We start from the raw sequence: 113,282 nt of genomic DNA on the forward strand, positions 1-113,282 counted from the left end.
GTTCTGCCGAGATGACGGAGTGGATCAAGAGCAACTCGCGAAGCGAATCTTCCAGCAGCAACAGCGGTTTCGGTATCGGTTTCGGCCGCGACAACGACGAGAACGACGATGATCAACCTTCATGGTCGAAGCCTCATCCCTCCCGGCCCAAGCCCGAGCAGATCGACGGCACTTATCGCGTCTCCGCAAAGAGCGGGCCGTTCCTTTGCACGGTCCGCTTGACCGACAACCCCTACTTCAATGGCTATTTCGCCGTCACTTCGACAGGTTGCCCGGACCTGTGGAAGGTCACGCGGTGGGACTTCGACGGGCCCTCGATCGTGCTTACATCGTCGGCGGGCGATGTCTACGCCACCTTCTGGCCGCGTGGTGGCGATGTATGGGTTGGCCGCGTTGCAGCGACCGGCCAGCGCCTGTCGCTGAGCCGTTGACTGAGTACATCTCCTGGAAGCCGGGCCGCGCGTCGATCTACTCCCGGGAACCGCCGGCAGCACCGAAGAACCGTCAACATGTACTGGCCCCATCGGGAAACCAAGGAGTTGTCATGAAGTCCCGGATATTCGTTCTGGCAGCGGCAGGTGTGGCATGTGGAATGGCAGGGCGGGCAGGCGCCATCGAGCCCGTGGATCGGCTCAAAGTGTCCGTGGGTTCGTACATCATCGAGCACGACGTGGACCTGCGCTGGGACTCGGAAACGGTGGGCACGGGCAGCGACATCGACTTTCATCGCGACCTGGGTTTCGACGACTCCAGGACCGATGTCTTCTGGTCGCTGGATGGCGTACTCGGCGAACACCACAAGTTCTCCGCCTTCGGCTACCGCTACGACAGCGGCGGACAGCGTTTGCTCGCCGAGGACTTCAACATCCATGACTCGCAGTTCCCGGTGGATGCGGCTTTTTCCGGGGACATGGAGGTCAGGATGGCCGGAGTCGCGTACACGTGGCTGTTCCATCGCAACGACCGCAGCGCGGCCGGCGTGGGGATCGGCGCCGTGCGCTACGACGTCACGGCCGACCTGGCCGCCGCGGCAGAAACCGGCGAGGGACTCATCACCGCGGAAGAGCGACTGGACGAGGATGCCTGGGCCCCCATGCTGCGGGTCGAGTACCACCATTCGCTGGGTGAGCGCTGGCGCATGGGCGGGCAGATCTCCTATGTCAAGAAGTCCGGTGGCGACACCTCGGGCGATGCCATCGATGTCAATGTGCACCTGGAGTATTTCCCGTGGGAGCACTTCGGCTTCGGTCTTCGCTACAACTACAACGACGCGGATCTCGACTTTGAACGCAGCCGTTTCACCGGCAAGCTGAATCTGAAGAACCAAGGGCCACAGGTCGTGGCCACGCTTCGATTCTGAATACTGCGGATATGCGCTGCTGGCTTACTCCGCTTCGCACTTCCATGAGCGAAGCGTCTGGCCGCAAGCGGACATCCAGCACTTCGATCTTCTGCGACCCCAGACGGACTTCTGTCCTTCCATTCCACCAGGGCAGTGGCCGACTGGCCACTGCCCTTGCCGCGAACGCGATGCCGCTCAGCGCTGGATGTTGCGGTTGAGGAAATCCAGCATCCGTGCCGCGATTTCCTCGCCGTGGGTTTCAATGGCGAAGTGGCCCGTATCGAGGAACCGCACTTCGGCGTTCGGATTGTCGCGCTTGAATGCTTCCGCACCGGCAGGGGTGAAGAAGGGATCGTTCTGGCCCCAGATCGCCAGCGTGGGCGGCTGGTATCGGCGGAAGAACTCGTGCAGTTCCGCGTATTGTTTGATGTTCTGGCCGTAGTCGAGCAGCAGGTCCACCTGCGCTTCGACGCCGATGCGCTCGATGGCCGCGGAGGCCAGCTGATAGCTCTCGGGCGCGATCAGCGAGGCGTCCCGTACTCCTTCGGTGTACTGCCACTTGATCATTTCGGGCGTGTTGAAACGGCGCAGGGCCTCGCGATTTTCCGCCGTGGGCTCGTTCCATGCCTTGCGCATGTCGGCCCAGCCCTCGCTCAGGCCGACCTCGTAGGCATTGCCGTTCTGGCTGACGATCGCGCTGATCTTCTGCGGATTCTTCACCGCCAGGCGCCAACCGACCGGAGCGCCGTAATCGAAAACGTAAATGGCATAGCGGTCGACGTCCTTGGCGACGGTGAACGCGTCGATGACCGATGCCACGTTGTCGAAGGTGTAGTCGAACTCGACGCCAGGCATGACCGTGGTCTGGCCGAAGCCGGGCAAGTCGGGAGCGATCACGTGATATTCCCGGGCCAGTCGAGGTATCAGTTCGCGGAACATGTGCGACGAGGCGGCGAACCCGTGCAGCAGCAGGACGGTTGGCGCTTGCGAGGGCCCGGCTTCACGGTAGAAGAGGCTGACGCCCTGGATGTCCATCGTCCGGTAGTGGACCTGCACAGGACTGTCCGCAGCCGTGGCTGTGAAGGCGCTGCCGAGGGCGGCAGCTGCAAGAAGCAATTTTTTGGCGCTCATGGCTGTTCCTTGAAGTAGGGTTGGCGCGACAGATAAATAACCTGTATTAATTATTTTTAAAGGTTACTTGAGCGGAGTATGCGCGGACTCTGGTAACCTGTCAATATTGATTTTAGAGGTTATTCGATGACGAGCTCAGAGACTCAGCGTGAAGGCGGCAAGGGCGACACGACCGAGGCACCGATGGTGGGTGACCATCTGGCGATGGATCTGCTCAATACGGAGGCGCGCAGCCAGGGCCAGGTCGTCGACTACTGGAACACCGGCGAAGACGTGCTCCGGTGGCTGGAGCGGCACGGTGTCGTTCCGCCCTCGGGAAGCGGGAGCGCCGTACCTGCAGATTTGCTGTTGCGCGGGAGGGCGCTGCGGAGGCATGCGCGCGAGCTGATCGCCAGGCGCAAGGAGGAAAAGGCTGGAGACATCCGTGGCCTGAACGAATACTTGCACGCCTACCTGAGCGCGCCACATTTGGAGCGCGATAGTGAGGGCAACTTCGCGCTGGCTCGCATCGCGCGCGGCGATGCGATCTCGTCTTTGCTCGGCCCTGTCGCCGAAGCCGTGGCGCAGTTGCTGGCAGAGGGCGATTTCGCCCTCGTCAAACAATGCGAGCACCCCGACTGCATCCTCTGGTTCTACGACCGTACGAAATCGCACAAGCGTCGGTGGTGCAGCATGGCCCAGTGCGGAAATCGCCACAAAGCGACCCGGTTCAGAAAAAGAAGCAGCGGCAAGGCGACTTAGCGCGAGCAATGCCTGCTCGCGGCCTTGGACTCAACCGATCGACGCAACGGTTCGTCGGTATCGCCCGGCCGGCATCCCATGGCCCGGCGTCTTCCTGGGCCGCCCGTTCGGCTGCCGCGCCGCGGCATCTGCTCGGCTGTGCCGTCACGGCGGCGGCCATTCCGTCTGATGGCCCCACCATTCGTCCCCGCCAGGCCGCGACTGGTCACCGCAGCGACCACAATCGTCCCTTCGCCCTGCCAGCGGAGCCGGCGAAGTCCACACTGGTTGCCGGTTCCGGACAAGGAAACCAGAGGCATGAACATCAAGGCATGGCATGCGGTGGCATGTGGCGCCGCACTGGCGATGGGGACCGGCGGGCTGTACGCAGCGGCACCGGACGACTGGTCCAGTTATGCCGGCGCGCCCGGCGGTGGCCAGCATTCGCCATTGGTGCAGATCACCCCCGGCAACGTGAGCCGGCTGCGGATCGCCTGGTCCTTCCGCACGGGCGAGTTGGGTGCGGGCCTGCCCGACCCGGAGCGGCGGCGCTTCGAGGCCAATCCGCTGGTCGTGGACGGGCGCATGTACCTCAACACCGGTACCGGCATCGCGTTCGCGCTGGATGCGGCCAGCGGCCGCGAGCTGTGGTCGTTCGATGCCAAGGTGGCGCGCGACAAGCGCTACAGCGACCCGGCGTCGCGCGGCGTCAGCTTCTGGCGCGACCCGCAGGCCAGCACCGGTGCGTGCCGCGAGCGGATCGTGTTCGGCACGCTGGACGCGCGCCTGATCGCGCTGGACGCCGCCGACGGGCGGCCCTGTGCCGCGTTCGGCGATGGCGGCACGGTCGACCTGCGCGCCGGCATCGCCTTGCAGGACAAGGCTGACGGCACCTGGTCCAACTACGCGGTGACCTCGCCGCCCGTGGTGGCCGGCGACGTGCTGGTGGTCGGCAGCTCGATCGGCGACAACCGCGCGCACGCCCTCGAGCAAGGCGTGGTGCGCGGCTATGACGCGCGCAGCGGCCGCGAACTGTGGCGCTGGGATCCGGTGCCACGCGATCCGGCCGAAGCCAGCGCACGCGGCTGGCAGCCGCAACAGGCGGCCACGGTCGGCGCAGCCAATGCGTGGGCGCCGCTGTCCGTGGACCCCGCGCTGGGACTGGTCTACGTGCCGACCAGCTCGGCCAGCCCGGACTACTACGGCGGCGAGCGTCTCGGCGACAACCGCGACGCCAACTCGCTGGTCGCGCTCGACCTGCACAGCGGCCGCCGGGTGTGGGCGCAGCAGCTAGTGCACCACGACCTTTGGGACTACGACCTCGCCTCGCAGCCGGTGCTTGCGACGGTGGAGACCGCACACGGCCCGCGCGACGCGGTGCTGCAGGCGACCAAGACCGGCTTCCTGTTCGCGTTCGATCGCCGCGACGGCAGCCCGGTGTTCCCGCTGAGCGAGGTTGCCGTGCCGGCCTCCGACGTACCCGGCGAGCGGGCATCGCCGACCCAGCCGATGCCCGAACCCGGGCTGCGTCTGGCGCGGCACGGACCGTTGACCGCCGCCAATGCCTGGGGCCCGACCCCGGGTGAGCGCCGCGAATGCCAACGACTGATCGCCGGGCTGCGATCGGAAGGCATCTTCACGCCTCCCAGCGTGCGCGGCACCATCGCCCTGCCCGGCTGGGCCGGTGGCGTGAACTGGGGCGGCATCGCGGTGGACCCGCAACGCCAACTGGCGATCCTGCCGGTATCCGATCTGCCGATGCAGGTGGCACTGATCCCGCGTGCGCAATTCGACTGGGACGATCGCAAGCACCACCCGCATCAGGAGTTCAACAGCATGGAAGGCACCGCCTATGGGATGCGCCGCGGCACGCTGGCGTCGTCGAAAGGCGCGCCGTGCATCAAACCGCCGTGGGGCCGCCTGGTGGCGGTCGACCTGCGTACCCGCAAGGTGGCGTGGGAACGCCCGCTGGGCACGCTGGAAGAAGAACTGCCCTGGCTGCCGCTGGAGGTCGGGATGCCGCTGCTGGGCGGCGCGGTGACCACCGCCAGCGGCCTGACCTTCATCGGGGCTTCCGCGGATGCCCGCCTGCGCGCACTCGACAGCGCCAGCGGGAAGACCCTGTGGCAAGCCAAGCTGCCCGCCGGCGGCCAGGCGACACCGTCGGTATACGCGGTGGCCGGCCGCCAATACGTGGCGATCGCCGCAGGCGGACGCGAGGGGCTGGGGCCGATGGGCGACTACGTGATCGCCTACACCCTCGACGGCGAGGGCGAAGAAGTGGTGTTCCAGCATGGCGTCGCGGTGCGCATGGCGATACTGGGCGCGGCCATGCTGGGATTGCTGGCCGGCTGCACCGTGCTGTGGCGTCTGTGGCGCCGGCGCCGTCGGAATCGCGCGGTACGTCCAGGGTGAACGGCATGGCCCCCGGGTGCAGGAGCGGGCTGCGCACGCCACGGCGAGAATCATCGGCCGATTCGCCCGGCCTGAACGACGTGGGCGGAGTTGCGACCACATCAGTCCGAGCTGACGAATTTCTCCGCAAGGCCATGCCCGGCTTCGACCCAAGGCTTCACAGCCACTACAACAATCCAGTCCCGGCAATCGCTGCGCGGCCAAGCCGCACGCCGGCTTCATGAGCATCGTTGAAACTGCGATAGTGCTCGAAATCGGTTCCGCTATCGCGCGCCGGGATGGACGCCCATCGCAGCGTAAACAGCCTGTGTTCCCATTGCCTGACCGACACTTCGAATTCCTTGCCAAGGAACTTGCAGAGGGTGGTGGTTTCAGAGTTCATGAGGATGCAGACTCCTGAGCGCAACCCGACCATAGGCGGGTACCCCTGAACGAGACCCGTTGCAAAGATGAACGCACCATGCCACTGCGCCCGGGCGACCCTCTTTCGCAGCTCCGCGATTGATAACACCAGGCTCACGGCAACCGGACCAGTCTGCCCGTATGAAAACGACCAGGCTTCTGCTGGATTCAGTGCTTTTTGCCCTCGAGGTCGACCTGCCCACAATGCTGGAGCGCACGCCCGATGCGGATCGAATGCAGGCGTTTGCAGTGATCGCCGCCATGATCAGTGAGTCCGCGCGGCTGGAAGACCGCGCCCACATCTGGAAATGGCTACAGCGTATCCGCATGGATCTGGTCAATCGCGTCCCATCCGCGAAGCCCCGATAGGCCCAGTACGGCGCATTGTTGCCTTGATGTCCGCTTCTGGCCCTGGATTCAGCGATAACCGACACGTTGCCGATACGATCCCCTCCCGGCAAAGCGGCCGCAGGAACCTCGCGGGCACGCCGCTTTCGCGATCATGGAATGCCTGTCGGGATTTCCCACGCGACTATCGCGCGCGCGATCCTTCGCCAGGACGCGGCAAGGCCCCCAGATGCTGGAACAGGCTGCGCATGGTCGGCGAGAGCCCACTCCATTTCCGGTAACACAGGCAAAGACTCCGGCGTGCCCAGCCATCGGTCAGGGCGATCGCGTGATAGGCATGGCGGCGCCGGAGCCGGCTGGCGGCAGTGGCCGGCAGGATTCCCACGCCGATACCGTGCGACACCATCTCGCACACGCCTTCGAAGGTCTTCATGCGGATGCGCATCGCAAGCACACGTCCAGCGGCGCGCGCGTGTTCTTCGATGTGCTCCTGAAGCGCGTTTCCCGGCGCCAGTCCGACGAAGGGCTCGCCCAGCACATCGCCGAATCGTACGGCGCCGCCCGTCGCAAGCCTGTGCCCGGCGGGCACGATCAGGGAAAGGTGGTCCTTGGCCACGGGCTGCAGATGCAGTCCGCCCGACTCCACCGCATTGGACACGATGCCGGCCTCCACGAGTCCGCCCTCGATGCTTTTGACGATTTCCGCACTGGTGCGTTCCCGCAACTCGACGCGGAGGCGCGGGCGGCGGGCGAGCCATGGCGCGAGCCTGCGGGGCAGGAACTCCGTCAATGCCGCGGTATTGGCGTAGAGATGGAGGGTGCCCCGGTTCCCCGCGGCGAAGTCCCGCAACTCGCCCTTCAACAACGCCTGCTGCCGGAGAATCAAACGCGCGTGGTGCGCCAACGCTTCCCCGGCCTCGGTCGTCGCCACGCCGCGATGGCGACGCTCCAACAGCGGAGTGCCGGCATCGGCTTCGATGTTCCGCAAGCGTTCGCTGGCCGACGCCAGCGCCAGGTTCGCCGCCGCCGCGCCGCGCGTGATGCTGCCGGCGTCCACGATGCAGAGGAAAAGACGCAGATCCGCTAGATCGAGTCGCATGGCCTCGGCGCTCCTGTCTGGCTTCGGAATATCCGAAGTGTGGGGCAAGGAATCCGCATTGTGCCCGTGTGCCGTGCCGGTTCCAATGCGGGCATGGATATGCCTGGGTTCCCGGTGTGGATCATCGTCTCGACGTTCCTGATCGCAGGCTTGGTCAAGGGCGCGACCGGCATGGGCCTGCCCACCATCGCCATGGGACTGCTCGGCGCCCTCATGCCGCCGGTCGCGGCGGCAACGATGCTGGTGGTTCCTTCGTTCGTCACCAATGCCTGGCAGTTGGCATCCGGGCCGGCCGCCGTGGGCCTGGTGCGGCGACTGTGGCCGATGATGCTGGGCATCGTGATGGGCACCGTCGCTGGATCCGCGCTGCTGGTCAGGATGGATCCGCTGTGGACGGGCCTGGCCTTGGGCGTCGCCCTGATGGGCCACGCCGGCTACGCCCTGGCTTCGCCTTCGGCATCGGTTCCGCGCCGGTCCGAGCCTTGGCTGTCCCCGGTCGTCGGACTCGTCACCGGAGCGATCAGCGGCGCCACGGGCGTGTTCGTGATGCCCGCCGTGCCTTATCTGCAGTCGCTGCGTCTGGACAAGGACGAACTGGTGCAGGCGCTCGGCCTGTCTTTTACGGTCTCCACCGTCGCACTGGCCACCGGCCTGTGGGGCCACGGCGCTTTTCGACCCGGGCAACTGGGACTGTCCGCCCTGGCCGTCGTGCCGGCGTTGGCCGGCATGTGGGTGGGGCAAAGGATCCGGGCACGGATCAGCCAGGTCGTCTTTCGGCGGTGTTTCCTGCTGCTCCTGTTCGTGCTCGGGTCGGAACTGGCTTTACGCCCCCTGTTCTGAACAGTCGGGCGCTTCCGCGGTCGCGTACCGCATCCTCGATAGGAGTCGGACTTGAACATTCCAGGAACCACCCGTCGTTTGCCCGTGCTGGAGTACTTGCGGCGCCATGTCTCGGGTTCCCTCTCCCCGGGCGACACGACCCATATGCGGTATCCCACGGCGATCTCCGAACTGCTGGGCTTTCGCATCGTTGCGGCAGGAGAGGCCATGGCGACCATCGAACTGGAGACCGACCCGCGGCTTCATGGCAACCAGCAGGGAACGGTGCATGGCGGTCTTCTTTGCGAGCTGGCCGATGCGGCGATCGGAACGGCTCATTCAACGCTGATCGGCGAGGACGAGAGCTTTGCCAGTATCGACCTGAAGGCCGTCTTCCTGCGCCCCGTCTGGCAATCCCGTCTGCGCGCCCATGCATGGGCGGAACACCGGGGCAGGACCCTCAGTCATTATCGATGCGAGATCATGCGCGAAGACGGCAAGGCCGTGGCGAGGATGGACAGCACGCTGATGACTTTGCGGGGAAGCGACGCGAAGGGGCGCTGACCGGCGAAGATCCATCGGATATTCCTCCGAACCGGAACCACCCGGGATCGATCGGCACCGAGGGATGGGCTTCCATGCAGGGCGTCGTGGACAAGCCGCATGATCCCAAGACCCGCCTACCAGATAGTCAAACGGTGCCGCCCCACGATTCGTGCGATCTACTCCTCAAAGCGACTGGTGGCGTCGCGATCGCGGTCGTATCGTCTCGTCAGCGGAAACGGCGGCAACCAGGACTCGCGACGGACGATCCAGCTTTCGTAGGTTGGCACCAGTTGGTCGGGGGCATCCAGGGATCCCAGGTTCACTTCGATTTCGTCTGCGGTGCGTGCGAAAACCGACGAGCCGCAGCGGGGACAGAAAAACCTTCCGGCGTAATCGCGTGTTTCGCCATCGATGGCCACCGCATCCTGAGGGAACACCGCGGAAGCATGGAAAAGGGCGCCATGATGCTTGCGGCAGTCCAGACAGTGGCAAAGGCCGACCCGGTATGGGAGTCCCGACGCCACGATTCGGACGTTGCCGCACAGGCAACCACCCGTGAATCGGCTCATGCTGCGTCTCCTCTGCAATCGGGTGGGCGGAATGTTTACAACCAACGGCATTGTCGTTGCAATTGCCCGCCGTGATGGCGATGGTGTCCGGTAAAGTCTCCTGCAGGGGGCGGCCTGCGTATCCGGGCCTCCGGGCCGTCACCGCTTGGCAATTCATTCAAGCCGAACCCGCTTCGCGGGTCGGTTTGATTCAGGAGTCGATGTTCGCATTGGGCTGGAAGCGGGCACCTGCCGTCATGCCGTCATGCGTCTCCGGTATTTCCCAACAGGCTCGCGATGCTCCCGCACAAATGCGGAAACCGCGCGTTCAAGCGCCAACGCCTCCGTTTCGAGGCTTCGCGCCGCCGCGTTGGCTTCTTCCACCAGCGCGGCGTTCTGCTGGGTGGTCTCGTCCATCTGGGTGATGGTCTGGTTGACCTGCTCGATGCCGGCGGACTGCTCCTGCGAGGCAGCGCTGATCTCGGCCATGATGTCGGTCACCCGCTGCACCGAGGCGACGATCTCGCCCATGGTGGTGCCGGCCTGGTTGACCAGCCTGGAGCCGTCGGCGACCTTGTCCACCGAGGTCTCGATCAGGCCCTTGATCTCCTTGGCGGCGTTGGCCGAACGCTGGGCCAGGGTGCGTACTTCCGAGGCGACCACGGCAAAGCCCCGGCCCTGTTCGCCGGCGCGGGCGGCTTCCACCGCCGCATTCAAGGCCAGGATATTGGTCTGGAAGGCGATGCCGTCGATGACGGAGATGATCTCGGCGATCTTGCGGGAGGACTGCTCGATGTCGCGCATGGTGACGACGACCTGGCCGACGACCTCGCCGCCCTGGGAGGCGACGCCGGCGGCGCCGATGGCGAGCTGGTTGGCTTGGCGGGCGGATTCGGCGTTCTGACGGACGGTGGAGGTCAGTTCCTCCATGGAGGCGGCGGTTTCCTCCAGGTTGGCGGCCTGCTGCTCGGTGCGGCGGGAGAGGTCGCTATTACCCGAGGCGATCTCGCCGGCGGCGGTGTTGATGGAGGTGGAGGCGTCCTGGATACGGCCGACGATGTCGGTGAGCTGGGCGACGGTGGCGTTGGCGTCGTCGCGCATGCGGGCGAACACGCCGTGGAAGTCGCCTTCCATCCGCGCGGTCAGGTCGCCCTGCGACAGCGACGCCAGCACGACCTGCAGGCTGGCCAGATTGCCCTGGAAGGTGTCCAGCAGGCGGTTGATGCTGGCCGCCAGCGTCCTGAGGAATCCTTCCTTGCCGGACGCATCGATGCGCACGCCCAGGTTGCCCAGCGCAGCGGCGTCGACCAGCGCGGCTATCTCGTGTTCCACGATGGTCTCCAACGCCCGGCTTCGCCATTCGACCGCCGCGCCCAAGCGCTGGCCGTCGACCACGATCGGATTCACCGCCAACTGGTAGCGCGTGTCGTGGTAAGCGATGTCCCGCTCGAATGCCGCCGCCTCCGCGGCCAGCACAGACGATACCTCCGCGAAAGCAGGGTGAAACTGTTCGGCGGGCAAGCCGACCAGTGTGGCGTCGCCCAAGACCAGATCCTTGCGCAGCGATGCGTTGGCATAGGCGACCCGCCCTTCCATGTCCAGCATCATCAACCCCGTCTGCGCACTTTCGAGCGCCTGGCGCACCTGCTGGTTCTCGCGCGCAACAGCGCGCTCGGCCTGCGTGCGATCGCGCAGGCGGCCCTGCATGTGCATCAACCGTTCGGCCAGGTGGCCGATCTCGTCATGCGGGTTGTGCACCTCGATCACCGCATCCAGCCGGTCGTCGGCGACTTCCTGCGCGAAACGCAGCGTGGCTTCGATCGGCTTCCTGACGGCCTTCGACACCATCAGCAGGGCGGTGATCAGCACCCCCGAGACCAGCACCAGCGTCAGAGCGAAAATGACGTCCATCCATCGCGCCTCGTCCCGCTGGCGCGCGCGAGCAGCCGCCAGCGCCTGGGCCTGGGTCCGGTCCAGTTCTTCCAGCGCCGGCGTGATGGCCTGCGCGGTCTGCTCCAGCGCCCCGGCCTCGAGGTCGAGCCCGACCCGCGCGGCGGTGTAGGCCAACAAGGCGCCCTGGTAGGCATCCATCTTCTGCCGCAATTCTTCCTGCATGGAGACCGGCAGGCCGCGGCTGCCCAACGAAAGATCGAACGGCAGCTTCGCTTCGCTGACCTGGTCGGCATGGCTGGAATCGCCCGTCAGCAGGAACTGGCTTTCGCTGCGGCGCATCTTCTGCAGCAGGCCCGCCAGCACGGCGTCCTCCTGCGCATCGACCGTCTCCTCGAGCGCGCGCCCGGCACTTTCCAGCTGGCTCAGCAGGCCGGCATCGTCGCTGCCCATCTCGTCCACCCGTTGGTTCAGGGAAGCGATGCCGTCGGCGAATTCGTCGACACGCACCATCACGCCGGCCAGCGACTCCGTGCTTTCCTGCGCGTTGGCGCGATCGCGCAGGTCCGCGACGGTGGCTTGCAACCGGGTCTGCGCGCTACCCAGCGCCGCCCTGTCTTCCGAGCGAAGCGTGGCCGCATAGATCGTCTGCAGGCGACGCGCCTCGGCAATCTGTTGGGCCAGTGTCCCGGTCAGTGCTGCATATTCGCGATGCACGGCGAAGGCCTCGGCCGCCCGTTCCGTACCCACGCTCGCGCGCCAGTACGCAAGCGCGATGAACGACAGGCCCACCGCCGACACGAGCAGGCTGGCATGGATCTTCTGGCGGATGGTCATGCGCGCCAGGCGGCCGGAGCCGAACAGGTGCCCCATGCGTCCGCCCAGTTGGCGGAACACGGAACGGGAGCCGGCGGTGAGATGCTTCAGATCGTGGGGGATGGCCGGCATGGCATGCGTCCAGACAAAAAACGACGCAGCTATATCGGCACGGTTTCAGGGAACTTTAGGGTGTGTCCGCCTGATCTCCCGCGAGCCGCCGGGCGGCCTCCGCAGGGTTCGCCATTTCTAATGGCTGTTTGCTACACCGTCGTGACACGCGTCGATCCACTGTCGTGCGACGGAGGCAGCTCTGTCATGAGGGGCGAGTGCCCTCGCCTCTTCTTGCGACGTCCACGTCTGGCGGAAAACGAACATCATGCCCGGCTTCTGAAGCGCCACATCGCCAGTCCAGCATAGATGACGACAAGCGCCAGCAGGTTGACCGCCTGCGGTGCGGTCTCGGACACGGACGCCCCCATCTGGTTGAGCTGCACCATGGCGGTGATGCCTGGCGTGGTCGGCAGCAGCTTGGCGGCCCACGCCAGGACCGGCGGCGTCGAGGTGATGGGCCATGACAGGTTGGCCAGGAAGAACAGGACCAGCGAAGAGGCGGTGATGTACTGGAATGCCCTCTCGCGGCTGACGAAGAAGCTGCCCAGGAACATCGCGAACAGGACGGTGGCGGCAAGGAACAGGCTGCCGACCAGCAGCAGGCCGGGCAGGTTGCCGCCACGGGGATAGTCCTGCACCCAGGAGGTGATGCCGCTGTACAGGAAAAGACCGAACAATCCCACGCAGAAGAACGCCGTACCCATTCCCGCCAACTGCGCAGCGCCCATCCGGACCCGCGAGCCGGTGTCACGGCGACGGCCGCCCAGAATGACGGCGATGCCTATCAGCAGCGTCTGGTGCACGATCAGTTCGGCCACCCCCGGCACTATCGCGCTGCCGTATCCCTCGCGCGTATTGAACAAGGGCCTGGCCACCAGCCGATAGGGCGCGTGCGCAGGCGCCCCGGCGAACATGGCCTGCTTGCGCGCGGCCTCGGGGGCGAACCCGGCGACGGCATCCCCCAGGCCGGCCAGGACCGTGCTGGCGCGGCTGAGATAGGCGCCATTGCCCTGGATGGCGACATGCCCGGTGCCGCCGCGCAGGATATCGCGCTGCAGGCCCGCCGGGATCCACAGGACTCCCTCCACCTGCCCGGCTGCGATCATCCGATGGGCCTCGTCCATCGTCGGAACCTGCGCGCGCAGATGGACCGCGCGTACGCCCTGGACGCGTCGGACGAGGTCCCGGCTCAGCGGACTGTGGTCGTCGTCGACCACCACGACCGGCAGATTGCTGGCGACCTGATGCCGATACGCGCTGGGATAGAACACCGAGTACAGAATGACCGCACCGATCATCGTGACCACCGCGTAGCGCTCGGCGAACAACGTGCGCAACGTATCGCGGACGGCGGCGAGGAACACGCTCATGGCCCTGGCACCGGCTCTTCGATTGTCCGGTGTGCGAGCAACCAGGCCCCGATGCCGCCCGGGACCAGGCAGAACAGCAGCAGGCGCACCATCGGCCACAGCGATTCCGCAGGCGGGACTCCGGCATACGCTTGCTCGGCCTGCAGCTGTATGTAGGCGGTCAACGGCAGCAATGCGCTCCATGCCCGCGTGAAGACGGGCGCATCGACCACGGGAAACGTCGCGGCGGAGAACGCCATCGCGGTACCCACGTACAGCCCCACCAGGGACAGCGACGTGCCCATGTCGCGCGTCGCACCGACGAACAGCAGTGCGATGCCCGCGCAGGCGGCGTACAGCAGGCACTGCCCGGCCACCAGCATCCACGCGCTGCCGTCGATGCCGCCCGCGCCCGCCTGCGCCAGGTATGCCAGCCCCATCACGCCATGGAAGGCGAAAATCGCGATGTACGGCACCAGCTTGCCCACCAGTGCGGCCGCCGGATGCCCGCTATCCGACAACCATGCAACGAGGCTGCCGTCGCGTACTTCCCGCCCCAGCGCGCCGGTCATGGCCAGGCACGCCACCAGCGACAGGATCGCCGGAAACAGGATGCCGAGCAGGAAGCGTTCGAAACTGCGCGGAGCATTGAAAAGGATGCTGGCGTGCACCGCCACCGGCGGAGCGCGCACGATGGCGGGGCCGGATCGCAGGGCGACCTGTTCCTGTGTCGCGCGCCGGTTGAAGGCCGCCACGGCCTCGGCGATGTCGCGGGCACTGCCTTGGCCGGCGGTCAGGTAGCTGGCGTTGTAATAACCGAACACCGTGCCCGTGCCCAGCTTTTCCTGGTCGCGGGCCATGCCGTCCGGCACCAGCACCACGGCGTATACGTGCAGGCTGCGTACCGCCGACCACGCGTCCTCCAGCGTGTCGGGTTGCAGGGCGACGCTCAGGTTGGGGCTGGCATCCAGGTGCCGCAACAGCGAACGGCTGGCCGCGCTGCGGTCCAGGTCCACCACGGCGATCGGCAGTTCGCGGATGACGGCGCTGGCGAGCAGCCACGCCAGTATCGCCAGCAGCAGCAACGGGAACACCGTGATCAATGCCAGGTCCGCGGGACTGCCGCGCAGGAATCGCAGCTCGCGCCGCAAGGCATTTCCCATCGCCCTGCGCGCGTCCGCGGCGTTCACGACTGCGGCCACGGGAACAACACGCTCATGCCGGGACGGAAATCCGCCACGCGCTGGACCGGTCGCACCCGCACTTCGAAGCTCTTGACGTCGTAACCGCTGGACTGGCGCGTGGCTCGCCAGGTGGCGTAGTCGCCGGCGGGACTGATGAAGTAGACCTCGAACTCCACCGCCTCAAGGCCCAGGGCAGGAATGTCGCCGTGCAGCCGTTTGCCCATGCTCATGCCCTTGAACTGATCCTCGCGCAGGTTCAGCGACACCCACATCCGCTCCAGGTCCACCAGGGTGAAGACGGGGAAGCCCGCCGGCACCAGTTCGCCGACGTCCGCCATGCGCTTGCCGACTTCGCCCGGCGATGGCGCCCTGCCCAGCGTTTCGTCCTCGGCGGCCTTCACCTCGGCCACGGCCCCCTGGGCTTGCCGCACCTGCGCTTGCGCCGCCTCCCTGTCCTGCCGCCGCGCGCCGGACAGCGCTTCGTCGTACTGCGCGCGCGCGGCCGCCTCCATGCTGGCGGAACTGCGTGCCTGCGCCAAGGCTTCGTCGCGGCGCTGCCGGGTGACCACGCCCTCCCGATGCAGGGCGTCCATCCGCTTCCACGTGGACTGCGCCAGCACGTTGCCCGCCACCGCTCGTTCCCAGTTCGCCCGCGCCGCGCGGATATCCTCCGTGCGCGCGCCTTCCTCGGCCTTGTCCGCCTGCGCCTGCGCCGCCTCCAGCACGGCCTCGACCTGCTGCTGTTTCGCTTTCACCTCGGGACTGTCCAGTTCGAACAGCACCTGCCCGGCCTTCACCCGGTCGCCTTCGTGGACATGCAGCGCGCGCACGCGCGCCGTGATCTTCGCCGACACATTGATGTTGTCGGCATCGGCCATGCCCTGCACCAGGTCCTGTCCTCCGCGGAAAGCCAGCCAGACACCCAATGCCACGATCCCGCCCAAGGCCAGCAACACGAGCGGTCGCAGGCGCCGCGCGCGCGCGTCGGGTCGTACCGGTGCATCGTCGTCGCGGGGCTTCGGCGGGCTGTTCGCATCATCACTCATGGCAGGTGCACCTCGTCGGCTTTGTGCAGGTAATCAAGATAGCGGGACGCCTGGCCACTGCGCTCCAGCAGCAGCGCGAGCGCCAGATCGTACTGGTAGGCGGCCTGGAGACGCTCCACCCGCGCGCCGGCCAGAGCCAGTCGCGCGTCGATCACGTCCAGCGACGTCGCCTGCCCTTCGCGGAAGGAAAGCTCCTGCAGGCGCAGGTTCTCTTGCGCCTGTTCGATCGCGCTGTCCAGCAGCCGGAACTGGTGGCGCGTGGTCTCCACCTCGTGCCACGACTGGGTTACCGCGATCGTCAGCTGGTTTTCCGCCTCGCGCAGAGCCGATTCGGCCTGCTCGTGCTGCTCGCGCGCCGCCGCCACCTGGTGCAGGCGGCCGTTGCCGGAAAGGAACGTGTACTTGAGGCCGATGCCGAACACCCAGTCCGGTTCGGTCAGCAGGGCATCGCCGCGCTTGAAGTCGTACTGCCCGAACGCGTAGATCTGCGGCTTGAGCTTGGCCTGCTGCACGCGTATGCCCTGCCGCGCCTGTTCGACCATGGCGCGCAGGCGGGCGATCTGCGGATGCCCGTGCAGTGCGGCCTGGACGAATTCATCTAGGCTCCCCGCGGGCGCGCGGCTGACGAAGAGTCCGGTGGTGGAGCGGACATCGGCGCCCGCGCGGAGCAGCGTGGCCAGCCCGGCCTGGATCGACGCCAGGTCGTTGCGTGCGCGCTCCAGTTCGCGTTCGCCGCGATCGCGCGCGACACCCGCTTGCAGCCGCTGCGCCCGGCTGATGAAGCCGGCGTCCTCCAGCCGCGTCGCATCCCGCAGATGGCGATCCAATCCCTCGCGGGTGTCCTGGCGCACCTCCAGCACTTCCTGCGCGAGCTGCTGGCCGAAATACATCCGCACCAGCGGCACGAGCAGCGATTGCGATTGCAGATCGCGCTCGGCGTCGGCTTGGCGCCGCGCCGCATCGGCGGCCTGCTGGGCGGCGGGAATCATGCCGCCCGTGTAGATCGGCAGGGTCGCGGTGACGATGGGGCGCGTATGCCAGGCCCGCTCGGAGAACACGAGCGGCGAACCGATGCCGTACTCCTCCGCCACCGGCGCCAGCGAACCCAACGGAAGCTCCAGGGTCTTCTGCAGTTCCAGCCGGCGCAACTCGCCCGTCACCTCGGGAAGCCGGAGATGGCGCGTCGCCTCCGCCAGTTCGTGCTTGCCGGCGAGATTGGCCTCGGCGGCGCGCAGGGCGTCGGATACCTGCTGGAGCCGCTCGCTGGCCTGGTCGAAACTCAGCTCGATGGCCGCAGGCGCCTGCGCACCGGCATGGGCGGCGCAGGCGGCGCCGGCCAAGGCGAGGCACCCGCGCAGCACCGCGTTGCGATGGATGTGGACAGGTTTGCTCGCGACCATCGCCGTCATCCCCGCGCATGTGGATCGTGCCGGGCCGCCATGGCCCGGCCGGCGCGGAGGGGGACATCGCCGTACGACTGCAAACGGCAGGACCCGCCGAAGCGGGCCAGGCCGGGCGATCCAGTTACCGGCGGAGCAGGCAAGACCACCGATCGCCGCACCCAGCGATCCGGCGAGTGCAGATGGAAAGGAAGAGTCCATGGAACCGTGCTCCATTTCGTGGCAATGGGTGGGCATGCGATCCGGATGCGCATCAGGCATTTGCGCCGGGAACCGAGGCGGCCGCCGATACCAGCCACTGCAACGCTTCGTCGTCGTCGCTGCGCTGGTGCCAGATCGCATCCAGGTGGCCCGTCACCGGCTCGAACGGGAGTTCCAGCGCGACGATGTCGCCGGCGCGTATGTGCGGCGCCGCGTAGCTGGCCGGCAGCGTCGCCACCAGGTCGCTGCCCGCCAGTATCGGCACGACGACCGCATAGTGGGGGATCGACACCGCGACGCGCCCTTGTGCCGCACCGCCGTCCTCGCACCCACCCAGCAGCACGCGCTCAATCCATACCCGCCGGGACGCACCGCGCTCGACCAGGAAGCCGCTGTCGTGGTGCTCGCCCGAGCCGGTCAGTTCGATGACGACGTGCGGAAAACGCAGCAGGTCTTCCTGGGTGACCCGGCATCCCGCAAGGGGGTGTCCGTTGCGGACGACGATGGTTTCGCGGTCTTCCCAAAGGCGGCGGCGGCGCAGCCGCTCGGGCAGGTCGGTGAACCAACCCACCACCAGATCGATGCGGGCGTCGTCCAGGTGCCGCATCGTATCCGTGCGGCTGAACGGGAATATCCGGATGTCGATGCCCGGCGCCTGCTCGCGTACCGTCTTGACCAGGCCCGGCAACAGGGTGGACGCCGAATACTCGGACATGGCGATGCGGAATGTTCGCCTGGCCAGTGCCGGCACGAATCTGGCGGGAAAGATGGCCTGGTCTATGTGGGCCAGGCCTTCGCGGATGCGCGGCGCCAGTTCCAGTGCGCGCGCCGTCGGCTCCATCCCGCCTTCGCTGGCGACGAAAAGCGGATCCTCCAGCGTGGCGCGCAGGCGCGTGAGCGCATGGCTCACGGCCGATGGCGTGATGCGCAGATCGCGGCTGGCGCCCACGATGCTGCGATGCCTCATGACCGACTCGAACACGCGGAACAGGTTGAGGTCGATGCGTCGCATGCTCATTCGTGATGCCCGATACGGAAGCCCGCCCTCGCCGGGAGCCAGCCGCGATAGTCGCGCAGCGACTCCATGCACGTCCACCAGGACGCAGCGTGAACGCTCTTCATCTTCGGAATGAACGGGATTCACGCACGCGCGCCACGCTTGTGCATGGTCGACGGCCGTCCAGGCGAACAGCATCGCCCATTTGGGGAATACCATTGCTTCCGCGAGGCGCAAGAATTCCCGTGGGTCTGTCGAACGTGGCTGCATCCCGAAGATGCGCGGCTCCATGTCCGGCGGCACCTTGGAACCGCACTCCTCCCGGCACGTCCCGCCACCCCGCTGCGCGGCACTGCCCGGCCAGCACACGTCGAATCCCTGCCGCCCGCTGTCTGGAAATCGATGTTCCGACCCGCAGAAACCTGCAAGTACCGGAGTAGAAACCATGGACAGCCACAAGGGACGCATTCTGTATCAGGCATGCAAATGGGGTTTCATCGCCCTCACGTTGTGCGCCTCGTTCGCGCTGCTGGCGGGAGGCGCCCGGTTGCTGTACCTGGGAGGGTCGAGCTACTACCTGATCGCCGGGTTGGCGTATCTGGCCTTGTCGGTAATGCTGTCCATCCGGAACCGTTTCGCGCTTCACCTGTCCGCGGCCATCTTCCTTGCGACATGCGTCTGGGCGCTGTATGAAGTCCAAGGCCTGAAGTATTGGGAATTGCTTCCCCGCCTCGTCGTCCCCGCCCTGATCTTCATGCTCGGCCTGTGGCTGATCGCAACGTTTCCCTCCACCCGGCCCCGCACGCGGCAATGGGCCAACCGGTCCGCACTCGTCGTCTTCTTCGCCTTGCTCGCCACGCTGGTGGCCGCCTTCTTCCCGCACGGGAAAATATCGAACCCAGTGGAAATCGCTCGCTCCCCGGAACGCTCCCGGGCCGACACCCCGCATCCCGAAAACTGGGAATTCTTCGGCCGCAATGCGCATGGAACGCGCTTCGCGCCGCATGCGCAGATCACGCCGGACAACGTGAAGGACCTGCAGGTCGCCTGGACCTACCGGACCGGCAGGGAGACGACCGGGCCTGCCGCCGGCGTCGACCAGAACACGCCGCTGCAGATCGGCAACGTGCTGTATTCCTGCACGCCGCAAAACATCGTGACCGCCCTCGACGCGGATACCGGGCGCCCGCTGTGGAAATTCGACCCGCAAGCGAGGACCGCGGAGCACGTGACCTGCCGCGGCGTCGGCTACCACGACATCGAGCACGACGAAAACCCGGGCGCGGCGGAGAACGCCATCGGTATCGACACGCAATGCCGCCAGCGCATTCTCGTCTCGACCGTGGACGCCCGGCTGTTCGCGCTCGATGCGCGGACGGGCGGCGCCTGTCCCGGTTTCGGCGAGAACGGGTTCGTGGATCTCAAGAAGAACATGGGCCCGACCCAGGACAGCAAGCGATACCACCCGACCTCCATCCCGGTCGTCATGGGCCATCTAGCCGTGATCGGCGGCTGGGTCCGCGATATCGAGGACGGCGAGCCTTCCGGCGTGGTGCGCGCATTCGACGTCCGCGATGGCTCGCTGGCATGGGCATGGGACGTGGGCGCTCCCGAGAGCGCCGATACGGACCGAACCGACCGGGAATTCACCCTGGCCACGCCCAACGTCTGGAGCATCCCGACTTACGACAGGGAACTGAACCTGGTGTACTTGCCCACCGGCAATGGCCCGCCCGACTACTGGGGCGGCGATCGCAACGCGGTGAAGGAAAAGTTCGGTTCGGCCGTCGTGGCGGTGGATGCGGCGACCGGGAAGACCCGGTGGGTCTACCAGATCGTCCGCCACGATGTCTGGGACTACGACATTCCCTCCCAACCCGTGCTCCACGACGTGGAGAACGCGCGGGGAGAGAAGGTTCCGGCCTTGATCCAGACCACCAAGACCGGCCACATCTTCGTGCTCGACCGCCGCACCGGCCAGCCGGTCACGGCCGTGGAGGAAAGGCCGGTGCCCACCTCCCCGGCCGCGCAAGGCGAGCGCCTGTCGCCGACCCAGCCCTTCTCGGTGGGAATGCCGGTCATCGGCGCCGAGCCGCTGACCGAGCGCTCGATGTGGGGCATCACCCCCTTCGACCAGCTCTACTGCCGCATCAAGTTCAAGGACTCCCACTACCAGGGGGCGTTCACGCCGCCGACGGAAAAGCCCTACATCGAGTGGCCCAGCCTGCTCGGCGGCATGAACTGGGGCGGCATCTCCATCGACGAGTCGCGCAACCTGATGTTCGTCAACGACACGCGCATGGCGCTGCGGATGTCGCTGGTCACCCGCGAGCAAGCGAAGCAGTACAAGATCTCCACCGACGAGGTGCCCGGCTTCATGGGCACGATCCGTCCGCAGCTGGCCGGCCCCTACGGCGGCGTGCGCATCGACATCCTGCAATCGCCGCTGGGCGTGCCCTGCCCCGCTCCGCCGTTCGGCACGATGAGCGCCATCGATCTCAGGACCAGGCAGTTGGTCTGGCAGGTGCCGTTGGGCACGGTGCAGGACACCGGCCCGCTGGGCATCAAGACGCACCTTCCCATGCCCATCGGCATGCCGACGCTCGGCGGCCCTACATCGACCGCGTCGGGCCTGGTGTTCTTCGCCGGCACGCAGGACTACTACCTGCGCGCACTGGACGCGACCACGGGCAGGGAACTCTGGAAAGGCCGGCTACCGGTGGGCGCCGTGGCGGCGCCCCTCGTCTACCAGTCCCCCGCCACCGGCAGGCAGTATGTTGTGATCTCCGCCGGCGGCGCCAGCCATTCTCCCGACGTGGGCGACTACGTCATCGCATACGCATTGCCCGACCGAACGCGCGGAAAGTAGATCGAGGCTTCGCGATGAAAGACGCGGTGCTCGATGGGCCCGCGCTTCGATGTTCGGTCAGCGCACGGGCTCGATGAACACCGGGTTGGAATAGAACCACAGGTCCTGCCAGGGGTCCTCTCCCGGCAGGTCCGCCAGGGGCGTCGCCTCGGCGGTGTTCGTGCCCCGCGCACGCACGAAGCCCCCGCGCTGCGGCGCCGGCAACTCCCAGGACACCGAACGCCATTGGCCTTCGCCTTGCCAAGCGTCCGGGCCGTAGCGCACGACCTGCATCCGTGGCGCTCCCTCGCCGTCCGCGGTTCCCACGATCAGCTCGATGTGGTCCAGCGCCGGTCGCTCACCGTTGAAGTTGGGATGCGACGGCTGGCGCACCCGCAGCTCCACCCGCAGGGTGGCGCCCGCCGGGACGGCCAGCGCCTGGCCCATGGTGGCGCCGGGCTTCGCGTCGCCGGCGATGCCGACGCTCAGTTCCAGCGCATCGATCAGATCGCCGGTCACCGCGAACATCCGTCCCTCGCGCATGCCATCCAGGATGTCCTCCGCTTCAGGCCGTGCCCAGACATAGGTCTTGCTGTACTGCCCGGGGTCGAAGTCGCGACCGCCATCGCGCAGGTTCACGTGCGAGTCGGAGGTCGCCGTGATCCAGAACCGCCGGCCTTCCGCCAGCATCGTGTCCCACACGCCGCCCACCTGCGCGGTCATCTGGTCGAAGCCACCGAACGTGGGCGCGGCGGCGTGCCGGTAAAGCCCGCGATGGGCGGAAGCGGCCTGGTGTCCGGGCGCGCCCTCCATGCCTACCAGCACCCGCGGTGCGGCATCGTGCCAGGCGCGCAGTTCGGCCGGCTCCACCTCGCCCCAGCGGCCGACGCCGGTGGCGGTGCGGGACGGATGATTGACGAACACCAGCGGCGGCGCCGGCAGCGCCCGCATGTGCGCCAGGGCGTCGAGCATCGACTGCCCGTCGTCGCGGGTGCCCGGCTCCAAGGGTTCATTGCGGTTGTATTCGCGTTCGATCGTCACCAGTTGGTCGCGCTCGTCCGGTCCCGGCGCGATGATCAGCGAAGCATGCTCGCCGGCCGGCACGTCGAACTCCATGCCGTTGAACTGGATCAGCTCGGGCACTTCCCGCCTGGCTTCCAGCAGGGCGGGCCAGGCATGGTCGCGCGTCACCGCCGAGTGGCCCGGGCCGCCGTGGTCGGTATGCACCATCCAGGTCAGGCCGTGCGCCACCGCCTGCCGCGCATTGCGGGCGCGGCTGTAGGGCGAGTCGCCGCCGCGTATCGGCGTCGGCGGGGATGTCGACCGGTCCCAGTCCACGCTCCACTCGCTGTGCACATGGTGGTCGCCCGGCTGCCAGCGGCGGTCGTCGTCGTGGTCGGTGGCCTGGGCCGGGCTTGCCCATGCCATGAACGCCACGATCGGCAGGAGCGACAGGATACGCATCAGGGTCTTCCTTCGTTCTTCAGGATCGGCGGCACCGGCTGCAGGCGCAGGGGCGACCGCCGCGGACAGCGGCCGTGGCGGTCGGGAAGACCGCCACGGCCGAGGCGACGGACATCGGCAAGGATCAGAAATCGGCGCGGAGGCCCAGGCTGATGCGACGACCCGAGAACTCGTACATCGTCGGGAAAGACGGATCCATGGTGTAGCCGGTCGTCTCGTTGTCGGTCACGTTGATGCCCTTCAGGCTGATCTTGACGCGATCGGTCAGCTTGTAGCCGATGGAGATGTCCACCTGGTCGTAGGCATCGCGCCAGATGGGATACATCTCGTAGCCGATGCCCTCGACGTACTTGTCCTTGTAGTTGTAGGAGACGCGGGCATCGAAGCGGTCGTTCTCGTAGTACAGGGTGAAGTTGTAGGTCTTGTCGGCCAGGCCCACCGGCGGGGTGGGGATGCCCAGGTCGGATTCGCCGGTGAGGGAGGTGTCCAGCAGGGTGTAGTTGGCGTTGATGCCGAAGCCTTCCAGCGAACGATGCAACATGCTCAGCGGCAACTGCGCGATCAGCTCGATGCCGTTGACCTCGTACGAACCATCGGCGTTGACCGGCTGGTAGACGTCGAAGTCGTAGTAACCGTCGAGCGTGCCGTTGGCGTTGAGCTTCTCCACGTTCCTCACCACGCCGGTCAACTCGTTGCGGACGACGCCCTCGATCTCCTTCCAGAAGTACGACGCCGCCAGCAGGCCGCCGTTCTGCAGGTACTTTTCCAGGCCCACTTCCCACTGCTTGGCGTTGGTGGGCTTCAGGTCGGGGTTGCCGTCGGTGAAGCGGAACGAGTTCCAGCTGGCCGTGCGCTTGTAGGCGATGTCGGTCAACGCCGGGCGCATCAGGGTCTCGGAGGCCGCGGCGCGGAGCAGCAGGCCGTCGGATAGCTCGGCCGTCATGTTCAGGCTGGGCAACAGGTCGGAGTAACTGCCCTTCTTCGAGACCGGCGCATCGGTGTAGCCGGAGGAGCCGTCCGGATTCTGGATCTGGTGGAAGCCGGAGGAAAGGACGGACGTGTCCACGAAGCGCGCGCCGGCATTCGCGACCACTGGCACGCTGCCCACGTCGAAATGGAAATTGCCCATCGCATACACGCTGGCCACTTCCTCGTCCACCCGGTAGTACTGGCCGTCGTCGAACGGCGTGACGAAGCCCGGGTAGCGGAAGGTCCTGCGGGCATAGTCGTTGGACGCCTGCCTCCAGTCGAGATTCTTGGGACGATAGGATCCACCCGGGACGATGTCGGTCACCCACCGCAGTTCGCTGTCCGCCAGGGTGCGGGTGTTGACCCAGGAACTGTCGCCCGGCCCCGGGCCCTGGATGTTCAGTGCGCCGTAGTAGCGCTCCTTGGACTTGTCCGTGTAGCGCGCGCCGAACTGCACGCTGCTCAACGCCGGCAGGAAGGCCAGGTCGAGCGATTTCGCGAAGTTCACTTCGGCGGCGTACTTGTCGTCGGTCACCTTCTCCAGCGTGGTCTCGTAGGCCTCGAACAGGTAACGCTCCGGCGAGTCGTACATGTCGAAGCTGGCCGGGTCGGCGCTGGGAATGGTCTCGCCGCTCCTGCCGGTCCAGCGCGTGCGCGAAGGCGCATAGGCCACGTGCTTCAGGTTGGCGAAATCGGACGTCTTCTCTGCGCCGGAATAGCCCACCAGCGCATCGATGGTCCACGTGCCGGTCTTCCAGTCCATGGCCACGCTGTACTGGCTGTAGTCGGTATTCTTGATGAATTCCTTGCTCAGGAATTCATGCTGGGTGGCGGTATAGGACACGTCGCGCAGCACGACCATGCCGTATTTGGAGAGCGTGGTGTCGTCGTACTCGTGGATGGTATCCAGCGTGCTGCGGCTGGAGGCGGAATAGGCCGCGGCGTCGTACTCGTCCTCGACGGTGTCGTAGCCGCCCACCATGGCGTCGAAGGTCAGGCTGAAGTTGCTGCTGGGCTTGTACTGCAGCGACGCTGTGGCGCCCCACTTGTCCTGGTCGTTCAGGTAGATGCGGTCGCCGACCTTGTCCTGGAAGATGATGCGGTTGGTCTCGTCCCGGTCCAGCGGATTGCGGACGATGACGCCGGCATCGCGCTCGAGGACTTCCGCGGCCTGGTCCGCGCGCGGGCCGGTGGCTTCCAAGAAACGCGACATCGGCCGGAAGTTGATGCCGGAGGTGGAGTCGGTGCGGTTGGTGCGTTGCGCCTTGGAATAGGACACCAGCGCGCCCCAGTCGCCCCACGTGTCGCTGGCCAGGAACGAGAACTTGGGGTCGGTCTCTTCCGAGATGGAGTTGTAGGCGCCTTCCGCCGAAGCGACCAGCTTGCGACCGTTGTAGTCGAAGGGGCGCGCGGTGGATATCTGCACCGAACCGGCGATGCCGCCCTCTTCGTCCGCGGCGGTGGGCGACTTCTGCACCGTCACCTGCTGGATGATCTCGGAAGCGAAGATGTCGAACTCCACGTCGCGTCCGCCGCTGCCCGAGGCCGTCGCCAGGTCGTTGATGGACACGTGGGTGAACTCGGAAGGCAGGCCGCGCACGTTGACGCGGGTGCCCAGGCCCTTGTTGCGTTCGATGGTCACGCCGGGCATGCGTTGCAGGGCTTCGGAGAGGTTCTGCTCCGGGAAGTCGGCGACATCGGTGGCGACGATGGAATCGGAGAACGCGATGTTGGCCCGCTTGATGTCGACCGCCTGTTCCAGGCTGCGGCTGTAGCTGCCGACCACTTCGATGCTTTCCAGTTCCTGCGGGGCGACGTCGGCCTGCAGCGATGCGGCGCCGTCCGGCGCGGTGCCGGTTGTCGGCGGCGCTGCCGCGGGAACGGCCTCGGCGGTTTCCGCCTCGATGGTCACCGTGGTGGCGTTGAGATAGCGGTAGCGCAGCCCGGTGCCGTCGAGCAGTTGTTCCAGCACTTCCTCCGGCGGCAGGCCGGCGGGAATGGCGCGGGTTTGCGGATTGCCGGCCGCCTGCGCACTGTAGACGAACTGCAGGCCGGTCTGGCGCGACAGCGCATTGAGCGCACGATCCAGCGGTTGCGAGGGAATGGCCTCGGTCGCGACGCGGGTTTCCTGCGCGTTGGCGGTCGTGGCGGCGGTTTGCAGGGCAAGAGCGATCGAGAGGAACAGGATTCGGCGCATCGTGGGGTCCAGTGGGGTGGTGTGGGCGGCGCGACGCGCGATCGTTCGCGCATGCCTGGACTACGATTGCGTTGAGCGGAAACCGGGCACCGTTTTTTCGATGAATTTTTTCTTACAGGGGACAGGGACCGGGGACCATAGGCCAGGGGAAGGCGTAGGTTCGCTGGCTTCTCTCCGGCCCCTGCTCTTCTCAACGCGCGTGGCTTTGCACTCTGATCTCGTTCGCCGTGACCACTGTCCGCAACGCGGGTTGCTCGTCGAGAAAGGCGCGCAGCGATTCCAGGTCGTCGCCGCTGAGGTTGCCGGTCAGGCGCAGTGCGCCCGCGGCGGGATCCTCCACGTGCAGGCGGACCGCGCTCAGCCGGTTGAACTGGTCGGCGACATCGCGCAGGGGTTCGTCGCGGAAGACGACGCGCCTCTCCCACCAGGCCGTCATCATGCCGACATCCTCGTGGCTCACACTGACGGCGTGATCGCGGTAATCGATCCGGGCGCTCTGCCCGGCGCGCAGGTCGGCCAGGAGCCGGCCCGCGCCCGCGTCGCCGACGACGCGCACGCGGCCTTCGGCCACGTCGATGCGCGCCTGTTCGCGCCGAAGCGAAACATCGAATGTCGTTCCGATGTCCTGTACCTGCAGGCCGGCCGCCTGCACCGTGAAGGGACGCCGGTCGGCGGCGACGACGAAGCTGGCCTGCCCGCGCGCCAGTTCGACGCGGCGCTGGAACAGGCCGAAGCGCATCGACAATTCGCTTTCGGCGTTCAGGTGCACCACGGTGCGGTCGGGCAGTTCGAAACTGCGTGGCGCGCCATGCGCGGCGACGTAGTGCCGGGATTGCGGCCACGCGACGTGCGCCGCGATGCCAAGGCAGACCAGCACGGCCGCAGCCGCGACCGCGCGAGGCAGGCGGCGGCGACGCGGGCGGGCCGCGGCAGGCGGAGACGAGGAGCGCCTGGCCGGCAATGCGACCACGTTGTCGGGTACCGCCTGCGCGGGTTCCTTCCCGGCGATCAGCGCCTCCAGGTCGATCGGCATCGCGCGCATGGCGTCGCCAAGCTCCCCCGCCACCCTGCCGACGGCCAGGTATTCGCGCAGATGCTCCGGCGAAGCCACCAGCCAGTCCATGAACCGCGCCTGCTGCATCGCGCTCAACCCGCCCTGGCGTTGCAGCGCATACCAGTGTGCGGCCTCCTGCGTGGCGCGCTGCGGATGGGATCCAGGTCGGTTCATCGCGCCTCCGTGGCGGCCAGTGCCTGCCGGCATACGGACAACCCGCGCACCACGTGCTTCTTGACCATGTGCGGCGACACGCCCAGGCGTTCGGCGATCTGCTTGTAGCTCATGCCGTCGCGGTACTGCATCACCAGCACCGCGCGGGTACGCTCGGGCAAGGTGCCCAGCAAGGCCTGCAGGCGTTGCCGCCGCTGCGCGCGGTCGGCCGCGTCCTCGACGCTCTCTTCGGCGGCGAGCAGCGTGGCGACGTTCTCGAGTTCCTCGATCGGGACCAGCGACCAGCGGCGGCGCATCGCCTGTTCGCGCGCGAGGTTCAATGCGACCGTGAAGAGATACGCCTCGGGATTGGCGATGGCGCCGCCTTCGCACTGGTGCGCCCGCAGCAGGCGCAGGTAGGTTTCCTGCACCATGTCCTCGGCCTCCTCTTTCGCGCCGCGGCGCGTGAAGAACCCGCGCAGCACCGGTCCGTGTTCCGCGAACATGCGCGCCAAGCCCCGCCTTGCCTGTTCGGCCACCGTACCGCCCTGCCCCCTGGAATGCGGCAGCGTAGGAGCGCCATATGACGGTGCCGTGACGGTGCGATGGCCGGGACGGAGACGGCGGGTGCGGCGAGCGCGCGCTCAGAACGATCTGCGCAGCACCACTTCCCAGCCGCGCGGATCGCCGAGGTAGACCATCGTGCCGCCCAGCGCATGGATCACGTAGGTGCGGTCGCCCAGGTTGCGGCCGCGCAGCATCAGCTCGGTGGAATCGTTCCACTTCCAGCCCGCGTGCGCGCCCCAGACCGCGTAGCCCGCGGTGGACAGCGTGTTGGCCGCATTGGCGTAGCGCGAGGACACGCCGCGGACGTCGATGCCGGCCGACCAGCGATCGTCGAAGGCGTAGTCGATCCACAGATTGCCGACGCGCGAAGGCGTGTTGGTCGGCCTGTTGCCCGCGCGCGACACGGCCGCGCCATCGACGTTCTCGTGGAAGTCGTCCAGCGTGGCGTCCACCCAGGCCAGGTTGCCCTGCACGTTCAACGCCTCGACCGGACGCCAGCCGAAACCCGCCTCCACGCCGCGCGCGGACTGCCGGCCCACCGGCAAGGTCTGGCCGGGATTGGCCGGGTCGGTGATGGCCAGGTTGCGGCGCACGATGCGGTAGGCCGCCAGCGTGGCGAAGCTACGCCCGTCGCGCGACTGGAATTTCGCGCCGATCTCGCCCTGGCGACCGGTGGCGAGGTCGAAGTCGCGCAGCGTGGCGAAGTTGGCGGTGCTCAGGATGCCGGCCGGCGGGTCGGCGGCGGTGCTGACCTGCGCATACACGCTGGCCTGCGGCGTCAGCGCCCGGTTGAGCGCGATGCGTCCGGTGGTGGGCGTGTACTCCCGTTCGAAGCGGGCGGGATTGGTCGGTGTCGCCGCGCGGTGATTGGCGACGTCCAGCCGGATGCGGTCGCGGCGCAGCCCGGTCAGCAGCGACATCGACGGCGTCAACTCGGTCAGGTTCTCCACGAACAGCGCCTGCGTGTGCAGTCGGTTGGTGCGATCCGGCGCGTAGACGATGGCCGCGCCCGGCACATCGAGGAAGCGGCCCGGCGCCACCGCATCCAGCGGCACCGTATCCACCGTGGCCGGCAACGACAGCGGGAAGCGCGTCTGCCGGTTGTAGCTCACGTCCAGGCCGATATTCCATCGCGAAGACAGGCCGCCCAGTGCACCGTCGTGCGCCCATTCCAGCTTGTTGCCGTAGACCTGCTGGTCGTGGCGCTGCAGCAGCGTGCCGGAACGGACCACGCCGGTGTTGTCGGCGGTCAGGCGGTAGCTTTCGACATTGCGGTAGTCGCGCAACGCATCGTAGTGGTAGACCGTGTTGCGTAACGTATCGGTATCGCCCAGCGTCCACTCCAGCAGCGAACGCGCCCACAGCACGTCCTGGCCGTAGTAGCCGTCGCCGACGTTGTAGTTGCGGCCGATGGTTTGCGGCAGCACCGACAGGCGCCCTTCCGCGGGCTGCCGTACCGGCGTGCCCCAGTAGGGGCGGTGGCTGTGCTCCTGCTGGTATTCCAGCGCCAACGTGTGGCGCAACAGGGGTGTCAGCTGCACCAGCCAGGACGCCGCCGCGGTCAGCGCCTCGCGTTCCTGGGCGTCGATGGCGCTCTCGCCGTCGCGCGCGCTCACGTCCAGGCGCACGGCCTGCCGCGCCTGGTCGCCGCCCGGGCGCAGGTTGGCGCCCATCGCCAGCGTGCCGTCGTTGAAGGAACCCCATGACGCCAACAGCGCGGCTTCGTCGCGGTCCAGCCGCGCGAGGCGCGTGACATAGTTGATCGTGCCACCGACGGCGCCCGCGCCGTAGAGGAAGCTGGACGGACCGCCGACGGCCTCCACCCGCTCGTACTGCCAGGCGTCCACCGGGCGCGCGGCGATGCCGGCGTACTGCACGTCGATGCCGTTGAACAACTGCGTGATCTGGCTGCCGGAAAAGCCTCGGTACGTCACCGCATTGCCGTTGCCGGGCGGCGAGGCCACGGTGAGGCCGGGGATGCCGAACAGCGCTTCCTGCGTGTTGCGCGCGCCGCGCGCATCCAGCGTGTCGCGGTCGATGACGGTCACCGACGCCGGCGTCTCCATCACGCTCAGCGACAGCCGGGTCGCGGTGCCGGCCGTGTTGTCCAGTCCGCTCTTGCGGCCCTTCACCTCCAGGGTGTCGAGCGTGGTGGTCTGGGCGATGGCGACGAGGGGAAAAGACGATGCGATGGCAACGACAACGGACAGGCACGACGCACGCGGCGTCCTGCGAAGGGAAATCGACATGGGAACTCCAAAGCACAAGGGTGCGGCATGGCAGCCGCATGGGAATGAGCGCGTTCTTGTGATTCAGAGCAGGATCGGCGGACCTTGGCCGCCCAGTCCGCGGAGGTTGGCCGCGGCGCGCAATCGCGGCGTGGCGATGCGTGCGACGTCGCCTGTTCCCATGCGCGGGAACAGGATGCAGAAGACCAGCAGTACCAACGGCAGCGATGCCGCCAGCGGGCAGTAGGCGCAATCGTCGCCGGCCGGCATCCCATCGGGAACCGGCAACTTCTTCGCCGGCGACTGCGCGCCGGTATCCACCCACGCCAGCCCCGCGGTGGTGCACAGCTCGTTCCAGCCCGCCAGCACCTGTGTCGTGCCACTGGCCAGCACGCGGCTGATCGAAGGCGCGAACGCCATCGACAGCACGGCGACCAGCGCCAGCCGGCTCATGGTGCGGAGGAATGTCCGGGAACGGATCACGCGCGCAAGACAGATATCAGGGGGTGGCATCGACGCCGGTCATTGTGCCCGGTCGCCGCATTCGGCAGAACCGGGACCGGTGCGACAAAACGTCGCACGCGCATGCCGTCTCATCGCACGGTCGCGCCGCGCACCAGCGGCTTCCCATCGGCCACGTCGGTCCATGCCAGCCAGGCGGCATCGCCGGCCCAGGCCAAGCGCGGCATGCCGCTGGCGCGCCCGCGCGCGGCGACCGTCGCCACCTCGATACGTTCGGGCTCGCTCCAGTGCAGGTCGTAGCGTCCCAGCACCAGCCGTTGCGAGTCGTCTTCCGCCTGCTCCAGCCAGGCCGCCAGCAGCCGTTCTCCGCCCAGGGCCAGGGAGAGGCGCCCGAGTACCTGGGTTCCCTTCGCCAGCGTGACCGGGGGTTGGAACGTATCGCCCGCATCGTCCGAGCGCGCGGCGCGCACTTCCGGTTCGCCGCTGGCTTCCGTGTACCACGCCGCCCAGACCGTGCCGCCTTCCGCGACCACCACCGGACCGTTGACGGGACAGCCGGCGATCCGCCAGCCATCGGCATGCACGTCGCGCGGCGCGGTCCAGGCCATGCCATCGAAGCGGACGATGCGGGTGTCGCGGATCTCATCCTGCGTGCGCCCACGGTAGACGACCACCGCGCCACGCTCCGTCATCGCCGACGAGGTCGTGCAGCAGTCGCAGGTGGATGCATCCAGCGGCCATTCGCCCTGCTGCGCGGCCTGCGGATCGTGGACGGCCGCCCGCAGCATCATCGCCGCACCGCCACCGTGGCCGTGTCCGTCGTCGTGGCCCTCATGTCCGCCGACTGCGGCCTTCTGCCGGCTGTCCAGCCAGGCGATGCCCAAGCGGTCCCTCGCCTGCGGCCAGAAGGTCACGAAACCGTGGTCGCCACGCGTGCCGGCCGGATGCACCAATCGCGGGGCCGTCCAGGTCGCGCCACCGTCGCCGGAACGCACCAGGTCGATGCCGTAGTCCATGCGGCCCGGCCCGGTGCTGCGCAGCCAGTGCGCCCACAGCGAACCATCCTGCAGGGCATACACATGCGGCGTGTCGGCCCAGTTGAGGAACCAGTCATCGCCTTCGGCAATGGTCAGCGGGGCGTCCCATGCATTGCCTTCTCCAAGGGGTGAAGTACGGCCGAGCCGCAGGCGATGACGGCCCTCGCCCACCGGTTCGACCCAGCTCAACAGCAACCCGCCGTCCGGCGACACCGCCAGGTCCGGTTGGGCGGAACCTGCACCCACCGGCAACGTCCAGGGGTGTACTGCCGGCTTCGCGACGGCGGGGGCTTCGTTTTCCCTGGCGGATTCCGCCGTCGGCGCGCCGCATGCGGCCAGCATGGCCAGCGCCACGCCCAGCACGATCGCCCCGCTCCAACGCCCCCTTGCCTGTGCCGTCATCGCCCTTTCCCGTCGCCTGGCCCGAGCCGCCATTGCAGCATACCGGGCGCCCGTTGGGCTGCGGCGGTGTGTCGCAGCCTTACACCGAATCCGCGCGCGGCGGAAGATTGGAACGAAACCCCGGCTGCGTTACGGTGCGCGCATGACCGACCCGGCCCGCGACGTCCTGACCCCCAGCCAGCTGAACACGCTGGCGCGCGACCTGCTGGAAAGCGCGTTCCCGCTGATCTGGGTGGAAGGCGAACTGGGCAACGTCACCCGCCCGGCCTCCGGACACCTGTACTTCACCCTGAAGGATGCGCGCGCGCAGGTGAAGTGCGCGATGTTCAAGCCGAAGAGCCAGTGGTTGAAGTTCGCGCCGCGCGAAGGATTGCGCGTGCTGGCGCGCGGGCGGCTGACGCTGTACGAGGCGCGTGGCGACTACCAGTTGGTGGTCGACCACCTGGAGGAAGCGGGCGAAGGCGCATTGCGGCGCGCGTTCGAGGAACTGAAGGCGAAGCTGGCGGCCGAAGGCCTGTTCGACGCCGGGCGCAAGCGCCCGCTGCCGGCGCACGTGCAACGGCTGGGCGTGATCACCTCGCCCAGCGGCGCCGCGGTGCGCGACGTGCTGAGCGTGCTGGAACGCCGCTTCCCGCTGGTGCAGGTGGACGTGCTGCCGGTGCAGGTACAGGGCGAGGCCGCGCCGGCGCAGATCGTCGACATGCTGCAACGCGCCGCGCGCAGCGGCCGCTACGACGCGCTGCTGGTCGCCCGTGGGGGTGGTTCGCTGGAAGACCTGTGGGCCTTCAACGACGAACGGCTGGCGCGCGCCATCGCCGCCTCGCCGGTGCCGGTGGTTTCCGCAGTGGGTCACGAGACCGACTTCACCCTGGCCGATTTCGCCGCCGACCTGCGCGCGCCCACGCCGTCGGTCGCCGCGGAACTGCTGGTGCCCGACCGGCGCGACCTGCTGACGCGCGTGAACGTGCTGCAACAGCGGCTGGCGACCACGCAAACGCATCGGCTCCGCCAGGCCATGCAGCGCGCCGACCGCGCCGCGCTGCGCTTGCAGGCGCTGCGCCCGCAGGCACGGCTGGAGATGCTGCGCCGGCGCGAACAGGACGCCGTGCGCCGCCTGCATGCATTGTGGCGCGACCAGCACGCACGCCGGCTGGCTGCGTTGCGCCACGCCGCCACGGTCCTGCGAGCGCATGCGCCGCAACGACGACTTGAACAATTGCGCGAACGCCTGCTGGCATTGGCACCCCGCCCGCAAGCCGCCGTGGCCCGCACGCTGCAACGCGATGCCCTGCGCCTGCGCGGACTGGCGCGCTCGCTGGAAGCGGTCAGCCCGCTGGCTACCGTCGCGCGTGGCTATGCGTTGGTCACGCAGGAAGACGGAACGCTGGTGCGTTCGGTGAATCAGGTGCAGGCCGGCGATGCGGTCAATGCACGCCTCAGCGACGGCACCCTCAAGCTGCGGGTGGAATGAACCTTCTCCGTGGGAGCGACGTGAGTCGCGACTGCAAACCCCGAATCCGTCATGTAACCCTAACCACCCCCGGCCTCATGGCTGAGTTAAAAACCCTTGCGTATCCGGTCGCGACTCACGTCGCTCCCACAGGACCGAACCCGGGTTAACCCCACTCCCGCACATGGCGCGTTGAAACCTCCGTCCCAACCACGGAGTCCCGCCATGTCGCACCGTCGCCTTTATTACACGCTGCTGGCCGTCGCCATTCTGACCGGCTGCAGCACTTCCAGCCCCACCGCGCAGGATGCGCCGGCCGAAGAAGCGGCGGCCTCGGCCGCTGTCGCCGCCGCGGAAGCCGCCGCCAGCGCTGCCGATGCCTATGCCACGCGCCGCGAACGGCAGGCTCTGGACAGTGTCGTCGTCACCGGCACGCGCATCCAGGCCGAGGCCAAGGCCGCGCGACTCGCCTATGCTCCCGCTTCCCCGCCTCCACCCCCGGCGTCGGTTGCGTCCGTTCAATACCGCGTTGCGGGCCTGGTCGCGCCGACGATGCCCTACCCGCAAGCGCAGCCGGCCAACACCGAGAAGTACGCCGCGCGCGACGACAATCCCGTCCATCGCACCATCGACCAGCCGGTCTCCACCTTCTCCGTGGACGTGGACACCGGCAGCTACAGCAACGTGCGGCGGATGCTGCGCGATGGCGTGCGTCCGCCGGCGGACGCCGTGCGCGCGGAGGAATTCGTCAACTACTTCCGTTACGGCCATGCCGCGCCCGTCGACCGCAGCCGGCCGTTCCGGGTGACCACCGAACTGGCGCCCGCGCCATGGAACGAGAAGCGCCAGTTGCTGATGATCGGCATCAAGGGCTACGACGTGCCCAAGGCCACGCTGCCGCCGGCCAACCTGGTGTTCCTGCTGGACACCTCCGGTTCGATGGACTCGCCGGACAAGCTGCCGCTGCTCAAGCAATCCTTCGCGCAACTGGTGCCGCAACTGCGCAAGCAGGACCGCGTGTCCATCGTGGTCTATGCCGGCTCGGCCGGACTGGTGCTGCCGCCCACCCCGGGCGACCGCCACGACGAGATCCTGGCCGCGCTGGACCGCCTGCAGGCCGGCGGCAGCACCAACGGCGGCGACGGCATCCGGCTGGCGTACGCGATGGCGAAGCAGGCGTTCGTTCCCGACGGCGTCAACCGCGTGATCCTGGCCACCGACGGCGACTTCAACGTGGGCACGGTCAGCCAGCAGGCGCTGGAAACGCTGGTGGCCGACCAGCGCAAGTCCGGCATCGCGCTGACCACGCTGGGCTTTGGCCAGGGCAACTACAACGATGCGCTGGCCGAACGGCTGGCCGACGTGGGCGATGGCAATCACGCTTACATCGACACGCTGCGGGAAGGCCGCAAGGTGCTGGTGGAGGAAATGCAGTCCACCCTGCTGACCATCGCCCGCGACGTGAAGATCCAGGTCGAGTTCAACCCCGCCGTGGTCTCCGAATACCGGCTGATCGGCTACGAGAACCGCGTGCTGGCCAACGAGGACTTCGCCAACGACAAGGTCGATGCCGGCGATATCGGCGCGGGCCATGAGGTCACCGCACTGTACGAGATCACGCCGGTGGGTTCCGGCGCCGACCGCCTGCCGGCGTTGCGCTACGGCGCAAAGAATGCGGCGACGGCGGGCGGCGACACCGATGAGCTGGCGCACCTGCGCCTGCGCTACAAGCTGCCTGGCGAGGACGCGAGCAAGCTGATCGAGACGCCGATCGCACGCGCGTCGCTGACCCGCCAACCCAGCGCCTCGTTCCGCTTCGCCACCGCCGTCGCCGCCTATGCCGACCTGCTGCGCGGCGGCCAGCGCATCGAGAACTGGAACTGGAACGACGTGGCCAGTGCCGCGCGCGGTTCTGTCGGCAGCGACCCGCACGGCCTGAAGGCCGAATTCGTCGGCATGGTGGAACAGGCACGGCAATTGACGTCCGCGCAAAGCGACGCACCGGCGATCGCGGGCGAGTGATCGATGCCTCGGGCGTGGAGCAGGATGCCCTGCTCCACGCCTCCCTTGTGGAAGCGACGTCAGTCGCGACCAAAATTTGGAGAGCCCAGGAACTGGACACGGCTCCACGCGGATGAAATCGGATGGGGTGCTCTCTTTAACCTCATCTCGCCTGAACTCATCTCCAGTGCTCCCTCAGCCCCTTCGGTCGCGACTCACGTCGCTCCTACAGGGATGCTGCTTTGCCGTGCAGGGCGGTCAGGCGTGCACGGGAAGATGGGGCATGTGGTTCCACGCTTGGTCTCCGGTCGCGACTGACGTCGCTCCCACAAGGGATATCCCCGTAGGGTGCGCCCTGGCGCACCGTGTCGCGGACTCTGGACGTTCGGCATGCGGCGGATGATCCGGGCACAGCGCCGGTGCACCGGGGCGCACCCTACGCGGGCGCGGTGCCGTCGGCGATGTCGTCCATGCTGGCGGCGGGCCGGCCCAGCAGGTAGCCCTGGCCCAGTTGGCAACCCAGTTCCAGCAGGGCCTGGCGTTGCTCGTCGGTTTCCACGCCTTCGGCGATCGTCTCGATGCCCAGCGTGCCGGCCAGGGCCAGGATCGCGCGCACCAGGGCCAGGCTTTCGGGGCGCGCTTCCACGCCCAGTCCGGCGATGAAGCTGCGGTCGATCTTCAGCACCGAGATCGGGAAGCGGTGCAGGTAGGACAGCGCCGAGAAACCGGTGCCGAAGTCGTCCAGCTGCGCCAGGATGCCGTGTTGCCGCAGCGTGCGCAGGATGCGCAGCGTGCGCGGCGCATCGTCAAGCAACGCGACCTCGGTGATTTCCACGCGCAGGCGCGAGGGGTCCGCGCCCTGTTCATCGAACATCGCCAGCAGGCGGTCGGCGAAATCCGGCGAACGGAAATGGCGCGGCGACACGTTGACGGACACGTAGCCCTCGCCGCCCCGCGCGATCTGCTTGACCACCTGTTCGTACAGCAGCCAGTCGACCTGTTCGATCAGGCCGCTGTCCTCGCCCAGGCTGATGAACTCCGCCGGCAGCAGCAGGCCGCGGCGCTCATGCTGCCAGCGCAGCAGGGCTTCGTAGCCGATCACCTTGCCGTCGTCGAGGCGGCGGATCGGCTGGTAGAACGGCAGGAAATCGCGGTGGTTGATGGCGCGGCGCAGGTCGGCTTCCAGGTCCAGGCTCTGCATCGCCGCTTCGCGCATCGCTTCGTCGAACATGGCGCAGCGGTCGCGGCCCTGCTCCTTGGCACGGTACATCGCCGCGTCGGCGTCGCGCAGCAGTTCCTCGCCGTTGCGGTAGCGCGGATGCCACACGGCGATGCCCAGGCTGGCCGACGGGAACAGTTCGCGCCCGGCGACCCACATGGGCCGGCCCAGCACCGACAGCAGGCGCTGCGCCAGGTCGCGCACGTTCTCCACGCCGTCGGCGTATTCGACCAGGATCGCGAACTCGTCGCCGCCCAGCCGCGAGACCACGTCGTTGCCGCGCATCGTCATGGTGATGCGGCGCGACACTTCCACCAGCAGTTCGTCGCCGGCGGCATGGCCCATGCTGTCGTTGACCAGCTTGAAACGGTCCAGGTCCAGGAACAGCACCGCGAACGCCTGTCCGTCGCCGTGGCGCGCGCGCTCGATGGCGGCGGACAGGCGGTCCAGCAGGTGCGGGCGGTTGGGCAGGCCGGTCAGCGCATCGTGGGTGGCCTGGTAGGTCAGCTGCTGCTCGGCGCGCAGGCGTTCGCCGATCTGCGCGCGCAACTGGTGGTTGGCTTCGGCCAGTTCGCGGGTGCGCTCGTCGACGCGGCGCTCCAGTTCGGCATGCGCGCTGCGCAGGCGCTCCTGCGCACGCTGGCGGTCCAGGCCGTTGCCGATGTGGTGGGCCACGAAGGTCAGCAGGCTCTGGTCGTGGGTGTTGAACGCCACGCCGTCGGAATAGCTCTGCACCACCACCGCGCCCACGACATCCTCGCCCCGGAACAGCGGCACGCCCAGCCAGCTGAAGGCCGGCGGGCCGTGTTGCAGCAGCTTGCCCTCCTCGGCAAGGCGCCCGATCACGGCGCGGTCGGCCAGCAACGGCTTGCCGGTGGCGATGACGTATTCGGTCAGGCCGTTGGTCATCCGCCGCGACTTGCGCATCGGGTCGCGCTCGTCGATCGAATACGGGAACTGCAGCGTGTCGCCGTCGTCGGACACCAGCGCGATGTAGAAGTTGCGCGCGTTGATCAGTTCGTCCACCACCACGTGCACGTCGGCGTAGAAACGCTCCAGGCTCTCGGAGGTGATGGCCAGGTCGGTGATGCGGAACAGCGCGCGTTGCAGCTTCTCGGCGCGCTTGCGCTCCATGATCTCGGCCTGCAACTCGCGGTTGATGCGCTGCAGTTCGTGGGTGCGCGCCTCGACGCGGTTCTCCAGTTCCACGTGCGCGTACTTGCGGTCCAGCGCGGTCAGGATGTGCTGGGCCACGTAACCGAGCAGGGCGCGGTCCTCGTCGGCATAACTGGCCGGCGTGTCGTAGCTCTGCACGACGATGGCGCCGCAGACACGGTCGTCGCGGCGCATCGGCACGCCCAGCCAGTCCAGGCTGTCCGGGCCGTGCGACGGGTCGCGGATCACGCCCAGTTTCTGCCGGATCACCGCCGACGGCCCCCGCAGCGGCTGGCCATGGCGCAGCAGCGCGAAGGTCATGCTGTTGGCCATCTCGTCTTCGCCGAACTCGCGATCGGGCTCCGCCACATAGGGGTCGCGCTGGTCGGCGAAGTAGAGGAACCGCACCGTGCGGCGCTGGTCGTCGTACAGCACGATGTAGCAGTTCTCCGCGTACATCAGCGAGTTCACCACCGCGTGGATGCGGCGGAGCATCTCCGGCATCTCCAGGTCGGCGCCGGCCAGGTCGGCGATCTCGTACAGCGCCTGCTGCAGGCGCTTGGATTTTTCCAGCGAGACGATGCGCGCCTGCGCGCGGGTGGCGTCCAGCGACGTCACCAGCAGCGTGCGCGCCAGCAGCAGCCAGGGCTCTTCTTCCTCCGCCGGCAGCGGGCGCGGCAGCGACACCGCCAGGGCGACGCGGGCATTGCCGTCGGCATTGTCCCAGGCGTGCACGCGCAGTTCCGGGTTGTCGTGCTCGGCCTGGGGGTCGGCCAGGGCCTGCTCGGCCCGCCGGCGCAGCGCGCCGGTCGCGCCCGCGGTGGCCGCCCCGCCATTGCCCAATGCCCAGTCGCGCCAGCACACGGCCAGTTCCGCCCCTTCGGGCAGCATGCCGCGCAGGATCGTGACGATCCTGTCGGCCGGCGACGAGGCAGGCTCGGCGGCCGGTTGGTCGGCGCTGATGGTTCGCGTGGACATGACCGGTTCCAGTGGAGTCGGTGCGGCGTGGTGTCTGGATTCCCCTTGGCGAGCATACCGCCAGCCGCCCCCTGAACGGAAACGGGCGGACGAACCCCATGCCTTCCCATGGGCCGTTGGAGAAACCTGTGTCCGACCGCAGCGCCATCGCCTTCCACTCTGCCCCTGCGGGCGCCCCGGCGCCCGGACGGCTGAACCGGCCGCACCGGCGGACGGCGGACGGCTTCACGGCCACGCGCGGACCGCTTACGCTGGCGGCGGTGAACGACCTAGCAGAACCCGCCGACGAGACCCTGATGCTGGCCTACGCCGCCGGCGATGCGTCGGCCTTCGAACAACTCTATGCCCGCCACCGCGGGCCGCTGTACCGCTTCCTGCTGCGGCAGCTGCGCGACAACGCGCTGGCCGACGAGTTCTTCCAGGATGTCTGGCAGCGGGTGATCGCCGCGCGCCAGGGCTGGAAACCGGAAGCCGCGTTCGGCACCTGGCTGTTCCGGATCGCGCACAACCGGCTGAACGATCACTGGCGCGGACTCAAGCACCGGCCGGCCGCACCGGAGGACGCCGAAGAACGCACGGCGCGGGTGCCGGACCCGGACACCCCCGAGCGGCAACTGTCCGATTTCGAACAGCGCCGCCGGCTGCAGCTGGCCATGGACGAACTGCCGGACGAGCAGCGCGAAGTGCTGCAGTTGCGGCTGGAACAGGAACTGACCCTGGAGGAGATCGGCGAAATCACCGGCGTCGGCCGGGAAACGGTCAAGTCGCGGTTGCGCTACGCGATGGACCGGTTGCGGATGAGACTGAAAGAATGAAGACGCCCCACGAACCCCTGACGCCGGAAGAACGCGAGTTGGCCGCGCAGCTGTCCAGGCTTGGGCCGCATGGCGGTCCTTCGCCGCAACTGGACGCCCGCATCCTGTCGGCCGCGCGCACCGCCGTGCAGGGTACGGATGCCGCCCGCGCGCCCCGTACACGCTGGCCGTTGCGGCTGGGCGTGGCGGCGTCGGTGCTGCTGGCCGTCGGCGTGGCCTGGCAACTGCGGCCGCTGGAAGAGGTCCCCGTGGCCAGCGAAGTGCCGGCAGCGGTGGTATCGGCGCCGGCGGCGGCCGACGCGGGCGCGCCTGCGGAAAAGAATGCCGGCCTCGTGTCCGAACCGGCGCAGGACGTGGCCGCCACCGACCCGGCCCGGCAGAACGCCGAAGCGGCCGCGCGCCAGGAAAGCGCGCCGCGCCGCAGCCCGCTGTCGATCATTCCCGCCGTGCCCGGCCTGCCGGTTCCGGCGGAATCGCCGCCGCCCGTTGCCCGTCGCGCGGCGCCGCAAGCCTTCCCCGAAGCACCACCGGCACGGGACGATGCGCTCGACCGGGTCGCGGCACGCCTCCCGCCGCCGCCTCCCTCCCCACCTGCCCCGGTGGCCGTACCGGAAACGCGTGAAAAAGCCATCCTGTTCCGCGCACCAGAGGCGCAACAACACGAACAGCGGGACGCGCGCGGATTGGCGCTGCGCGAGGAGGAAACGGCGGCGGAAGCGCGCAAGCTGGAACAGGTCGTCGTCACCGGGACGCGTATCCGCTCCTCCGATGCCGCCGATGGCTACCGGACCCGGGGCCTCAACGCTCCCGCTTCCGCGCCACCGCCGCCACCCGCCCCGGCGGCCAGCGCCGGCAGCAACGCCGAACCCAGCGCGGCCCGCACCGCGCTGCGCCGCACCGACCTGCAGTTGCCGGTGGACCAGGACACCCACCTGCCGCCCGGGGAATGGCTGGACCGCATCCGCCTGCGCCGTGACCTGGGCGATGCCGCCAACGCCACCCGCAGCCTGCAGCTGTTCGTGCAGGAGCACCCGTTCCAGCGTGTCCCGGAAGACCTGCGCCCGCTGCTGGGCGAACCATGACCGATACGCTGGCCGCACCCGCCTCGCACGTACTGGAGGTCAAGCACAGCCGTTTCCTGGCCCAGGCCGCGCCGGTGGCGACGCCCGACGAAGCGCTCGCCTTCCTGCGGCAGGTGGGCGATGCGGACGCCACCCACAACTGCTGGGCCTACCGGATCGGGGCGGAATACCGCTCCAGCGACGATGGCGAACCCGCCGGCACGGCCGGCCGGCCGATCTTGGCCGCCATCGACGGACAGGGCTACGACCGGGTGATGGTGGTGGTGACCCGCTGGTATGGCGGCATCAAGCTGGGCGCCGGCGGGCTGGTGCGCGCCTATGGCGGCGCGGCGGCCGAATGCCTGCGGCTGGCCGAGCGGCAGCCGCTGATCGCCATGCAGGCCCTGGAACTGGCCTGCCCCTTCGACGACTTGGGCCACGTGCATGCGGCGCTGACCGCTCATAAGGTCGAGAAACAGGGCGAAATCTTCGACGAAACCGGGGCGCGCCTCAGCCTGCTGCTGCCGGCAGACCAGGTGGATGCCTTGAAAACCCAGTTGCGCGACGCCACCCGTAACCGGGTGCGCTTCTTCGACGCGGCAGAATGAGCCGATCACGATAAGGTGACAGGTGTTTATGGGAGGGGCTTCAGCCCCGACCGGAAGGCATGGTGGCCCATCGGGGCTGAAGCCCCTCCCACAGCCACCTTGACCATGGAAACCCAATGAACGACAGCGCCGGGAACCCGGACACCCGCACGCCCCCCAAGCCCAAGGCCAGACTGGGCAGCCTGCGCGCCCTGTGGCCCTTCGTGCGCCGGCACGGCGGGTTGTTCGCCGCGTGGCTGTGCGCGCTGGCGCTGGCGTCGGCGGCGACCCTGAGCCTGCCGGTGGCGTTCCGGCAGATGATCGACAACGGCTTCACCGACGGCGCCAACATCAACCGCGCCTTCGTGTTCCTGTTCGTGGTGGCGGTCGTGCTGGCGCTGGCCAGCGCCGCGCGCTTCTACTTCGTCTCGCTGCTGGGCGAAAAGGTCGTCGCCGACCTGCGTGGACAGCTCTACGGCCACCTGATCGGGTTGGACGCCGAATTCCACGACCGCACCCGCAGCGGCGAACTGGTCTCGCGGCTGTCGGCCGACAGCGAACTGCTGCGCACGGTGGTGGCCACCAGCATGTCGGTCGCCCTGCGCAGCAGCGTCACCGTGATCGGCAGCCTGGCCATGCTGTTCGTCACCAGCCCGCGACTGGCCGCCTTCGCGCTGATCGGCATCCCGCTGGCGGTACTGCCGATCGTGCTGGGCGCGCGGCGGCTGGAGAAAGCCTCGCGCGCCAGCCAGGACCGCGTGGCCGACGCCAACACGCTGGCCAGCGAAACGCTGGGCGCCGTGCGCACCGTGCAGGCCCATGCGCGCGAACCGTACGAGCGCGGCCGTTTCGGCGCCGCCGTCGCCACCGCGGTGGAAACCGCGCGCAAGCGCATCCGCGCGCAGGCCTGGGTGACGGCCGCGGCCATCACCCTGATCTTCGGCGCGATCACGCTGGTGTTGTGGTCCGGCGCGCACGATGTCATCGACGGCACGATGAGCGCCGGCACGCTGGGGCAGTTCGTGCTGTACGCGCTGATCGGCGGCGGATCGGTCGGCGCGCTGGCGGAGGTGTGGAACGAATTGCAGCGCGCGGCCGGCGGCATGGGCCGCATCGCCGAACTGCTGGGCGAAACCCCGGCGATCCGCGCCCCCGCGCAGCCGCGTGCCCTGCCCTCGCCGCTGCGCGGCGAGATCCGTTTCGACCAAGTGGTCTTCCGCTATCCCTCGCGCCCGGACCTGCCGGCGCTGGACGGCTTCGACCTGACCGTGCGTCCCGGCGAGACCGTGGCGCTGGTGGGGCCTTCGGGTGCGGGCAAGAGCACGGTGTTCTCGATGCTGCTGCGCTTCCACGACGCGCAGGCCGGCGGCATAAGCATCGACGGCGTGGACCTGCGCGAACTGGACCCGGCGCGACTGCGCGAGCACATCGCGCTGGTGCCGCAGCAGCCGACCATCTTCGCCGCCAGCGCGGCCGAGAACATCCGCTACGGCAAGCTGGACGCCACCGATGCCGAGTTGCAGGCGGCGGCCGAGGCGGCCGAAGCGGACGATTTCATCCGCGAACTGCCCGGAGGCTTCGACAGCCAGTTGGGCGAGCGTGGCGCGCGCCTGTCCGGCGGCCAGCAGCAGCGCATCGCCATCGCGCGCGCCCTGCTGAAGGACGCGCCCATCCTGCTGCTGGACGAAGCCACCAGTGCGCTGGATGCGCAGAGCGAACGCGCCGTGCAGCACGCGCTGGAACGCCTGATGGACGGCCGCACCACGCTGGTCATCGCCCATCGCCTGGCCACCGTGCTGAAGGCCGACCGCATCGTGGTGATGGACCGCGGCCGCATCGTCGCGCAGGGCACGCACGAGGAACTGCTGGCGCAGGACGGCCTGTACGCGGAACTGGCGCGGTTGCAGTTCCTCGACTGAACGCCCCTGCGTAGCGCTACCCGGCCCGTTGCTGGCCGGCGTGCTCGACCAGCCCGTCCACCACCGCCCGCACGCCCGGCAACAAGCCGCGGCGATGCGGCATGACGATCGTGGTCGTCACCCGGCCCGCGTGCCAGCCCGGCAGCACCCGCAGCAGCCGGCCCGAGGCGAGCGCGTCGCGGCAGATATGCTCGGGCAGGCAGGCGATGCCGAGTCCGGCTTCGGCCGCGCCCAGCAATACCACCGACTCGTTCGCCGTCATCCTTGGTCGCGGCGCCACCGTCACGCGACTGCCATCGGCATCGGTCAAGGTCCATTCGCGCGCATGGCTGCCGACCAGCAGGCCGGCATGCTGCTGCAGCTCCGCCGGCGCCAGCGGTTCGCCATGTTCGGCAAGATAGCCGGGCGCCGCCAGCAGGACGATGTGCTCCACGTCCAACGGCCGCTGCACCAGCCCCGAGTCGGGCAATGGCGCGAAGTGGCTGCGCAGAGCGATGTCGTAACCTTCCTGCACCACGTCGACGAAGCGGTCGGTCACGTCCAGGTCGATGTGCAACCTGGGGAATGCGCGCGCGATCCGCGGCAGCAGTTCGGCCAACAGCGATTGCGCCGTCGGCACCGAGGCGGTGATCCGCACCGTGCCACTAGGCTCGGCCACGCGCCGCCGCACCACGTCCTCGGCCGCCTCCATCTCGATCCGCGCCGCGCGCGCATGTTCGTAGAAATCCCGGCCCACCTCGGTCAGCGTGAAGCTGCGCGACGTGCGATGGATCAACCGCGCGTCCAGCGACGCTTCCAGTGCCGCGACCCGCTTGCTGAGCGTGGACTTGGGAATGCCCAGCGAACGCGATGCCGCGGCAAAGCCCCCGTGCTCCACGGCGGCGGCGAACATCAGCAGGTCGTTCAGGTTGAGCACGCCTAAAGTCCTCATTCATGGACGATAAGTCCATTTTCACCCTGCTACACGATCAATGTCCACACAGTTACCGTGTTCCCACTGCCCGGACCTTCGCGTCCACAACCTTTGGAGAACACCATGTCCCCCATCCTCTTCTACGGCGTCCCCTCCGCCTGCTCGTTCGGTTCCATCGTCGCGCTGGAATGGCTGGGCCAGCCCTACCGCCTGTGTCGCGTCGACATGCCGGAAGGCTTCACTGCCGACTACCTGCGCGTGAACCGGATCGCTGAAACCCCGGCCCTCATCACCGCCGATGGCCATGCGCTCACCGAGAGCATGGCCATCCTCAACCACATCGGCGGCCTGGGCATCGGGCGCGGCCTCGGCTTCGCGCAGGGCACGCGCGACTTCGACCTGCTCAACCGCATGCTGGCCTACCTCAACACCACGTTCTTCAATGCGTTCTCGCCGCTGTGGTACGCGCTGGAGCACGGCGTGGAAGGCGCGGCGAAGGATGCGTTGACGCACTATGGCCGCGACAACGTCATCAAGGCGCATGCCCAACTGGAAGCGATGCTCGGCGACGCGCCATGGCTGCTCGGCGAACGGCGCACGCTGGCCGATGCGTACTACATCGGCATCGCGCGCTGGACGAAGTACCACGATGCCGTCGACCGTCGCGATTACTCCCGCCTGCAGCGGCTGTACGACAAACTGGAAACCGACCCCGCGGTGGCCTTCGCCCATGCCATCGAGGAACAGGCAGCCGCCACCGGCGCGGGCGGATTCCAGGGGCACGTCAGCCTGCAGGATGCGCTCGAGGCACTCGCCCGCGAGGATGCCCTTGCCGCATAGGGTGGTATCGCCGGCATGCCGGAACCCACCTGCCGTCGCACCGGGAGATCCCGGTGCGGTCCGGCCGGACCATCGTGCTCAGGATGGGTTGAGCTGGTGCAGCAGGATCGCATTGCCCTCGCTGTCCAGGCACACGCGCATGCGGCAGCGCGGGCCGTGGATCCGGCCAGCCCGGGTTCCAATCCCAGCGTTTCCTCGTAGAACTTCCGTGCACGCGGCACATCGGTGGCGGGATACAGGACGAAGGCGATCTTCCTGAGCATGCGATGGACTCCCTGTGGCATCGGCCGGGAAGTATCTGCCCTGCCCTGCCGCACGCGCGCGCCGCCCGTCGAATCCTCGACGCGCACACATCGCGCCGGGCCTTCATCCTCCGTCCGCAAGCGCCCGGCAGTGGCCCGCCGTTTCCTCGTCCATCGGGAAGCAGCATTCGATGTGCACTTCGTCCAGGGTGACGTCGCGCGGCGTGGCGAAGGTGGTGATGGTGGAGAAGAAGCGCAGTTCCACGCCGTCGCGATGCAGCACGGTGGTCAGCAGCGGGGACGGCATCGCCGACAGGTCGCGGTGCCGCCAGCGCGCGGGAACGCCGGGACGGGCCAGCGCTTCGTCCAGCAACGCCTTAGCGGCATGATCGGTGGGCGTCGCCGCCACGTGGTCGTGCAGGTGCCGGATCATTTCGCCGGCCACTTCCTCCCAGTTCGCCACCGACGCGCGCAGGTCGTCCGGGTCGAAGAACTGCCGCACCATGTTGGCATGCGCGCTGGGCCGGCCGCCGAGCATGAAGCGGTTCACGCGCTCGGCGCCCCGGTTGGCCATCAGCACGTCCCAGTGGCGGTTGATCAGGAAGGCCGGATACGGTTCCTGCTGCGCCAGGATGAGATCGATCGCGCGCCGCATCTGCGCCAGTTCCGGCGTGCCCAGCGCGGTCTCGGGGTATTCCGGCGCATAGCCCGCCGCCAGCAGCAGGGCGTTGCGCTCGCGCAGCGGCATTTCCAGCGTGTCGGCCAACCGGGCGACGGTGTCGCGGCTGGCCTGCGCCTTGCCGGTCTCGACATAGCTCAGGTGGCGCGTCGAGATGCCGGCGGACAGCGCCAGGTCCAACTGGCTCAGGCGCCGCGCCGCGCGCCATTCGCGCAGCAACGCGCCCACCGGGGCGGCGGAAAGCGAAGGGCGGCGTGCGATGCGGGCGTCCATGCCGGCGAGGATAAGCCGCGCGGCTTGCGCAAGGCCATGACCTGGCAGGTCATGACGACATGACCTTGCGCGTCATTGATGCCAGGTCGCCCGTGGCCCAGGCTTCGCTCACTTCCCATCCCACACGAGGCAAGGCATGACCACGCAAACCGACAAGGCCCGGCTGTTCCATTCGCTGCATGCGGGCGACCGCCCGCTGGTGCTGTTCAACATCTGGGATCCCGGCAGCGCCAAGGCGGTCGCCGATGCCGGCGCACGCGCGCTGGCTACCGGCAGCTGGTCCGTGGCGGCCGCCAACGGCTACAAGGACGGCGAACACCTTCCGCTGGAACTGGCGCTCGACAACCTCGCACGGATCGTGGCCAACACCGATCTGCCGGTCACGGTGGACCTGGAAAGCGGCTACGGCGCCACCGCCGCCGAGGTCGGCCGCACCGTCCAGCGCGCGATCGAGGCCGGCGCCGTGGGCTGCAACCTGGAGGACAGCCATCCCGCCGACGGCCGCCTGCGTCCGCTGGCCGAACAGGTGGAACGGTTGGTGCAGGTACGCAAGGCCGCCGACGCATCGGGCGTCGCGCTGTTCATCAACGCGCGCACCGATGTGTTCTTCCAGAAGCCGGCGGAGGCGCACGATGCGGAGATGGTCGCGCAGGCATTGGAACGTGCCCGTGCCTATGCGGCGGCCGGTGCGGATGGCCTGTTCGTGCCCGGACTGGTGGATGGAACCCTGATCGCGAATCTGGTCGCAGCCTTGCCGCTGCCGGTCAACGTCATGGTGGGCGCGGGCACCCCCGCGCTTGCGCGACTGGCCGAACTGGGCGTGGCCCGCATCAGCCATGGACCCGGCCCCTATCTCACCGCGATGCGGACACTGGCCGAGGCCGCCGCGAAGGCGAGTGACTTCTGATCGGAACGGCCGCCCCCAATGCGTAGGGTGCGCCCTGGCGCACCATGCCTATCCATCTGGCGTGGACATCGGAAGACGACGCGGATGTGGTGCGCCGGGGCGCACCCTACGCGGCGTTTTCCGCCCGCATGAGCGGCACCGCGCGGCGCGGGCGGCTGGGGAAGGCGTGGCGCAGGATGCGCCAGACGACCTGGCCGAACTGGCGCGGCAGCGTGCCGGTGTTGTAGTGCTGACCGTAGCGCGCGCAGATGGCGCGTACTTCGCGGGCGATCTCGGCGTAGCGGTTGGCGGGGATGTCCGGGTAGAAGTGATGCTCGATCTGGTGGCTCAGGTTGCCCGACAGCACGTTGATCAGGAACCCGCCGCGCAGGTTGGACGAGCCGCGCAACTGCCGCAGGTACCAATGGCCGCGCGATTCGTCCTTGATCGATTCCTTCGGGAAGGTTTCGGCATCGGCGGTGAAATGGCCGCAGAAGATGATCACATAGGTCCACACGTTGCGCAGGCCGTTGGCCACCAGGTTGCCCAGCAGCACCGGCAGGAAGAACGGGCCGGCCAGCGCCGGATAGACCACGTAGTCCTTCGCCAACTGGCGCCGCATCTTGCGCACCACCGGCGCGGACTTGATGCGCAGCTGCCTGGTGGTCATCTTGCCGTGCCACCAGCGGCCCAGCTTGAGGTTCTGGATGGCCACGCCCCATTGGAAATACAGCGCGAAGAAGACCGCGATCACCGGTTGCAGCAGGTAGAACGGCTTCCACTTCTGTTCCGGGAAGATGCGCAGCAGGCCATAGCCGATGTCGTCGTCCATGCCGCGCACATTGGTGTAGGTGTGGTGGCGGAAGTTGTGCGTGTAGCGCCAGTTGTCGGCGGTGGCGACGATGTCCCAGTCGTAGGTCTTGCCGTTCAACTGCGGATCGCCCAGCCAGTCGTACTGGCCGTGGATGACGTTGTGGCCCAGCTCCATGTTCTCCAGGATCTTGGCCAGCCCCAGCGCCAATGCGCCGGCCGCCCACAACACCCAGAACAGCCAGCCCATCGCGGTGCCGGCCAGCCACAGCCCGCCGGCGATGGCGGCCGCGAACAGCAGCGCGCGCCCGGCCAGTCCGGTGTACCGCACGGCCTTGACCACGTTGCGGATGTAGCGCGCGTCGCGCGCGCCCAGCGAGGCGACGGTGCGGGCGCGCAGCGCGTCGAGTTCCTCGCCGAAGCGGTCCAGTTCTTCCGCGGTGAGTTTGCGGTTGCGGGCGACGGGAAGAGAGGCGGTCATCAGAGATCCAGTTCCAGGTCGGTGGCGGCGCTGTGGATGCACAGCTTCAGCGCCTGGCTCGGTTCATGCGCCAGCAGGCCGCTGGGCAGGTGACGGGCGGTACCGGCGGACTTGCCGCAGGCGCAGGTGTTGCAGATGCCCATGCGGCAGCCGGACGCGGGCTTCAGGCCCTGCGCTTCCAGCGCGGTGAGCAGCGATTGCCCGCGCGGCACGCGCAGCGTGCGGCCGCTGCGCAGCAGGCGCACATCGACTTCGCCTTCGTCGACGACCGTGACGGGCGGCAGCGTGAACGCTTCGGCCTGGAACGACGCCGCCCGCCCGTCCAGCAGCCCGCGAGCGCTTTCCACGAAACCGCCCGGACCGCAGGCCAGCACCTGCCGGGCGGCAAGGTCGTCCGCAAAGGCGGCGAACGCGGCCTCGCCGATGCGGCCTTCGCCTTCATCGGCGGCGCCGGCGCTTTCGCGCGTCAGCATCAACCGGAAGCGGAAACGCGGGTGCCGCGCCGACAGCGCGCGCAGTTCGTCGAGGAAACAGGCCTCATCGCGCCGGCGCACCCAGTACGTCAGCGCCAGGTCCACCGGCATGCCCTGCCCAGCCAGTTGGCGCACCAGCGCCATCATCGGGGTGATGCCGCTGCCGGCGGCCAGGAGCAGGTAACCGCCCTTGGGCGACGCCGGCAGGGTCATGTCGCCGAACGCCTGTCCCAGCTCGAACACCGTGCCGGGCCTGGCCTCATGGCACAGGTACTGGCTGACGCGACCGCCCTGGATGGCCTTCACGGTGACCGGCAGCAATCCGTCCGCGCGCGGCGGCGCGGTCAGGCTGTAGCTGCGGGTGACCCGCACGCCGTCGATCTCCACGCCCAGGTTGACGTGCTGGCCGGCCCGGTGTCCCGCCCAGTGGCGGTTGGGCTTCAGCAACAGGGTCACGGCGTCGCGGGAAGCGGTCTCGCGACCGACCAGGCGCGCCACCGGACGCTCCCAGGTCCAGCTGCGGTTGAGCCGGGCGGCCCAGAAATCGAAGACATCCGGCTTGACCAGGGGATGGACCAGGCGTTTCAACGGACCGTGCCGGCGACGGCCGGCGGGGCGGACTTGGGCGTTCATGGCGCCACTATACCCATGTGAAGACACTCGTGTATACAACTGTACACTAATCAGGAAGGCTATGATGCCGCCATTCATCCAAGACGCTCTCCGCGTGCCCCCAGCCCCCCACTCCCTGCACGACGACCACGGCCCCGGCCGCAAGGCCACGATCTCCCGCGAGGACCTGCTGGCGGCGGCGCTGAAGCTGCTCGGCCCGCACCGCAGCGTGTCCACGCTGAGCCTGCGCGAAGTGGCGCGCGAGGCCGGGATCGCGCCCAACAGCTTCTACCGCCAGTTCCGCGACATGGACGAACTGGCCGTGGCGCTGATCGACCTGGCCGGCCGTTCGCTGCGCAAGATCATCGGCGAGGCGCGCCACCGCGCCGCCAGCAGCGACCGCAGCGTGGTGCGCGGCTCGGTGGAGGCCTTCATCGAACAGCTGCGCGCCGACGACAAGCTGCTGCACGTGCTGCTGCGCGAGGGCAATGTCGGCTCGGATGCGTTCAAGCACGCGGTGGAACGCGAGCTGCAGTTCTTCGAGGAAGAACTGTGCATCGACCTGGTGCGGCTGGCCGCGCGCGACAACGCCGAACTCCACGAACCGGCGCTGGTCTCCAAGGCGATCACCCGCCTGGTCTTCGCGATGGGCGCCACCGCGATGGACCTGCCGCCGGAGAGGGACGCGGAACTGATCAACCAATTGTCGGAGATGGTGCGCATGATCATCACCGGCTCGCGGGCGATCGCGCGCAGCTGAGACCTGGCATGACTTGTGGGAGCGGCCTCCGGCCGCGAGCGTTCCCTTGGTCCGTCCGGTTCCGCTCAGACCTCCCAGCGGCACCACCAGTACGGGTAGTCACGAAAGTCTTCGACCAGGCCCGCACGAACGGGATTCTGCAGGCAATAGTCAATGCTGGCACGGAAAGCGGCATCGCTCCGGATGCTGCGGTCATGGTAACCAGCCTGCCAAACACGCCCTGATCGTCCCTGCAAGGCGTTGATCGCATGCGCAGTATGGCCCTTGAAAGAATGCATCAACGCAGTCAAGGGAACGTCCATCAGGCTGCCCACGAGGTGCACGTGATCCGGCATGACCACTACCGCGATCAGTTGCCAGCGTCTTTCTCTGTCCAGCCACTTTGCCGACTCCAACACCGTCCATGCTGCACCGGCATGTTCCAGCAACCTGCCACGTCGATGGCAACAGGTGGTCAGCAGGTAAGCGTGGCCGGTTTGGCTGCACCGGCCATTCCTGAGCCGACTGGACGAATAAGACATCGCGATCCTCCATCCAGATCACAGGTGGGATCCGGCCAGAACTCAAGCCACTTCCTTCGGATGCAAGACAGATGATCGATTGGAATCCACGGTGGCGATACAGGGATAATCCTCATGGTCATGTAGGTAAAAGCCACGCTTGTTCGCATGACTCCGGCAGGAGCTCGCGCCGGGACGGCGCTCCCACTCGGCAAGTCCTTTATTCCTTCGGCGTGGCGATCACGGTCGATTCCACACTTGTGTATACGCTTCAGGCAGGCAACGCCCTGTCGAGCATCACTGCGACATCGTCGCTGTCCGGCAGCGTGCCGAAGGCGAGCCCGTGCTCGCCGCCCAGCCGGCTGCGCACGAACAGCGCGGCGGCCGGGCTTTGCGCGCGCAGCAGTACCGCTGCTTGCAGGGCCAGCGCCAACCGTTCGACCAGCAAGCGCGCGCCGCTTTCCGTCGCGGACGCCAGATTGCTCCGCAGGCGTTCCACATGGGCGTCGAACGTGGCATCGCGTCCCGCCGCCGAGGCCAGTTCCGCCAGCACGGCCTGCCCGGAATCGGGCTCGCGCGACAACGCGCGCAGCACGTCCAGGCACTGGATGTTGCCGCTGCCTTCCCAGATGGAATTGAGCGGCGCCTGCCGGTAAAGCCGCGGCAGAATCGATTCCTCCACGTAGCCGGCGCCTCCCAGGCATTCCTGCGCTTCGTTGACGAAGGCCGGCGCGCGCTTGCAGATCCAGTACTTGCCCACCGCGGTGGCGATGCGGGCGAAGGCCGCCTCGGAAGGATCGTCCGCCGACGCATCCACCGCGCGCGCCACCCGCAGCGAGAACGCCAGCGCCGCTTCGGCTTCCAGCGCCAGGTCGGCCAGCACGTTGCGCATCAACGCATGCTCGGCCAGCGATTTCCCGAACGCGACGCGATGGCGCGCATGGTGCAGCGCCTGCGCCAGCGCCATGCGCATCTCGGCGGCGGAACCCAGCATGCAGTCCAGCCGCGTCAGCATCACCATCTCGATGATGGTCGCCACACCGCGGCCTTCCCCGCCCACGCGATGCGCCAGCGCACCGCAGAACTCGACCTCGCTGGACGCGTTGGACCAGTCGCCCAGCTTGTCCTTCAGGCGCATCAGGCGGAACGCGTTCTTGCGTCCGTCCGACAACCGGCGCGGCAGCAGGAAGCAGCTCAGGCCCGCCGGGGCCTGCGCCAGCACCATGAAGCCGTCGCACATCGGTGCGGAGAAGAACCACTTGTGGCCGACCAGCGCATAGCTGCCATCGGCCTGCGGCGTGGCGGTGGTGGCGTTGCGGCGCACGTCCGAACCGCCCTGCTTCTCGGTCATGCCCATGCCCAGGGTGATGCCAGCCTTGCCGGCGATGGGCACCTCGCGCGGATCGTAGTGCGGTGCGGCGGCCTTGTCGGCCCATTCGCGCAATGCGGTTTCGCGGCGCAGCACGGGCACGGCCGCGTGCGTCATCGTCAGCGGGCAACTGGTGCCGGCTTCCACCTGGTGGTGCAGGTAGCTCAGCGCCGCGCGCGCGACATGCGCGCCGGGCGCAGTCTCATGCCAGGAAAGCCCGGCGACGCCATGCGTCTTCGCCGCTTCCATCAACCGGTGATAGGCCGGGTGGAATTCCACCGTGTCGATGCGCTGGCCGAACCGATCGTGCGTCTTCAGGCGCGGCCGGTCGCGGTTGGCGTCGAATCCGATCCGGTACAGCTCGTCGCCCGCCAACGCAGCGTAAGCGGCCAGGCGATCCGCGAACGCGTCCGCGCCTTCGCGCCGCACCGCTTCGCGCAGGACCGCGTCGTCGGCCCACAGGTCGCGCGGTTCGAACGGCGGCGGCTGGTTCTCGACCACGTGCGTTTCAAAAGAAGGAAGATCGTTCATCATCGGCTCCCGCTGCCCATCCCGATTCTCGCGCAATTCCCAACTCACTGTAGGAGCGACGTAAGTCGCGACCGCGCCGCGAGGCAATTCAGGATGCACGATTCCAAACGCGCCGCAGCGCGTCCGGATGGCGAACGATCTTGTCCAGCCGTCATTCTGGCCGCGCGGTCGCGGCTTATGTCGCTCCCACAGGCGGAAGCGCCGGATCGCCAAGCGCCTCCAGGAACTCCGGTTTCAGCGCCAGCTTCCCGAAGAACCCCTGCTGGGTGCCACTGAGCACGCGCAGCATGTGGCCGCGCCCGCCCGGCAGCCTGCCCAGCGGCAGGAAGGCGACATCGCGCGCCCTGGCGACCAGGTCGCGGTCGGACTGGAACAACGGCGTCAGCCAGCGGCTCCAGAACTGGTACACCGCCACATGGGCCTGCCGTTGCCGCTGGTACGCCTGCAGCGCGGCGGGCACGCCGGCCTGCGCACGCAGCGCATCGCGCAGCGCCAGGGCATCCATCAGCGCCATGTTCACGCCCTGCCCCAGTTGCGGGCTCATCGCGTGCGCCGCATCGCCCAGCAGCACCAGCCGGTCGCGGTGCCAGCCGCGCACGCTGACGTCGCGATAGGTCGCGCGCGCCAGTTGCGCGGCATCGACGATGCCGGAAAGACGGGCATCCGCATCGGGCCAGAGCCGCGCGATCTCCTCGCGCCAGACCGGCAGACCGCGCGCTTGCCAGCCGTCGAAATCGCCGGCGGGCAGGCTCCAGAAGAAACTCAGCCGCGGCGTGTCGTCGCCCGGCCGCGTGCCCACCGGCAGCATGCCGATCATCTTGCGCGCCGCCACGTAGCGCTGCCGCAGCTCGTCGCCCCAGCCCCAGTCGCCCTGCGGCACCAGGCACCACAGCGCCCCCCACGGATAGACCGCCTCGCCCTTCACCTGCCGCGTGGCGCCGCGCAGGCGCGAACCGGCGCCATCGGCGGCGATCACCAGGTCGAAGGGGCCATGCCAGCGGCCCCGTGCATCGCGCACACGCCGCGTATCGTCGCCGACCGCCTCGATGGCCTGGCCCGCATGCAGCGCCACCGCGCCGCGCACCGCTTCGTCCAGCAGCGTGAACAGCGCGCCGCGCTGCATGCCCAGGCCGGACAGGCGCGCATCCAGCCCGGCGTAGCGCATGTCCATCACCGCGCGGCCGCACGCTGTCTCGCCATACAACCGGCGCACGCGGCGGCCATGCGCCAGCGCAGTCCCCAGCAGGCCCATTTCCCACAGCACCTGCAGGCCGGTCGGCTGCAGCAGGAATCCCGCTCCCACTGGCCCCGGCGCTGGCGCCTGCTCGAACACCTCCACCCGGTGCCCGTCGCGCGACAGCAGCAAGGCGGCCGCCTGCCCGGCGGTGCCGTAACCGATGATGGCGATGTGCAATGCCTGCATGACGTGTCGGGTCCTTTCCCGGGCGATGGCGCGGCGATGCGCGCGGCACGCCGATGGACGGAGCATCCGCTCCTTGGTAAACGCATGTACCTGAGCGAGGGAGTGCTGGGTCACCGCGTGCGCCGGAGGATCGGAGCCCATAAAAAACCCCGCCGGAGCGGGGTTCAAGAAAATCGTATGGATCAGGCTGCCGGCGTGATGTTGGACGCCTGTGCGCCCTTCGGGCCCTGGGTCAGCTCGTAACTGACGCGCTGGCCTTCCTGCAGGCTGCGGAAGCCCTTGCTGTTGATCGCGGTGTGGTGTGCGAAGACATCGGCGCTGCCATCTTCTGGCGCGATGAATCCGAAGCCCTTGGCGTCGTTGAACCATTTCACGGTACCGTACGGCATAGCGCTTGCGTTTCCTTTTCTGGATGCGGGTGGAATGTGTGACAGGTCGTCACACGCGCCGAGTATGCAAAGCCTGACGCGAGTTGACAATCACCCGCGTGCCAAAGCGCCCACCAGTGCCGGTATGCCGGCCGAGGCCGCGGCCACGTTCGCCAGCACCTCTTCCATGGTGATCTCCTCGTCCGTGCCGCAGCCTGCCGCCCAGTTGGCGACGATGGCCAGACAGGCGTAATCCAGCCCCAGTTCGCGCGCCAGACCGGCTTCCGGCATGCCGGTCATGCCCACCAGATCGCAGCCGTCGCGCAGCATCCGCCGTATCTCGGCCTTGGTCTCCAGACGCGGCCCCTGGGTGGCGCCGTAGCAGCCGCCGTCCACCAGCGCCACGCCGGTGCTCGCGGCGGCGGCGAGGATCCGCTGGCGAAGTAAATGCGTGTACGGATCGCCGAAATCGACGTGCAGCACGTCGCTACCCGGCTCCTCGCAGAGGGTGGAGATACGGCCCCAGGTGTAGTCGATCAACTGGTCCGGGCAGGCCAGCACGCGCGGGCCGAAACGCTCGGTGATGCCGCCCACCGTGTTGAGCGCAAGCACGCGGGTGGCGCCGATGTCCTTCAGCGCCTGCAGGTTGGCGCGGTAGTTGACCTGGTGCGGCGGCACCGAATGGCCTTCGCCATGGCGCGCGAGGAACGCCACCCGCTGTCCATGCAGCGTGCCGATGCGGACCGGACCGGACGGCTTGCCGAAGCGGGTATCCAGGTCGCGCGTTTCCACATCCTGCAGGTCGGCCAGTCTGTAGACGCCGGTGCCGCCGATCACGGCCAGTGCGATGTCATGTTGGGTCATGGGATGGGAATCATAAAATGGGGAATGGGGATGGTGGTCGGGAGGGAAACGCTCCTTTGTAGGAGGGGCTTCAGCCCCGACCGCTTTTCCGCGATTCCCCGGTCGGGGCTGAAGCCCCTCCTACAGGGAAGCGCCATTCTCTGTTCCCGCTTCCGCTCTCTTCATTTCAACGCGTAGATGCCCGGCAGGTTGCGGCCCTGCTCGTGGTAGTCCATGCCGAAACCGAACACGTAGCGGTCCGGCACCTGCAGGCCCACGTAGTCGGCGTGGATGCCCGGCACGCCGCGCGCGTGCAGCTTGGTGGTCAGCGCGGCGATGCGCACGTCGGTGGCGCCCTGCTCCAGGCACCATTGCTTCACCGCCAGCAGCGTGTGGCCCTCGTCGAGGATGTCGTCCACCAGCAGCACGCGGCGGCCGTACAGCGCGGTGGCCGGGCGGTGCTTCCACACCAGTTCGCCGCCGCTGGTCTCGCCGCGGTAGCGGGTGGCGTGCAGGTAGTCGAATTCCAGGTCCAGCCCGCGCGCGCCCAGTTCCAGCGCCAACTGGCCGGAGAACGGCAGCGCGCCATGCATGATGGTCAGGTAGACCGGCACCTCGCCGGCGTAATCGCGCGCGATCGGCGCGGCCATCCCGGCGATGGCGCGGTCGATCGCGGCGCGGTCGACCAGCAGCTCGGCGTTGGCCAGCGCATCGGCCAGCTTCGGCCGCGGATTGCCCATCGTCGTCATCACGCCACTCCCTTCAGGCTGTCGATCACCCGCGTTTGCGCATCGCCGTAGCGCGTGTCGGCGATCAGGCCGTCCCAGCCCAGCGCGCCCCGACCGATCAGGCCGATCACGGCGGCGGTGTTCAGGACGCGTCCTTCCACCGCCTTCAACGATTCCTCCACCTGGGGCGGCTTGCACACCAGCACCACGTCGCAACCCGCATCCAGGTGATCGTGGATGCGCTGCCTGATGCCGCCGGCGGAGAATGCCGCCGCCATGCCGATGTCGTCGGAGAACACCACGCCGCGGAAGCCCATCTCCTGCCGCAGGACCTGCTGGATCCAGAACGGCGAGTAGCCCGCCGGTTCCGGCGCCACCGCCGGATACTTCACGTGGCCCATCATCACCGCATCGGCGCCGGCGTCGATGCCGGCCACGAACGGCACCAGGTCCTCGGCGCACAGCACGTCCAGCGGACGCGGATCGACGGCATCGTCGAAGTGGGTGTCTTCCAGCACCGTGCCGTGGCCCGGGAAGTGCTTCAGCGTGGCGGCCATGCCGACGCTGTGCATGCCGCGCACGTAGGCGCGGGTGAACGCGGCGACGACCTGCGGATCGGCGTCGAACGCACGGTCGCCGATGGCGCGGTTGCCGCGGGCCAGGTCGACGACCGGCGCGAAGCTCAGGTCCACGCCGCTGGCGCGCACTTCGCTGGCCATCAGCCAGGCGTGCTCCTCGGCGCGCTGCAACGCGGCCTGCGGGTCCTGTGCGTACAGTTTGCCGAAGCCTTCCAGCGCCGGCAGCGCGCTGTAGCCGTCGCGGAAGCGCTGCACGCGGCCGCCTTCCTGGTCCACGCAGACCAGTTGCGGGCGCGGCGCGGCTTCGCGGATCGCCTGCGACAGTTCCGCCACCTGCGCACGCGAGGCGAAGTTGCGGGTGAACAGGATCACGCCGGCGACGGCGTCGTGCTGCAGCCAGTCGCGCTCCCGCGCGGTGAGTTCGGTGCCGGCGATGCCGATGACGAGCATTCAGAGGTTTCCTAATGGGATATCGGTGGCGGCGCGTTCTTCGTCCGACCATTGCGCGTAAGGCCGCGACGCCAGGGCCAGATTGTAATAGCGGACGGCGTCGGTGACCTGCTTGCCGGCCCAGGCCGGCTTCACGAAGGCTTCATCGGCGCTTTCCAGTTCGATTTCCGCCACCACCAGGCCGGCGTTGTCGCCCAGGAACTCGTCCACTTCCCAGAGGTGGCCCTGGTGGCGGACGTAATGGCGGCGCTTGTCGACCACCCCGCCCACGCACAGCGCCAGCAGCGCGCGCGCATCGGCCACCGGGATCGGATAGTCGAATTCCTGCCGGGTGTGCCCCAGCTCGCGCGACTTGAGGTTCAGGAACGCCGTATCGCCCTGGATGCGCACCCGCACCGACGCCTTCTGTTCGCCCCGGTCCATCGCGCCCATGTCGTTGATGTAGCCCTGCGCCATCGGCACGACCTCGTGCGCGGATGCGCGCCAGTCGTCGCCGGTCACCAGGAATTTTCGTTCGATTTCTAAAGGCATGGGATTCGAGATTCGAAATTCGGGATTTGGGAAAAGCCTGCCAGCGGGACCACTGGTCGGGGAAGGGAAACATCTTCGAATCTCCAATCCCGAATCCCCAATCACACGCGCTCGAAGAGCGCGATGCTCTCCACATGCGCCGTGTGCGGGAACATGTCCATCACGCCGGCCGACTTCAACGTGTAGCCCTGCTCGTTGACCAGGTAGCCCGCATCCCGCGCCAGCGAACCGGGGTGGCAGCTGACGTAGACGATGCGCTGGAACTGTTTCAGCGGCAGTTGCTGCAGCACCTCGATGGCGCCCGAACGCGGCGGGTCCAGCAGCAGCTTGTCGAAGCCCTGCCGCATCCACGCCGTGCCGCGCTGGTCCCGGGTCAGGTCGGCGGCGTGGAAATGCGCGTTCGCCAGGCCGTTGCGCTGCGCGTTCTCCCGCGCGCGCGCCACCAGCCCGGCCTCGCCTTCCACGCCGACCGCTTCGCCGACCCGCCGCGCCATCGGCAGGGTGAAGTTGCCCAGCCCGCAGAACAGGTCCAGCACCCGGTCCTGCGGCTGCGGGTCGAGCAGTTCGAACGTGCGGGCGATCATCTTCTCGTTCAGGGTCGCGTTGACCTGGATGAAGTCCAGCGGACGGAACGCCAGCTCCACGTTCCACTGCGGCAGCATGAAGGCCAGCCGCGGCGCTTCCGGCCACAGCGGATGCACGCTGTCCACGCCGCCGGGCTGCAGGAAGACGGCGAAGCCATGTTGCCGGCCGAAGGCGATGAGTTTCTCGCGATCGCCCTCCACCAGCGGTTGCAGGTGACGGAACACCAGCGCGATGCCGCTGAACTCGTCGGTGGCATCGCCGGCGATGAACTCGATCTGCGGGATGTCGGCGCGCGCCTGCAGGCTCTCCACCAGTGCCGCCAGCGCCGCGATCCTGCCGCCGATTTCCGGAATGACGGTATGGCATTCGGACAGGTCGGCGACGAAGCGCGGATCCTGCTCGCGGAAACCGACCAGCGTCCTGTCCTTCTTGTTGACCCGGCGCACCGAGAAGCGGCCCTTGCGGCGATAGCCCCAGGCGGCGGCGGTCAGCGGCGGCAGCACGGCCTGTGGCGCGACATGGCCGATGCGTTCCAGGTTCTCCATCAGCACGTGCTGCTTGGCTTCGATCTGCCTGCCTTCGTCCAGGTGCTGCAGCACGCAACCGCCGCAAGTGCCGAAATGCGGGCAGCGCGGCACCACGCGGTCGGGCGAGGCCTCCAGCACGTCCAGCGTGCGGGCTTCGTCGAAGTGGCGGTTCTTCGCGGTCTGCTCGGCCATCACCCGTTCGCCGGGCAGCGCACCGGCGATGAACGTCACCTTCCCGCCTTCGCCCGGCGCCTCGCCGTTGCGGCGGGCGACGCCGCGGCCATCATGGGTCAGGTCGACGATATTGGCTTCGAACGGGGTCTTGTCGATGCGGGGGGAGCGGGTACGGGCCACGTGGCGAAGGCTGCGTGCGATTGCGGGCGCGTATTGTCGCATGGGGCGGAACCGGCAAGCCTCGCGCTGTCCCCGCCCGCGCATGCGGCGGTAAGATGCGGGCGTACCGCAGGAAGCCATCACCATGTCACTCCCCGACGGCATGACGCCACGCCTGTTGCTGGTGGAAGACGACCCGATCAGCCGCGAGTTCCTGGCCGCGGCACTGTCGGCCCTGCCCGCCGCTGTCGAAACCGCCGCCGACTGCGCCGAGGCCACCCGCCTTTCCACCCGTTTCGACCTGTGGCTGATCGACGCCAACCTGCCCGATGGCGATGGCATCGGGCTGCTGCACCGACTGCGCACGGCATCGCCCGGCACCGTCGCGCTGGCGCATACCGCCGATCCATCGCCCCTCCTCCGCGAAACGCTGCTGCGCGCGGGTTTCGCGGACGTGCTGGTGAAGCCGCTGACCGCGGACTCGCTGCGCCGGATCGTCGGCGCTGCGCTGGGATGCGGCATGGACGACACCCCGCCGGCCACCGCATCCGCGGCGACCGCGCTCCCCGACTGGGACGAGGACACCGCGCTGAAGGCATTGGGCGGCCAGCGCGAACATGTCCTGCAACTGCGCAGCCTGTTCCTGGCCGAGCTGCCTTCGGCGCGGCGGGCATGCACGTCGGCATTCGATACGGGCGACCAAACCCGCCTGCGCGATGCGCTGCACAAGCTGCGCGCCAGTTGCGGCTTCGTCGGCGCCGCACGGCTGGCCGATGCGGTGGCGCGCTGGCAGGCCGCGCCCACCTCGGCCCTGCTGCGCGATGAATTCAATGCGGCGGCGGACGCCCTGCAACCGCGGTAGCCTCCCGGCGTTCGCCGCCCGTCGCGTTCACGCCGCCGGATTGCGCGGCTTCAGGCGGTTGAGGTCGCCGATCATTTCCCAGGACTTCAATCCGCGCGCGCCCAGGTGGTGCGACAGCACGGCGCGCAAGGCCAGGCGCAGGCTGGCCAGATCGTCCGGGGGCGGCGGCGTGTCGCGCGCTAGGGCGAGCAGCGCGCGGCCGGTGGCGGCGTGGCTGCGTTCGTCGTGGCCGCGGTCGCTCAGCAGGCGGCGCGGGCCGTGCTCGGGGTCCAGGCGGTAGCGCGCGGCCGGGTCGATGGCCTCGCCATCGCCATCCTGTTCCAGCGAAAAACCGAACCCGATCGCGTCCAGCAGGTCGCGCTCGAACCGGCGCAGCGTCCATGCCAGCGCCTCTCCGCTGCGCAGGCATTCGCGGGTGCGCGCATAGGCGTCGAACAGGTCGGGCAGCGGGTCGTGGCGAGGCGCCAGCCGCAGCACCAGTTCGCTGATGTAGAAGGCCGCCAGCATCGCGTCGCCGGCCGGTTGCGGGGCGGCATCCAGCGCCTCGGCCGCCACCAGCCGGCCGAGTTCGCCGCGCTGCTCGAAATCCAGCCGGACCCGCTGCAGGGGTTGCAACGCCGCGCGCAGCACGTGCTTCTTCGGCCCCTGCACGCCGCGCGCGATCACGCCGATGCGGCCGTGGGTCTCCCCCAGCAATTCCACCAGCAGGCTGGTCTCGCGCCAGGGCCGGGCGTGCAACACGAAAGCGTGCTCGTCGGTGATGCGCATGGGGGCCGGGATTCGGGATTCGGGATGATCGTAGGGAACGGGGATGCCGACCGGAAGGGCTCGCTTCTGCGACTCCCGAATCACGAATCCCGGCTACTCGTACCCGAACGCCTTCAGCGCGGTCTCGTCGTCGGACCAGCCTTCGCGCACGCGCACCCAGGTTTCCAGGAACACCTTGCGGCCGAACAGGTGCTCCATCTGCACGCGCGACTTGCTGCCAATCTCCTTCAGCCGCGTGCCGCCCTTGCCGATCACGATGGCCTTCTGGCTTTCGCGCTCCACCCAGATCACCGCGCCGATGCGCAGCAGTTCTTCCTGCTTGGGCGTGATTTCCTCGGCGAAGCGCTCGATTTCCACGGTGGTGGCGTAGGGAAGTTCGGCGCCCAGCTGGCGCATCAGCTGCTCGCGGACCAGTTCGCCGGCCAGGAAGCGCTCGCTGCGGTCGGTGATCTCGTCCTCGCCGAACATCGGCGGCGCTTCGGGCAGCAGCGCCAGTACGTCCTTGACCAGCGCCTCCAGGCCGTTGCGCTTCAGCGCGGACACCGGGTGCACGGCGGCGAATTCGCGATCCTTGCCGACCTCGGCCAGGAACGGAAACAGCACGGTCTTGTCCTTCAGCCGGTCGATCTTGTTGACCACCAGCACCACCGGGATGCCGGCGTCGCGCAGCACGTTGAAGGCCAGCGTGTCCTCCTCGTCCCAGCGGCCGGCCTCGATCACCATCAGCGCGGCGTCCACGTCTTCCAGCGCGCCGCGAGCGGCGCGGTTCATCACCCGGCTCATCGCCGAGGCGGAGAACTTGCCCTGCTGCTTGTGCAGGCCGGGCGTGTCCACCAGCACGATCTGCCCGGCCGGGTGGTCCTTGGCCGCGGGGAACGTGGCGATGCCCAACAGCCGGTGCCGGGTGGTCTGCGGGCGATTGGAGGTGATGCTGATCTTGGCGCCGACCAGTGCGTTGGTCAGCGTGGACTTGCCCACGTTGGGGCGGCCGATGACCGCAACGCTGCCGCTGCGATGGGAAGGAGTGCCGGTCACCGGGATACGCTCATGGGAATGTGTTCACTTCGATGGGTCAAGTTTTTCGATCACGGCCGCGGCGGCGGCCTGTTCGGCGATGCGGCGCGACGTGCCCTCGCCCTCCGCGGTCAGCGGCGGGTCCTGGATGCTGCAACGCACCTGGAACTGCTTGGCATGGTCGTCGCCGCTTTCCGACACCAGCTCGTACAGCGGCAGCGGCCGCTGGCGCGCCTGCAGCCATTCCTGCAAACGGGTCTTGGCGTCCTTTTCCGGCCGCCCGACCGGCAAGGCGGCCAGGGATTCCTCGAACCACGGCAGCACCACGGCGCGACAGGCCTCGAAGCCGGCATCCAGGTAGATGGCGGCGACCACCGCTTCCAGTGCGTCGGCCAGGATAGAATCGCGGCGGTGGCCGCCGGATTTCATTTCGCCCGGCCCCATCGTCAGGCGGGCACCGAGGTCGAGCTGACGCGCGATCACGGCCAGCGCCGCTTCGCGCACCAGCTCGGCGCGGGCGCGGGTCAGGGCGCCTTCATCGGCCTTGGGCCAGCGCTGGAACAACGCTTCGGCCACCAGCAGGTTGACCACGCTGTCACCCAGGAACTCCAGCCGCTCGTTGTGCGGCGCCCCCGCACTGCGATGGGTCAGGGCCTGCGCCAGCAGGCCCTGTTCGGCGAACGCATGGCCGATGCGGTCAACCCCCAAACCCTTATTCCACGCCCTTGCGGGTCAGGTCCTGCGACACGTCGAACTTGCCGACCACGTCCAGGTTGCCGACCAGCTCGCGGCGGACTTCGTAGTTGACCTTCATCTTCCAGCCGCCGTCCATGCGCTCGATCTTGATGTTGCCCGGCTTCACGTTCTCGGAGTAATTGATGTACAGGCGCCGGAAGAACAGGTCCTGGATCTTGGCCGGATCCATGTCGCCCACTCCCGGCTCGCCCGCCAGCCCCTTCAGGGACGACTTGACCGCGTAGTACTCCTGGTACATCGGGAACAAACGCATGCCGATGAAGGCGGCGAACCCCACCACCGCCAGCACGATCAGGAAACTCATCAACGTGATGCCACTCTGGTTGCGCTTCATTGCCATCCCCCTTGCGATAACGCGGTGATCGTCCGATTGCCTACTCGATGCCGTTCCCGATCCGGGAACCGTCGAAGCCATTCTTGCAGAACCAGCCCTCGCAGTTCAGCCAGATCAGGAACGCCTTGCCGCGGAGATTCTCCTCCGGCAGGAAATGGTAGTCCCAGAATCGCCCGTCCAGGCTGTTGTCGCGGTTGTCGCCCATCACGAAATAATGACCCGGCGGCACCACCCAGTCGCCTTCGCCACCGCCCGGCGGCGGGCTGCCGACCCACTCCAGGATGGTATGCGGGCGACCCGGCAGCTCTTCGCGCAGCAGGGTGGCGCCGCTCATCTCGGTGCGCTCGTCCTTGCCGGCGTACTCGCCCATGGACTGGTACTTGAGCGGCTGGCCGTTCAGGTAGACGGTGTCGCCGTGGAAACCCACCTTGTCGCCCGGCAGGCCGATCACCCGCTTGATCCAGTTGTTCTGCGGATCGTGCGGCGGCTTGAACACCACCACGTCGCCGCGCGCCGGTTCGCCGATGGCCAGGAACTTCCGGTTGTTGATCGGCAGGCGCAGGCCGTAGGAGAACTTGTTGACCAGGATGAAGTCGCCGATCAGCAGATTGGGCATCATCGAACTGGACGGGATCTTGTACGGCTCGGCGATGAAGCTGCGCAGCACCAGCACCACCGCCAGCACCGGGAAGAACGCCCGCGAGTAGTCCACCAGCACCGGTTCCTCGTCCAGCAAGCCGCTGCGCGCGGCCCGGCGCCTGGCCAGGAACAGCTTGTCGGCCAGCCACACCGCACCGGTCAGCAGCGTCAGCACCACGAGGATTGTTTCGAACCAGACCATCTGTGTTCCTTTGGAACGGGATTTGGGATTGGGGATTCGGGATTCGCAAGAACGGGGGCGGCGTCACCGCCTCGAATCCCGAATCCCCAATCCCGGCTTCAACTACTTGCTGTCCACCTGCAACACCGCCAGGAAGGCTTCCTGCGGGATCTCCACGCGGCCCACCTGCTTCATCCGCTTCTTGCCCTCTTTCTGCTTCTCGAGGAGCTTCTTCTTGCGGGTGATGTCGCCACCATAGCATTTGGCCAGCACGTTCTTGCGCATGGCCTTGACCGTGCTGCGGGCGATGACCTGCGAGCCGACGGCGGCCTGGATGGCCACGTCGAACATCTGCCGCGGGATCAGATCCTTCATCTTCTCGCACAGTTCGCGGCCGCGACGATCGGCCTGGGCGCGGTGCACGATCAGCGACAGCGCATCGACCTTGTCGCCGTTGATCAGGGTGTCCAGGCGCACGAACGGACCGGCCTGGAAGCGCAGGAAGTGGTAGTCCAGCGACGCGTAGCCGCGGCTGACCGACTTGAGCTTGTCGAAGAAATCCAGCACCACTTCGGCCATCGGCAGTTCGTAGGCGATCTGCACCTGGCTGCCCATGTAGGTGATGCCGATCTGGCTGCCGCGCTTTTCCTCGCACAGCGTGATCACGCTGCCCACGTGGTCCGGCGGGGTCAGGATGTTGGCGCGAATGATCGGCTCGCGGACTTCTTCGATCTGGTTCACGGCCGGCAGCTTGGCCGGGTTGTCCAGCGAGAGGACAGTGCCATCGGTCTTGAGGACTTCGTACACCACCGTCGGCGCGGTGGTGATCAGGTTGAGGTTGTATTCGCGTTCCAGGCGCTCCTGCACGATCTCCATGTGCAGCATGCCCAGGAAGCCGCAGCGGAAGCCGAAGCCCATCGCCTCGGAACTCTCCGGCTCGAAGCGCAGCGCGGCGTCGTTCAGGCGCAGCTTCTCCAGCGCTTCGCGCAGCGCGGGGTAGTCCTCGGCGTCCACCGGGAACAGGCCGGCGAACACGCGCGGCTGCATTTCCTGGAAGCCCGGCAGGGGCTTCGGCGCCGGATCGCCGGCCAGGGTCAGGGTGTCGCCGACCGGCGCGCCGTGCACGTCCTTGATGGAGGCGTTGATCCAGCCCACCTCGCCGGCGCCGAGCTTCTTCAGCTCTTTGCGCTTGGGGGTGAACACGCCGACCTTGTCGACCAGGTGGGTGCGGCCGGTGGACATGACCAGGATCTTGCTGCCGGGGGCGATCTCGCCCTGCATCACGCGCACCAGGCTGACCACGCCCAGGTAGTTGTCGAACCAGGAATCGATGATCAGCGCCTGCAGCTTGTCGGTGTCGCGCGGCTGCGGCGGCGGGATGCGCTGGACGATGGCCTCCAGTACCAGGTCCACGTTCAGGCCGGTCTTGGCGCTGACCGCCACGGCATCCTCGGCGTCGATGCCGATGACGGCCTCGATCTCGGCCTTGGCGCGCTCGATGTCGGCGGTGGGCAGGTCGATCTTGTTCAGCACCGGCACCACTTCCAGGCCCTGCTCCACCGCGGTATAGCAGTTGGCCACGGACTGGGCTTCCACGCCCTGCGCCGCGTCCACCACCAGCAGCGCGCCCTCGCAGGCGGCCAGCGAGCGGCTGACCTCGTAGCTGAAGTCCACGTGGCCGGGGGTGTCGATGAAATTGAGCTGGTAGACCTGCCCGTCCTTGGCCTTGTACGGCAGGGACACGGACTGGGCCTTGATGGTGATGCCGCGCTCGCGCTCGATCGGGTTGGAGTCGAGCACCTGCGCTTCCATCTCGCGGGCCTCTAGCCCGCCGCAAAGCTGGATGATGCGGTCGGCCAAGGTCGATTTGCCGTGGTCGACGTGCGCGATGATGGAGAAATTGCGGATATTCCGCATGGAATCAAGGGACATGGGGGCGGCGGCCTGTGCCGTCGTCAGGATAACGGCACATTATCGCACGGCGACGGCCCGGGCTTGGCCTTTGCGCCCACGCGGCAGGCAAACGCCCCGCCCGGGGCCCGGAACGGCATCACCCCGTGGCCGGCACGGGGTGGGGGGATTCGACGGAACAGAGGCCGGATTCCACCGGTCCGCGCGATCAGCCGGCCTTGTCGGCCGTCACCGCCACGAACCGGGTCACGCCGCGGTGGCGCACCAGCAGCATCACCGTATCGCCCGCCTTCACGCCGGCGAGTTGCTGGTCCAGCGCGGCCGGGCTGTTCACCTTGTTGCGGCCCACCTGCAGGATGACCATGCCCGGTTGCAGGCCGGCCTCGCGCGCGGCGGCGCTTTCCACCCGGCTGACCAGCACGCCGTCACCGGATTCCAGGCCCAACTGCTTGCGGGTATCGGCGTCGAGCGGCTGGGTCAGGATGCCCAGCGGATTCTTCCCGGTCGGCGCCGCCGGCTTGTCCGGTGCAATGGGTGGCGTACTGGCCGTACCCGCGCCTTCCTCCAGCTCGCTCAGCGTCACCTGCACGTCGCGGGGCTTGCCATCGCGCAGGATGCCCAGCGTCACCCGGGTACCCGGCGCCATCGCACCGATGATCGGCGGCAGGTCGCTGGAGTCGTTGACGGCGCGGCCGTTGACCGAGCGGATCACATCGCCGGGACCGATGCCGGCCTTTTCGGCCGGGCTGCCGCCGACCACGTCATTCACCAGCGCGCCGCGATTGTCCGGCAGGCCGAAGCCCTTCACCGCGTCCGAGGTCACCGCACCCACCTGCACGCCCAGTTGCCCGCGACTGACGCGGCCGCTGGTCTTCAGCTGGTCCACCGCGCCCATCGCCAGGTCGATGGGAATGGCGAAGCTGATGCCCATGTAGCCGCCGGACACCGAGAAGATCTGCGAATTGATGCCGACCACTTCACCCTGCGTGTTCAGCAGCGGGCCACCGGAATTGCCCTGGTTGATCGCCACGTCGGTCTGGATGAAGGGCACGTAGCGCTGCTCGGGCGAGGCGCTGCGGCCCACCGCGCTGACGATGCCGGCAGTGACCGAATGGTCCAGGCCCAGCGGCGAGCCGATCGCCACCACCCATTGCCCCGGCTTCAGCGTGGACGAGTTGCCCAGGCGCACGGTCGGCAGGCCCTTGGCGTCCAGCTTCAACAGGGCCACGTCGTACTGCTGGTCGCTGCCGACTACCTTGGCGGTGAACTCGCGGCGGTCCGGCAGGGTGACCTTCACTTCATCCGCGCCATCGATCACGTGATGGTTGGTCAGCACGTAACCGTCGGCGGAAATCACGAAGCCCGACCCCATCGAGGTGCCGCGGCGCCCGCCCGGTCCCTGCCCCGGGCCGGGGATCTGGAAGCCCGGCGGCAGCATGCGGCGGAAGATCTCGGGGATCTGTTCGTCGTCGGCCTGCGCGGTGCGGCGCGAACCGATGGTCGCCTCCACGTTGACCACGCCCGGCCCGACCTGTTCGACCAGTTGCGTGAAATCCGGCAGGCCCGCCACCAGTTGGGGGGCCGGCGACTGCGCCACCGCGGGCGTGGGCGCCACGGCCGGGGCCGGCGCATCGGACTGCTGCGCGCAAGCGGCCAGCGGCATGGTCAGCATCAGCAGGGTCAACAGACTGGTACGGGCGTTGGGGGTCATCGAACGCATGCCTCGAAGAGTAGGTGAAAACCGGGATTCCGGATTGCGGGTTCTTGGTTGCGGGGTGCCGGGAGCGGGGACTCCCCCGCCCTGGCGGCGGAGCCGGGACCGGCGACTTCGTTCTGCCGCAATCAATCCTGCGGCGGCGCCACCGGCGGAGTGGCCGGCAGGCGCGGCTCGAACGGATAGAAGGTGCGTTCGGCCGAGTCGTTGGCATAACCGGTGGTCAGCCCGCCCGCCGACGGATAGCCGGACAGCGTGGAACGCGGCCATGGCCGCGCCTGCGGCACGGTTTCCCGCGGGCTGGAGAACGGATTGGCCGGTACCGCCAGCGGCGGAGGCGCCAACGCGGTGGCCGGCGATGCGGCCAGCGCACGTACCGGCGGCGCCTCGGCCTGCGCCACGCGGGCGGCCGCACGGGCAGCCTGCTGGTTGCGGGTGGCGCTGCGGCGGGCTGCGTTGTCCTGCCGGCGCGGCACGCTGGCCACGGCTACCGCGGCGACGGCGGCATAGGCCTCCGCATCGGGCGCGGCCGGCTCGGGCGCGGGAATGTCGGGCGAGGCGGGGGCCGGCGAAGCCGTCGCCTGCTGCGAGGCCACCATCGGGCCTTCGGCCGGGGCGTCCTGCGGTGCCTGCTGGCGGGCCATGAACAAGGCCACCAGCGCCACCGACGCCGCCAGCGCGCCACCGCCCCAGCGGGTCAGCAGGGTACGGTTGCGGCGGGCCTCGGACGATGCCGGCTCGCCCGCCAGCGGCGCTTCCAGGGCCACGATCCGCGCCACGCGCTCGGCGAATCCGGCCGGAGCCGGAGCCGTCGCCTGGCCACGCAGCACGTCGCCGCACAGCTGCCAGCGCTCCCAGCAACCGGTCAGTTCGCGGTCGTGCTGCAGGCGGCGCATCAGGAAGCGCGCCTCGTCGGCGGCCAGGCCGCCGTCCATCAGCGCGGACAGCTGCTGGCGGTAATGGAGGTCGAGCTTGTCGGTGGCGAATGAATCGTTACGGGCAGTCATTGGCGGGCACGCTCGCGGGTTGCACTTTCGGTATCCAGCAGGGGACGCAGTTGCGCATCGATCGCCTCGCGGGCACGGAATATCCGCGAGCGCACGGTGCCGATGGGGCAGTCCATCTTCTGCGCGATTTCCTCGTAGCTCAGGCCGTCCACCTCGCGCAGGGTGATGGCGGCGCGCAGCTCTTCCGGCAACGCGTCCACCGCCTTCATCACCGTCTGCTCCAGTTCCTGGCGCATCAGCTCGCGCTCGGGGGTGTCGGTGTCGCGCAGGCGCGCGCCGATGTCGAACTGCTCGGCATCGGCCGCGTCCACGTCGCCCGTGGGCGGGCGGCGGTTGTGGGCGACCAGGTGGTTCTTGGCGGTGTTCACGGCGATACGGTGCAGCCACGTATAGAACTGGGAATCGCCCCGGAAGTTGCCCAGCGCGCGGTAAGCGCGCAGGAACGTCTCCTGGGCCACATCCTGGCACTCGCTCCAGTCATGGATGTAACGCCCGATCAGCGCCACCACGCGATGCTGGTACTTGCGCACCAGCAGGTCGAAGGCCGCGCTGTCGCCGCGTTGCACGCGCCTGACCAGCTCGAGGTCCAGCTCCTGGGTTGAATCTGTTTCGGCCATGCCGGGCCGCACTCCTGTCAGCTCGGCCATGGCCGGGCACTGTGACCGCGCTCGCGGAGGAAAGTTCAACGCCGCACCAAAATCGTCGGCATATCAAGAATTTAACCCGCACCGCAGGAACATCACCCCTGCCGCCGGTCACGCCCTGGATAGCGCCGTCAAACCGATATGCGGATTTGACGCGGGTTAAACAACCTCGGGATGATAGCGGTCTTATCCATACGTGAACGGATGGTCCTTACATGGCCGCAAACTTCGATGGGCTGCGATTCAGTCACTGGCAGACCGAACTGCGCGACGACGGCATCGTCATCCTCGGCTTCGACCGCCAGGGCGCCAGCGTCAACGCATTCTCGCAGGATGTGCTGATCGAACTGGCCGACATCGTCGAGCGCCTGTCGATCGATCCGCCCAAGGGCGTGGTGCTGCGTTCGGCCAAGGCCTCGGGCTTCATCGCCGGCGCCGACCTGAAGGAATTCCAGGAATTCGACCGCAAGGGCACGGTGAACGACGCCATCCGCCGCGGCCAGGCGGTATTCCAGAAACTGGCCGAACTGCCCTGCCCCACGGTCTCGGCCATCCACGGCTTCTGCATGGGCGGCGGCACCGAGATCTCGCTGGCCTGCGACTACCGCGTGGCCAGCAGCGATCCGTCCACCCGCATCGGCCTGCCCGAGGTGAAGCTGGGCATCTTCCCCGGCTGGGGCGGCAGCGCGCGCCTGCCGCGGCTAATCGGTTCGCCCAAGGCGATGGACATGATGCTGACCGGCCGCACGCTGTCGGCCAGCGCCGCCAGGGCGATGGGGCTGGTGGACAAGGTCGCCGAACCGGCCGTGCTGATCGACACCGCCATCGGCCTGATCGAATCCCCGCCGCAGCGCGCGTTCAAGCAGAAGTTCACCGGCTGGATCAGCAATACGTGGATCGCGCGCAAGATCCTCGCCCCGCAGATGGCCAAGCAGGTCGCGCGCAAGGCGCCGAAGGCGCACTATCCCGCGCCGTACGCGCTGATCAACACCTGGCAGCAGTCCGGCGGCAAGGGCATCCAGGGCCGGCTGGACGCCGAGCGCAAGGCGGTGGTGAAGCTGGCCGGCACGCCGACCGCGCGCAACCTGATTCGCATCTTCTTCCTGACCGAGCGCCTCAAGGGCCTGGGCGGCAAGGACCACGGCATCGCCAACGTGCACGTGGTCGGCGCCGGCGTGATGGGCGGCGACATCGCCGCGTGGTCGGCCTACAAGGGCTTCAACGTCACCCTGCAGGACCGCGAGCAGCGCTTCATCGACGGCGCCCTGGCGCGCGCGCAGGAACTGTTCGCCAAGCGCGTGAAGGACGAAAGCAAGCGCCCCGCCGTGGCCGCGCGCCTGAAGAGCGACCTGGGCGGCGACGGCGTGCCGGAAGCCGACCTGGTCATCGAAGCCATCATCGAGAACCCGGAAGCCAAGCGCGAGCTGTACCAGTCCGTCGAGCCGCGCCTGAAGCCCGACGCGCTGCTGACCACCAACACCTCGTCGATCCCGCTGGTCGAACTGCGCGAACACATCCAGCGTCCCGCGCAATTCGCCGGCCTGCACTACTTCAACCCGGTCGCGCTGATGCCGCTGGTGGAGATCGTGCAACACGACGCGCTGGACGAGGCCAACGTCAAGCGGCTGGCGGCGTTCTGCAAGGCGCTGGACAAGTTCCCGGTGCCGGTCGCCGGCACGCCGGGCTTCCTGGTCAACCGCGTGCTGTTCCCGTACATGCTCGAAGCCGCCACCGCCTACGCCGAAGGCATCCCGGCGCCGGTGATCGACAAGGCCGCGGTGAAGTTCGGCATGCCGATGGGGCCGATCGAACTGATCGACACCGTGGGCCTGGACGTGGCGCAGGGCGTGGGTGCGGAACTGTCGCCCTTCCTCGGCCTGCAACTGCCGGCGGCGCTGGCCTCGGTGGAGCCCGGCAAGCGCGGCAAGAAGGACGGCCAAGGCCTGTACAAGTGGGAGCAAACCGATAAAGGCAGCAAGCCGGTGAAGCCGGAAGTGCCGAAGGACTACAAGGCGCCCGACGATCTGGAGGACCGCCTGGTCCTGCCGCTGCTCAACGAAGCCGTGGCCTGCCTGCACGATGGCGTGGTCGCCGATGCCGACCTGCTGGACGCGGGCGTGATCTTCGGCACCGGCTTCGCCCCGTTCCGCGGCGGCCCCATCGAACACATCAAGGCGGTGGGTCCCGACGCGCTGGTCGAGAAGCTCAAGGCACTGCAAGCCCGCCACGGCGACCGTTTCGCTCCGCGTCCCGGCTGGGACAACCCGGTGCTGCGGCAGCCGACGATGTAACGCAGGCAACCGAAACCGGGCCGTTCGTGGGAACGGCCCGGTTTTTTTTGGGGTATCCGGAATTTTGCATGGGCTGGCGGGTAGCCGTCTCCCTCTCCCCGCTTGCGGGGAGAGGGAGATGTACAACCTCACCCCACCGGCAGCGCCTGCATCATCACCCAGTCGTCCTTGGGATCGTCGCCCACGCGGTAGGTGGAACGGCCGACGATCTGGAAACCGTGCTTGCGCCAGAAACGGATAGCCTGCTCGGCCTCCTGCCACACCGTCAGCCACACCGAGCGCGAACCGCGCAGGCGGGCGGCGGCCAGCAGGTGCGAAACCAGCGGCGCGGCGATGCCCTGGCCGTGGAAGGCCGCATCCAGGTAGATGCGCGCCAGTTCCACCGTCGGGCGCAGCGCGACCTCCGCGGGCGGCACCGTGCCCCAGCGCACCTGCGCGTAGCCGGCCCACCGGCCGTCCTGCTCCACGATCAGCGTCAGCGTGTCCGGGTCGCGGATTTCCTGCGCCTGCCGCTCGGGCGTGCACATGGCATCGAGGTGCGCGGCCACGTTCTCCGGCGTGCTGCAGTGACCGTTCGCCGCCACGAAGGTGCGGCGCATCATCGCGGACAGTTCGGCGGCTTCCGACAACCGCGCGGGGCGGATCACGGTCCCGGCTTTCATGCAGCGCACGTTTCCCTGTGTTTGTCTCATGGGAAACAACGCAGGCGCGGCAGCGAAGAGGTCAGCGCGGGCCATGCGCGTCATCGGCTGGGCAGGCAGACCGCCACGCGGTACGGCGGCGATCGAGACGAGTTGGAATCCGCCCGCGGGATGGCAACCCACCCACCTTGCCCTAGCGCCGGGCGAATACGTCCGGCGGCGCGCGCACGGGGATGCGATCGCCGCGGCCTTCGACCATCACGCCCAGTTGCGCGGAGAAATCGACCAGACGCGCCCAGACGTAGGGTTGCAGGTCTTCCGGCGCGGCGTCGTACACGCCCTTCCACAACCGGTCCATGAACTGCCGCGGCGATTCGCGCAGTGTCCCGCGTTCGATGTGCTCACCTGCCGTGGCCAGCACGGCCCGGATGTCGGCTAACGTGTCCATGACTGCAGGGTAAAGGCGTGATGTGCCGGATGTGTTACATGAGGCCGGTTCTTCCGACGATCGGTGCGTTTTCGTGAACGCGGTTACGCATGCGTGAAAGACGCCGCGACCCGGGAAGGCGATGTCGCATCGCAACAACCCCACCTGCCGGGAATCCACGCACAGGCAGGGTGGCACAGTTCGGGCGTCGCTCGCCATCGACCTCCACGTAGCCCACTCCCCGCCTGCGAGGAGTGGGCATGGTTGCCTGATCGCTGCCATGGGCACTCGAAGCTCAATCAAACCCGTCACTCATCATCGGGCAACTGGTCCCTCATGCAGTCCTTCAACTCTTTCAAGGCCTCACCCGCTCCTACTGCCGGTATCAGGCTGCCCAGGAAATTGTTGATGACATCCACCCACTTCTTGAATGGCCTCCTCCAGGCACGCCCGAGGTTCCTCATCCTCTCGCGCCACGTCGTATTGGCCTCACTGACTTGACGCTCCTTCAGGTCCAGTTGGGCGCCATAGAAGCCCGCCTTCTGCAGGCTCTCCCTCGAAGCTCCGTACACCTGGCTCTCCGGATGTCGCTCCCCCGAACTTCCCGTGTCGTCGACAAAATCACGCAGCCACTCTTCAAGGGCGCTACGAACCATCGGCCCTTGCGTTCCGAACAACTCGTCCGCGTGTCGTGTCATCAACCTGAAGGTTTCGATCGTGTCCATGTACATGTGGAAGACCCGGCGTCTCACCTGATCGATTTCTCTTTCGTCAAGGGGCATCTTCAATCTCCTTTCCGTCGGCAGGAAATGAACTCAAGAACGGCACTTCGGACAGATAGGGAGTCGAACGGGTAAGGCCATCGAACACGGCCACACGCACTTTGGCATCGGGCCATGGGGCCGTAGTGGATCCGTAGCACCGCGGCGGCCAACAGGGGCCGGAAGACAGGGCGTTAACCTCTGCCCGACTAGCCTGCGTGATCGCGTTCACCGGTCATCCTTGCCATGTCCAAAGCGGTCACGACATTCGATCTGGATATCGAGCACCTGTTGCTCAGGAACGTTACCGACTATGCCATCTACATGCTCGACCCGCAGGGCTTCGTGCTGAGCTGGAACGCGGGCGGCGAGCGCATCAAGGGCTATTTCGACACGGAAATCATCGGACAGCATTTCTCGCGCTTCTACGCGCCCGAGGAAATAAGGCGGGGCGATCCGGAGAGGAGCCTGGCCATCGCCCGGTCCGAAGGCCGCTACGAAGCGGAAGGTTGGCGCGTCCGCAAGGATGGCTCGCTGTTCCGCGCCAGCATCGTGATCGATCCGATCCGGCAGGACGGGGAATTGCTCGGATTCGCGAAGGTGACGCGCGACATCACGGAAAAATACAACGCGCAGCAGAACCTCCAGCGGACCGAGCGGGTCCTGGCGCAGGCCCAGAAGGTGCACGCCATCGGCAAGCTGACGCTGGGCGTCGCCCACGATTTCAACAACCTCCTGACGGTCGTCATGAACTGCCTCGACCTGCTGTCCGCCACGCACAAGGACGACAGGAGCAGCCAGCTCATCCGCGCCGCGATGGAAGCGGCCGAACGGGGCAGCCGCCTGTCGCGCCAGATGCTGGCGTTTTCGCGCGCTCAGGAGTTGAATCCCCGGCTCCACGATCTCAACGAGCTCGTCACCCGCTCTATGGAACGATACCGGCAGGTGGCGGGCGCGATCGTCTGCTGCGAAAGCGACCTGAAACCGGACCTGCCGAAGATCATGGTCGATGCCGACCAATTGGAGGCTGCACTGATGAACCTGGTCTCCAATGCAAGGGATGCCATGTCGGGTGGCCGTATCGTCATTTCGACCGGCACCTGCACACCGGACAGCAGCCTCCACCCCGATGCGGATGGCCGCAAGGAATACGTCTGCGTCACCGTCAGGGACGACGGGCCCGGCATGACCGAGGAAGTGCGGTTGCGGGCGATGGAACCGTTCTTCACGACCAAGGACGTGGGGCGCGGAAGCGGCCTCGGCCTGAGCCAGGTTTATGGATTCGCCGCCCAGTCCGACGGATTCGCCTCAATCGAGAGCACGCCGGGTGAAGGCACAGCCGTAACGATCGCCATTCCAGCAGCGGAGACGCCACATGCCTAAGCCCAGCATCCTGTACGTGGAAGACGATGCACTGCTGCGCTCGGTGACGAGCATGGCGCTGGAAGATGCGGGATACGAGGTTACCGAGGCCGTGAACGGCGTGGATGCCCGATCGAAACTGACGGGCGCCCGGTTCGACTATGTCGTCAGCGACATCAGCATGCCATCGGGCGTGTCGGGGATAGACATTTCGCAGACGGTGCGCGATTCCTCGCCCGATACGATCACCGTGTTGGTTTCCGGATACGCCAGGTCGCAATTGCCCCCCATTCCCCCCGGCACGCGGTTCCTGAAGAAGCCGTATCGCGTCAAGGATCTGCTGGACGCGCTTTCCACGGACGAATGAAGGCCTTCAACACCCCATCGCCGGCATGAACGCCACCGTGGCGACGTCCGCCCACTTGCCGTCGCGCAACACTTCCACCCTTACCCGCACCTTGCTGATCGCCACGAACGGCGACACGCCGATCACCGACGACGGCGTGCGCAGGTCGTCCAGCCAGGCCTCGGCCATCGCCGGATCGCCCATCGAGCGGCCCAGGTCGCGTACCGCCTGCTCCAGTTCCGCAGGCGCATACGGGGGGAAGCACGACGACTGTTCCTCGGTGGGCTCGGGCAACACGAACGACAGCGCATCCGATGCTTCCGCCGGCTGCCAGTCCGACACGCAATGCTTCCAGTCCACCAGGTCCAGGTGAGGACCTTCCGCGCTCAGGCCCATGCTGGTTTCGTACTGCACCCGTACCCGGTACTGCCCACCGGGCCGTGACGGTTGCAGTTGCAGCGTGGCGCCGTGGATCTCGTCGCCCAGTTCCAGTGGCACGGTCGACGACGACGGCAGCGCGCCCTCGCTCTGCCAGCCCGGGAAGGAATGGCCGGCATCGGACCGCGGCAATATGCGCAGCCCCGCCAGTTCGGCCGCCTGTACGCCGAACGTCGCGCACAGGCACACCGCCACGCAGACAATGCGACGCAATCCGGCAGCGATGGCCATGCCCCTTGCCTCCTTCCCGGAGATCCCCCGGGCTGATGGTAGCGCGGAAAAGGACGGGGAGAAGCCAGTCGCCGTGCCCACGCTTTCGCCGGGACGACGGCGCCGTCAGTCGTGGTTGACCGCCTGCCGGTACAGCATCCATACGCCATCGGCGCTGCGTTTCCACAGGTTGAGGCTCTTGCCTGTGACCGTGCCGCGGTCGCCGCCGGCCTGCCAGTCCACCCGGTAGAAACCCTCCTCCAGTTGCAGCTCGCCACCGGCGAGCGGATGGATGCGCGCGGCATCCAGTTCCAGCGCCTCGATCGTTAGTTCGCCTGGCTGCTCGTGCTCGAGGAAGTACGCACGGATCGGGGCGATGCCCACCAGTGGTGGCGTGTAGTACGTCAGGTAGATCGCATCGGGCAGGAACAGATCGGCATGCTCGTCTCCCCGCCGCTCGGTGACCAGCGTGTCGATCAGGGCGTTGCGTGCGCGGATTTCCCGCGCCACCTGCGGATCGTTCTCGAACGGCTGTGCGGTGACCGGTGGCGCGGGCGGGATGGCCGGCAGCGCCGCGCGGTCGAACGGCGCGTTGGCGCCCCACAGTTCCGACACGATGCGCGGCGCATCGCCGCGCAGGTCCCACAGCACCATGTACTTGCCCACGTACTCGTAGGGTGCCGCGCCGGTGCGGGTGAAGGTCTGCGTGAAGCTGCCGGTCTCGATGGCGTGGTCGCCCAGGTCCAGGACTTCGTAGGGCGTGCGCTGGAAGGCGCTGGCATCGGCGGCGGCGAACCACTGGCGATAGTAATCGGCGATGGCGCCGGCGCCGCTGCGCGCCGTGCCATGCTCGGGCATCAGCATGGCGTCGCCGTCGTAGTGGCGCGCCAGCGCTTCGACATCCTCCGCAAGGAAAGCCCGTGCGATGGCCTCGTGCCGGGCCTGCAGGCGGTCGCGCAACGGCGTGGCGCCCTCGGTCGCATGCGCCGGGGCGACGGACAACAGCAGGCTCATGAGCAGCGGCAACGTCTTCATCAGGCGGCTCCCGGTGGGGCGCGAGGGACGGAGGCAGGCGTGCGACGCGGCGATGGTAGCGCGGAATGGGCGGCTTACGGAGGCGTTGGGCGATGCGCCGCCGTTCGCCTCTCGTGGGTCCCCGGATCAGGCTTGAGGCAAGCCTTCTCCCCACTCGCAGAGAGAAGGAACTCGCCGGGACGACGGCGTTACATCGTGTGCGTGGGCTTCTCGGCGTTGAGGGTGCCGGCCAGCAGGGTTTCGATCTTGTTCTTCACCGCCTCGCCTTCGCTGCTGTCGGCGAACTGCACGCCGATGCCGGCGGTGCGGTTGCCCTGCGCGCCGACCGGCGTCACCCAGACCACCTTGCCGGCCACCGGCAGGCGTTCGCTGGAGTCGGGCAGCGTGAGCAGCAGGAAGACTTCGTCGCCCAGGAAATAGCGCTTGGGCGTGGGCACGAAGATGCCGCCACCCTTCATGAACGGCATGTAGGCGTTGTACAGCGCAGCCTTGTCCTTGACCGCCAATGACAGGATGCCCTGCCGTCCACCTGCTGCATTCATCCCCAAGCCTCCTCAGTGCATCGAATCAGGTGCGGCGCGCCCCTGCGGCGCGGCTACGTTCCGTGCCGGCCCAGGCCAGCAGCAGTTCCACCATGGCCAGATCGCCACGCACCGTGGTCCGCATGAGGTCGCGGGTGCGGTTGGCGGCATCGAACCAGGCGGCCAGCTTGTTCAATCGCGCAGGATCGGTCAAGCCGGCGGCGGCGGCCTGTGCCAGCACCACATCCGCGGCGTGACGCAGTCGTGCATCGGCCAGTTCGTCGTTGGCCCAGCGCTGCGCGGTTTCCACCACGCCGATTTCGCCCTTCTCCAATCGCTGCAAGTCGCGCGCCACGGTTTCGCGCAACGCCAGCCCGTCGTTGCGCAGCCAGTCGTCGGCCAGGCCGGGATGGCCGCGCGCGGCGTCCAGCGCCCGCGCGGCGTCGGCGGCGTCGTGGCCCTGCGTGCGCAGCCAGGCCAGTGCTTCGTCGCGCGGCGGCAGGCGGAACTCCAGCCGCTGGCAGCGGCTGCGGATGGTGGCCGGCAGGCGCGCGGGCTGTGCGCTGATGAGCCACAGGTAGCGGCCCGGCGAGGGTTCTTCCAGTGTCTTCAGCAACGCGTTGCAGGCCGAGCGGTTGATGGCGTCGGCCGGGTCGATGATGGCCACCTGCGCGCCGCCGTACTGCGGGGTCAGCGACAATCTCTGCGAAACCTCGCGGATCTGGTCGATGACGATCTCGGTGCGCAGCTTGCTGCCGTCCTTGGTGGCGACGAACGACACCACCTGCAGGTCGGGGTGCGTGCCGGCGTCGATCAGGCGCGCGCTGCGGTCGTCGGGCGCGGGTTCGCCATGCGCGTCGCGCTGTTGCGCCAGCACCCGCCGCGAGAGCCGGTCGGCGACGGCGCGCTTGCCCAGCCCGTCCGGGCCGCAGACCAGCAGGCCGTGGCCGAGCCGGCCGCCTTCCAGCGCGGCGACCGCGTGGTCGTAGGCGCGTTGCTGCCAGGGCGAGAACGGTGCGCGGCTCATGCCAGGTCGCTGTCGGTCAAGGTGGCCAGATAAGTGCCGAGCGCACCGGTGACGGACGTGGCCACGCCGGCGGGCGGCTGGCTGGCGTCGATCACCCGGAAGCGCGCGGGATCGGCGGCGGCGCGGGCACGGAAACCGGCGCGCACGCGTTCGAAGAAATCGTCCTGCTCGCTCTCGATGCGGTCCGGCCACAGGTCGCGGCCGGCGGTGCGCGCGCGGCCTTCGCGCACGTCCAGGTCCAGCAGCAGGGTCAGGCCGGGCTTCACGCCCACCGCGCGGCGTTCCAGCGCGGCGATCCACTCGGCATCCAGGCCACGGCCCTGGCCCTGGTAGGCGTAGCTGGAATCGGTGAAGCGGTCGCTGACGACGAACGCGCCGCGCTGCAACGCCGGGCGCACCACCTGGCGCACATGCTGGGCGCGGGCGGCGAACACCAGCAGCAGTTCGGCCTCGGGCACCAGCGCTTCGTCCTGCGGGTTGAGCAGCAGCTCGCGGATGCGTTCGGCCAGCGGCGTGCCGCCCGGTTCGCGGGTCAGCACGACCTCGTGGCCCTGCGACTGCAACAGCTCGCGCACGGCGGCGATCGCGCTGGTCTTGCCGGCGCCCTCGCCGCCTTCCAGCGTGATCAGGCGCGGTTGGGTGAGCAGGGCTTCGGTCATGGTTGCGCCGCCTTGTCCAGCGTCTGCCGGCGAGTGATCAGGTACCTGGCCACGGCCGCGTTGTGCTGCGCCAGCGTGGCGGAGAACACGTGCCGGCCGCTGCCGTCGCCCACGGCGACGAAGTACAGCGCGGTGCCGTCGGCGGGATTAACCGCCGCCTTCAGCGCATCGGCGCCGGGCATGGCGATGGGCGTGGGCGTCAGGCCCCTGCGCGTGTAGGTGTTGTACGGCGTGTCGGTGGTCAGGTCGCGGCGGCGGATGTTGCCGTCGTAGCTGCTGCCGATGCCGTAGATGACGGTGGGGTCGGTCTGCAGCGGCATGCCGATCTTCAGGCGGCGCGCGAACACCCCGGCGATGGCCGGGCGTTCCTCGGCGATGCCGGTTTCCTTTTCGATGATGGAGGCCAGGATCAGCGCTTCCTCGGCCGACTGTAGCGGAATGCCAGGCGCGCGCGCGGTCCATGCGGCTTCGACGGCCTTTTCCATCGCGGCGTGGGCGCGCTTGAGCACGTCCAGGTCGGATTCGCGGCGGGTGTAGACGTAGGTCTCCGGCAGGAAACGGCCTTCCGGATGCTGGCCGACATGCCCCAGCGCTTCCATGAGCTCGGCATCGCTCATCTGCGCGGTCTCCTGCCGCAGCGGCATGGCGGCGCGCAGCGCGGCGCGCAGCTGGCGGATGTTCCAGCCTTCGACGATGGTGAAGCGGTACTGCAGCGTGCGGCCTTCGCGCATGCGCTGCAGCAGTTGGCGCGGGGTCAGGCTGGGCTCCAGCGCGTACTCGCCCACCTTCAGCTGGCTGGCGGTATCGGTCTGCCGGGCCAGCACGCGCCACTGCGCATCGTTGCCATGCGCCACGCCCTGCGCGCGCAGCTTGCGCAGCACGGTGGGGAAGGCATCGCCACGGTCCACTTCCACCGTGGAACCGGCCGCGACGCCGCCGATGGGCGCGTCGGCGAAGTTGCGGTAGTCCTGCCACAGCCACAGCGCTGCGCCCGCCGCCAAGGCCAGCAGCAGGAAGAAGGCGATGACGATGAAGCGGCAACCGCGCTTGAGAGCTGACGCCACGCAATCCTCGGGGAACGAAACAGGTGGTGCAGGATACCCGGTCGCCGTCTCAGGCTGTAGGCGCAGTTCGCAGCCTGCCCCCTCCCCCGCAATGCGGGGGAGGGCTGGGGTGGGGGCGCGACGAAGGTGCGCGGTTCAACACACGATCCATCATGCCGAAGCCGATGGTCATCGACTTCGAGTATGTCCGCGCCGGTGTAAGTGTGCGTGCTTCGAATGCCCCCACCCTGCCCTCCCCCGTAAACGGGGGAGGGGCTCTCACCGTTCCATGGCCTCAGGCTCAGCCCTCCAGCGCCTTCAGCACGCCACGCGCCTTGGCCCGCGTCTCGTCCAGCTCCTTGTCCGGGATCGAATCGGCGACGATGCCGGCGCCGGTACGGAAGCGCGCTACGCTGCCGGTCCCGTCGGCGACGATCTCGGCGCTGCGGATCAGGATGTTCAGGTCCAGGTCGCCGTCGCGGTTGAGCCAGCCGAAGGCGCCGGTGTAGGCGCCGCGCGGAACCTGTTCCAGTTCGGCGATGATCTGCATGCAGCGCACCTTGGGGCAGCCGGTGATGGTGCCGCCGGGGAAGGTGGCGCGGATGACGTCGCCGGGCGTGGCATCACCGCGCAGGTGGCCTCGCACGTTACTGACGATGTGGTGGACGTGGGTGTAGCTCTCCACGGTCATCAGCTCGTCCACCTGCACGCTGCCGGGCGTGCAGACGCGGCCCAGGTCGTTGCGTTCCAGGTCGATCAGCATGACATGCTCGGCGCGTTCCTTCGGGTGGCCGACCAGTTCGCGGATCCGTGCCGCATCGTCGTCGCCGGGGAAGCGAGGGCGGGTGCCGGCGATCGGGCGGGTTTCCACCACGTCGCCGCGCACCGACACCAGCCGCTCGGGCGAGGAACTGACCACGGTCCAGTCCGGTGCCGCGAACAGGCCGGCGAACGGTGCGGGATTGGCGGTGCGCAGGCGCGCGTACAGCGCGGCGGGATCGAGCGGCGCGTCGAAATGCGCACGCCACGCGCGCGACAGGTTCACCTGAAAGATGTCGCCGGCGCGCAGGTAGTCGAGGATGCGCTGCACGCCGTCGGTGAAGCGCCGCGGTTCGTCCTCGTCGATGCGGGCGGGCGGCCGCCACGCCGGCAATGCGGGCAGTCGTGCCGCGGTGGCGACGTCGTCGGCGATGGTGGCGGTCAGGCCGCCCTGCCCCGCCTCGGCCACCGCCACGCAGTCGCCGGTGCTGCGATCGCGCAGCACCGCAGCGGGGCAGCGCAGCGCGAGCGCGACGGGTTGCGTGGCGGGACCCTGTGCAAGCCGCAGCACGGGTTCCACCTGCTGCGCCAGTTCGTAGGCCAACAGCAGCGCCCAGCCGCCGCGGAACGGCCAGCGTGGTTCTTCGCGCGCGATGCGCCGCGCCTGCCAATGGCGGTCGAGCACGGCAAGGAAATCGCCCGGCTCCACATTGCCGCGCAGGTCGCGGGTGATGCCATCGGCATCCAGCCGCAGGCCGCCGCCATCGGCCACCAGCAGCAGGTCCCAACGCCCCTGCGCGGTGCCCGAGGCCACCGATTCCAGCAGCACGGGATAGCGGCGCGGATCCCCTCGGTGCAGGGCCAGCAGGTCGGTGTCGGGCGGAAGGGCGCGGGTTTCGATCATCGCTTTGTCATCCCGGCGAACGCCGGGACCCAGTGCCTTGTTGTTCGGGTAAAGCCTGAGTCGCTGGGTCCCGGCCTTCGCCGGGATGACGTAAAGGATGTTGCCCGGGTCCGGAATGCATCAAAGGGGTTGGACTCCGCAGCCCCCTCCGTCCCCGGACCAGGCCCGGGGCAAGCTTCTCATGCACCCATGTCGAGTACGGGGCAGCCTCTTCCCCGCATGCGGGGAAGAGGCCAACGCATCAGATGCGCTTGAACACCAGCGTGCCGTTGGTGCCGCCGAAGCCGAAGCCGTTGGAGACGGCGATGTCGATCTTCTTCTGGCGCGCGGTGTGCGGCACGTAGTCCAGGTCGCAGCCTTCGCCCGGCTCGTCCAGGTTGATGGTCGGCGGGACGATGCCGTGGTGGATCGCCAGCACGGAAAAGATGGCTTCCGCGCCGCCGGCCGCGCCCAGCAGGTGGCCGGTCATCGACTTGGTGGAGCTGACCATGATCTTGTACGCGTGGTCGCCCAGCGCGCGCTTCAGCGCCAGCGTCTCGGCCAGGTCGCCCAGCGGCGTGGAGGTGCCGTGCGCGTTGAGGTATTCCACCTGCTCGGGATTGATGCCGGCATCCTTCAGCGCGGCCACCAGGCAACGCGCCGGGCCCTCGCCGTTCTCGCTGGGCGCGGTCATGTGGTGCGCGTCGGAGCTGGCGCCGAAGCCGGCCAGCTCCGCGTAGATGCGCGCGCCGCGCGCCTTGGCGTGTTCGTACTCTTCCAGGATCAGCACGCCGGCGCCGTCGCCCAGCACGAAGCCGTCGCGGTACTTGTCCCACGGGCGCGAGGCCTTGGCCGGCGCGTCGTTGCGGGTGGACATGGCCTTCATCGAACAGAAGCCGGCCATCGAGGTCGGCGAGGAGCCGAGTTCGGCGCCGCCGGCGACCATCACGTCGGCATCGCCGTACTGGATGGCGCGCATGGCCACGCCGATGGAGTGGTTGGACGTGGCGCAGGCCGAGACCACCGAGAAGCTGGGGCCCTTGATGCCCTTCAGGATCGACAGCTGGCCGGGCAGCATGTTGATGATGGTGCTGGGCACGTAGAACGGCGAGACCTTGCGCGGGCCGCCTTCGTGCATCCTGATGGTCTGTTCCTCGATGCCGTGGATGCCGCCGATGCCGGAACCGACGATGGCGCCGATGCGCTCGGCGTTGGCTTCGGTGATCTCCAGCCCGGAATCGTCCAGCGCCATGAACGAGGCGGCGATGCCGTAGTGGATGAACGGGTCCATTTTCTTCGCGTCCTTGGGCGACACGAAGGCGGCGGGATCGAAATTGCGGATCTCGCCGGCGATCCGGGTGGTGTAGGCGGACGCATCGAACGACTCGACCGGGCCGATGCCCGAACGGCCGTTGACGATGCCGTCCCAACTGGTGGCCATGTCGTTGCCCAGGGGCGAGACCAAGCCCATACCGGTAACGACGACGCGACGACGCTGGCTCATAGCGGACTCCTGTGGATCCTTGCTGCCGCCGTGCGCAGTACGCAGGCGGATGGGGGCCGGATACGCGCGGGGCCGCATGCGCGGCCCCGACACGGTTCCTCGCGGACGCGGGACTTACGCCTTGACGTGCGCCTTGACGTAGTCGATGGCCTGCTGCACCGAAGTGATCTTCTCGGCTTCCTCGTCCGGAATCTCGCACTCGAACTCTTCTTCCAGCGCCATCACCAGTTCAACGGTGTCCAGCGAGTCGGCGCCCAGGTCATCGACGAACGATGCGCTGGTGGTGACTTCCTCTTCCTTAACGCCGAGTTGTTCGACGACGATTTTCTTGACGCGTTCTTCGATGCTGCTCATGGATTCGCTCCAGACGGAGATTGGGTGACTTGTAGGAGATTGCCACGGTGGGGCGATGGCAAACCGGTGGATAGTGTAGTGGAAACCGCCGGCGACGGGCAGGCCTCGCCAATCACCATTGAATCAACGACTTACAGCCGCTTCCTGATACGACTTGCCTACGGCATGTACATGCCGCCGTTGACGTGCAGCGTCTCGCCGGTGATGTAGCTGGCGGCCGGGCCGGCCAGGAACGCCACCGCATGCGCGATGTCGGACGGTTCGCCCAGGAGGCCCAGCGCGATCTGCTGCGACAGCGCCCGCCTGGATTCCTCGGGCAGGTCCTTGGTCATGTCGGTGGCGATGAAGCCAGGCGCGACGACGTTGACGGTGACGCCGCGGCTGCCGATTTCCTTGGCCAGCGATTTGGAGAAGGCGATGATGCCGGCCTTCGCCGCCGCGTAATTGGCCTGCCCCGCGTTGCCGGTGACGCCGACCACCGAGGCGATGTTGATGATGCGGCCCTTGCGCGCCTTCATCATGCCGCGCATCACCGCCTTGGACGTGCGGAACACGCTGGTGAGGTTGGTATCCAGGATGGCCTGCCAGTCCTCCTCCTTCATCCGCATCAGCAGGTTGTCGCGGGTGATGCCGGCATTGTTGACCAGGATGGAGATGCCGCCGAATTCCTTGCCGACCGCATCGATCAGCGCATCGACCGCGGCGCCATCGGTGACGTCGAGTTCGCGCCCATGGCCGCCGACAGCGGCGAGGCGCTCGCCGATGGCCTGCGCACCGGAAGCGGTGGTGGCGGTGCCGACGACGGTGGCGCCCTGGGCGGCCAGTTCGTCGGCGATGGCGGCGCCGATGCCGCGGCTGGCGCCGGTGACCAGCGCGATTTCACCCTGCAGGGGTTTGCTCATTGCGATGTCCTCGAAACTGTTTTGACCACGGATTGCGCGGATAACCACGGATAAAGCCGTTTATACGGGCTTGCTTCCATCCGCGTTCATCCGCGCGATCCGTGGCGAAGCATTCATTGCCAGTCGGCGAGCGCGGACTGGAAGTCGCCCACGCCGCCGATGGCGCGCGCATCCAGCGACTTGTCGATGCGCTTGACCAGGCCGGCGAGCACCTTGCCCGGGCCGCATTCCACGATGCGGGTGGCGCCGTTGCCGGCCAGCACCTGCACGCATTCGGTCCAGCGCACCGGCAGATACAACTGGCGCACCAGGGCGTCGCGGATGGCATCGACGCCGTCATGCACTTTCGCATCGACGTTCTGCACCACCGGCAACGACGGCATCTGCCACGCCAAGCCGGCCATCACTTCGGCCAGGCGGTTGGCGGCTTCGCGCATCAGCGGCGTGTGCGAGGGCACGCTGACGGCCAGCTTGACCACCTTGCGCACGCCGCGTTCGGTCAACAATGCGATGGCACGGTCCACCGCTTCGGTATCGCCGCCGATGACGATCTGGCCGGGCGAATTGAAGTTGGCCGGCACCACGACCTTGCTGCTCGAGGCCTGCTCGCAGACTTCGGCCACCAGCGCGTCCTCGGCGCCCAGCACGGCGGCCATCGCACCGACGCCCTGCGGCGCGGCGTCCTGCATCAGCTGGCCGCGCAGGCGCACCAGGTGCGCGCCGTCCCGCAGCGACAGCGCGCCGGCGGCGACCAGCGCGGTGTATTCGCCCAGGCTGTGGCCGGCCAGCTGCGACGGCTGCGCACCGCCCTGCCGCCCCCACGCGCGCCACACGGCGATGCCGGCGGCCAGCAGCGCGGGCTGGGTGTATTCGGTGCGGTTGAGCATTTCCTCGGGGCCGCCCTGGGACAGCGCCCACAGATCGGTGCCGGCGCCTTCGGAGGCTTCTGCGAAGGTCTCGCGGACCACCGGATGCAGTTCGGCCAGTTCGGCCAGCATGCCCAGCGACTGGGAACCCTGGCCGGGAAAGACGAAGGCCAATGAAAGGACAGGCATCGAGTCGGTCACGCGATCATCCGCTACGGAAACAGGCCGCGCATGATACGGCCGAATCCGGGCCTGCGTCTGTACTGGTGCGTATGCGCGGCGCCGCGACGCCGGTCAGATCAGCGCTTGCAACAGATCCAGGTCGCCATCGCTGAACCAGTCGAACAGCAGCAACACGGACAGCATCAGCGTGAAGGTGGTCGCCGCATGCACGACCAGGATCGCGTGCGCCAGCGAGCGCGCGGAAGTGCCCAGATGACGGCTCAGGCGCGCCAGTTTCTGCAGCTTTCCGGCGACATGGTGGGCGTGCGCGCTCACTGCGTCAGGCTCTTCGCCCAGGGGGCGCCGCAGCAGTTCGGCGAATGCCTGCGGCCTGTCGTCGTAGTACTTGGCGGCGCCATAGCTGAACATTAGCCAGTCGCGCGCCTGCGCCTGTTCCAGCGACATCACTTCCAGCGGATCTTCCTCGAAGTCGATGAAGCCGATGCGTGCACCATCGAACGTCATGTTGCGCGGTACCGGCTGGCCGAAATAGGCGCCGGCGCGATGCGCCTGGCGGATGGCGCCGGCGGCCGCAAGCGTGAGTTCGTCCAGGCGCGCGCCGTCGTGGGCCGTTTCGCGCATCCGGGCGGACAGCGATTCGCCCAGGTCGCCGAGGATCAGCGACGCCTTGCCTTCCCCCAGCACTTCCGGCACGAGGATGTCCTGCGCGCGCAGTTCGGCCAGGCGCCGGGCCTCGGTCTGCTTGGCCTGTTCGCCGTCGTAGTGCGGCGGCGGCCGCAACGCGGTCATGTCCATCCGCGTGGCCAGTCCGTCGAGCATGCGCAGCGCGGCGCCCCGGTGGTGGGTACCGTATTTCTTCAGCCAGGCGCGGCGGCCGGCGAGCGTGATGGCTTCGACCATAACGATAAAATAACGCCTATCGCAGCCGATGGGCGCTTGTGATCGATATCACGATAATCCGGCATTCAGCCGCGCAGCGGGAGCGCTGCGCCCGCGTCAATAGCGCAGCAGCACCGAGCCCCAGGTGAAGCCGCCGCCGAAGGCCTCCAGCAGCAGCAACTGGCCGCGCTGCACCCGGCCGGAGCGCACCGCGGTGTCCAGCGCCAGCGGCACCGAACCGGACGAGGTGTTGCCGTGCTTGTCCACGGTGACCACCACCTGGTCCATCGACATGTCCAGCCTCTTGGCGGTGGCCTCGATGATGCGCAGGTTGGCTTGGTGCGGGATCAGCCAGTCCAGGTCGTGCTTGTCCAGCCCGTTGGCTTCCAGCGTCTCGTCGACGACGGAATCAAGCGCCTTGACGGCGTACTTGAACACGTCGTTGCCCTTCATGTTGATGCGGATGCCGTTGTTGGGCTCTTCCGGCTTGAAGCCGGCGGACACGCCCACCGGGTTCCACAGCAGTTCCTTCTTGCTGCCATCGGCATGCAGGTGGGTGCTGAGGACGCCGGTCTCGGCGTCGGCCTTCAGCACCGCCGCGCCGGCGCCGTCGCCGAACAGCACGCAGGTGGTGCGCTCGGTCCAGTCGACGATGCGGCTGAGGGTCTCGGTGCCGATGACCAGCGCGGTCTTGACGTCGCCGGAACGGATGAACTTGTCGGCCACGCTGAGCGCGTAGATGAAGCCCGAACAGGCGGCGTTGACGTCCAGCGCCGCACAGCCGCCCGCGCCCAGCCGCGCCTGGATCAGGCAGGCGGTGGACGGGAAGATCAGGTCGGGCGTGGTGGTGCCCACCACGATCAGGTCGATTTCCGACGCATCGACGCCCGCGGCCTCGAGCGCGCGGACGGCGGCGTGGTAGCCCAGGTCGCCGGCGGTTTCGCCGTCGGCGGCGATGTGGCGCTCACGGATGCCGGTACGGGACTGGATCCATTCGTCGCTGGTATCCACCAGCCTGGACAGATCCTCGTTGGTCAGCACCTTCTCGGGCAGATAGCTGCCCGTTCCGGCGATGCGCGCATAAATGCGCCCCTTGTTACCCGGCTCGCTCATGCACGCTCCCATTGCTGGCCCACGGCGGGGCCCTGGCTGTCGTTGATCATGCGGATGGCGCGCCGCAGGGGCGCGCCGCACGGATCAATCTTCCTCGACCACCGAATTGGTCTTGGTGGCGATGACCTTCTTGCCGCGGTAGTAGCCGTCGGCCGTCACGTGGTGGCGCAGGTGGATCTCGCCGGTGGTGGGGTCGGTGGACAGCTGCTTGGCGGTCAGCGCGTCGTGCGAGCGACGCTGACCACGGCGGGACGGGGTGACGCGGGATTTCTGCACAGCCATGGGATTGCTCCAGCTCTAAACTTGTAATGAACCGATCTTGAAATGAACCTTGCGATTCGTCTTGCCAGACCGCCGCAGCGGCTAGTTCTTCTTCAGCGAGGACAGCGCCGCGAACGGGCTGGCCTTGGCCAATTCCTCTTCCTGCGCGGGCCAGTCGCGTTCCACCGCTTCCGACCCGGGCGACACCGCCACCACCGGCACGGCGAGGACCAGTTCGTCCTCGACCAGCTCGGCCGGCCGCAGCATGCCGTCTTCCGGCACCAGCAGCGCCTCGTAGCCGGGCGGGAGCGCGGATTCCTCCGCTTCGTCCCGCACCAGGCCCAGTCGCTGGGTGATGCCGACCGGCAACACGAACCGCTGCAGGCTGCGCTGGCAGACCAGCGGCAGGCCGGCGTCGATTCGCAACTCGACATACGGCACTTGCAGCGCATCGCGATCGAACTCGATCGCGTAGCGCACATCCTCGCCTTCGGTATCGACCAGAAGGCCCTGCAGGCGCGTCATGGCGGACAACGGCAGGCGACCTTCGAAACTGCGCCGCGCCGCGACCATGCGCCAAGCATCCAACATCTCGGGCGTATTCGCGGACATAAGCCGCTGAATGTTAAGGATGGAACGCCGAGCTGTCAAACGGGCACCACACCGCAGCATGGCTTGCCGGCCAGCCCCGCACCCGGCAGACTCCCCGCCCCCTGCCGACCCGACCGCCCCCATGCCCCTGCTGCTCGCCTCGACCTCCCGCTACCGCCGCGAACTGCTGGAACGACTGCGCCTGCCGTTCCATATCGCGCGGCCGGAGGTGGACGAGGCGGCGCTGCCGGGCGAAAGCGTCGCGGCGCTGGCCGCCCGGCTGGCCCGGGCCAAGGCCGGGGCCATCGCCCGGCAGCAGCCGGAGGCCTGGGTGATCGGCTCGGACCAGGCCGCCGAACTGGACGGCCAGCCGCTGGGCAAGCCCGGCCAGCGCGACGCCGCCATCGCGCAGTTGGCCGCCATGTCGGGACGCGAGGTGCATTTTCACACGGCCGTCTGCCTGGCGCGCGACGAGCAGGCGCTGGAGGCGCTGGACACGACCACGGTGCGCTTCCGCACGCTGACGCCGGAGGAGATCGAGCGCTACGTGGACGCCGAGCAGCCGTTCGACTGCGCCGGCAGCTTCAAGGCCGAAGGACTGGGCATCGCGCTGTTCGACGCCATCGAGTCGAAGGATCCCACCGCGCTGGTGGGGCTGCCGTTGATCGCACTGGCGCGGATGTTGCGGGAAGCGGGTTTCGAGCTGCCCTGAGAACCTGTTCACGATCTCGAAAAAGGAGTTCGTCATTCCGGCGGCTTTCAACAGCCGAATGGCTGGTCAAGCCGGAATGAGGGGTCTTTTTTCTCGACTACCGGCCGCGCTTATCGAGATCGTGAACAGGCTTCGAGGCCAGCGCGCCCTATTCCAGCACCACCGGCTGCTCCGCCCATTCCTCCTCGCTGCCGTCGCCGCCGGTGATGCGCAGGCCCAGCCAATGGCGTCCCGCGGGAAACGCGCTGGCGTCCACCTCGGCCTTGAACTGCACCCGCGGCATGCGCGGATCGCGCGAGCCGTCCTTCAGGAAGCCGCCGAGCCATTCGTTGGCGCCGGCATCCTGCGCCTGCGACACCACGCGGCCATTCAGCGTCACCTCTACCCGACGCACGCCCGCCACGTCCTTCACCGCCCAGCCGCTGACCGTGAAGCGCTTCGGCACCCTCGCGCCGACCTCAGGCGCATCTATATTGGCGACGACCGGCGTGGTGCATTCGCCTTCCGCGCGCTGCGCCGGCAACGCGAACAGCAGGAAACGGCGCGCGCCGTGGTCGATGTTCACCACCTGCGGCGGCGGCAACGGGCCGACCATCCGGCACAGCGCCTGGTAGTGGGCAAGCAGGGCGCTGAACTTCACGTCGGTCGCCCCCACCACCAGCAACGCCGGCGCGCTGCGCTGGCCATCGTGCTGCAGCTTCCACAGTTGCAGCTGCGGGGCGCGGCCATGCTTGTGGTTGAGCGGGTGGTCCAGCACGGGGATGTCGGCATCGCCCAGCGCGAAACCCAGTTCCGCCCCGGTCTTGAAGTTGTCGGCCAGCAGCGTGGTGCCGGCGGGAAGCCGTTCGCGGGCCTTGCGCACTTCCTCCGCCAACTCATTCCAACCCGCGAAGTTGGACGGGTAGTACTTGTCGCCGGCCAGCTGCGCGCGCAGGCCAGGCACCGACACCGCCAGGTAATAACCCAGCATCAACACCGCGCCGATGCCCGCCAGCCCCCATGTCGCCTTGCGCCACGCCGACGGCCATTCCCGCAGCAACAGGGGCACCGCCATCAGCAGCGCCAGATAGCCGGGCAACGGCCAGTGGAAGCTGACGCGCTCGTCATCGGCGAAGAAGCCGAGCACGAAGAAACCGAACGTGGAAACGGCGCCCAGCAATGCGAAGTAACGCCATTGCGGCAACGAAGGACCGCCGCCACGCAATCCCCGCACCGATGCCACCAGCATCGCCCAGAACAGCAGCGGCGTGGCCATCGCCGCCTGCACCAGCAGGAACCGCGCGCCGTCGCCATGGAACGCCCAGGGATGACGGTCCAGCAACTGGAAGCGCAGGCCGGCGTCGGCGTATTCCAGGTTCCAGGCCAGCAACGGCGCCCAAGCGGCGACGCCGCACGCCAGCGCCACCCATACGCGCGCATCGCGCAACAGGCGGCGGCCTTCCGGCAACCACAGCAGCGCCAGCAGGCCCACGCCGATCACGCCGATGAAGCGGTAGTGGCTCAATCCGCCGATCACCAGCCCCAGCGCCAGTTCGGCGGCGGACATCGCATCCGCCTCGCGCAGCAGGCGCGCGCCGGCGTCGGCGCACAGCACGGCGGCCACCGCCATCGGCACGTCGGGCAGCGCCAGCAGTCCCAGCGTGCCCGACAGCGGCATCAACACCGTGAGCGTCCCGGCCTGCCAGCCCGCCGCGGCACCGAACCAGTGCGCGGTGCCGCGCGCCACCAGCCACGGCAAAAGCGCGGCCAGCAGCAGGAACGGCGCGCGCAAGGCCAGCACGTGGTCGCCGCCCACGACGGTGCCCAGCCGCGTCAACCATGCCGTGAGCCCGGGCAGGTCGGAATAGGCGGCGGCCAGGTGCCGGCCTTCCTGCCAGTAGAACGCTTCGTCCACGAACAACGGCAGCCGTGCGGCAATCACGACCTTGATCACAGTCGCGGCCACCCAGAGCGCGATGAACCATTGCCTGGCGCGTTGTTCTTCCTGCATCTCGCTACACTTCCCTGAACCCACGATCGGAAACCGAGAGCGCGATGTCCGCCATTCCCAGCACCCGCCCTATGCTATCCGATGCCCTCGGCGACGCCCTCAAGCGCGCGCAGGCGCAGGTCAACTCGCTGGTGCTGGGCAAGGCGCACGAGGTGCGGCTGGCCTTCGTCGCGCTGCTGTCCGACGGCCACCTGCTGATCGAGGACCTGCCCGGGCTGGGCAAGACCACGCTGGCGCACGCGCTGGCCGCGACGTTGGGGTTGAACTTCCAGCGCGTGCAATTCACCTCGGACCTGCTGCCGGCCGACGTGCTGGGCGTGTCGGTCTACGACGCGCAGGCGCGCGCCTTCACCTTCCACCCCGGCCCGGTGTTCGCCAACGTGCTGCTGGCGGACGAGATCAACCGCGCGCCGCCGCGCACCCAGAGCGCGTTGCTGGAAGCGATGGCGGAACACCAGGTCACCCTGGACGGCGTGACCCATGCGCTGCCGGAGCCGTTCTTCGTCATCGCCACGCAGAATCCTGTGGACCTGTCCGGCACCTACCCGCTGCCGGATTCGCAGTTGGACCGTTTCCTGCTGCGGTTGGCGCTGGGCTATCCGAGCGCGGAATCCGAGCGCGAACTGCTGTCCGGCAGCGACCGCCGCATGCTGATCGCCCAGGCCATGCCGCTGCTGTCCTCCGAGGACGTGCTGGCGCTGCGCCAGGCGGTCGACGCCGTGCATGCCAGCGATGCGCTGATCGGCTACGTGCAGGCGCTGCTGGCGCGCAGCCGGCAGCATCCGGGGGTGCGCGTCGGCCTGTCGCCGCGCGCGGGCATCGCGCTGCTGCGCGCGGCGCGCGCCTACGCGCTGCTGCTGGGCCGCAACCATGTATTGCCCGAGGACGTGCAGGCGCTGTTCGCCGCCGTCGCCGCGCACCGGCTGGTGGCCGAAGCCGAGTCGTCCTCGGCCGCGGCGCTGGCCAAGGCCATCCTGCACGCCGTGCCGGTGGACTGAACCGTGGCGGATACGCCACGCGCGGCATGGGCCCGGCGGTTCGCGCTGCTGGCGCGGCCGCGCCAGCCGGAAACACTGCCCGTGCAACTGGACCGGCGCAGGATCTACGTGCTGCCGACGCGATTCGGGCTGTTCTTCGCCGCGCTGCTTTCCACCATGCTGCTGGGGGCGCTGAACTACAACAACAACCCCGCGTTGCTGCTGGCGCTGTTGCTGGCCGCCACCGCCATGGCCAGCCTGATCGCCGCGCACCTGCAACTGGCGGGGTTGCGGGTGGAGGCGATCTCGGCCGAGCCCGTCGCCGCCGGCTCTCCCTTGCTGGTGCACGTCGCCCTGGCGGCCCGCGACGGACGCGTGCGCCGCGGGCTGCGGCTGGATGCCCGCGACGTGCATGGCTTCGCTCCGGTGCTTTCGGGCGAAGGCGTGGTGGCGCAGCTGTCGCTGCCTACACAACGACGTGGCTGGCTCGACCTCGACCGGGTGCGCCTGTCCACCACGCAGCCGTTGGGGCTGGCCCGCGCCTGGGCCTGGGTGTGGCCTTCCACGCCGCTGCTGGTCTATCCGCAACCGGAACCGCAAGGTCCACCGCTGCCGGAAGGCAAGGGCACGGGCATGCAGTCGCGCCTGCATCCCGCCGGCGATGACGTGCACCACCTGCGCGCCTATCGCCCCGGCGACGCGCGGCGCGCGATCGCGTGGAAACCCACCGCGCGCCGCGACACGCTGCTGGTGCGCGAGTACGAACAGCCATTGGGAGCGGAAGTGCCGCTGGACTGGCACAGCCTGTCCGCCCTGCCCTACGAGCACCGCATCCGCCGGCTGGCGCACTGGGTGGACCTGGCCGAACGCGAAGGGCGCCGCTATCGGCTGGCCCTGCCCGGCCAACCGCCGCTGGGGCCGTCTCACGGTGCGGCGCACCGCCACCTTTGCCTGCGCGCGCTGGCGCTGTTGCCCCATGCCGAAACCCGCTGACGCCAACGTGGCCCTGGATACCGGCAGCCGGCTATGGACGCTGGCGACGGCGGCCGTCTGCCTGCTGAGCCTGCTGGTGCAGCTGCCCGCCTCGCTGGCCTGGGGACTGGGCGCCACCGCCGCCGTGATGGCGGCGGCGGCCTGGCGTCGTCCGTTGCCCGTCTTGCTCCGCATTGTCCTGGCCACGGCCATGATGGCCGCGGTGCTGTCGGTGACGGGGCTGCGCTTCGGCCGCGACACCGGTTGCGCGCTGCTGGCGGCGATGCTGGCCATCAAGCCCACCGAGACCAGCAGCCTGCGCGACAGCCGCAGCCTGCTGGGGTTCGCGATGTTCGCGCCGTTCGCGGCCTTCCTGCTGGACCAGGGGCCGCTGACGATGTCGCTGGGGTTGCTGGGCGTGCTGAGCGGCCTGGTGGCGCTGCAGCGGCTGGCCGACGCCGAGGCGGATGCCATCGCCGACGGCCCACCGCCCCTGCGCCGGCTTGGCCTGGTCGGCAAGCTGGTGGTGATCGGGCTGCCGCTGATGCTGGCGGCGTTCTGGCTGTTCCCCCGCTTCTCCTCGCCCCTGTGGGGCGTGCCCGAGCGTGCGCTGGCGCGACCGGGACTCAGCGACGAAATGACGCCTGGCGGATGGCTGGACCTGATGACCGACGAGTCCCCTGCACTGCGGGTGCAGTTCTTCGGCGCCACGCCCAGGACCGACCAGATGTACTGGCGCGGGCCGGTGCTGTGGGATTTCGATGGCCGCAGCTGGACCCCATCGCCCTGGTTGCGGACCCTCCCCCCCGCCCCTGTCACTCCGGACAACACGGCCTGGGACTACCAGATCGAGGTGGAACCCACCGACCGCCGGCAACTGGTGGCGCTGGACCTGCCGACGACGGTTCCGGAGGGCGCGCAGCTCTCGATGGACTACGCCATGCGCGTGCGCGTGCCACTGAGTTCGTTGACGCGGTGGCGGATGCGCTCCGCGCCCCCGTCGCGGTTCGACCCGCAGTTGCCCCAGGCGCTGCGGCAGCAGGCGCTGCAACTGCCGCAGGATTCCAATCCGCGCACCCGCGCCCTGGCCGCGCAGTGGCGGCGGGAAGCGGGCGCCAACGATGCCGCGCTGGTCGATCGCGCGCTGGCGTGGATCCGCGCCGAGTTCGCCTACACGCTGGACACGCCGTTGCCGGGGCGCCATGCGGTGGACGAATTCCTGTTCGACCAGAAGCAGGGCTACTGCGAACACTTCAGCTCCGCGTTCGTGGTGCTGATGCGTGCGGCCGGCGTGCCGTCGCGCGTGGTCACCGGCTACACCGGCGGCATCTACAACCCGCTGGGCGGGTACTGGATCGTGCGCCAGCTGGACGCGCACGCCTGGACCGAAGTCTGGCTGCCGGAGCGCGGCTGGGTCCGCGTGGACCCGACCGCCGCGGTGGCGCCGGAGCGCATCTACGACACCCTGGAAGACCGCGCCCTGGCCGGCGGCGTGGGCGGACTGGCGGGCCTGACCAACTTCGGCAACGTCAGCGACTGGCTGCGGCGCGGCTGGAACGACCTGGTGCTGGGCTTCGACGCGTCCCGGCAGACCCGCATGCTGGAGCGACTGGGCGCGCATGGCCTGGGAAGCGGCGGACTCGGCGTGCTGTTCGGCCTGTTCGCCTTGCTGGCATTGGGCTGGATGGCCTGGCTGCTGGCCCGCGGCGAGCGCGAACGCGACCCGCTGCTGCGCGCCTGGCACCGGCTGGGCGCCCGCTATGCTCGCCTGGGCCTGGCCCGCGAACCCCATGAAACCGCCGGCGACTGGGCGCGCCGGGTGGCGGCCAGGCGGCCGCAGGGGGCCAGCGTGCTGTTCTCGCTCAGCCGCCGTTTCGCTGCGGCGCGCTACGCTGCCAATGAGGGGGATCACCGCGCACTGATCGAAGACCTGCGCCGGCACCACCCATGACTCACCGGAGACTGGCCATGAAACTTCGTACCGTATTCCTCGCCGCCGCAGCCGCCACCCTGGCGGCCTGCGCCACCGCACCCAAGCCGTTGCAGGGCAGTTTCACCGAGGTCAACCCGCGCGACTCCGTCGCCGCGCCACAGGTGGGCGCGCCGGTACGCTGGGGCGGCCGCATCATCACCACCACGCCGGGACAGAACTCCACCTGCTTCCAACTGGTGTCGCGCCCGCTGTCGGGCACCGGCCGGCCGCTGAGCAGCGCGCCGGACGCCACCGACGGCCGCTTCATCGCCTGCCGCGCCGGCTTCTACGACCCGGCCGTGTTCGCCGAGGGCCGCGAGGTGACCTTCGTCGGACGCATCGACGGTTACGAGTCCACCCGCATCGGCGACTACGACTACCAGCTGCCGCACGTGGCGGCCGACGTGGTCTACCTGTGGCCGGAAGTGCGCGAGGTCGAAGTGCGCCCGTATCCCTATCCGTACTCGTACTACGACCCGTTCTGGGGTCCGCGCTGGGGCCGCTGGGGCTGGTGGTAACCGGTTCGGTTGCAACGAAAAGCCGCTCGCCGAGCGGCTTTTTCGTGTCCACGGATTTGGTCCTGCCCGAACGGCCGTACAGGGCCCGCCCGCTTTGATTGTGGGAGCGACGTCAGTCGCGACGGGCCCCGGTAGGCCCTCCCTGTGCATGAGGACAAACGCGCCGCAGCGCGCCCGGATGGCGAACTGCCAAGCCTTAACGCTTTCTGATGCACGTCGCGACTGACGTCGCTCCCACAAGGAAAGCCTGGACGAGTGGCAGCCCCACACTACGAATCGGCCCTGTACGGCCGACATCACCCCATTGGACCGCCAGATCAGCCCGGCGTGCCGAAGCGTCCCAGCGGCGCGCCCGCCAGCAGGTGCAGGTGGATGTGGAACACGGTCTGCCCGGCATGCTCGCGGCAGTTCATCACCACGCGGTAGCCGTCCTGCGCGAAGCCTTCGCGGCGCGCGTACTCCGCGGCCGCCAGCATCAGCTTGCCGGCCAGCGGCGCCTGCTCCGGCTTCAGGTCGTCCAGCGTGGGAATGGCTTCGTTCTTCGGCACGAACAGCACATGCACCGGCGCCTGCGGTGCGATGTCCTTGAAACCCAGCACGTCGTCGTCCTCATAGACGATGGTGGCGGGAATCTCGCGGCGGATGATCTTGGCGAACAGCGTGTCGGTCATGACGGGATTCGGGATTCGGGATTGGAGATTAGCCTAGCGCTTTTCCCCCAATCCCGAATCCCCAATCTCCCATCCCGGCCTTCACGGCATGTCGCTGCGCCCGCCGAACGCATGCGCCAGCGTGCCGCGGTCGACGTATTCCAGTTCGCCACCCAGCGGCACGCCATGCGCCAACCGGCTGGGACGCACGCCATGCTGGCGCGCCAGCTGCGCCAGGTAGTGCGCCGTGGCCTCGCCTTCGACGGTGGGGTTGGTGGCGATGATCAGTTCGGTCACTTCGCCTTCGGCCAGGCGCGCGGCCAGTTGGTCCAGTCCCAGCTCGCGCGGACCGATCCCATCCAGCGGCGACAACCGCCCCTGCAAGATGAAGTAGACGCCCCGGTAGCCGGTGGCCTGTTCGATCGCCAGGCGGTCCGAAGGCGATTCCACCGCGCACAGTTGGTGACGGTCGCGGCTGGCGCTGGCGCAGATGGCGCAGAGCTCGGTTTCGGTGAAGTCGCGGCACTGGCGGCAGTGGCCGATGCTGTCCAGCGCGACGCCCAGCATCTCCGCCAGCCGCTTGCCCCCTTCCCGCTCGCGGTCGAGCAGGTGGTAGGCCATCCGCTGCGCGGTTTTCTGGCCCACGCCCGGCAGCACGCGCAGGGATTCGATCAGTTGTTCGAGGAGTGTGGACACGGGATTCGGGATTGGAGATTGGAGATTCGCAAAGCGGGCATCATTTCACGAATCCCGACTCCCGAATCCCCAATCCCGACTTCTCAGAACGGCAGCTTCATGCCCGGCGGCAGCGGCATGCCGGCGGTGGCCGAGCCCATCTTGGCCTTGGATTCGGCATCGACCTTGTTGGCCGCGTCGTTGAACGCGGCGGCCACCAGGTCCTCCAGCATCTCCTGGTCGCCCAGCACCGACGGATCGATGCGCACCTTGCGGCATTCCTTGGTGCCGGTGAGGGTCACGCTGACCATGCCGCCGCCGGCGTTGCCGGTGACTTCCAGCCTGGCCAGTTCTTCCTGCGCGCGCTGCAGGTTCTCCTGCATCTTCTGCGCCTGCTGCATCAGTTGGGCGATGTTTCCACGCATGTCGGTATCACTCTTCGTATGGACGGATGGAATCCGGGACGACCTTGGCGCCGTGCTGCTGGATCAGCCGCTGCACATCCGGATGGTTCATGAAGGTTTCCTCGGCGGCGTTCCGCCGCTCGTCGCGCTGGCGGTGGCTGCGCTCCTTGAGCGTCTCGGCGGTGTTGGCCGCGGCCACGAACACCAGCCTGGGCGCCACGCCGTAACGCGCGGCGATGGCGTCGGACAGCTCGCGCGTCGCACGCTCGGAGCGCAGGTAGTCGAAGCCCGGGTCCAGCGACAGCTTCAGCACGCCCGATTCGTAGGCGGCGAAGGCGGCGTTCTCCACCAGTTGCTTGCCCACGCCTTTCAGGCCGCTGTTGTCGGCGAAATGCAGCCAGGTTTCGGCGTCGGTGATGCCGATATCCGGCAGCATGAAGGAAGGAGCGGGAGCGGCCGGCTCGCTGCGTGACGCGGGCGGAGCCGGCGGTACGACGATGTCCCCGGGCACCCATGGCGGCTGGTCCGCCGCCATGGGTGCAGGCGCTGGCGGCGGCGCGACGGGCTCCTGGCGCGCCATCTGCTGTGGCACGGCCGGCACCGGTGCGGCGGCACGCGGCGCAGGCGTGGCGGCGGGTATGGGGGACGCAGCGGCCAACGCCGCCGGCCGGCCTTCGCCCCGCATTTCGCCGGCCTGCGCCGGACGGAACGCCAGCATGCGCAGCACGCTCATCTCGAAACCCGCGCGCCCGCTGGGCGCCAGGTATAGGTCGCGGCGTCCGCTCAGCGCCATCTGGTACCACAGCTGCACCACTTCCGGCCGCAGTTGCTGGGCGAAGGCGTCGACATCGATGCCTTCGGATTCGATCGAGGCCGACGGCACCAGTTGGCGCACCTGGATGCGGTGCAGCGCTTCAGCCAGCGCGTCCAGCACGCCCGCCCAGTCGGGCGAGAAATCGGCCAGCGTGGCGACCACTTTCAACAGCGATTCGCCATCGCCGCGCGCCAGCGCATCCAGCATGGCGCCCACCTGGGTGCGGTCCACCGTGCCCAGCATGGTGCGCACGCCGTCATCGCGCAGCGCGCCGCCGGCGTAGGCGATGGCCTGGTCCAGCAGCGACAGGCCATCGCGCAGGCTGCCGTCGGCGGCCTTGGCGATCTGGCGGATGGCGCCATCGTCGGCCTCGATGCCCTCGGCGCCCAGGATCTTGCCGATCTGGCCGGAGATCTGGCCTTCGTCCAGCCGCTTCAGGTTGAACTGCAGGCAGCGCGACAGCACCGTCACCGGCAGCTTCTGCGGGTCGGTGGTGGCGAGCAGGAACTTCACGTGCTCCGGCGGTTCCTCCAGCGTCTTCAGCAGCGCGTTGAACGCCGCCTTGGACAGCATGTGCACTTCGTCGATCAGGTAGACCTTGAACTTGCCGCGCGAGGGCATGTACTGCGCGTTCTCGATCACCTCGCGCACGTCGTCCACGCCGGTGTTGGACGCGGCGTCGATCTCCAGCAGGTCGATGTAGCGGCCGGCGTCGATGTCCAGACAGGCCGCGCACTGGCCGCAGGGATCGGCGCTGGTGCCCTTTTCGCAGTTGAGCGACTTGGCGAAGATGCGGGCGATGGTGGTCTTGCCGACGCCGCGGGTACCGGTGAACAGGAAGGCGTGGTGCACGCGCCCGCTGTCCAGTGCGTTGGTCAGCGCGCGGACCACGTGTTCCTGGCCCACCAGCTCGGCGAAACGCTTGGGGCGCCACTTACGGGCAAGGACGAGATAGGACATGCCGACATTGTGCCATGCCGGCCAGGCCCCTCCTGCGCCATCGGTGCCACGGACCGGTTTTACTTGTGGCCGGACCCGCCGAAGGCTAGAATTCACGGCCCTGAAAGCGGCCGGAAGTCCGCAGGCAGGTCCCGGAGAGGTGTCCGAGTGGTTGAAGGAGCACGCCTGGAAAGTGTGTAAGCGTCTAAACCGCGCTTCGGGGGTTCGAATCCCCCTCTCTCCGCCAGATCAAAAAAAGCCGTTGAAAATCAACGGCTTTTTTTCTTTCATCTGGGTGGGTTGGCAGGACACAAATCGGGACACATCTCCCGATGCGTATACCCCACCACCTCACGCGTTCCGCCACCGGCCTTTGGTCGTTCCGTCAGCGGGTTCCCGCGGACCTTCAGGATCTCGTTGGCCGCCGTCTGCTCAAGCGCACCCTGCGCACAAACGACCTCGGCGAAGCCCGCTTGCGCGCCATCCTGCTGGCATCGCGTTATGCTCAAGCCTTCACCTCGCTGAGGGACCGGCGGATGGACAAGCTTGGCAAGAAAGAGGTCGACGAGCTGATTGCTCGGTTGACGCAGACCGAGGGCCTGAAGGACCTGACCCTTCACCGAACCAAGGCTCCGGACGGAACCGTCAGCGAGCGTTGGCAGATCGACAATGAGGACGACCTGCGGCTCTTCCAGCAGGCCCATCAGTCCAACGACCCGCTCTTGGATGCGGTCAATTCTCCCCTGCCGGCCCGCGAGTTCGCCGCGGCCAGGGCGAAGATCACCCCCATCACGCTGGCGGATGCTCGCGATGCTTGGCTGGCCACCTTGCAGAGCAGCACCCTGCCCAAGACCCTCACGATTAAGAAGACGGCGGTGGAGGCCTTGGTTCGCTTCCTTGGGAACAAGACCAAGCTGCACACAGTTACTAGGACGGATCTGGCACGCTGGTATCAGCACATGCGCGACGAGGGTGCCTCTACCCCTACCTTGACCAACAAGCAATCGTATGTAGGCGGTCGCAGTGGCTTCTTCGAATGGGCCCAAGCATCCGGCTATTTCCCAAAGGGCGACAATCCGGCGGCCGGCCATGTCTCGTATTCGATTCGGGAGAAGCGGGCCAGGCGCAAGTTCGGCTTCAAAGCCTATGACGCACACCAAATCCAGGCCTTGTTTGCTCCGGCGGCGTTCGAGAGCTTGGCCCTGTCGGCCCGATGGGCTGCGGTCATCGGCCTTTACACGGGGGCCAGGGCGTCCGAAGTGGGTCAACTCTTGGTCGCGGACGTCATCGAAGAGGACGGCCTGCTATGCATCCGGGTGTCGGATGAGGGCGAATACCAAAAAGTGAAGACCGAGGTCAGCCTACGGACGGTGCCCGTGCATCCGGACCTGCTGGCGCTGGGCTTCCGGGAGTGGGTCGATGGGCTACGGGCCGCTGGCACCGAACGCCTGTTCCCTGCAGCCAAAGCAGATGCGAAAAATGGGGCCGGCAACTGGATCACCAAAGCCTTCGGCCGCCACCTGGAGCAGGTGGGGAAGAGCTGGCCCGCCGGCAAGCGAGGCTTCCATTCGCTCAGGAAAACAGTGATTCAAGCTCTTCAAGGCGCTGGCGTGCCTTCGGAACTGCGCGCTCAACTGGTGGGGCACGAACTCGACGACGAGCACCACTCGACGTATAGCCGCGATTTCACTGTGCGCGAAAAACTTCATGGACCTGGGCCCAGCACGCCCGGCCTGACGGCCTTGTCCTTCGGTTTGAATCTGCCGGTGCTCGCACAACTGTTACTCGACACGGCGCCAACACCACGCGCGGGGCGAAAGCGAGTCTCGGAGAAATGACCGGCGTGGACTAAACCCTAGAACTGTGAAAAAGTTCCGATGAATAGGGCTTGTGAAACACGTGAAACCTGCTTCGCTGCAAGTCACTCCCACGCAGCAGGACCTGCCCATGCCCGACGCCCAAACCCGAATCGCCACCCAGCTCCTGAGCGGGCATCTTCATCGAGCGAAAGACCTCAGCACCAGCGAGCGCTCTGAAGATATCCGTCTCGCGTTGGAGCTGGCAGAAGAAATCTTGCGCCAACGCGGGCACGGGGCTCCTACTTTTGAGAACTCACCGCCCACATCCCACTTGGCTCCTGCGGTCACGGCGACGAAAGAACGCCTCATCGAGCGGGAACCGCTCGCCCCCTTGGACGCTCTCCTTGTGGGCCGTCGAGGGCGAGGCGCAAAGCCTTCAGAGGACTCCGCCCGCAAGGGCCCCACGCTCCACTGAAGATAAAGCCCCACCCCACCCGAACAACGCCCCGTTTCAGCGGGGCGTTCTCGTTCAATGCAAACGCGGCGGGCGCGAGGACTGATTGGCTTCGATCGCTTTCAACGCCGCCGGGTCGATGGGGCCGAACCCAGGCGCCAAGGCGTCCGAGTCGATGGGATAGCTCTGCAGCATCCGGTCGCTCCACTCCTCGACGGCCTCCACAGCACCGGACAGGCTTTGCTCGCCCACGGCCTCGGCGGCGGGCGCGACCGCCTCCCTCGCGGCTTTCAACGCCGCCAAGCGCTGTTCGATCGCGGCCAGCCGCCGGCCGCGCCGCCTTGCCCATTCCTTCTCAGTCCCGTCGGTCGGCTTCGGGTTGTTCTCCACGAATTCCTCGAGCGCGTGCTCTGCCCGGTGGAGCAGCTTGAGCGCGTGCCGCTCGGCCAGCTGCCGCCGCTTCCCTTCCGTCGCCCATCGGCGAAGCGTTTTGAGCCGTTTCACCAGCTCCCGCAGGTCGGCGCGCAGACGCGGGTGGTCCGCGAACGCCGCGAGGCGGCTGGCGTGTTCTTCCAGGAAGCGGCGGGTGCTCCTCAGCCCATCCACGACAGCTGCCAACGCCCCATCCAGCCACAACCGAACCGCCTCGCCAAAGATATCCTGGGTCGAAGGGCCTGGTGCCTTGGGTGGCACTGTGAGCTGCCCGATGGACAGGCCGACCAGCCCCCGCACACCGATCATCTGGCTACCATCGGGCAATGCCAGGTCCAGGCCAGCACGCTTGTTTGCCTGACGGCGCTCCCGACGGGCCTGCTCCGGACCATGGCCGGCGGTCGGTACCATCGGCTCGAAGGTCTCGAGGAGCCTTTCGAACTGCTGGCTGTTCGCTTCGTGGATCGCCGTATTGCCCTCGGCCCGGTCCACGTCTTCACCACGGCGGGCCAGGGCGGACGCGTTCTTGCCGACATGCTGGGTGGGCTGCCGGGTCAAGAGTGCGGCAGCCACCAGATCACCCCGCGCCATCGCGTCCGCGGCTTGTGCCTCAAGGCTTCGGTGGTCCACCTGGACCCGAACCTCCGCGGCCTCAAGATGGGCATTGGTCACCTTGGCCACCATTTCCCGCACCCATTCGACCTCTGACTTCCCGGATGGTCCGCCATCCAATTCGCGGGTCTTGTCCGCCAAGCCTTCGGCATCCAGGCGGCGCGTGGTGGCCAGAATGTGGAGGTGCCAGTTAAGCCCATCCTTGGCGTCCGGAGCATGGACGCTTGCCTGAGCGGCGAACCGGTAGCGTTGCACCAGCGCTCGGGTGATCTCCGCGGCAAGGGCAGACCGTTGGTCGTCATTGAGTTCGTGCGGCAACGCCACCTCGAACTCCCTTGCCACAGTCGCATCCTTACGGCGCTCGGCGTGTTCCGCAGCTGACCACAGCTGCGCGGGAACCATCGACCAGTCGGGCGCATCGTCCGGAACCACGCACCGGGTCTCGACGACACCGCCACGCCGGCGGTAGTCGTGCCGCGAACCTGTCTTCTCGTCAACGAGAAGCAGGCCGGCGCGGTAGGCGGCCGCGGCGACTGACGAATGGCCTTTGGCGCGGCTGAAGGTTTTGACGCGGGCGTGGTAGATGGCCATCGGAGCTCCTGCTTGTGCTTCGCTCTTTATGCCGTGGCTTTTGATTTGCGCAAGCCGCGAGCGGCTTGGGGTTCAAGGGGCGAAGCCCTTTGCGCACGCGTTCCGTAGGAATGCCTATGTGCGCTCTTGCTGTATTCCTGCCTGCCCTGCCGTTGGAAGACTGGCGACGGAAAACTTTGCGGGCCTCAACGTAACAACAAGTGCTTGACGCCCAAGAATTCCTTGCTTGAATCGAGGTGACCACAACTGGAGACACTATATGGCTTCCAAAAATCACTACCAAGATCAGATCGCACGGGCTACCGCGCGCCTGGGCCACCTTCAAGCCAAAGAGCTTATAGCCAAGCAGCGCCGGGAATCACAGGCAAGAATTGCTGCCAAACGCGAGGAGCTTCGCCGCCGCCAGCGGGTAGCTGATATCGTTTTTGAATGCGGCGCTGATCAGCTAAGCGATATCGAACTTATGGACGCGCTAGCCCATGTCATGCGGGATAGATCAACCCTTTCACATTGAGAGGCGGCAGATCAACATTGCGCCAGATTCGGCGGGTCGCTACGCATGAAATGCGCTCCACTAGCCCTTTAGATACCAAGGTGGTATAGATTCCGAGAAACGAAACAAGCAACGGGGTCCTTCGTGCGCGCATCCTTAGAAATGACAGAGGGCCGGCAGGCACTCGCCGCCATTTTGGCAGCAAGGCCGCCAGAGAGTTCCGAGTGGAACGAAGCACAGAACCGCTTCCAGTTCGTGGACCGACTTCTGGTTGAGTGTTTGGGCTGGCAGAAACCAGATATCGAAGTTGAGGACCACGACGCACTTGGGGGCTACAGCGACTACAACCTAGGGCGAAATGCTGTTCTTGAAGCGAAACGTGAGGCTATTCTCTTTGATATGCCTCCCGGAAAGTTGCTTGTAAGGAAACTGCCATCGCTACTCGCATACTCCAAGAATCTGAGTGCGGCGGTGAGACAGGTCATACCTTACTGCGCAATGCGCGGTGCGCATGTTGCTGTGATTTGCAACGGGCCGCAGTTGATAATTTTCCAGTCCTTCGTGCCCGGCGGCTCCCCTTTGGAAGGCGAATGCTATGTATTCGATGGATTTGAGAGCTACCTGACCAACTTCTCACTGCTATGGAAGCTCCTTTCGCCGGAGGGTGTCCAGGAGAACCAAGCTTACACGCTGCTTAGCGTTCACCGTAATCCTCGCATACCCCCGAAGGCAGCAATTTCCATTCCCGAACCCTACAAGTATCGATACAGAAGTGACTTCCAAGAAAACGTTAGGTCACTGTCAAGTTTGCTGCTCGAAGAAATCGAGGACAATCCGGAGCTGAAGTCCGACTTCTATAGCGAGTGCTATATTCCGCTAGAAGCAAACAATCGTCACTTGCTGATGAGCAAGAACATAATCGAAGCACGATATCGTCGAGTTGCAGATGATGGAATGACTCCTTCGGCGCTTGATGAAATAACGGTTGTGAACGCCGGAGAGTCGATAAAATTTTCAGATCCTGGGATAGGCAGCCATGGCGCCAGACCTATTGTCGTTGTTGGAGACATTGGTGTTGGAAAGACCTCATTCTTTGAGAACCTATTCCAAAGTCTCAGTGGCGCGGAAAAGAGCTCGACATACTTTATTCACCTGAACTTAGGTCTAAAGGCGACGCTGACTGAGGACATCAAGGGATTCATCCTTGATGAGATTCCTTCCGTTTTGAAGAAGCAATATGAAGTAGACATCTTCGAGGATAGATTTGTTAGGTCGATATATCATCAAGATCTCCTCGACTTTTCCAGCGGCGTGAGAGGGAGGCTAAAGGATATTGACCCCCCTCAATACGAGCGCGACAAGATTGATTTCCTGTCAGCGAAAGTTGAGAGAAAGGATGAGCACCTTCGTAAATCTCTGGCTCACCTGGTCTTCGGTCGGAAGAAGCAGATCATCCTCGTGCTGGACAATGCTGACCAGCGATCTTTTCAGGTTCAGCAAGAGACATTTCTGATTGCTCAGGAGTTTGCTGCAACCAGAGCAATGCTCGTCTTTGTGGCTTTGCGCCCGAGCACCTTCTACCAATCGAAGACATCTGGCTCCCTGGCCGCCTATCAGAACAAGCTTCTGACCATATCGCCTCCGCCTGCTGATGAGGTCGTTCAGAAGCGGATCTTATTCGCTATCCGCGTAGCCACGGGCGAAGTCGCACCCGGCAGTCTCACGTCAATACGCCTGCACCTTAGCAGCGTCGTGCATTTCCTTAGGGCGACCTCTCGCTCAATCAGATCAAGCGACCAAATCAAACTCTTTCTCAGCAACATCTCTGGCGGAAATACGCGCGCAGTGGTCGAACTTATTACAGGCTTCTTTGGTAGCCCGAATGTGGATTCGACAAGAATTGTTGAGTTAGAGGAGAAAACCCACAATTACCGAATCCCTTTCCATGAGTTCACCAAGCACGCCCTGCTTGGAGACTACGCATACTTCAATTCGCAATCCTCGCTAGTTGCCTGCAATATTTATGACGTATTCCTGGCTGATCCGAGGGAGCATTTCTTATGCCACCTCATCGTCGCCTTTCTTAGCTCAAACACGGGGTATGTTGATAATGATGGATTCGTAAGCGGGAGCGTGATACTGCGTGAGATAGCTAAGCAACGGTTCGTTCCGGAACAGATCGCTATGGCCGCCCGAAGACTAGCCTCAAAGCGACTAATCGAGACCCCCCATGCTCACTATCGCGAGATCCCTGTCCCTGAAGAGGAAGGAATTGAGGGACATTACTTTAGAGCGACCACGATTGGCATCTATCACATCCGCCACTGGTGTGGGTCATTTGCATTCCTTGATGCAATGAGCATTGATACGCCAATTTTCAGTGAGAAACACAGAATGGACGTGGTGAAGGAAGCCGCCTCATTCCGTATCGACCATCGCTACGAAAGGACGCTCGCTTTCAGAAGCTATCTGGAGGAGCAATGGAACCTTGCGAACATCGCGGCGGACTACTATGACTTCCCCGGCGTGCTCAGAAGCCAAGAGGGAACGTTTGAGAGCGTTAGAGGTCCCGCGGAGCGGGCGGTCGCGAATGCATCTACTGATCGCCCAAGAGGATTTCGTTCTACAAAGTAGCACTAACGTGACGACCGTGTGGGCACGAAGTGCGGACAATATTTGCCCATCTTTAGACGGAATTCGAATCCGGCTCCTACCCATTCTTGACATGGCCGAGTATAGAACTAGAAATAAACTAACGTAACGACCTACAGGCGGCGGGCCCCGATCACGCTATTTATCCAGCGTACAGATCTTCCCTAACAAGTCCTGAGCTGCAAGTTAGCTTACTTCGTTAAACAGTACGGTAATGACTCCGAAAGCAAGCGCCAGCTAAAAATGCAAACCATTGATCTTACTGGGATTGCATTGAGCGACTCGACGTTAATGCGCATCGCACGCATGCCATTTGATCCCATGAAGTTCTCAATGCCTAAGGTCATCACTCGCCCTGCAGAAAAATGTCGCAACCGGGTTGACGAATTTCTTTCCTGATTGAACTTACTTCCATCTTCAGATGGAAGTGAAACCGTGTCGAACCAACCCCACGCAACCAACCAAACGCTTCAGAACTACATCAACAGCCCCTTCGGCTTGCTCACAATGAAAGGCGTCCGTATCGGACGGGTCGTCATTGAGGAAGTCGCTATCGCGGGTCGAGAAGCCGCCATCAATCTTCAGGAGATCTTCCTGATGGCCTGCGACAAGACCAAGCGACTTCGGATCAGCAAGAGCGCAACCCGCTACCCTGAGCCGCTCCCGGTGGCCTCCCCCGCTCGCCTTCTTTCGATCGAGATGCAAGACCATCTCAACGACATGGCCCGGCGAAACCTCCAGCCCAGGACCATCGAAGCGACCGAACGCACCTTGAAGCTGCTGAAGCTGACGTGCGGCGACATTCCGGTTTCCCGCATCGACCACAAGCACATCTATCAATTGTGGGATGTGATCCGCTGGGCACCCACCGGCCTGATGTCCTTTCCGAACCTCAACGCACTGACGCCAGACAGATCGATTGCCCTAGGCAAGAAGGAGAGCGTCCAAGCGCCCGCGCCGGCGACCATGGAAAGGCACCGGCGGTTCCTGGTTGCCTTCTTCAATCAGCTGGTTCGCACCCGCGCCATTCCTGCCTCTCCCATGGCACCGTTCGCGGAAGTCAAGAAAGATCTGGCGATCGACCCGAACAAGCCAGAGCGGCTCTTCGATGATGAGGATTTGAAGCGAATCTTCTCCCCCGCCACGTTCATCCCCTGGGCCAAGTGCCATCCGCACCGCTGGTGGGCCCCGATGATTGGCCTCTACACAGGTGCTCGCATCAACGAAGTGGCTCAGCTCAAGTTGGCCGACATTGTTCAAGAGAGCGGCGTGTGGTGCATCCGCATCCAAAAGACGATCGACGCCGACTTGGCGCACAAGGCCACCGGCCGGAGCCGCCAGAGCCTTAAAGGCAAGGCCGCGGTTAGGACCTTGCCCATCCCCAAGCCCCTGCTGGATGCAGGCTTCATTGAGTTCGTCGAAGACATGCGCGCATGTGGGCACCCTCGCCTCTTCCCGCACCTCTCCGCCGGCGTGAACCGAAAGACCGGAGAGACCAATGCCCGCTACAGCCAGGGCATCTTGAACCAGTTCGGGCGTTACCTGCGGGATCTCGGCTTCCCGAAGGGCGTGGGCTTCCACGCGTTCCGGCACACCTTCGCCACCGAGCTACATCACCAAGGCATTCCTGAAGAGGACATCGCGCTGGTCACCGGCCACTCTGTGTCAAAGAAGGTGCCGGTCCTGCATGAGGCCTACTTCCACAAGAAGCCGGCGGTGGCCCGATCCAAGCAAATCAAGGCGCTGGCAAGCTACCAGCCACCGGTGGCGCTACCCGCCTACCAAAGGGGCCAGTTTGCGGGGCAGCTCGCAGATCCAAGCAAGTTCCATCCCTAATGCAAAGACATCTCACGCATGGCCTGAAGGTTGCGGATGACCTCTGACACGCCTTCGTATTCGCTCTCTGAAAGCAGTGAATACTTCGCATCCAATACCAAAGGCTCACGCCCAAAGTCCACGCCGGCATCGTCCACCAGGAACAGTATTAACTGAGATCCCGGTGGACGATCATTTCGAATGAAGTGAAGCAGGCTAAGGTGGTTAAAGTCATCCTGATCCTGTTGCTTTGGCGAGTCCAAAACAATTGGACACCTCACCGCATCCTCAGTCTCCCAGATCAGACAAAGTATTGCATAGAGGTAAGCGAGAACAGCTCGCGGACGATCACTGCCGGTCTCGTGAAGTCTCGCTGTGAGGGCCTCATGGAATGCATCTGGGAATGTCACGCTAAGTTTGCTTGAGAACGCCCTCAGAAGGCCGCTATAGGTCTCAAGGATGTTCTTCTTCCTTTCCGGCGAACGTGCGCTCCTTAGCCTTTCCGTTGCTTGCTTAATTCGGTAATCCAAATCCGCAACTTCGGCGACCAGATCAGTCATCTGAGCGTCAAGCTGCGAGGAAAACGTCTTTTGACCTGCGCGCTCCAGGAGTCGAGCGAAAGTGACCTGACCTCTGCGCCTGGTCAGCAACTCGTTGAACTTTTGCTCATCCTCGTTTGCGTCCCTCAAACGTTGGCGACTAATGGCAATCTGACCCGACACCAAAGCGAGGTTGTCCATAACCTCCACCAGCACATCGTCCGCCCTGCCCTCGTCTTGCGCGAGAGCAAATCGCTGCGCGAAGGAGTTCTCGTGAAGTTGTCCGCATGTTGGGCATTCCAGCTCATCGTCGGCATGCCTCACTGCAAACATGTAATCCGCGTGGAGTTCTCGGCGCACCCGATCAAGAATTTCGCGCTGAGCCTCGAGCTGAAGTCGCCTCTCAGTCAATGTGGCGAGCTTGGCGCGCTCCTGCTCTCGAACCTCCACGAGCGACTCGAGAATTCCGACGACACGTTCGATTTCTTCCGCAAAAACCTCCGGATCGATTTCCATGTCGATATCTTCGACCATGGTGTCTTTCGCGCGCTTCTGGAGCGATCGTAGACCATCCAACTGCTTGGCAGGCTCGACTTTTGCAGCTGTTGCAATTGCTTGCGCCTCAAGCGCATCAAAGTATTCAGCGCCGGTCACGCCCACGTGGAAGTTCACCACGTCTTCTCGCCAACGAGCAAACTGATCCAACCGATCAAACGAAGTCCACGGTTGACTCCAACCGGCGTCCTGATCCACATAGAAAGGGATGAATAGATAGGCGGGAGGTGGAACAACGACCTCATCCTTGCGGTTCTTCAGCCTCAGCTTCGCACCCAAGAGCTCATACAAGGCCGGCGCTAAGCCCTCAGTGATCGAGGTGTAGCAGCCCAGAACTCTGTCCGCCTGAATTAAGGTAAACGTCTTGCCTTCCTTCAGCATGACGTAGGGGTTGCCGTTTACCGTGAACTCGAGCGCAGAAATCACGCTGGCAGCCTTCCAGTCGGGATGGACCTCGGCCGCCGGGGCGCCGAGGGTGCCGTATATGGACTTGGCCAGAGACGATTTGCCTACATCATTTAGCCCCTTGACCACCGTTACGTCGGGATGGAACTCGATCGACCTTGCTTTTCGCTCCCGATGGGAAACGAGATGAAGCTTTTGAAAGACTAAGCTTTTCATGTGTCCTGGTCCTTAGACTGCGCACCAGCATCCGGAAGTTGTTAGGGGTGGGCTTCATAGAACGCCATCATCACGACGATAAGTTCCTGTTCGGGCGACAGGCCAGCCGCACCGTAACCCGGCTCTTTCCTAGCCCGGGCCACGGCCTCTTGCGCCAACTGCAGGAGGGTAGGATTCTCGAGAACTGCGCTCTCAAGGGCTGCGACCAGAAGCCGGTAGTCCTTTCGAAATGCAGTATCCAACGGACTTTGCATCCGGGAAAAATAGTCTGGGTAGGCCGCCCTCAGGTTCGCTCGTATGGCCAGCGATACTCCGTCTTTGTGAAGCTCTGCCAAGACATGATTCCAAGCGCCTGCTGCCGGAGCGACTAAGCTGGCGCTTTTCAGCATCAAGTCGAATTCTTGCCTGTCGATGCCCTTGACCTTGCAGACGTCCGCGATTGTTCCGGTCGGCCTCTTGGCCACCGTTCTTCGTCGCAACTCATCAAAAAGGCTTCGGTAGAACACCTTAGGGTTGATGTGGACGCCTTTGCCTCCCTGATCCAGGAAGTCAGTCACAAGACCTAGCGTCGCCTCGTTGTGCATCCCCAAAGGAATCTGAGCGATGGAAACCATCAACCCATCTTGAAGAATGTCACCGAAGTCTTCCCCTAGCTCATCTTTCAAACATGTCCGAACCGACTCCCATTCGTCAGGATTCAGGGCTTCGAACAGGCGCTGCCCAGATGCTTCGTTGGCGTGACTTGCTGTAGGCGTCTTAAAGCTATAGCCGCTGCCGTTATTGGTCACAAACTGGAACGTAACTTTTTGACCTTTGAGGTGCGCGGCCTTCGCACAGAGGCGTCCTAGGATAGATGGCAGTAAAGAGCCTTCTTTGCCCTTCTTACGATTAGTCAGCTTCTTTAAAGTCCATGCGTTCTTATCGCTGGTCTTGATCTGATAGAAGACCGCACTGGATGGTTGCTCCGGGCAATCGAGGACGGCGATGTCCTCATGCAGTTCGCAGAGCAGGACGTAGTTTCCGCCCCCCTGATGGAGGCTCAACAGCCGGGCCAGTGCCCAGTTCTTTTGATAGTCAAAGCGATCGGATGAGATCGCGCCGCCTTCCTCCGCCAAAGGCGCAGTGGCCATGAAATCCGCAATGGCGTTCGAACTCATTCCCTCGTCCCCACGCGCCAGAAGTCCTCAGCCTACGTCCCTTTGCGGATTAGAGTCAGGTTCGTGACCGGTGTCAACAAAAGGGAGGCGCAATGAACTTCCGTGTTTGCGCTGCGAGCCGCGCTCTAACGTTCTTCCGAACCTGCTATTTCCCGCAGCAGCTTCAGTGCTTCTTTCTGCTTGGCTGATGGCAACTTCGACACGAGCAAGATGACCTCTGCCAGCGTGTCGGAAGCCGCATAGAAATAGGCGACGGGAAGCCCTAAGGCTTCAGCCAATGCCTCCATCGTCCTCTCATCCGGCATCCGATCCCCGCGTTCGTATCTGGAAATACGCGGGGCAGCCGAGTTCTCGTCTTCCAAGCCCAGCACCGCCCCAAGCTCGGCTTGAGTTAACCCCCGTGCCTGACGAGCCTCGCGTAGGCGACGGCCCAAAGTGCGGGCAGGGGGAATTGGGGCTGGCACGGGGCAGAGATCGAACGGTTGCTGACTGAACCCGCAGTGTGACGGTTCCAAGTTTGTGCCGCATTTGCCATATTGGCAAACATCCGTCGACCAGACGGTCAACAGGGGTCTCTTATGAAGCACGCACGATCTGGAGCCTTCACGCTCCTTTCTTTGGCGCTGGCCGGTTCTCCTGCCCTCGCCCAAGACCAGCCCGCACAAAAGCCAGGCTTCTTCCGCCAGCTGGGTGACAGCCTGAAAGACGCTGGGGAACGGATGGTCGGGGCCAAGCCCCGCTCCGGCTCCCGCATCCAGGCAGGCCCGCTGTACACCCCCATCGATGGGGCCGGGCGCATCAATGGGCTCTACAAGAACGAGGACCACCAGGCCGCCCAAATGGGCCGCCTGGACTGGCCCCGGGTCGCGCTGACCTACAAGGAATGGGGCGCGTCGCTGCCCTGTTGGACCGTGGAAGCCCGGATCTGGACCAGCGCTACCGCGTCCACCACGGAAACCTTCCAAGCCTGTGCGGACGCCCCTCTGACCATCCGGGACGACCTCGGCGAGGAGGCCGAGCTCAACGACAACGCACGCGCCAAGGCCACCACAGATCTGATGGTCGGTCTGCGGGTGCGCCCTGGTAAGCCCAACACCGGCGATCAGCGAACCTCCGGCCCCAACCCGCCCCGCGAGCCCTTCAACTTCACCACGTCCCGCGATGGGGTGGCCGAGCAGGCCAGGAAGATCGCGCTCAGCGCCGCATGGATCTCGGGCTACTTGCGTGCGGAAGACCTCTATCCGGGCCCCTCCGGAATCCTGACGCCTTTCCGGGACACCCGCGTGTGGATTGGCGGGTTCGACTCCAACGGCAATCGCGACAAGTGACCGCCCTGCCCTCCCAACTCAACCAGGAAGAGACCATGACCATCTTTCGCAACCCCGCCATCGCCCTCTCTGCTGCTTTGGCGTTGACCGCCTGCGGTGGCAGCAAGCCCTCGGACGCCGACGCCCAGAAAGCCATCACGGCCACGTTCGAACGGGCGATGGGCAGTGCTGTCCAGGTGAGGGAATACCGGGATTTCGATCTGAGCGGCTGTCGGAAGTCGGAGACGGCCGACGGCGTGGTGTGCGACGTGGGCGGCTCCATCGTTTTGGACATCGCTGGGACGCCCCAGGTTCGGCCGTTTGTGGAACCGGTTCGGTTCTCGAAAGCGTCCGGCACCTGGACGGCGCACAGGCCCTGAGCACCCTATGACAACCACACGCTCATACGCGCACGTTGGCTGCGCGACGGTCCTGCTCGGCGGGGCCAGCCTGGTCTTCGCTGGCGGGGGCTTCGAGGCGATCCAGCAGGGATATTCCCTCGGCTGGCTCGCCGTCGCGGGGGCGCTCGGTCTGCTCTTGCTTCTCGGCTTCCTGTATTGGATCAGCTATCGCGCCTATCGGCGCCGGGACTGGATCGAACGACAGCCCTACTCCCACTTCGCGCAGCAGGGGCTAAAGCAGGGTGGGTTCTGGAAGGGCTTCTTCGTCTCCTGGGCCGTGGTCCTGGTCACCCACGTGATGGCCTTCCTCGGCATGGGACTTGCGCCAGCGCTTCCGTATCCCGAGCAAACCGGAGCGATCTTCAGTCTGGCGGTGTTGGCCTTGGTGCCGGCGCACGTGGTCGTGCCACTTATCGGTGGAACGATTTATAGCCTCATCCGAAACACATCCCTTCAACGCGGCACGTAGGCAGAGTGCACCTAGACTTGTTCATAGAGGGCGGCATCGAGCAAAGCAGCGCGCCGCTCCCACACTGAGGCCTCGATACCGTCTTGTGGTTTTCCCGACCGATACCAATCTGTTGCCCAAATCTTCTGAAGAAGCCCAGCATATTGCTTAACCGTGTCGACCCTCTTTCCACCGATCAGTCGCGCGAGCTGCGGTTTGCTGCCATTGTTGACGGAGACGAAAAGATCAGGCCGCTTGGCGGCAAGCAATCTACTAGCCACGCCGACACTAACGCCCTTCAAAGCAGTCAGCTGATTCAGGACATCCTCGACCAAGTTCGATGAAATCTCGCCGGCCACCGGAACCTTGTCCAGTGCGATCCCGATCTTCTCGGGGTGATCATTCACTATCTGCTTCGCAAACCCAGCGGCGCTCATATTTCCTATGAAGCCGCTTGACTCCCCCATTCCCATAAGAATGTGCCGATCCCGTTTGGGGATGTCAGCAAATCTTTCATGGCTCGCGAAGATCCGATCGGCCTCGTCCAACTCGTTGAAATAGGAAGGATGGTCCCCAAATACGCGAACCTTGTTGCCTGCAGCAAGAGGACGATTGTGCTGCGAGTTGATCAATGCGAAGTAGGCCTCCCACGACATATCAAGACTTGAGATCGATGAAATCTCAAGCTTGGCGCCAGGCACCACGATCTTGCGTCGCTTGGCTGCTTCCCATGCTTTCGCATACTCCGAAAGCCACTCGGGTGTCAGAGGCACGCCGAGACTCCAATGCTCCTCAATAAACTCTGCTATCTCTCGGAAATTCCCATCCCTCACCGACCCAGCAAGCAACACCGAGATCTCCGTGTTGGAGGTGTATGCAGCCCCGGTGAAGTTCGCTGAACCGACGATAGCCCGAGCGAACTCGCCCTTTCGTCCAACGATAACTTTGGGGTGGAAGGTTCCCTCCGAATTGATGACCAGCCGCAGGCGATCTGACCCAGCACTCAATAACTCCAGTGCGCGAGGCTCGGTCTGTGCGAACGCCGTGCCGATGACCGCGCGCCCGACCTTAGCGAGATCCATCGCTTTCCAGTGCCTTGCACGCTCCTGGTCGGACCCCGCCCACGCGAAAGCCATATCGACTCGATCCGCCCACTGAAAGAGCTTTTGAAGTTCGAGGAACAAGGAATCGGCATCCGCAATGACCTTTGCTTTCATCGACTATCGGGC

The 113,282-nt window shown here is 66.9% G+C and carries 101 protein-coding genes and 1 tRNA gene (1 of these 102 only partly in view); 34 read left to right on the plus strand and 68 right to left on the minus strand.

Translation table 11 applies throughout. From position 1 onward, the window contains the following. Positions 1 to 431, plus strand: the 3' portion of a protein-coding gene (locus tag AAD027_RS10690; protein WP_341726016.1) for an AprI/Inh family metalloprotease inhibitor. The gene continues 178 nt to the left of window position 1, outside the view; only the last 431 of its 609 coding nucleotides appear in the window; the start codon falls outside the window, past its left edge; the stop codon is at positions 429 to 431. 113 nt (positions 432 to 544) lie between these two features. After that, positions 545 to 1,360 (plus strand): hypothetical protein, encoded by an 816-nt coding sequence (locus tag AAD027_RS10695; RefSeq protein WP_341726017.1) that lies wholly within the window; start codon positions 545 to 547, stop codon positions 1,358 to 1,360. Positions 1,361 to 1,537: 177 nt separating this feature from the next. Here AAD027_RS10695 and AAD027_RS10700 read toward each other — a convergent pair whose 3' ends face one another. After that, entirely contained in the window at positions 1,538 to 2,473 is a 936-nt protein-coding gene (locus AAD027_RS10700; RefSeq protein WP_341726018.1) for an alpha/beta fold hydrolase, read from the minus strand. A 126-nt stretch (positions 2,474 to 2,599) separates the two neighbouring features. Between AAD027_RS10700 and AAD027_RS10705 the strand changes: the two genes are divergently transcribed. Next, positions 2,600 to 3,214, plus strand: coding sequence for a CGNR zinc finger domain-containing protein (locus AAD027_RS10705; RefSeq protein ID WP_341726019.1), 615 nt, complete (start codon positions 2,600 to 2,602; stop codon positions 3,212 to 3,214). Positions 3,215 to 3,511: 297 nt separating this feature from the next. Then, complete coding sequence (locus AAD027_RS10710; protein ID WP_341726020.1) at positions 3,512 to 5,608, plus strand: pyrroloquinoline quinone-dependent dehydrogenase; 2,097 nt, start codon at positions 3,512 to 3,514, stop codon at positions 5,606 to 5,608. A gap of 166 nt (positions 5,609 to 5,774) precedes the next feature. Here the strand turns inward: AAD027_RS10710 and AAD027_RS10715 are convergent, their stop codons facing one another. Continuing rightward, positions 5,775 to 5,990, minus strand: a complete 216-nt coding sequence (locus AAD027_RS10715; protein WP_341726021.1) for a hypothetical protein — start codon at positions 5,988 to 5,990, stop codon at positions 5,775 to 5,777. 161 nt (positions 5,991 to 6,151) lie between these two features. Between AAD027_RS10715 and AAD027_RS10720 the strand changes: the two genes are divergently transcribed. Next, the gene (locus AAD027_RS10720; protein WP_341726022.1) at positions 6,152 to 6,379 is read left to right on the plus strand and encodes a hypothetical protein; all 228 of its coding nucleotides are present in this window, start codon (positions 6,152 to 6,154) and stop codon (positions 6,377 to 6,379) included. Positions 6,380 to 6,542: 163 nt separating this feature from the next. Here AAD027_RS10720 and AAD027_RS10725 read toward each other — a convergent pair whose 3' ends face one another. Next, a complete protein-coding gene (locus AAD027_RS10725; RefSeq protein WP_341726023.1) occupies positions 6,543 to 7,457 on the minus strand; it encodes a LysR family transcriptional regulator in 915 nt (304 codons plus the stop codon). A gap of 93 nt (positions 7,458 to 7,550) precedes the next feature. On the opposite strand from AAD027_RS10725, the gene AAD027_RS10730 reads away from it, so the two are divergent. Beyond that, positions 7,551 to 8,297 carry a sulfite exporter TauE/SafE family protein gene (locus AAD027_RS10730; RefSeq protein WP_341726024.1) on the plus strand — a complete coding sequence of 249 codons (747 nt, stop codon included), beginning with the start codon at positions 7,551 to 7,553 and terminating at the stop codon, positions 8,295 to 8,297. Positions 8,298 to 8,348: 51 nt separating this feature from the next. Next, positions 8,349 to 8,840: a PaaI family thioesterase gene (locus AAD027_RS10735; protein WP_341726025.1), complete on the plus strand. Its 492-nt coding sequence runs from the start codon at positions 8,349 to 8,351 to the stop codon at positions 8,838 to 8,840. Between the two features lie 158 nt (positions 8,841 to 8,998). On the opposite strand, the gene AAD027_RS10740 is transcribed toward AAD027_RS10735, so the two are convergent. The 7 genes from AAD027_RS10740 to AAD027_RS10770 form a co-directional block, all read right to left on the minus strand. Continuing rightward, positions 8,999 to 9,391, minus strand: coding sequence for a GFA family protein (locus AAD027_RS10740; protein WP_341726026.1), 393 nt, complete (start codon positions 9,389 to 9,391; stop codon positions 8,999 to 9,001). A 234-nt stretch (positions 9,392 to 9,625) separates the two neighbouring features. Then, positions 9,626 to 12,208 (minus strand): methyl-accepting chemotaxis protein, encoded by a 2,583-nt coding sequence (locus AAD027_RS10745; RefSeq protein WP_341726027.1) that lies wholly within the window; start codon positions 12,206 to 12,208, stop codon positions 9,626 to 9,628. Positions 12,209 to 12,453: 245 nt separating this feature from the next. Further along, on the minus strand, positions 12,454 to 13,560 hold the full coding sequence (locus AAD027_RS10750; protein ID WP_341726028.1) for an ABC transporter permease: 1,107 nt from the start codon (positions 13,558 to 13,560) through the stop codon (positions 12,454 to 12,456). Then, positions 13,557 to 14,741: an ABC transporter permease gene (locus tag AAD027_RS10755; RefSeq protein ID WP_341726029.1), complete on the minus strand. Its 1,185-nt coding sequence runs from the start codon at positions 14,739 to 14,741 to the stop codon at positions 13,557 to 13,559. The genes AAD027_RS10750 and AAD027_RS10755 overlap by 4 nt, the downstream gene beginning before the upstream one ends. Then, the gene (locus AAD027_RS10760; RefSeq protein ID WP_341726030.1) at positions 14,726 to 15,769 is read right to left on the minus strand and encodes an HlyD family secretion protein; all 1,044 of its coding nucleotides are present in this window, start codon (positions 15,767 to 15,769) and stop codon (positions 14,726 to 14,728) included. The genes AAD027_RS10755 and AAD027_RS10760 overlap by 16 nt, the downstream gene beginning before the upstream one ends. Continuing rightward, positions 15,766 to 17,169 (minus strand): TolC family protein, encoded by a 1,404-nt coding sequence (locus AAD027_RS10765; RefSeq protein ID WP_341726031.1) that lies wholly within the window; start codon positions 17,167 to 17,169, stop codon positions 15,766 to 15,768. The genes AAD027_RS10760 and AAD027_RS10765 overlap by 4 nt, the downstream gene beginning before the upstream one ends. Before the next feature lie 253 nt (positions 17,170 to 17,422). Next, positions 17,423 to 18,658, minus strand: coding sequence for a LysR family transcriptional regulator (locus AAD027_RS10770; RefSeq protein ID WP_341726032.1), 1,236 nt, complete (start codon positions 18,656 to 18,658; stop codon positions 17,423 to 17,425). Between the two features lie 154 nt (positions 18,659 to 18,812). On the opposite strand from AAD027_RS10770, the gene AAD027_RS10775 reads away from it, so the two are divergent. Continuing rightward, positions 18,813 to 21,236 carry a membrane-bound PQQ-dependent dehydrogenase, glucose/quinate/shikimate family gene (locus AAD027_RS10775; protein WP_341726033.1) on the plus strand — a complete coding sequence of 808 codons (2,424 nt, stop codon included), beginning with the start codon at positions 18,813 to 18,815 and terminating at the stop codon, positions 21,234 to 21,236. Between the two features lie 57 nt (positions 21,237 to 21,293). Here AAD027_RS10775 and AAD027_RS10780 read toward each other — a convergent pair whose 3' ends face one another. From AAD027_RS10780 to AAD027_RS10810, 7 genes are all read right to left on the minus strand, one after another. Next, positions 21,294 to 22,679, minus strand: coding sequence for a CehA/McbA family metallohydrolase domain-containing protein (locus AAD027_RS10780; RefSeq protein ID WP_341726034.1), 1,386 nt, complete (start codon positions 22,677 to 22,679; stop codon positions 21,294 to 21,296). A gap of 124 nt (positions 22,680 to 22,803) precedes the next feature. Next, positions 22,804 to 25,845: a TonB-dependent receptor gene (locus AAD027_RS10785; RefSeq protein WP_341726035.1), complete on the minus strand. Its 3,042-nt coding sequence runs from the start codon at positions 25,843 to 25,845 to the stop codon at positions 22,804 to 22,806. Between the two features lie 190 nt (positions 25,846 to 26,035). Beyond that, complete coding sequence (locus AAD027_RS10790; protein ID WP_341726036.1) at positions 26,036 to 27,073, minus strand: FecR family protein; 1,038 nt, start codon at positions 27,071 to 27,073, stop codon at positions 26,036 to 26,038. Further along, positions 27,070 to 27,591 carry an RNA polymerase sigma factor gene (locus AAD027_RS10795; RefSeq protein ID WP_341726037.1) on the minus strand — a complete coding sequence of 174 codons (522 nt, stop codon included), beginning with the start codon at positions 27,589 to 27,591 and terminating at the stop codon, positions 27,070 to 27,072. Before AAD027_RS10795 ends, AAD027_RS10790 begins: the two co-directional genes overlap by 4 nt. 105 nt (positions 27,592 to 27,696) lie before the next feature. Then, complete coding sequence (locus AAD027_RS10800) at positions 27,697 to 29,868, minus strand: TonB-dependent receptor (protein WP_341726038.1); 2,172 nt, start codon at positions 29,866 to 29,868, stop codon at positions 27,697 to 27,699. Positions 29,869 to 29,931: 63 nt separating this feature from the next. Continuing rightward, positions 29,932 to 30,300 carry a DUF2946 family protein gene (locus AAD027_RS10805; protein ID WP_341726039.1) on the minus strand — a complete coding sequence of 123 codons (369 nt, stop codon included), beginning with the start codon at positions 30,298 to 30,300 and terminating at the stop codon, positions 29,932 to 29,934. A gap of 140 nt (positions 30,301 to 30,440) precedes the next feature. Beyond that, positions 30,441 to 31,748 (minus strand): hypothetical protein, encoded by a 1,308-nt coding sequence (locus AAD027_RS10810; RefSeq protein ID WP_341726040.1) that lies wholly within the window; start codon positions 31,746 to 31,748, stop codon positions 30,441 to 30,443. 142 nt (positions 31,749 to 31,890) lie between these two features. Between AAD027_RS10810 and xseA the strand changes: the two genes are divergently transcribed. Both xseA and AAD027_RS10820 read left to right on the plus strand, forming a co-directional pair. Beyond that, positions 31,891 to 33,219 (plus strand): exodeoxyribonuclease VII large subunit, encoded by a 1,329-nt coding sequence (gene xseA / locus AAD027_RS10815; RefSeq protein WP_341726041.1) that lies wholly within the window; start codon positions 31,891 to 31,893, stop codon positions 33,217 to 33,219. Positions 33,220 to 33,423: 204 nt separating this feature from the next. Next, the gene (locus AAD027_RS10820) at positions 33,424 to 35,220 is read left to right on the plus strand and encodes a vWA domain-containing protein (protein WP_341726042.1); all 1,797 of its coding nucleotides are present in this window, start codon (positions 33,424 to 33,426) and stop codon (positions 35,218 to 35,220) included. Between the two features lie 415 nt (positions 35,221 to 35,635). Here the strand turns inward: AAD027_RS10820 and AAD027_RS10825 are convergent, their stop codons facing one another. After that, the gene (locus tag AAD027_RS10825; protein WP_341726043.1) at positions 35,636 to 38,551 is read right to left on the minus strand and encodes a bifunctional diguanylate cyclase/phosphodiesterase; all 2,916 of its coding nucleotides are present in this window, start codon (positions 38,549 to 38,551) and stop codon (positions 35,636 to 35,638) included. A 296-nt stretch (positions 38,552 to 38,847) separates the two neighbouring features. Between AAD027_RS10825 and AAD027_RS10830 the strand changes: the two genes are divergently transcribed. The 4 genes from AAD027_RS10830 (at position 38,848) to AAD027_RS10845 (ending at position 42,933) form a co-directional block, all read left to right on the plus strand. Then, on the plus strand, positions 38,848 to 39,366 hold the full coding sequence (locus tag AAD027_RS10830; protein WP_425605446.1) for an RNA polymerase sigma factor: 519 nt from the start codon (positions 38,848 to 38,850) through the stop codon (positions 39,364 to 39,366). After that, entirely contained in the window at positions 39,363 to 40,448 is a 1,086-nt protein-coding gene (locus tag AAD027_RS10835) for a hypothetical protein (RefSeq protein WP_341726044.1), read from the plus strand. The genes AAD027_RS10830 and AAD027_RS10835 overlap by 4 nt, the downstream gene beginning before the upstream one ends. Next, positions 40,445 to 41,035, plus strand: coding sequence for an IMPACT family protein (locus tag AAD027_RS10840; RefSeq protein WP_341726045.1), 591 nt, complete (start codon positions 40,445 to 40,447; stop codon positions 41,033 to 41,035). Before AAD027_RS10835 ends, AAD027_RS10840 begins: the two co-directional genes overlap by 4 nt. A gap of 116 nt (positions 41,036 to 41,151) precedes the next feature. Continuing rightward, positions 41,152 to 42,933: an ABC transporter transmembrane domain-containing protein gene (locus AAD027_RS10845; RefSeq protein ID WP_341726046.1), complete on the plus strand. Its 1,782-nt coding sequence runs from the start codon at positions 41,152 to 41,154 to the stop codon at positions 42,931 to 42,933. 16 nt (positions 42,934 to 42,949) lie between these two features. Here AAD027_RS10845 and AAD027_RS10850 read toward each other — a convergent pair whose 3' ends face one another. Further along, positions 42,950 to 43,864, minus strand: a complete 915-nt coding sequence (locus AAD027_RS10850; protein WP_341726047.1) for a LysR substrate-binding domain-containing protein — start codon at positions 43,862 to 43,864, stop codon at positions 42,950 to 42,952. Positions 43,865 to 43,969: 105 nt separating this feature from the next. Here AAD027_RS10850 and AAD027_RS10855 point away from each other — a divergent pair, with 105 nt between their 5' ends. Further along, entirely contained in the window at positions 43,970 to 44,686 is a 717-nt protein-coding gene (locus tag AAD027_RS10855; protein WP_341726048.1) for a glutathione S-transferase family protein, read from the plus strand. A gap of 366 nt (positions 44,687 to 45,052) precedes the next feature. Here the strand turns inward: AAD027_RS10855 and AAD027_RS10860 are convergent, their stop codons facing one another. Further along, complete coding sequence (locus AAD027_RS10860) at positions 45,053 to 45,880, minus strand: helix-turn-helix domain-containing protein (RefSeq protein ID WP_341726049.1); 828 nt, start codon at positions 45,878 to 45,880, stop codon at positions 45,053 to 45,055. Positions 45,881 to 46,016: 136 nt separating this feature from the next. Here AAD027_RS10860 and AAD027_RS10865 point away from each other — a divergent pair, with 136 nt between their 5' ends. Beyond that, positions 46,017 to 46,787 carry an isocitrate lyase/PEP mutase family protein gene (locus AAD027_RS10865; RefSeq protein WP_341726050.1) on the plus strand — a complete coding sequence of 257 codons (771 nt, stop codon included), beginning with the start codon at positions 46,017 to 46,019 and terminating at the stop codon, positions 46,785 to 46,787. Positions 46,788 to 46,893: 106 nt separating this feature from the next. Here the strand turns inward: AAD027_RS10865 and AAD027_RS10870 are convergent, their stop codons facing one another. Together AAD027_RS10870 and AAD027_RS10875 are read right to left on the minus strand one after the other, a co-directional pair. Then, positions 46,894 to 48,057, minus strand: a complete 1,164-nt coding sequence (locus AAD027_RS10870) for a fatty acid desaturase family protein (protein ID WP_341726051.1) — start codon at positions 48,055 to 48,057, stop codon at positions 46,894 to 46,896. Beyond that, positions 48,057 to 49,163 (minus strand): ferredoxin reductase, encoded by a 1,107-nt coding sequence (locus AAD027_RS10875; protein ID WP_341726052.1) that lies wholly within the window; start codon positions 49,161 to 49,163, stop codon positions 48,057 to 48,059. The genes AAD027_RS10870 and AAD027_RS10875 overlap by 1 nt, the downstream gene beginning before the upstream one ends. A 64-nt stretch (positions 49,164 to 49,227) precedes the next feature. On the opposite strand from AAD027_RS10875, the gene fabR reads away from it, so the two are divergent. Next, positions 49,228 to 49,902 (plus strand): HTH-type transcriptional repressor FabR, encoded by a 675-nt coding sequence (gene fabR, locus AAD027_RS10880; protein ID WP_425605438.1) that lies wholly within the window; start codon positions 49,228 to 49,230, stop codon positions 49,900 to 49,902. Positions 49,903 to 49,967: 65 nt separating this feature from the next. On the opposite strand, the gene AAD027_RS10885 is transcribed toward fabR, so the two are convergent. The 9 genes from AAD027_RS10885 to rlmD form a co-directional block, all read right to left on the minus strand. Beyond that, positions 49,968 to 50,423 (minus strand): REP-associated tyrosine transposase, encoded by a 456-nt coding sequence (locus tag AAD027_RS10885; RefSeq protein WP_341726053.1) that lies wholly within the window; start codon positions 50,421 to 50,423, stop codon positions 49,968 to 49,970. 250 nt (positions 50,424 to 50,673) lie between these two features. After that, entirely contained in the window at positions 50,674 to 52,305 is a 1,632-nt protein-coding gene (locus AAD027_RS10890) for an acyl-CoA dehydrogenase family protein (RefSeq protein ID WP_341726054.1), read from the minus strand. Positions 52,306 to 52,477: 172 nt separating this feature from the next. Then, the gene (locus AAD027_RS10895) at positions 52,478 to 53,725 is read right to left on the minus strand and encodes an FAD-dependent oxidoreductase (protein ID WP_341726055.1); all 1,248 of its coding nucleotides are present in this window, start codon (positions 53,723 to 53,725) and stop codon (positions 52,478 to 52,480) included. A 182-nt stretch (positions 53,726 to 53,907) separates the two neighbouring features. Then, the gene (locus AAD027_RS10900) at positions 53,908 to 54,114 is read right to left on the minus strand and encodes a cold-shock protein (protein WP_055942196.1); all 207 of its coding nucleotides are present in this window, start codon (positions 54,112 to 54,114) and stop codon (positions 53,908 to 53,910) included. Positions 54,115 to 54,204: 90 nt separating this feature from the next. After that, positions 54,205 to 54,957: an S-methyl-5'-thioinosine phosphorylase gene (locus tag AAD027_RS10905; protein WP_341726056.1), complete on the minus strand. Its 753-nt coding sequence runs from the start codon at positions 54,955 to 54,957 to the stop codon at positions 54,205 to 54,207. Positions 54,958 to 55,118: 161 nt separating this feature from the next. Then, positions 55,119 to 55,676 (minus strand): hypoxanthine-guanine phosphoribosyltransferase, encoded by a 558-nt coding sequence (locus tag AAD027_RS10910; protein ID WP_425605447.1) that lies wholly within the window; start codon positions 55,674 to 55,676, stop codon positions 55,119 to 55,121. Positions 55,677 to 55,684: 8 nt separating this feature from the next. Continuing rightward, on the minus strand, positions 55,685 to 56,692 hold the full coding sequence (gene nagZ, locus AAD027_RS10915) for a beta-N-acetylhexosaminidase (RefSeq protein ID WP_341726058.1): 1,008 nt from the start codon (positions 56,690 to 56,692) through the stop codon (positions 55,685 to 55,687). Further along, a complete protein-coding gene (locus AAD027_RS10920) occupies positions 56,693 to 57,223 on the minus strand; it encodes a CYTH domain-containing protein (protein WP_341726059.1) in 531 nt (176 codons plus the stop codon). Between the two features lie 101 nt (positions 57,224 to 57,324). After that, a complete protein-coding gene (rlmD, locus tag AAD027_RS10925) occupies positions 57,325 to 58,689 on the minus strand; it encodes a 23S rRNA (uracil(1939)-C(5))-methyltransferase RlmD (RefSeq protein ID WP_341726060.1) in 1,365 nt (454 codons plus the stop codon). 124 nt (positions 58,690 to 58,813) lie between these two features. Between rlmD and AAD027_RS10930 the strand changes: the two genes are divergently transcribed. Next, positions 58,814 to 59,530 (plus strand): response regulator, encoded by a 717-nt coding sequence (locus tag AAD027_RS10930; protein ID WP_341726061.1) that lies wholly within the window; start codon positions 58,814 to 58,816, stop codon positions 59,528 to 59,530. A 27-nt stretch (positions 59,531 to 59,557) separates the two neighbouring features. Here AAD027_RS10930 and recO read toward each other — a convergent pair whose 3' ends face one another. The 9 genes from recO to rpoE form a co-directional block, all read right to left on the minus strand. Continuing rightward, positions 59,558 to 60,298: a DNA repair protein RecO gene (gene recO / locus AAD027_RS10935; RefSeq protein ID WP_341726062.1), complete on the minus strand. Its 741-nt coding sequence runs from the start codon at positions 60,296 to 60,298 to the stop codon at positions 59,558 to 59,560. Between the two features lie 93 nt (positions 60,299 to 60,391). Then, positions 60,392 to 61,339 carry a GTPase Era gene (gene era / locus AAD027_RS10940; protein WP_425605448.1) on the minus strand — a complete coding sequence of 316 codons (948 nt, stop codon included), beginning with the start codon at positions 61,337 to 61,339 and terminating at the stop codon, positions 60,392 to 60,394. A gap of 18 nt (positions 61,340 to 61,357) precedes the next feature. After that, positions 61,358 to 62,020 (minus strand): ribonuclease III, encoded by a 663-nt coding sequence (gene rnc, locus AAD027_RS10945; RefSeq protein WP_341726064.1) that lies wholly within the window; start codon positions 62,018 to 62,020, stop codon positions 61,358 to 61,360. A 4-nt stretch (positions 62,021 to 62,024) separates the two neighbouring features. Beyond that, positions 62,025 to 62,402 carry a DUF4845 domain-containing protein gene (locus tag AAD027_RS10950; RefSeq protein WP_341726065.1) on the minus strand — a complete coding sequence of 126 codons (378 nt, stop codon included), beginning with the start codon at positions 62,400 to 62,402 and terminating at the stop codon, positions 62,025 to 62,027. A 40-nt stretch (positions 62,403 to 62,442) separates the two neighbouring features. After that, complete coding sequence (lepB, locus tag AAD027_RS10955; protein WP_341726066.1) at positions 62,443 to 63,243, minus strand: signal peptidase I; 801 nt, start codon at positions 63,241 to 63,243, stop codon at positions 62,443 to 62,445. A gap of 102 nt (positions 63,244 to 63,345) precedes the next feature. Next, on the minus strand, positions 63,346 to 65,154 hold the full coding sequence (gene lepA / locus AAD027_RS10960; RefSeq protein WP_341726067.1) for a translation elongation factor 4: 1,809 nt from the start codon (positions 65,152 to 65,154) through the stop codon (positions 63,346 to 63,348). Positions 65,155 to 65,341: 187 nt separating this feature from the next. After that, positions 65,342 to 66,844 carry a DegQ family serine endoprotease gene (locus AAD027_RS10965; protein WP_341726194.1) on the minus strand — a complete coding sequence of 501 codons (1,503 nt, stop codon included), beginning with the start codon at positions 66,842 to 66,844 and terminating at the stop codon, positions 65,342 to 65,344. A gap of 131 nt (positions 66,845 to 66,975) precedes the next feature. Next, complete coding sequence (locus tag AAD027_RS10970) at positions 66,976 to 67,854, minus strand: RseA family anti-sigma factor (protein WP_341726068.1); 879 nt, start codon at positions 67,852 to 67,854, stop codon at positions 66,976 to 66,978. Next, complete coding sequence (gene rpoE, locus AAD027_RS10975) at positions 67,851 to 68,471, minus strand: RNA polymerase sigma factor RpoE (protein ID WP_341726069.1); 621 nt, start codon at positions 68,469 to 68,471, stop codon at positions 67,851 to 67,853. Before rpoE ends, AAD027_RS10970 begins: the two co-directional genes overlap by 4 nt. Before the next feature lie 242 nt (positions 68,472 to 68,713). On the opposite strand from rpoE, the gene AAD027_RS10980 reads away from it, so the two are divergent. Further along, positions 68,714 to 70,789 (plus strand): 3-hydroxyacyl-CoA dehydrogenase NAD-binding domain-containing protein, encoded by a 2,076-nt coding sequence (locus AAD027_RS10980; RefSeq protein WP_341726070.1) that lies wholly within the window; start codon positions 68,714 to 68,716, stop codon positions 70,787 to 70,789. A 128-nt stretch (positions 70,790 to 70,917) separates the two neighbouring features. Here AAD027_RS10980 and AAD027_RS10985 read toward each other — a convergent pair whose 3' ends face one another. From AAD027_RS10985 to AAD027_RS10995, 3 genes are all read right to left on the minus strand, one after another. Further along, the gene (locus AAD027_RS10985; RefSeq protein ID WP_341726071.1) at positions 70,918 to 71,451 is read right to left on the minus strand and encodes a GNAT family N-acetyltransferase; all 534 of its coding nucleotides are present in this window, start codon (positions 71,449 to 71,451) and stop codon (positions 70,918 to 70,920) included. A gap of 172 nt (positions 71,452 to 71,623) precedes the next feature. Beyond that, complete coding sequence (locus tag AAD027_RS10990; protein WP_341726072.1) at positions 71,624 to 71,878, minus strand: hypothetical protein; 255 nt, start codon at positions 71,876 to 71,878, stop codon at positions 71,624 to 71,626. Positions 71,879 to 72,165: 287 nt separating this feature from the next. Next, complete coding sequence (locus AAD027_RS10995; protein ID WP_341726073.1) at positions 72,166 to 72,639, minus strand: hypothetical protein; 474 nt, start codon at positions 72,637 to 72,639, stop codon at positions 72,166 to 72,168. Between the two features lie 225 nt (positions 72,640 to 72,864). Here AAD027_RS10995 and AAD027_RS11000 point away from each other — a divergent pair, with 225 nt between their 5' ends. Then, entirely contained in the window at positions 72,865 to 74,001 is a 1,137-nt protein-coding gene (locus AAD027_RS11000) for a two-component system sensor histidine kinase NtrB (protein WP_341726074.1), read from the plus strand. Between the two features lie 16 nt (positions 74,002 to 74,017). Then, entirely contained in the window at positions 74,018 to 74,347 is a 330-nt protein-coding gene (locus AAD027_RS11005; RefSeq protein ID WP_341726075.1) for a response regulator, read from the plus strand. 6 nt (positions 74,348 to 74,353) lie between these two features. Here AAD027_RS11005 and AAD027_RS11010 read toward each other — a convergent pair whose 3' ends face one another. The 15 genes from AAD027_RS11010 to AAD027_RS11080 form a co-directional block, all read right to left on the minus strand. Then, a complete protein-coding gene (locus AAD027_RS11010; RefSeq protein ID WP_341726076.1) occupies positions 74,354 to 74,995 on the minus strand; it encodes a hypothetical protein in 642 nt (213 codons plus the stop codon). Between the two features lie 105 nt (positions 74,996 to 75,100). Next, positions 75,101 to 76,009, minus strand: a complete 909-nt coding sequence (locus AAD027_RS11015) for a DUF4440 domain-containing protein (RefSeq protein ID WP_341726077.1) — start codon at positions 76,007 to 76,009, stop codon at positions 75,101 to 75,103. A gap of 188 nt (positions 76,010 to 76,197) precedes the next feature. Next, positions 76,198 to 76,551, minus strand: a complete 354-nt coding sequence (locus tag AAD027_RS11020; RefSeq protein WP_341726078.1) for a PilZ domain-containing protein — start codon at positions 76,549 to 76,551, stop codon at positions 76,198 to 76,200. 25 nt (positions 76,552 to 76,576) lie between these two features. Continuing rightward, the gene (locus AAD027_RS11025) at positions 76,577 to 77,557 is read right to left on the minus strand and encodes a DNA polymerase III subunit delta' (protein ID WP_341726079.1); all 981 of its coding nucleotides are present in this window, start codon (positions 77,555 to 77,557) and stop codon (positions 76,577 to 76,579) included. After that, positions 77,554 to 78,216, minus strand: coding sequence for a dTMP kinase (tmk, locus tag AAD027_RS11030; RefSeq protein WP_341726080.1), 663 nt, complete (start codon positions 78,214 to 78,216; stop codon positions 77,554 to 77,556). The genes AAD027_RS11025 and tmk overlap by 4 nt, the downstream gene beginning before the upstream one ends. Continuing rightward, positions 78,213 to 79,280 (minus strand): endolytic transglycosylase MltG, encoded by a 1,068-nt coding sequence (gene mltG, locus AAD027_RS11035; RefSeq protein WP_341726081.1) that lies wholly within the window; start codon positions 79,278 to 79,280, stop codon positions 78,213 to 78,215. The genes tmk and mltG overlap by 4 nt, the downstream gene beginning before the upstream one ends. A gap of 280 nt (positions 79,281 to 79,560) precedes the next feature. Then, positions 79,561 to 80,922: an aminodeoxychorismate synthase component I gene (locus AAD027_RS11040; protein ID WP_341726082.1), complete on the minus strand. Its 1,362-nt coding sequence runs from the start codon at positions 80,920 to 80,922 to the stop codon at positions 79,561 to 79,563. A gap of 241 nt (positions 80,923 to 81,163) precedes the next feature. After that, positions 81,164 to 82,405, minus strand: a complete 1,242-nt coding sequence (gene fabF / locus AAD027_RS11045; protein WP_341726083.1) for a beta-ketoacyl-ACP synthase II — start codon at positions 82,403 to 82,405, stop codon at positions 81,164 to 81,166. 114 nt (positions 82,406 to 82,519) lie between these two features. Further along, positions 82,520 to 82,759 carry an acyl carrier protein gene (gene acpP, locus AAD027_RS11050; protein ID WP_014161144.1) on the minus strand — a complete coding sequence of 80 codons (240 nt, stop codon included), beginning with the start codon at positions 82,757 to 82,759 and terminating at the stop codon, positions 82,520 to 82,522. A gap of 158 nt (positions 82,760 to 82,917) precedes the next feature. Beyond that, positions 82,918 to 83,661 (minus strand): 3-oxoacyl-ACP reductase FabG, encoded by a 744-nt coding sequence (gene fabG / locus AAD027_RS11055; RefSeq protein WP_341726084.1) that lies wholly within the window; start codon positions 83,659 to 83,661, stop codon positions 82,918 to 82,920. 113 nt (positions 83,662 to 83,774) lie between these two features. Next, positions 83,775 to 84,716, minus strand: coding sequence for an ACP S-malonyltransferase (fabD, locus tag AAD027_RS11060; RefSeq protein ID WP_341726195.1), 942 nt, complete (start codon positions 84,714 to 84,716; stop codon positions 83,775 to 83,777). 105 nt (positions 84,717 to 84,821) lie between these two features. Continuing rightward, positions 84,822 to 85,610, minus strand: a complete 789-nt coding sequence (locus AAD027_RS11065) for a BUD32 family EKC/KEOPS complex subunit (RefSeq protein WP_341726085.1) — start codon at positions 85,608 to 85,610, stop codon at positions 84,822 to 84,824. Positions 85,611 to 85,706: 96 nt separating this feature from the next. Beyond that, on the minus strand, positions 85,707 to 86,702 hold the full coding sequence (locus tag AAD027_RS11070) for a beta-ketoacyl-ACP synthase III (protein ID WP_341726086.1): 996 nt from the start codon (positions 86,700 to 86,702) through the stop codon (positions 85,707 to 85,709). Positions 86,703 to 86,786: 84 nt separating this feature from the next. Next, a complete protein-coding gene (rpmF, locus tag AAD027_RS11075; RefSeq protein WP_341726087.1) occupies positions 86,787 to 86,984 on the minus strand; it encodes a 50S ribosomal protein L32 in 198 nt (65 codons plus the stop codon). A gap of 81 nt (positions 86,985 to 87,065) precedes the next feature. Continuing rightward, a complete protein-coding gene (locus AAD027_RS11080) occupies positions 87,066 to 87,575 on the minus strand; it encodes a YceD family protein (protein WP_341726088.1) in 510 nt (169 codons plus the stop codon). A gap of 121 nt (positions 87,576 to 87,696) precedes the next feature. On the opposite strand from AAD027_RS11080, the gene AAD027_RS11085 reads away from it, so the two are divergent. Then, a complete protein-coding gene (locus tag AAD027_RS11085) occupies positions 87,697 to 88,266 on the plus strand; it encodes a Maf family protein (RefSeq protein WP_341726089.1) in 570 nt (189 codons plus the stop codon). A gap of 148 nt (positions 88,267 to 88,414) precedes the next feature. Here the strand turns inward: AAD027_RS11085 and AAD027_RS11090 are convergent, their stop codons facing one another. Continuing rightward, a complete protein-coding gene (locus AAD027_RS11090) occupies positions 88,415 to 90,256 on the minus strand; it encodes an ArnT family glycosyltransferase (protein ID WP_341726090.1) in 1,842 nt (613 codons plus the stop codon). A 71-nt stretch (positions 90,257 to 90,327) separates the two neighbouring features. Here AAD027_RS11090 and AAD027_RS11095 point away from each other — a divergent pair, with 71 nt between their 5' ends. Genes AAD027_RS11095 through AAD027_RS11110 form a run of 4 tightly spaced genes read left to right on the plus strand, consistent with a single transcriptional unit; the run spans position 90,328 to position 94,695 of the window. After that, positions 90,328 to 91,254: an AAA family ATPase gene (locus AAD027_RS11095; protein WP_341726091.1), complete on the plus strand. Its 927-nt coding sequence runs from the start codon at positions 90,328 to 90,330 to the stop codon at positions 91,252 to 91,254. Between the two features lie 3 nt (positions 91,255 to 91,257). Then, positions 91,258 to 92,226 carry a DUF58 domain-containing protein gene (locus AAD027_RS11100; RefSeq protein WP_341726092.1) on the plus strand — a complete coding sequence of 323 codons (969 nt, stop codon included), beginning with the start codon at positions 91,258 to 91,260 and terminating at the stop codon, positions 92,224 to 92,226. Then, entirely contained in the window at positions 92,210 to 94,156 is a 1,947-nt protein-coding gene (locus tag AAD027_RS11105; protein WP_341726093.1) for a transglutaminase TgpA family protein, read from the plus strand. The genes AAD027_RS11100 and AAD027_RS11105 overlap by 17 nt, the downstream gene beginning before the upstream one ends. 17 nt (positions 94,157 to 94,173) lie before the next feature. Beyond that, positions 94,174 to 94,695, plus strand: a complete 522-nt coding sequence (locus AAD027_RS11110) for a Slp family lipoprotein (RefSeq protein WP_341726094.1) — start codon at positions 94,174 to 94,176, stop codon at positions 94,693 to 94,695. A 317-nt stretch (positions 94,696 to 95,012) separates the two neighbouring features. On the opposite strand, the gene AAD027_RS11115 is transcribed toward AAD027_RS11110, so the two are convergent. The 4 genes from AAD027_RS11115 to dnaX form a co-directional block, all read right to left on the minus strand. Continuing rightward, the gene (locus AAD027_RS11115) at positions 95,013 to 95,366 is read right to left on the minus strand and encodes a histidine triad nucleotide-binding protein (protein WP_341726095.1); all 354 of its coding nucleotides are present in this window, start codon (positions 95,364 to 95,366) and stop codon (positions 95,013 to 95,015) included. A gap of 81 nt (positions 95,367 to 95,447) precedes the next feature. Then, complete coding sequence (gene recR, locus AAD027_RS11120; RefSeq protein ID WP_341726096.1) at positions 95,448 to 96,041, minus strand: recombination mediator RecR; 594 nt, start codon at positions 96,039 to 96,041, stop codon at positions 95,448 to 95,450. An 83-nt stretch (positions 96,042 to 96,124) separates the two neighbouring features. Beyond that, the gene (locus tag AAD027_RS11125; protein WP_341726097.1) at positions 96,125 to 96,445 is read right to left on the minus strand and encodes a YbaB/EbfC family nucleoid-associated protein; all 321 of its coding nucleotides are present in this window, start codon (positions 96,443 to 96,445) and stop codon (positions 96,125 to 96,127) included. Positions 96,446 to 96,452: 7 nt separating this feature from the next. Then, on the minus strand, positions 96,453 to 98,198 hold the full coding sequence (gene dnaX, locus AAD027_RS11130; RefSeq protein WP_341726098.1) for a DNA polymerase III subunit gamma/tau: 1,746 nt from the start codon (positions 98,196 to 98,198) through the stop codon (positions 96,453 to 96,455). 133 nt (positions 98,199 to 98,331) lie between these two features. On the opposite strand from dnaX, the gene AAD027_RS11135 reads away from it, so the two are divergent. Both AAD027_RS11135 and AAD027_RS11140 read left to right on the plus strand, forming a co-directional pair. Beyond that, positions 98,332 to 98,424, plus strand: a tRNA-Ser gene (locus tag AAD027_RS11135). 85 nt (positions 98,425 to 98,509) lie between these two features. Then, positions 98,510 to 100,015, plus strand: coding sequence for a DUF6538 domain-containing protein (locus tag AAD027_RS11140; protein ID WP_341726099.1), 1,506 nt, complete (start codon positions 98,510 to 98,512; stop codon positions 100,013 to 100,015). 490 nt (positions 100,016 to 100,505) lie between these two features. On the opposite strand, the gene AAD027_RS11145 is transcribed toward AAD027_RS11140, so the two are convergent. Beyond that, positions 100,506 to 102,065 (minus strand): MobA/MobL family protein, encoded by a 1,560-nt coding sequence (locus AAD027_RS11145; protein WP_341726100.1) that lies wholly within the window; start codon positions 102,063 to 102,065, stop codon positions 100,506 to 100,508. Positions 102,066 to 102,324: 259 nt separating this feature from the next. Here AAD027_RS11145 and AAD027_RS11150 point away from each other — a divergent pair, with 259 nt between their 5' ends. From AAD027_RS11150 to AAD027_RS11160, 3 genes are all read left to right on the plus strand, one after another. Further along, positions 102,325 to 102,579: a hypothetical protein gene (locus AAD027_RS11150; RefSeq protein ID WP_341726101.1), complete on the plus strand. Its 255-nt coding sequence runs from the start codon at positions 102,325 to 102,327 to the stop codon at positions 102,577 to 102,579. A 141-nt stretch (positions 102,580 to 102,720) separates the two neighbouring features. After that, positions 102,721 to 105,192, plus strand: a complete 2,472-nt coding sequence (locus tag AAD027_RS11155; protein ID WP_341726102.1) for a hypothetical protein — start codon at positions 102,721 to 102,723, stop codon at positions 105,190 to 105,192. Positions 105,193 to 105,645: 453 nt separating this feature from the next. After that, positions 105,646 to 107,046, plus strand: a complete 1,401-nt coding sequence (locus tag AAD027_RS11160; RefSeq protein WP_341726103.1) for a site-specific integrase — start codon at positions 105,646 to 105,648, stop codon at positions 107,044 to 107,046. On the opposite strand, the gene AAD027_RS11165 is transcribed toward AAD027_RS11160, so the two are convergent. The 3 genes from AAD027_RS11165 to AAD027_RS11175 form a co-directional block, all read right to left on the minus strand. Next, positions 107,043 to 108,740, minus strand: a complete 1,698-nt coding sequence (locus AAD027_RS11165) for a hypothetical protein (RefSeq protein WP_341726104.1) — start codon at positions 108,738 to 108,740, stop codon at positions 107,043 to 107,045. The genes AAD027_RS11160 and AAD027_RS11165 overlap by 4 nt on opposite strands. A 41-nt stretch (positions 108,741 to 108,781) precedes the next feature. Beyond that, a complete protein-coding gene (locus AAD027_RS11170) occupies positions 108,782 to 109,897 on the minus strand; it encodes a dsDNA nuclease domain-containing protein (RefSeq protein ID WP_341726105.1) in 1,116 nt (371 codons plus the stop codon). A gap of 125 nt (positions 109,898 to 110,022) precedes the next feature. Further along, on the minus strand, positions 110,023 to 110,484 hold the full coding sequence (locus AAD027_RS11175) for a helix-turn-helix domain-containing protein (RefSeq protein ID WP_425605439.1): 462 nt from the start codon (positions 110,482 to 110,484) through the stop codon (positions 110,023 to 110,025). Here AAD027_RS11175 and AAD027_RS11180 point away from each other — a divergent pair. The 3 genes from AAD027_RS11180 to AAD027_RS11190 are packed head-to-tail and all read left to right on the plus strand — an operon-like array spanning position 110,476 to position 112,074. Further along, positions 110,476 to 111,225: a hypothetical protein gene (locus tag AAD027_RS11180; RefSeq protein ID WP_341726106.1), complete on the plus strand. Its 750-nt coding sequence runs from the start codon at positions 110,476 to 110,478 to the stop codon at positions 111,223 to 111,225. The two genes, AAD027_RS11175 and AAD027_RS11180, sit on opposite strands and share 9 nt — an antisense overlap. A gap of 35 nt (positions 111,226 to 111,260) precedes the next feature. Further along, complete coding sequence (locus AAD027_RS11185) at positions 111,261 to 111,584, plus strand: hypothetical protein (RefSeq protein ID WP_341726107.1); 324 nt, start codon at positions 111,261 to 111,263, stop codon at positions 111,582 to 111,584. Between the two features lie 7 nt (positions 111,585 to 111,591). Then, on the plus strand, positions 111,592 to 112,074 hold the full coding sequence (locus AAD027_RS11190) for a hypothetical protein (protein ID WP_341726108.1): 483 nt from the start codon (positions 111,592 to 111,594) through the stop codon (positions 112,072 to 112,074). 11 nt (positions 112,075 to 112,085) lie between these two features. On the opposite strand, the gene AAD027_RS11195 is transcribed toward AAD027_RS11190, so the two are convergent. Beyond that, positions 112,086 to 113,270 carry a phospholipase D family protein gene (locus AAD027_RS11195; RefSeq protein ID WP_341726109.1) on the minus strand — a complete coding sequence of 395 codons (1,185 nt, stop codon included), beginning with the start codon at positions 113,268 to 113,270 and terminating at the stop codon, positions 112,086 to 112,088. Between the last annotated feature and the right edge of the window lie 12 nt (positions 113,271 to 113,282).

Origin of the sequence: Pseudoxanthomonas putridarboris (assembly GCF_038321125.1) — a bacterium.
In the GTDB taxonomy this organism is placed as follows: Bacteria; Pseudomonadota; Gammaproteobacteria; order Xanthomonadales; family Xanthomonadaceae; genus Pseudoxanthomonas_A; species Pseudoxanthomonas_A putridarboris.

Excerpts from the sequence above, each read along its gene's own strand:
- AAD027_RS10695 (WP_341726017.1), top strand. The coding sequence starts at position 545 with ATGAAGTCCCGGATATTCGTTCTGGCAGCGGCAGGTGTGGCATGTGGA.
- AAD027_RS10700 (WP_341726018.1), bottom strand. The coding sequence starts at position 2,473 with ATGAGCGCCAAAAAATTGCTTCTTGCAGCTGCCGCCCTCGGCAGCGCC.
- AAD027_RS10705 (WP_341726019.1), top strand. The coding sequence starts at position 2,600 with ATGACGAGCTCAGAGACTCAGCGTGAAGGCGGCAAGGGCGACACGACC.
- AAD027_RS10710 (WP_341726020.1), top strand. The coding sequence starts at position 3,512 with ATGAACATCAAGGCATGGCATGCGGTGGCATGTGGCGCCGCACTGGCG.
- AAD027_RS10715 (WP_341726021.1), bottom strand. The coding sequence starts at position 5,990 with ATGAACTCTGAAACCACCACCCTCTGCAAGTTCCTTGGCAAGGAATTC.
- AAD027_RS10720 (WP_341726022.1), top strand. The coding sequence starts at position 6,152 with ATGAAAACGACCAGGCTTCTGCTGGATTCAGTGCTTTTTGCCCTCGAG.
- AAD027_RS10725 (WP_341726023.1), bottom strand. The coding sequence starts at position 7,457 with ATGCGACTCGATCTAGCGGATCTGCGTCTTTTCCTCTGCATCGTGGAC.
- AAD027_RS10730 (WP_341726024.1), top strand. The coding sequence starts at position 7,551 with ATGGATATGCCTGGGTTCCCGGTGTGGATCATCGTCTCGACGTTCCTG.
- AAD027_RS10740 (WP_341726026.1), bottom strand. The coding sequence starts at position 9,391 with ATGAGCCGATTCACGGGTGGTTGCCTGTGCGGCAACGTCCGAATCGTG.
- AAD027_RS10745 (WP_341726027.1), bottom strand. The coding sequence starts at position 12,208 with ATGCCGGCCATCCCCCACGATCTGAAGCATCTCACCGCCGGCTCCCGT.
- AAD027_RS10750 (WP_341726028.1), bottom strand. The coding sequence starts at position 13,560 with ATGAGCGTGTTCCTCGCCGCCGTCCGCGATACGTTGCGCACGTTGTTC.
- AAD027_RS10760 (WP_341726030.1), bottom strand. The coding sequence starts at position 15,769 with ATGAGTGATGATGCGAACAGCCCGCCGAAGCCCCGCGACGACGATGCA.
- AAD027_RS10765 (WP_341726031.1), bottom strand. The coding sequence starts at position 17,169 with ATGGTCGCGAGCAAACCTGTCCACATCCATCGCAACGCGGTGCTGCGC.
- AAD027_RS10770 (WP_341726032.1), bottom strand. The coding sequence starts at position 18,658 with ATGGAGCCGCGCATCTTCGGGATGCAGCCACGTTCGACAGACCCACGG.
- AAD027_RS10775 (WP_341726033.1), top strand. The coding sequence starts at position 18,813 with ATGGACAGCCACAAGGGACGCATTCTGTATCAGGCATGCAAATGGGGT.
- AAD027_RS10780 (WP_341726034.1), bottom strand. The coding sequence starts at position 22,679 with ATGCGTATCCTGTCGCTCCTGCCGATCGTGGCGTTCATGGCATGGGCA.
- AAD027_RS10785 (WP_341726035.1), bottom strand. The coding sequence starts at position 25,845 with ATGCGCCGAATCCTGTTCCTCTCGATCGCTCTTGCCCTGCAAACCGCC.
- AAD027_RS10790 (WP_341726036.1), bottom strand. The coding sequence starts at position 27,073 with ATGAACCGACCTGGATCCCATCCGCAGCGCGCCACGCAGGAGGCCGCA.
- AAD027_RS10800 (WP_341726038.1), bottom strand. The coding sequence starts at position 29,868 with ATGTCGATTTCCCTTCGCAGGACGCCGCGTGCGTCGTGCCTGTCCGTT.
- AAD027_RS10805 (WP_341726039.1), bottom strand. The coding sequence starts at position 30,300 with ATGAGCCGGCTGGCGCTGGTCGCCGTGCTGTCGATGGCGTTCGCGCCT.
- AAD027_RS10810 (WP_341726040.1), bottom strand. The coding sequence starts at position 31,748 with ATGACGGCACAGGCAAGGGGGCGTTGGAGCGGGGCGATCGTGCTGGGC.
- xseA (WP_341726041.1), top strand. The coding sequence starts at position 31,891 with ATGACCGACCCGGCCCGCGACGTCCTGACCCCCAGCCAGCTGAACACG.
- AAD027_RS10820 (WP_341726042.1), top strand. The coding sequence starts at position 33,424 with ATGTCGCACCGTCGCCTTTATTACACGCTGCTGGCCGTCGCCATTCTG.
- AAD027_RS10825 (WP_341726043.1), bottom strand. The coding sequence starts at position 38,551 with ATGTCCACGCGAACCATCAGCGCCGACCAACCGGCCGCCGAGCCTGCC.
- AAD027_RS10830 (WP_425605446.1), top strand. The coding sequence starts at position 38,848 with ATGCTGGCCTACGCCGCCGGCGATGCGTCGGCCTTCGAACAACTCTAT.
- AAD027_RS10835 (WP_341726044.1), top strand. The coding sequence starts at position 39,363 with ATGAAGACGCCCCACGAACCCCTGACGCCGGAAGAACGCGAGTTGGCC.
- AAD027_RS10840 (WP_341726045.1), top strand. The coding sequence starts at position 40,445 with ATGACCGATACGCTGGCCGCACCCGCCTCGCACGTACTGGAGGTCAAG.
- AAD027_RS10845 (WP_341726046.1), top strand. The coding sequence starts at position 41,152 with ATGAACGACAGCGCCGGGAACCCGGACACCCGCACGCCCCCCAAGCCC.
- AAD027_RS10850 (WP_341726047.1), bottom strand. The coding sequence starts at position 43,864 with ATGAGGACTTTAGGCGTGCTCAACCTGAACGACCTGCTGATGTTCGCC.
- AAD027_RS10855 (WP_341726048.1), top strand. The coding sequence starts at position 43,970 with ATGTCCCCCATCCTCTTCTACGGCGTCCCCTCCGCCTGCTCGTTCGGT.
- AAD027_RS10860 (WP_341726049.1), bottom strand. The coding sequence starts at position 45,880 with ATGGACGCCCGCATCGCACGCCGCCCTTCGCTTTCCGCCGCCCCGGTG.
- AAD027_RS10865 (WP_341726050.1), top strand. The coding sequence starts at position 46,017 with ATGACCACGCAAACCGACAAGGCCCGGCTGTTCCATTCGCTGCATGCG.
- AAD027_RS10870 (WP_341726051.1), bottom strand. The coding sequence starts at position 48,057 with ATGACCGCCTCTCTTCCCGTCGCCCGCAACCGCAAACTCACCGCGGAA.
- AAD027_RS10875 (WP_341726052.1), bottom strand. The coding sequence starts at position 49,163 with ATGAACGCCCAAGTCCGCCCCGCCGGCCGTCGCCGGCACGGTCCGTTG.
- fabR (WP_425605438.1), top strand. The coding sequence starts at position 49,228 with ATGCCGCCATTCATCCAAGACGCTCTCCGCGTGCCCCCAGCCCCCCAC.
- AAD027_RS10885 (WP_341726053.1), bottom strand. The coding sequence starts at position 50,423 with ATGTCTTATTCGTCCAGTCGGCTCAGGAATGGCCGGTGCAGCCAAACC.
- AAD027_RS10890 (WP_341726054.1), bottom strand. The coding sequence starts at position 52,305 with ATGATGAACGATCTTCCTTCTTTTGAAACGCACGTGGTCGAGAACCAG.
- AAD027_RS10895 (WP_341726055.1), bottom strand. The coding sequence starts at position 53,725 with ATGCAGGCATTGCACATCGCCATCATCGGTTACGGCACCGCCGGGCAG.
- AAD027_RS10900 (WP_055942196.1), bottom strand. The coding sequence starts at position 54,114 with ATGCCGTACGGTACCGTGAAATGGTTCAACGACGCCAAGGGCTTCGGA.
- AAD027_RS10905 (WP_341726056.1), bottom strand. The coding sequence starts at position 54,957 with ATGACCCAACATGACATCGCACTGGCCGTGATCGGCGGCACCGGCGTC.
- AAD027_RS10910 (WP_425605447.1), bottom strand. The coding sequence starts at position 55,676 with ATGGGCAATCCGCGGCCGAAGCTGGCCGATGCGCTGGCCAACGCCGAG.
- nagZ (WP_341726058.1), bottom strand. The coding sequence starts at position 56,692 with ATGCTCGTCATCGGCATCGCCGGCACCGAACTCACCGCGCGGGAGCGC.
- AAD027_RS10920 (WP_341726059.1), bottom strand. The coding sequence starts at position 57,223 with ATGCCTTTAGAAATCGAACGAAAATTCCTGGTGACCGGCGACGACTGG.
- AAD027_RS10930 (WP_341726061.1), top strand. The coding sequence starts at position 58,814 with ATGTCACTCCCCGACGGCATGACGCCACGCCTGTTGCTGGTGGAAGAC.
- recO (WP_341726062.1), bottom strand. The coding sequence starts at position 60,298 with ATGCGCATCACCGACGAGCACGCTTTCGTGTTGCACGCCCGGCCCTGG.
- AAD027_RS10950 (WP_341726065.1), bottom strand. The coding sequence starts at position 62,402 with ATGAAGCGCAACCAGAGTGGCATCACGTTGATGAGTTTCCTGATCGTG.
- lepB (WP_341726066.1), bottom strand. The coding sequence starts at position 63,243 with ATGGTCTGGTTCGAAACAATCCTCGTGGTGCTGACGCTGCTGACCGGT.
- lepA (WP_341726067.1), bottom strand. The coding sequence starts at position 65,154 with ATGTCCCTTGATTCCATGCGGAATATCCGCAATTTCTCCATCATCGCG.
- AAD027_RS10965 (WP_341726194.1), bottom strand. The coding sequence starts at position 66,844 with ATGACCCCCAACGCCCGTACCAGTCTGTTGACCCTGCTGATGCTGACC.
- AAD027_RS10970 (WP_341726068.1), bottom strand. The coding sequence starts at position 67,854 with ATGACTGCCCGTAACGATTCATTCGCCACCGACAAGCTCGACCTCCAT.
- rpoE (WP_341726069.1), bottom strand. The coding sequence starts at position 68,471 with ATGGCCGAAACAGATTCAACCCAGGAGCTGGACCTCGAGCTGGTCAGG.
- AAD027_RS10980 (WP_341726070.1), top strand. The coding sequence starts at position 68,714 with ATGGCCGCAAACTTCGATGGGCTGCGATTCAGTCACTGGCAGACCGAA.
- AAD027_RS10985 (WP_341726071.1), bottom strand. The coding sequence starts at position 71,451 with ATGAAAGCCGGGACCGTGATCCGCCCCGCGCGGTTGTCGGAAGCCGCC.
- AAD027_RS10990 (WP_341726072.1), bottom strand. The coding sequence starts at position 71,878 with ATGGACACGTTAGCCGACATCCGGGCCGTGCTGGCCACGGCAGGTGAG.
- AAD027_RS10995 (WP_341726073.1), bottom strand. The coding sequence starts at position 72,639 with ATGCCCCTTGACGAAAGAGAAATCGATCAGGTGAGACGCCGGGTCTTC.
- AAD027_RS11000 (WP_341726074.1), top strand. The coding sequence starts at position 72,865 with ATGTCCAAAGCGGTCACGACATTCGATCTGGATATCGAGCACCTGTTG.
- AAD027_RS11010 (WP_341726076.1), bottom strand. The coding sequence starts at position 74,995 with ATGGCCATCGCTGCCGGATTGCGTCGCATTGTCTGCGTGGCGGTGTGC.
- AAD027_RS11015 (WP_341726077.1), bottom strand. The coding sequence starts at position 76,009 with ATGAAGACGTTGCCGCTGCTCATGAGCCTGCTGTTGTCCGTCGCCCCG.
- AAD027_RS11020 (WP_341726078.1), bottom strand. The coding sequence starts at position 76,551 with ATGAATGCAGCAGGTGGACGGCAGGGCATCCTGTCATTGGCGGTCAAG.
- AAD027_RS11025 (WP_341726079.1), bottom strand. The coding sequence starts at position 77,557 with ATGAGCCGCGCACCGTTCTCGCCCTGGCAGCAACGCGCCTACGACCAC.
- tmk (WP_341726080.1), bottom strand. The coding sequence starts at position 78,216 with ATGACCGAAGCCCTGCTCACCCAACCGCGCCTGATCACGCTGGAAGGC.
- AAD027_RS11040 (WP_341726082.1), bottom strand. The coding sequence starts at position 80,922 with ATGATCGAAACCCGCGCCCTTCCGCCCGACACCGACCTGCTGGCCCTG.
- fabF (WP_341726083.1), bottom strand. The coding sequence starts at position 82,405 with ATGAGCCAGCGTCGTCGCGTCGTCGTTACCGGTATGGGCTTGGTCTCG.
- acpP (WP_014161144.1), bottom strand. The coding sequence starts at position 82,759 with ATGAGCAGCATCGAAGAACGCGTCAAGAAAATCGTCGTCGAACAACTC.
- fabG (WP_341726084.1), bottom strand. The coding sequence starts at position 83,661 with ATGAGCAAACCCCTGCAGGGTGAAATCGCGCTGGTCACCGGCGCCAGC.
- fabD (WP_341726195.1), bottom strand. The coding sequence starts at position 84,716 with ATGCCTGTCCTTTCATTGGCCTTCGTCTTTCCCGGCCAGGGTTCCCAG.
- AAD027_RS11065 (WP_341726085.1), bottom strand. The coding sequence starts at position 85,610 with ATGGTCGAAGCCATCACGCTCGCCGGCCGCCGCGCCTGGCTGAAGAAA.
- AAD027_RS11070 (WP_341726086.1), bottom strand. The coding sequence starts at position 86,702 with ATGAGCGAGCCGGGTAACAAGGGGCGCATTTATGCGCGCATCGCCGGA.
- rpmF (WP_341726087.1), bottom strand. The coding sequence starts at position 86,984 with ATGGCTGTGCAGAAATCCCGCGTCACCCCGTCCCGCCGTGGTCAGCGT.
- AAD027_RS11080 (WP_341726088.1), bottom strand. The coding sequence starts at position 87,575 with ATGTCCGCGAATACGCCCGAGATGTTGGATGCTTGGCGCATGGTCGCG.
- AAD027_RS11085 (WP_341726089.1), top strand. The coding sequence starts at position 87,697 with ATGCCCCTGCTGCTCGCCTCGACCTCCCGCTACCGCCGCGAACTGCTG.
- AAD027_RS11090 (WP_341726090.1), bottom strand. The coding sequence starts at position 90,256 with ATGCAGGAAGAACAACGCGCCAGGCAATGGTTCATCGCGCTCTGGGTG.
- AAD027_RS11095 (WP_341726091.1), top strand. The coding sequence starts at position 90,328 with ATGCTATCCGATGCCCTCGGCGACGCCCTCAAGCGCGCGCAGGCGCAG.
- AAD027_RS11105 (WP_341726093.1), top strand. The coding sequence starts at position 92,210 with ATGCCGAAACCCGCTGACGCCAACGTGGCCCTGGATACCGGCAGCCGG.
- AAD027_RS11110 (WP_341726094.1), top strand. The coding sequence starts at position 94,174 with ATGAAACTTCGTACCGTATTCCTCGCCGCCGCAGCCGCCACCCTGGCG.
- AAD027_RS11115 (WP_341726095.1), bottom strand. The coding sequence starts at position 95,366 with ATGACCGACACGCTGTTCGCCAAGATCATCCGCCGCGAGATTCCCGCC.
- AAD027_RS11125 (WP_341726097.1), bottom strand. The coding sequence starts at position 96,445 with ATGCGTGGAAACATCGCCCAACTGATGCAGCAGGCGCAGAAGATGCAG.
- dnaX (WP_341726098.1), bottom strand. The coding sequence starts at position 98,198 with ATGTCCTATCTCGTCCTTGCCCGTAAGTGGCGCCCCAAGCGTTTCGCC.
- AAD027_RS11140 (WP_341726099.1), top strand. The coding sequence starts at position 98,510 with ATGCGTATACCCCACCACCTCACGCGTTCCGCCACCGGCCTTTGGTCG.
- AAD027_RS11145 (WP_341726100.1), bottom strand. The coding sequence starts at position 102,065 with ATGGCCATCTACCACGCCCGCGTCAAAACCTTCAGCCGCGCCAAAGGC.
- AAD027_RS11150 (WP_341726101.1), top strand. The coding sequence starts at position 102,325 with ATGGCTTCCAAAAATCACTACCAAGATCAGATCGCACGGGCTACCGCG.
- AAD027_RS11155 (WP_341726102.1), top strand. The coding sequence starts at position 102,721 with ATGACAGAGGGCCGGCAGGCACTCGCCGCCATTTTGGCAGCAAGGCCG.
- AAD027_RS11165 (WP_341726104.1), bottom strand. The coding sequence starts at position 108,740 with ATGAAAAGCTTAGTCTTTCAAAAGCTTCATCTCGTTTCCCATCGGGAG.
- AAD027_RS11170 (WP_341726105.1), bottom strand. The coding sequence starts at position 109,897 with ATGAGTTCGAACGCCATTGCGGATTTCATGGCCACTGCGCCTTTGGCG.
- AAD027_RS11180 (WP_341726106.1), top strand. The coding sequence starts at position 110,476 with ATGAAGCACGCACGATCTGGAGCCTTCACGCTCCTTTCTTTGGCGCTG.
- AAD027_RS11185 (WP_341726107.1), top strand. The coding sequence starts at position 111,261 with ATGACCATCTTTCGCAACCCCGCCATCGCCCTCTCTGCTGCTTTGGCG.
- AAD027_RS11190 (WP_341726108.1), top strand. The coding sequence starts at position 111,592 with ATGACAACCACACGCTCATACGCGCACGTTGGCTGCGCGACGGTCCTG.
- AAD027_RS11195 (WP_341726109.1), bottom strand. The coding sequence starts at position 113,270 with ATGAAAGCAAAGGTCATTGCGGATGCCGATTCCTTGTTCCTCGAACTT.